Genomic DNA, 113684 nt, shown 5'->3' with positions numbered 1-113684 from the left:
AAGCAACTCGAAAAATACAACAGTATGCGTAACTTCGAAGAGAGCCCCGAACCTGCCGGCGTCGCCAAATCTGCGAAAGGCAAACGCAAGGAAAAAGCACACGCCTTGCAGTTTTGCATCCAGAAGCACGATGCTTCGCGCCTGCATTACGACTTCCGCTTGGAGTTAGATGGTGCGCTCAAGAGCTGGGCGGTACCCAAAGGTCCGTCGCTGGACCCCAAGAATAAGCGCCTGGCGGTGCATGTCGAAGACCATCCGCTGGATTACGCCACCTTCGAGGGAAGCATCCCCGAAGGGCACTACGGTGCGGGCGATGTCATCGTCTGGGATCGTGGCATGTGGATTCCCCAGGGCGACCCGGTCGAGGCCTATGCCAATGGCCGGCTCAAGTTTGAACTGCAAGGCGAGAAGCTCGTCGGCCTGTGGAGCCTGGTTCGCACGCACATGCCGGGCAAGCAGGAGCAATGGTTTCTAATCAAGCATCAGGACGGTGCCGCTCGACCTGAAAACGATTACGACGTGGTTGCCGCCGAGCCCGACAGCGTGATTAGCGAACGGACCATCGTCGCCAAAACAGCCAAGGCACCTAGGGCAGCCAAAGCCAAGGTCATCAAGCAGCCCACGGCGCCAGCACGCAAAGAACAGTCCGCACCACTCACCGGCGCGCGCAAGGCCGAGTTACCAGACAAGATCAAACCGGAACTGGCGACCTTGGTGGAAAAGGCCCCGGGCGGTCAATGGAGCTATGAGTGCAAGCTCGATGGGTTTCGGATGCTCGCTAGGATAGAAAATGGAAAGGTTCGACTCTTTACACGAAACGGCCATGACTGGACCCACAAGTTGCCCGGCCAGGCCAAGGCGCTGGTGTCCCTAGGCCTGGAATCGGCTTGGCTTGACGGTGAAATCGTGGTAGCCGACGAACACGGCGTACCGGATTTCCAGTCCTTGCAAAACGCCTTCGAGGCCGGCCGCAGTGGCAATATTCTCTACTATCTGTTCGATTTGCCCTACCTCAATGGCGTGGACCTGCGCGAGGTGCCCGTCGAGGAACGCCGGGCTGCGCTTTCGACGGTGCTCAGGACCAGCAATGACCCGCTGCTGCGCTTCTCCGAGGCCTTCAGTGAAGACCCGGAGGCCTTGCTCAACAGCGCCTGCCAAATGCAGATGGAAGGCCTGATCGGCAAACGCCTGGGATCGCCCTACGTCTCCCGGCGCAGCAGTGACTGGATCAAGCTCAAATGTAAGCATCGACAAGAGTTCGTCATCGTCGGCTTCACCGACCCTAAAGGGTCACGCAATGCCTTCGGTGCGTTGCTTTTGGGGCTGCATAACCGAGACAGCGGTGAGTTGCGCTACGCCGGCAAGGTCGGCACCGGGTTTACCGCGGCGACCCTCAACAGCATTCATCAACGACTCAAACCCCTGCAGACGAAGAAACCCGCGGTGGTCAACCCGCCCTGCGGTGCCGAGTTCAAGGCTGTGCATTGGCTCAAACCGCGCCTGCTGGCGGAAGTGGCCTTTGCCGAAATGACCAAGGACGGTTCGGTGCGCCATGCGGTGTTCCATGGCCTGCGGGATGACAAACCTGCCAAAGACATCACCGAGGAGCGTGCGACTGCCGTGAAAACCGTCCCTGCGAAAAAAACCGCTGCGGCCAAACCTTCCGCCGCGAAGAAGAAAGCCGAACCTGCGCCGTCGCAAATCGGCCTGGACCAAGGCAAGGTGCGTATCACCCACCCGGACCGTGTGATCGATGCCAGCAGTGGTACCACCAAAGTGCAGTTGGCGCAGTACTACGCCAGCGTCGCCGAGTGGATCCTGCCGCAGCTTAAGGACCGGCCCGTGGCGCTGGTGCGTGCGCCGGACGGCATCGCAGGGGAACTGTTTTTCCAGAAAAACGCCGAGCGCCTGGCGATCCCCGGTATCGCCACCCTGGACCAGCAACTTACGGGCCAGCCGATGATGCTCATCAACAACGCCGAGGCGCTGATCGGTGCGGTGCAGATGAGTACCGTCGAGCTGCACACCTGGAACGCCACCACGGACAACCTCGACAAACCTGACCGCTTCATCCTCGACCTCGACCCCGACCCGGCGCTGCCGTGGAAGCGTATGGTCGAGGCCACCCAGTTGACCCTGACGGTGCTCGATGAGCTGGGACTCAAGGCGTTCCTCAAGACCAGCGGCGGCAAGGGTATTCACTTGGTGGTGCCACTGACCCGCAAGCTCGGTTGGGAGGAGGTCAAGGACTTCAGCCACGCCATTGTCAGCCACATGGCCAAGATGCTGCCGGAGCGTTTTTCCGCGGTGTCGGGGCCGAAGAACCGGGTGGGGCGGATCTTCATCGATTACCTGCGCAACGGCTTGGGCGCGACCACCATCTGCGCCTACGCCGCGCGTACCCGCGAAGGACTGCCAGTGTCGGTGCCGATCTACCGTGAGGAGATTTCCGAGCTCAAGGGCGGTAACCAGTGGGACATCCACAATGTTCACGAACGCCTGGTGGAAGTAGGCGACGGACCTTGGGCAGACATGAAGAAGACCCGGCAGACAATCACGGCCGAGATGCGGCGGCGGGTGGGGATGAAAAAGGCCTGATCCAGACTGACGCGCCGATGGCGCCAGCAGTCTGGCCAAATGTCTGGTGAGTGCTCAGCCATTATCCAGTCTTGCGTTTACTAAAGTTGACTTAGGTAGGATCAACCCACTTTGTTGATTGAGCACATTGTTTACTGCGTGATCGACCTTGAACCACTCGAATCTTTCGCTAGGTTCTCCCTACCGTAATACTCGGTGCAGTCGAATGCTACTGAGTGATGGACACTACTTCTAAGCCTTGCTGCATCGGGCCTTGAGCGCTTCTCAAAGAAATCCATATGGACAGCGGTTTCATGTGGACATCCAAGTCATTCTTGTCCATATCGACCCAAGGCGGCCTGCTGCATGGTGAGGTTTGTGGATTGAAGGCGCAAGCTTGTACGCTTTCGGTCGATTTCGCCCTTTCATGAGAGGCAGAAAACGACCCAGGCTGTGTGAAAACGCACTGAACACTTCGAAAGCTGAGAGCTACGGGTGTTGCCTGCGAAACCAGCAGACGGAATCGGTGCGTTTTCACACAGCCTGAGTCGTTTTCAGTCGGTCGCGACAGGCGGATAACGGCCAAAAATCGTACACTCATCCTCTATGGGATGGCGGCTTTAGCTTGGTGTTTTAGTGATAATCGATGGCCGCGTCATGCAAACATTTATGATTTGTAGATTTGTCGCATTGCCAAATAGACGTCGTGATATTCAGTTGTCGCCTGGAGTCGCACGACAAAACGCAGGTACTCGTGAAATCTAATTAACGGTTGGACAGGCCGCTGTTAAGTGCTAGCGTGATAGGTGCGGTTTTCCTGGATCGTGCGGTCGGCTCGCTAAGGTGGTCACCATCAGGTAGCTCCCCCCCCTCTTTTCGCATGCTCTTCGACGATAGTCAGCGGGCAGCCGACACCCTGACGCATTGGAGAACTGCCATGCGTGTTCCAATTTATCCAGCCGACCTAGCCAACAACCTGGGTTTCAAACCCATAGCAAAAAAAATTAAACGTAATTGGCCTAGTAGCTCACCTTTGAAGCTCTCTGCGGCGCGTGAGATTTTATCTCGCGGACTCGGCTATCGTAATTTCAATGATGTTGTGAAGAGCTCAAAAAGCTGTCCGCTGAATACCATTGCGCCTACCTTGGCGGAGGTGAGGCACGGCATAAATACTTCCATTTTAGAGTACCTTCGAACGGAGTGCTCTATCCGCCTCGACCCGAGCGCTTTAGACTCGCTAGTGATGTTGTTGCCCTTGCAAGACTTTCAAGTTTTTAGAGGATCAAGTCACACGCAGCGAACGCGGCAACTAGAGACGCCATCGCTGAGGACTCTGCCCCCCTTCTCGGAACCGGAGCTTGATGTCCGTCCACTTGAGAAAGAGAACGGACAAGAGGTTGGTTCGTCAGGACCACATATCCATTGCACCCAGCGCTCGAAATCTACACGCGTGATGAGCCCAGAAGAGTTGGTGTCCTTGAAGCGAGTTATACAACAAAAAGATAGTTTTCGTGATGGGGCCTTGTTTGCGCTCCTACTGTCCGGAATGCGTTCGATCGAAATCGTTGAGGCCAAGGTCGCCCGCCTCAACTCTCCGTACACTTCAATCTCTTGGCTAGCTCAAAAAACCCGCACACAGGGGGAAAAAGTCAAATCAATTGCTCCCGCAGGGGCCTTAGCTCAATACATCCGAGGGGCTGGGCTCTCCGTGGGTGACTATCTGTTCCCTTCAAAAAATGCCCCCAAAGCACATATGACTGATAAAGAATTGCGTAAAATATTTCATTCTTGGCTGGTCGCTGCTCAGATAGAGGGTACCCGAACGTCTATCCATAGCGTTCGGTTATCCGTTGCTGTACATGCTGCTATGGCAGGAACTCCTGCCAGGATCCATACCGGGCACTATTCACCTGATATTGCGCGCTATTACATTCGTCCGTCCGATGAGGGGGCAGATTCGTAAGATGACGAATCATGCGCCAAGCGCCCAACGGCGCTTGGCACCTCCTGAAGTGATAAACAACCCCCAGTGACAGTCAGCTTTGGGTCGATTTGCGCCCCATCGCTATAGACCGAATCCGCCACAAAAGGCCACTTAGGTATTTGCCCTTAATAGAGACTCATCGCTGGCTACGTAGTGATACTCATGTGGGCACAGTCGTCCGCCCGGACCAAATAAAAGCTTAGCTGTGAAACATTCTAGGTACGTGAGAGCCTCCATCTGAACGTGGCGTTCATAAAAGGCACGTTGGCTGCATAGGATCCTGGCTCGGTTCTTCAGGCACAACTTCACCAGTTCCGCCAGCATGTAGCCGCGAATGTTGTACCGCGCGTCGACTGCGTTAATTACTGTCGCGTAACAAAAATGGAAGGTCAGCCTGTATTTACGGGGGCTTTGGGACGGCTGTCGATCGCTCACATTTCGCCCTCTTGGGATTTTTTCTACAGCCCTATGTATATAGCTGCCAAACCTGAGAAACGAGGATAATTGAGTGCATGTCACCCCGCAAAATAAAGAAAATGTTGGAAAAATCACCAAAAATTAAGATTTTTTTTGGTGACTCAACAAAATCTCTAGGATAAATGCTGCCTAAAAGGAAAAGTGCAGGCTGCGTACGCTTGGTCGAGAGCTCAGCCCTCTGGGAGAGGCAGCTATGGATCGGTTTCTGCCTCTTATGACGCGCAGAAAACGACCAGAAGCCGTCATTCACTGTCCATGTAAAGCCTTGCATGGCCTAGCCGATGATCCTCGGAATACAGTTCATTTATGTCGCCGTGGTCTGGGGATTCAGCAGAAGCGGCGAGAATATGAAAGTTTTTCTCTGTGCTGTCTAGAATTCCTGACGTAAAGTGCTTTTTAGCCAGTTAATGCCTAGGAAAATAGACGCTATGCGACTTTATATTCAATCGGATCAAATGCTCGCCGCCACAGTAGGGGCACACCTTCAAAAGCTGCGGTTGAAGAAGAACATCAGCGTTGAGACGGTAGCGGAGAACGCGGCGATCAGCCGGCAGACTCTGCACCTGATGCTCAATCAAGGCAAAGGCACCTTGATCAATCTGATCGCCGTTTTGCGCGCCCTCGGCGAGTTGGAGCGCCTGAGTTCGTTGTTGGAGGAGGTGCGGCCCAGTCCGCTACAAATCATGCGCATGGAAGGCAAAAAGCGACGACGCGCCTGCGGCTCTCGTGTTACCTCCGACGAAGCCAAAGCGGAGGTTGTTAATTCCCGCAAGCACAAAGATCTTGATTGGTGATGACAAAGCCGGTCGTCCATCTCCGACTTTGTAGATTGTGGGTAAGCTGCCCATCGCAGGGGACGGAAAACGACCCAAAGCTGACGATGGCGACCGGTTGTATCCACAACCCAAAGGTGACGCTGACGACAGCCAAAAATCAGCCCCAAACAGGTAATCCGGCAAGCCGTTTTTGGCCGAAATGAAAAAACCAGTTTGGGCGGGCCTGGGGACTCACAACGAGCGGCGCTGTTCTATCAGCGAGTGGCGAGTGTTGAGGGCGTCTGCTAAGGCGCAAGTCGACCCGAAACAGTCGTTCAAGAATTCTAGTGATTAGTTCTTGTCGATGGGGTGACTAGGTTGAACCAGCGTTGCTACTGCCATCACCAAATCATCCATTGACCACGGCTTTTGTAAATGGATTGTTGAGTCGGGCAACGTTAAGGGGACGAGTTCATAGCTGGATGTAAGAACGGCGGCGGTCAGTGGCCATTTCTTTTTCACTAACTTAATGAAGTCCGCACCGCTCAACTGACCAGGCTGGCCTTGATCAACGATCACCAACGGACAACCGTCGGGTATTCCCATCAAGTAGATCAAAGCATCGCCGGCAGATTGGAAATCCAAAGGGCTGAGGCCGATCTCGTCCAGAATTTCTACCATCGACATCCTCAGCGTGGGGTCGTCCTCAACAACGATGACCCATCCATTCAGCGGTAAGGGTTTTTCCCGCTTTGCCTTCATGCTTGATCCTTATTCAGATATCACCAAAGGCAGTGATAGCGTCTCTCCCAGTTTAGGCGTTTTTTTCCAGAGCTATCCCTGTTTGCCAATTTGGATAGAAACAGAAACAGCCCGATGTCGGCACCATATCTGGGAGCTCAGCACCGTATGTAAGGAAAGTCTCCCCCGCTTTTGGGGAATTCTCGCAGGCAAGAAGCCTGGGCTTGACTGTGCCGGCTGGCTGGCTTGGTTATTGCTCAGATGCTCGCACCCTACAAATCGTTGATCGACTGGAGCCTTGTGGAAACATCCTATTCTTCTAGGAGTAACGTTTGGAATCGGGATACTCGCGATTGGGTTTGCAGTAATCGTGACCCTACTGCTACAGGAGTTGAGATAATGCGCGGCAAGACATGGAGATGAACCACATTCTACGTCTGCTAGTAACAATCTCCGCGTGGTGCGTTGCCGTCGCGCTCGCGAGCTTGTTGGTGTTCGAATAAACCTCCAGCGACTCAGGGGGATGTCTTCACGATGGGGTTACCGGGCTGCAGCAGGGTGGCCACCGAAATCACCAGGTCATCCAGGGACCAAGGCTTGTGCAGATAAATCGTATGGACCGGTAAGTCGCTTGGATCGATCAAATAACCGGATGTGAGAATGGAGGCGATCCAAGGCAGACGACTTTGGATCATCTCAATAAACTCCATCCCTTGGATCTGCCCTGGTAGCGCCTGATCCACGATCACAAGCGGGCAGTGGAAAGTGTTCTGCAAAAAGTACGTCAGCGCGTCGTCTGCAGCCTCAAAAGCCAGAGACTGGGCGCCAATCTCGGACAGGATGTCCGTCATCAGTGATCGAAGGGTCGGATCATCCTCAATAACGATCACCGTACCTTCGATCGGCAGCATTCCTTCCCAGTTCACGTTCACAGGCCTTGCCCTTCAAGGTCGGATTTTTTGCCTCATCGAAAAGACAGCATAGGACGATTTTCTCAGCGTAGTCGCTGCACTCGTACTCTATGCGCTGTTCTCCGCAGACCAAACGCGTGCGTTTAATACACAAGCGCTCCAAGAAGTGCTGAGTGAAGCAAAGGAATGGAGTAGGGGCGACCCATTTGTTCAACCAAGTGTGCTTATGGCGTAAGACATGAGGGGGCCCCTAAATGGGTGTTCGGTTTCAATAGAACTCGCCCCCATCACGGAACGTCTGGAAAAGTAGGGTGAATTGCTTCTGAAGGCGCGAACTGCCTTGGTAATTCAATTTTGAAGAGGTGCCTGCCATTCGCTGTGTGCCACAATTACGCCTGACGGCAGGAAGAATTATCTCGATCCTTCCCGCACGGTTTTGATGGTCAGAACAGTGGCAGGTTATAGCTGATGATCATTCTGTTTTCATCGATATCACGCAAGTAGTTCGAGCGCAGCGTTGCATAGCGCCAAAGTACCGCGACATTTTTCAATGTCCCGCTTTGAATCGCATAGCCAATATCGGTGTCACGCTCCCATTCCCTGCCTTCACCCGCCACGGTCGCCGGGTTGGCATGATCGGCCTTTGTGTAGCGCGTGGAGAAGGTTAGGCCTGGCACACCGAAGACGGCGAAATCGTAGGTGTAGCGCAGTTGCCAGGAGCGTTCGTCGCGCTCCATGAAGTCGTTTGCCATCATGTAGTTAGTCAAGTACGCATCGGTACCAACGATGTAAGGCATTGCAGTTGATCCGCTCAACCCCTGATAACCGAGCCCGACGCCATGGCCACCCAAGCTGTAGGCGACCAGTGCGTTAAGGGTACGGTTGTCGACCTTGCCGGCACCGGCATTACCGACATCACTGCTGAGGTAATACCGCACATCTGTCTTTAGAGTACCGCTACCCAATGGTAGGGAATGCACCAAGCCCAGATACTGCTGACGATAGATGTTTTCCAGCTCACCGTACTGATAACTCAAGGTCAGATTCTTGCTTAGAGCGTAGTCAGCGCCGGCCATTTTGAAGTCGTCGGCGTCGGGAGTGGCTTTGAAGCGCTTGTTCTTGCTGACCAGGGTCAGAGGCTGGTTATGAGAGTAGTCACGCAGCGTGGTGCGGTTGATGTCGCCCAGGGTCAGTGTGAAGTTGTCCAGTTCCTTGGCGGTGAGGATGCCGCCCTGGAAGGTCTGGGGCAGGATACGTCCGGTGCTGGAAGATATGACCGGATACTTGAGAATCTGCGTACCGACCTTCAGCTCGGTTTTCGACACCTTGATCTTGGCTGCCGCGCCGAACTTGCTGTACTCGTCAGGGGCCCGACCATCTTCGCCGACCGGCAACAAACCGGTGCCACTGCGATCGGGGGCCGAGTCTAGCTTGATCCCCAGCATGCCAATGGCATCGAGCCCGAAGCCGAGGGTGCCTGCGGTGTAGCCGGACTTGTAGTCGAGGACGAAACCCTGTGCCCATTCTTCACGTTTGGAGATACCCGGGTCTTCGCGAAAGTCTCGGTTCAAGTAGAAATTACTGGTCTGCAGTGTGGCGTGGCTGTCTTCGAGGAAACTTGCTGCGTGGCCGGCACTGCTGAACAGTCCCATTGGTAGCAAAGTCGAGCAGATGAGCACTTTGTTGTTGTGTTGCATGGTGGCTCCCGTTGAATCGCAGGCATGGCTGCGCCAACCGCCTTTTCGGCGGAATCGTTGTTGTTATTTGAAGGAGAACTCAGTTCACACGGTGACTCATACGTGACGAGTCAGCCGAGCATCCTGTCGAGCGACCTGCCGCAAGGCCATGCGGCAGGGGCAACGTGTAGCGACAACGGCACCGGTGTCATGCAAGCACGCCGATCTGCCATGGGCAGAATTCGTCTTCGCCCAGGCCGTTGAGTTCACTCTTGGTTTTGTCTCCCGAGGCGTGAGTCAGCAGGCGCTCGAAGATTTCCTGGCCCATTTGCTGGATGGTCTTGTCGCCGTCGATGATCTGGCCGCAGTTGATGTCCATGTCATCGCTCATGCGATTGAACATGGGCGAATTGCTCGCCAGTTTGAAGGTCGGTGCAGGAACCGAACCGAAGCACGAACCACGCCCGGTGGTAAACGCGATCATGTTGGCGCCACCGGCGATCTGGCCGGTCGCGGACACCGGGTCATAGCCGGGGGTGTCCATGAACACTAGGCCATGGGTCGTCACCGGGTAGGCGTATTCATACACATCCATCAGTGGTGCGTTGCCGCCTTTCTTGGCACCGCCCAAGGATTTTTCCAGCACGTTGGCCAGGCCACCGGCGTTGTTGCCGGGGCTGACGCGACCATTGATCTGGGTGTCGCGGCCCTTGTTGTATTCCAGCCACCAGTCGATGCGGTCAATCAGTTTGCGACCGACTTCGGGGGTGGCGGCTCGGGCGGTCAAGGTGTGTTCGACGCCGAAAATTTCCGAGGTCTCGGAGAGAATCGCGGTCCCGCCGTGGCGCACCAGAATGTCAACCGCAGCGCCTAGCGCCGGGTTGGCCGAGAGGCCGGAGAAGCCGTCAGAGCCACCGCATTGCATGCCGATGATCAGGTGTTCGGCCGACACGGTTTCGCGTTGCACGGCGTTGGCTTGGGGCAGCATCGCTTGAATCATCTTGATGCCTTGGTCTACCGCGGTTTTAACGCCGCCGACGTCCTGGATCACCAGCGACTTGAGCATGTCTCCCAGTACAAGTTGCTCCTGCTCGATGAAACCATAGATATTGTTGCGCTCGCAGCCCAGGGCAATCAGCAGGCCGCCGGCGGTGTTGGCGTGCTTGATGTGGCCGCCGATGGTACGGCGCAGCAGGTTCATCGGTTCGCCGGTCATTTCCATGCCGCAACCGATTTCATGCACGAAGGGCACGACGCCGTCGATGTTCGGGAAGGCGGCCAGGCGCTCTTCGTCAAAGTGATTGGCAATTTTGCGTGCCACGGTGGCGCCGCAATTGCCGACGACAAAAATGCCGAGGTAGTTGCGCGTGGCCACCCGGCCATCTTCGCGAATGATGCCCTGGAACGTCGCGCGCTTATCGGCTGGCAACAGGTCGGTGGGCACGTAATCCAGGCCGTAGCGATAATCGCGAGCGGTTTCGCCGAACTCAATGTTGTGGCTGTGCATCCAGGTACCTGGTGGCAAGTCTTCGCTGGCATAGCCAATCACGGTGTTGTACTTGAGCACCGGTTGGCCTTTTTCGATCATGCGTGCAGCAATCTTGTGCCCCAGCGGGACGTCCTGCAGCGTAGTCAATGATTCGTTAGTAATGGCAGTGCCTGTGGGGATTTCCACGCGTGCGACCACTACGTTGTCGGCAGGGTCCAGGCGGATCACGGGGCTGATTTCACGGGAGGTCATAATTAAGTCCTGCTTTTCTTATAAGGTCGATGCTGCTGACTTTGCCTGGCATGACCGAAGCGTCTAATTGCCGCGAGACAGTCCTCGCGTAAAGCACACATTCGACTGCGTACGCGGCAATAGATTGGCAGTGCTTCGGTGGAAGACTCGATCACGCTACTGCGGCGGGCCCTTGTTTTTGCAGCACTGCCTTGGTTTTTTCCTTGCCGATGCCTTCCCACAAACCCTGCAAGTACATGATGCCCAGTGCACGATCGTACAAGCCGTATCCTGGTACGCCTGTCTCTCCCCAAATCATGCGGCCATGGTCTGGACGGGCGTAGCCGGTGAAGTTGGCGTCATGCAGGGCCTTCAGGATTTCCGCCATATCCAGCGAACCACATTGCGTCGGGTGGGCGCTTTCATAAAAGTCACCGTTGTCGAACACCTTGACGTTACGCAGGTGAACGTAATGCACACGCTGGCGAGCGGCGAATTCGTTGATGAACGACGGCACATCGTTGTTGAGGTCCGAGCCGATGGTGCCGCTGCATAACGTCAGGCCGTTCGCAGGCGAGTCAATGATGCTCAGTACGCGGCGATGATCCTCGATGTTTTTGATAATTCGAGGAAGGCCAAACACCGAACGAGGCGGATCGTCTGCGTGTAGGGCCAGTTTCAGGCCAAGCTGCTCGGCAACCGGCACCAACTTGCCCAGGAACCACTCAAGGTTTTTCCACATCTGTTCGGTGCTGACATCCTTGTATTCTTCAAGCAGTGCCTGGAGCTTCTCTGCAGGGTATTTTGTACCGATGCCGGGTAGGGGAATCACACCTTTAGATACGTCCAGTCGATCAACCAACGAGGCCTCGAAAGACAATGTATTGGAGCCATCGGGCAGTTGGTACTCCATCTGTGTACGAGTCCAGTCGAATACAGGCATGAAGTTGTAGCAGACGATCTTGATACCGCTGGCGGCAAGATTCTTCAGCGTTTCAATGTACTGCGGAATAAGCGCTTCACGATTGGGCTTTCCCAGTTTGATGTCTTCGTGCACGCGGAAGCTGTCGACGACGTCCATTTTCAAACCATAAGCCGCCGCTGCGTCTCGCAGACTGGTGATACGGTCCACCGGCCAGACTTCTCCAAGCGGGGTGTCGTAAAGTGATGAAACAATGCCGTACAACCCGGGAATCTGATTGATGTACTGCAAATTGATTGGATCTTTCGGACCGTGCCAACGAAAAATCATCTTCATTTTTGGTGCCTCGCATATCTTTAATTGGAGTCAGTTGGAAACCGAATTCAAGTTTTCGGATGAAGCTTGAAGCGTTGGATCTTGCCGACGATCAGCCAGTAACTGGCGACCGCTACCAATCCGTGAGCGCCGACGTAGAGCAGTGCGCCATCGAAGGAACCTGTGGTTTGAAGGATGTAGCCGATGACCACCGGGGTTACGATTCCAGCGGTGTTGCCGAAGGCATTAAATACGCCACCGGTAGTCCCGATAAGCTCTTTGGGCGCGGTGTCGGCGACCACTGTCCAGCCCATCGAGCCGAAACCCTTACCGAAGAACGCCAGGCTCATCAGCACAACGACCACGGCAGCGCTTTCGGCATAGTTACAGAGAATGATGCTGGCGCTGAGCAACAGGCCAATGGTGATCGGGGTTTTACGAGCAATGCTCAAAGAGCCCGTTTTCTTCAGGATCAGGTCGGAGATAAAACCGCTGGACACGCCGCCCACCAAGCCACACAACGCTGGAATTGCTGCGATAAACCCGGCCTGAAGGATGTCAAATCCACGTTCCTTGACCAGATAAATCGGAAACCAGGTCATGAAGAACCAGGTGATCGAAGTGATGCAGTATTGGGCCAGAAAAATCCCGACCAGCATGCGACTGCGAAACAACTGTCCGATCTCGCCGAGCTTCATGCCCTTGCCGGTATTTGCCGCTTTGGATTTCAAACTCTCCAGATCAACAAGGCCGTCGCCAGCGCGGATGTATTCCAGTTCCTCGCTGTTCATCTTCGGATGGTCAATGGGCAGGTAGTAGAATTTCCACCAGATGGCACCAATCACCAGGCCGATGGCGCCCATGATGATGAATACGTACTCCCAGCCGTAGGTGTAGCAGAGCCATCCCATGACTGGGGTGAAGACAGCCAGCGACAGGTATTGCGCGCTGTTGAAGATGGCGCCGGCAATACCGCGTTCGGAGGAGGGGAACCATGCGGCAATGATGCGGCCCGAGGCTGGTCCGACCGGAGACTCAGCAGCACCGAGCAAAAAGCGCAGGGCCAGTAGCAGTGGTACCACCATGCCAATGAAATGCACCATACCCATCATCACCGTGAAGCAAGACCAGATCACCACGGCCAGCATCATTGAAAGCTTCGAGCCGATACGGTCGGTCAGCCACCCGGAGGGGATCAGGAAGATTACGTACGCCCAGCTGAATGCCGAGAACAGGTATCCCATTTCCACAGAACTGATACCGAGCTCCTTGCTCATGTCGGTCCCTGCGACCGACAGTGCAGCACGATCCCCCGTACTCAGGGCGAGAACGATGGTGATCAACGCCAGAATCAGAAAGCGATAGCTGCTCTATTTCGTGGTCGCCGCCGCGTCCTGGTGGCCCTTCGATTGGGCCGAGACCGCGGCAACTGGCGTGTTTCCTTCCAGCGCGTAGCGCTCGTTGTTGTTCATGTGTGCCTCGTCTAATTATTTTTGTAGAGTGCCCAGGCATTGGCGACCCTTGGGAGCCAATACCTGTAACGGGATCAAGCGGCCTGGGTGTCTGCCTCCGTGTAGTCCACAACGACCCATTCGAAGTACTTTTTCAGTTCAGTGACCAGGGCAACGTGCGCCGGGTGAGGCAGGTAACGGTTGACCGCTTCGGCATCGTCGAACGTCGTCTCCAGCACGTAGTCCCAGCAGATCGGTCGGTCCAGTTCATTGGCCGACACCTTCCAGCTGCGGGCAAACTCAATGTCCTTGGCGAGGTCGCTCATCCACTGCACGAGATGGTTTTCCAGCTGTGGGTTTTTCTCCACCGCAGGCAGGCGCCGGAACATCACGATGTGTTTCATCATGGCTGGGCTCCTTGCTGGGCGAGTGCCCATGCCGGAGCATCCTGCAACGCCACCGGGCGCAGGTAGCGCTGCAGCGCGGCGTAGCCCACCGAAGTGCTTTGTGGTTGAGTCGACGCAGGCCAGGGGCCGCCATGTTGCTGTGCGTGCGTGACGGCAACGCCTGTTGGCACGCCCGAGAACAACACTCGACCGGCGATCTGGCGAGCGGCGCGAAGCAGCGCACGGGTGTCGTCGGTGGCGTCTTCGAAGCCCCAAAGCGTCGCCGTCAAGCTGCCTCCAATGGCGTGCAACACAGCGGTCGCCTGTTCGATGGACTCGACTGTCAGTACCACGGCGGCGGGGCCGAACATTTCTTCGCGAATATTGGCGTCTTCAATAAAGGCCTTGGCGTCGACCTTGAACAGACGCGGAGCCGGGCCTTCGCTATCGGCCAGTGGCTCGAATACTTGGCTCGCTGCATCGGATGCCAGCAGATGGGCGACTCCTGCATCAAATCCGTTTCGCATACCGGGAGTCAGCATGCGATGGGTCTTGATCGGTTGCAGTGCCGCGCTCAATTGCGCGACAAAACGGTCACTGGCCGGATGGTCGAGTAAAACGATCACCCCCGGGCTGGTGCAGAATTGTCCGGTGCCTTGGGTGATCGAAGCAGCAAGGGTGTTCGCCAGGGCCTCGCTGTCACGCTCTAGAATACCGGGCAGGGCGATCAATGGATTAATGGAGCCCAACTCACCGAAAAACGGAACAGGGCGACGGCGTTCGTTAGCGGCTTTCCAAAGCGCGGTCCCGCCTTGATAGGAACCGGTAAATGCAACGGCGGCAATCTGCGGATGCGCTACCAGGTGCAGGCCCGCTGCGCGGGAGGCGCCATCGACCAGGCCAAGCAGCCCGCCAGGCAAGTTCATGCCGTCAAGTACGCCCTGAGCCACCTCATGTACTGCGCGCGACAGCCGTGGGTGCCCGGAATGAGTCTTGACTACCACAGGGCAACCGGCCGCCAATGCCGAAGCGGTGTCGCCGCCCAGGACCGAAAAAGCGAACGGGAAGTTGCTGGCTGAAAACATCGCCACCGGCCCCAGCGGTTCGTGGGTGCGTGTCAGGCGTGGGCGACCTACGGGCGGCGCGCCAGCCGCGGCCTGATCGTCGATTGTCTGGTATGGCACACCGGCCTCTACCTCGTCGGCGAAACCACGCAGTTGAAAGGCCGTTCGCGCCACTTCACCGTTGAGTCGCCCGGCACCCAGGCCGGTTTCTTCGTCGGCCAGTGCCACAAGAGCGGCTTGGTACTGTTCAAGACCGCTGGCCAGTCCACGTAGCAAGCCGCTGCGAACGGAGGGCGCGGAGGCCGCCCAGAACCCGGCGACGGCACCGGCAGCCTCGACAGCTGCATCGATCAATTGAAACTCGGTGGTGCTCATTGTTCACCTCCTGTGGCCGGTTCCAGGTGGTAACCACGACCCGCGTAATCGAAGTCGACGATTTCGTTGATGGCCACTTCCTTGTCGGCAGGTGAGGCGTAGTAAGCGCGGATCTCTTTGATCAGACCAGTATGCTCGTCAAAGATGTACCACTCGTCACCACGCAGCGCAGTACCCAGTTTACCCTTCCAGTGCGTCCACTCGATCACCGCTTCAGGGCTGTCATGGCTGACGAGAATCTTCTCGATGGTCCATTGCGAGCCGAGGTTCTCGACGCACCACACCCATTTGGACGCGATGGTCTCGGCAGTGCGCCAAGGAATTTCTGGCAATCCGGCTGGGAAGTAGTGCACGGCATCCGGAGTGAAGCACGACACCAATTCGGCGTGATCGCCCGCGTTGCAAGCAGCAAAGTAGCGACGGATCAGTGCGGCGTATTCGGCTTGTTTGCTCATTGTTCATCCCCCTTGTTGATGATGCTCGGGATGGCAGGACGACCTGAGGCTACCCATGCGTGGTAGTCAGAGATGGCGGTTGGACCTGGTGGATAGACGCCCCAGAGTGCTTCGCCGGCGGCGATGCGCATCGCCAGATAGCCTTCCAGGTCGTCCTGCACGGTGCAGTAATCGGCCAGCTCTTCTGCCAGATGCGCAGGAATCACCGTCAAACCGTCGCCGTCGCCGACGATGATGTCGCCTGGATACACCGCCACACCGGCACAGCCGATCGGTACCTGCAAGTCAGCCACGTGGTGATAGGAGATGCGCGTGGTTGCAGTGACTTCGCGGGCAAAGGCAGGCAGCGGCAAAGCGGCAATTTCACTGCCGTCGCGCAGGGCGCCGTCGGTAACGATAGCCCGGGCGCCACGGGCCAGCAGACGGGTCACCAGGATATTGCCCGCCGACGCCGCACGCGGGTCGTTCTGGCTGTCGATGACCAGCACGTCGCCCGGCTGGATCTGTTCCACACCCTGCCATTGCAGATTGTTGTGGTTGGGTTTGGTGGTCATGGTGCCGTAGGTGTCGATGTCCTCGCGGGCCGGTATGAAGCGCATGGTGAAAGCGCGGCCAGCGAACGGCTTGATGTCTTTGTTCATGGCGCGAAGGCCGACCAGGGCTGGCTGACGAAAACCCAATTTGAACAGTTGGGTGGTCAGCGAACCGCTGCTGCAACGGGCTAGGCGTGCCAGCACTTCATCGCTGACATGAACCTGGCGCTCGTCGGTTTCTTCCAGTGTGTCGGCGTATTGGTGGATCTGCGTCATTGTTGTTCTCCTGTGCTCTTACGCATGGCGTGTAGGTGCACCAAGTCATTGGTTATTCCCGTAATTTGGGACTAATAATGTTTGTGATGACCTGATATCGTCAGATCCTAGAGGTTTGTTGACGTGTGCAATACCCGTCGTATGATCCAGTTCATTCGTTGTTCCATATGGTGGGAATAAGTCATGAAAGCAGGAGAGGGCACGGGTGCACTGGAGAAGGCGCTGGATGTGTTGGAGGCCGTTGGTTCCGCGCCTCGGGGCGTCAGTCAGGCCGAATTGGCAGGGCAGCTGGAGTTACCCAAAACCACGCTGTATCGAATCATCGCCAGCCTGGTGGAGCGCGGCATGATTCGCCGCGATCCGGTGCACAAGGTTTACCGGTTGGGGTTCCGTTATCTGGAACTGGTGCGCAATGCCTATCTGATGCCGGACCTGGTAGCGGCCGCGAGTTTCGAGTTGCGGGCCTTGCGCGATCTGACCGGCGAGACGTCCTATCTGGCGGTGCTCGATGGCAATCAAGTCAGATCTCTCGAGCGTTGCGACGGCGCGCACACCATGCGTTCGGCGGCGGCGCTTGGCCAGAGCAAGCCGGTGTATTGCACGGGTCAGGGCAAGGCAATTCTTGCGGCGATGGATGAAGCCGCTCGTGAGGCAATCATCAAGGGGCTGGTGCTGACACCGCTGACCGAACTGACCATCACCGATCGTCGACGCCTGCATACCGAGTTGCAGATCACCCGGGCCAGGGGCTATGCCATCGACGATGAGGAGATTGTGATGGGCGTGCGTTGCGTGGCTGCGGCGATCCGGGATAACGCGGGAAATGTGCGCGGCGCCTTGAGTGTGGCAGGGCCGGCTTATCGCTTGACCCTTGAGCGTCTGGAGCTGCTGGGCCCTGAGATAAGCGAAGCGGCAAGACGCGTGGGGGCTCAGTTGAGCGAGCCGCGCATTCAAATCGGCGACACCGACGTCAAACTGGTCGATAGTCCGTGGGCGTTCAATGGCGCTTTCCCGCGTTGGTCGAGCAAGCTTCGTTGCCTGTTTTGGGCGGATACCCTGGCGCCGGCCATTCGCATGCTGGATGGCGATGGCGAGCGTATTTTCGCCCGCCTCGAATCCCCGGTCGTGGCGATGGAGCTGCATAGCCAGGGATTGCTGGTCGCCCATACCCAGGGTTGGTCGCTGATTGACTTTGAAGGTTGCGAACATCCCTTGCCCGACTGGCCCGGCAAGAGCCTCTTGGGGCTTTGTAGTCGACCTGACGGCAGTGTCTGGGCGTGCCTGGCGAGCCACACCGGCTGCAAGGTGGGAGAGTTGAACCGGCATGGTGATCTGCGCTTGTCCTGGGAGTTTCAGGAAAACATCACGTCAATGTGCTGGGATGAGCGTGGGCAGGCGTTTTACGCAATCGGGCCGGAAACCGGGTCGGTCTACGTCGTGCAGGCAGGCAGTGTGAATGTTCGGCGCTTGGCCACGTTGCCCAAAGGGTCGGGGCGGCTGAGCGGACTGGCCCTTGATCGAGAGGGGGGTGTTTGGACCACATTGCGCGACGGTTGGAGCCTGGTTCGATTTGCCGAAGACGGCAGCATTGATCGAATGATTGGTTTGCCGATTCCAGGGCCGACGGACCTGGCTTTCGGTGGTGAAGACCGTGACACCTTGTACATCACCAGCGCACGTCACGACATTCCGATGGAAATGCTGAACAACGCTCCAGGATCAGGGCATTTGTTCAGTATCTACGTGGAGCACGGGGGAGCCTTGGCCAATATCACGGAGTGGACAGTTTGATGGTCCTGTATTGCTTTAGTTTATCCAACGTGAAGGTGCTGATAACCATTTGAGGTATCATCTAACATTCTGATAGTAGAATGAGATACCGTATAGAGAATATGATGGAGCTGATGTTGGCCTGTCATTTCCTATAAAAACAAAAACGGTAATCAGAATGTCATTTCTCAAAGGCTATTCAATCGGCGCCAAGCTCTTTGTGCTGCCCGCATTATTTGTTATCGCTTTATTGGTTGTTTCGGGCCTTGCCTATCATGGGCTGGCCAGGCAACAGGCGGTGATCGAGGAAATCGACCAGTTGCGTTTCCAGCAGTATCGCCAGGTACTGGAAACCGCGTCTGCGTCGCAGGCGGCAATGGTCGGGGCCTATGCCATAGGCGCACGCATCCTTGAATCCAATGGTCAGGCTTCTGCCGAGGAGCTTGAGTCCTATCTGGAAGATATGCAGGCCAGTGTCGATGACATGCGAGTCGGGCTGGACAAGGTGGCTCGCGAGACGCGTCTGGGTGAGGAGGAGAAAGAACTCTACCGCGCCGTGCAAGAACAGGCCGCCGTGGTCGGCGAAGGCCTTGCCGATTTCAAGCGCGCGGCCTTGAGTGACCAAATACAGGCGGCCTCGCTGCTGGGCAGGGTGCGCGCCGACAACAATGGTCTGCAAGGTCAATTCAATCGTTTGCTGGGACTGCAGGCGCAGCTGACCTCTGGCGCCTTTGCCGAGGCCGGCACTATGCAACGCCAGGTGTCACGGATGTTGGTTGCGGTATTAATCGCCGCCAGCGTACTCGCCGTCATTGTCAGTCTTTTGTTGCGCGCCCAGATCCTCCGGCCCATCCGGGAAATCGAACAGGCGTCGATCGAGTTGCGCGATGGCGACCTGACCCGACGCGTACGGGTCATGGGGCGAGATGAGGTGGCCCACACGGCCCAGGCATTCAACGAACTCATTGATAGCTTTCAGCAGGCGATGCGCCAGGTTGCCGGAGTCGCAGCGTCGGTCGGCGCGTCGGCGGAGGAGCTGGTGGGTACTTCGGCGCGCGTGGCGCAAAGCTCCACGGCGCAGGCCGGTGCGGTGGGCGCGGTGTCTATGACCATCGAGCAGATGAGCGACGGCATTGCGGCAATCTCCAGTCATGCTGAAAGTCTGCGCAGCTGCGCCGAAGCCAGTTTGCGTGGTGCGCAAGATGGGCACTTGGCCTTGTCGCGACTACTCGAGAAAATCGACAGCGTGCGCCATGCCTTCTCCGCCATCCGCGGCTCGGTGGGCGATTTTGTCGAAAGCACGACAGCGATCACCGCCAGCATCGGTCAGGTCAAGGACCTTTCCGCGCAAACCAGCATGCTGGCGCTCAACGCAGCGATCGAGGCCGCGAGGGCTGGTGAGAGCGGGCGCGGTTTCAGCGTGGTGGCCGACGAAGTGCGTAACCTGGCACAACGCTCGGCGCTGGCAGCCAACTCGATCAACCAGTTGACGTTGAAGCTGGAGAACCAGTCCGGGATCGTCGACCAGGCATTGAGTGCGGGCACCGTGGCACTTGAGGACAGCGGCCGGTTGCTGAGTGAGTTGGAAAGTACCCTGCAACAGGCGACGGAACTGGTCGGTGACTCCACGCGTGGGGTGGACCGGATTGCCGATGCGGTGAGCGTGCAGAGCGAGGGCGGGCGGGGCATCGTGGCCAACGTCGAGCACATCGCGCGCATGGCCGGTGAGGGTGATGCGATCACCCATCAGGTATCCGGAGCCGTGGTGTCCTTGCGCGAACTGTCCGATGAGCTGAACGTAGCGGTGGGGCGTTTTCGCTACGAGGCCTGATTGGCTTGATACTTCGCAGTCCTGAATATCAGCAGCAGCGGTATGACGCCAATGGATAACCACATCAGCAGCTTGAAGTCATCCAGGTAAGCCACCCAGCTGGCTTGAACAGTGATCAAGCCATCCAGGGCTGCACGCCCGCTGGCGGTCAGTGGATTGAGCTGGTTGTTGACAGGCCAGGCATCGAACAGGCGGTTGAATGGCGTCACGTAGGCGCCGATTTCGGCATGGTTGATCTGGGTGTTTTGCGCCAGCAGCACCGTGACGATCGAGATGCCAACGCTCGAACCGACATTGCGTGACAGGTTGTACAGGCCCGTGGCTTCGCCCCGCAAATGCGGGGGCAGGGTGGTAAAGGCGATGGTGGTTAGCGGGACGAACAACAGGCCCAGGCTCGCGCCCTGGATAAAGCCGACGTAGACGATGGTGTCGATGGACACGGCCGGTGTCCAACCGGTCATCATGTACATCGACCAGGCGGACAACACCAGGCCGCAAAACAGTATCCAGCGAATATCGACTTTTCCGATGATCTTCCCGGCAAGAAACATGCTCAGCATCGTCCCCAGGCCGCGCGGCCCCATGACCATGCCGGCGGTGAGAACCGGGTAGCCCATCAGGGTTTGCAGGTAGGGTGTCATCAATGCCAGCGAGGCCAGGTAGGTGATGCCGATGATGAAGATAAACACCACCGCCACCGAGTAATTACGATCCTTGAACAGCTTCAGGCTGATAAAGGGCTTGTCGTGGGTGAAGGTGTGGACGATGAAAATGTACGAAGCGATGGCTGCCACCAGCGCTTCCAGGATGATTTCCCCCGAGTCGAACCAGCCCAGTTGTTCGCCGCGGTCGAGGAACAGTTGAATCGACATGATGGCCACGCTGAGCGAGCCAAAGCCCAGCCAGTCCAGGCGTGCGGTTCGGTCGGCCGGGGTTTCCCGGATGAAGCGGGTCATGCCGATGAAGGCCAGCAACCCGATAGGCAAGTTGATGAAGAACACCCAGCGCCAGCTGAGGTGTTCCGTCAGCCAGCCGCCGAGCATCGGACCCAATACGGGACCGACCATGACCGATACCCCGAACAGGGCCACTGCCGACCCTCGTTCTTTCTGCGGGTAAATATCCAGCAGGATGCCTTGCGATAACGGCACCAATGCCGCCCCGGCCACCCCTTGCAGCAGACGGAACAGGATGATTTCTTCCAGTGAACGGGCAATGCCACAGAGCACCGACGCCAATACAAAACCCAGGATCGACCACAGCAACACGCGCTTGCGACCGAAGCGCCGGGCCAGGAAAGCCGAGGGCGGGGTCATGATGGCGGTGGCGACGATGTACGAGGTCAGCACCCAGTTAATCTGATCGGCGCTGGCCGATACGCTGCCCTGCATATAGGGTAGGGCGACGTTGGCGATGGTGGTGTCCAGCGCCTGCATGACCACCGCCAGCACCACACACAAGGTGATCAGTACCCGCAACGGCGATGGCGGAAGTGGTCCGGATACTTCACTCATGATGGCGTGCGAACAGGTTTGCCAGCGGCTTCGGCAGGCCACGGGCCGTGCCGGTGTCGATATCGACCACGGCGCTCATGCCATGGCGCAGCGCAGGTTTGCCTGCCGCATCGTCGATATGGATCCGTACTGGAATGCGCTGCACAACCTTCACCCAGTTGCCCGTGGTGTTCTGGGCCGGCAACAGGGAGAAGCTCGAACTGGACGCCGGGCTGATGCTTTCCACGGTGCCATGCCAGGTGACACCGGGATAAGTGTCTACTTCAATGGTTACGCCCTGGCCGATGTGAGCGTTGGTCAGCTCGGTCTCTTTCGGTGACGCAGCCACCCACAGCTGCTCGCTGGACACCAGGCTGAAGCCCGATTGTGGTGGTTGGAGGTACGCGCCCACTTGCAGCGAGTCAACGTTGGTGACGACGCCGTCGAACGGGGCGATGACCACGGAGTTTCGCAGGTTGCGTTCGGCTTCATTCAGTGCCGCCAGCGCTTGCAAGTAGGAGGGATGCAGCTCCAGAGCTCTGTCCAGACGCCCACCCAGTTGAGCCAGCGCCGCGGCAGCCTGGGCCTTGGCGACCGACACCTGCTGACGGGTGTTGTCGAGGTCCTGGTGGGCGTCGTCGTAGAGAGTCCTGGATACGGCGGCAACGCTGACCAGCTTTTCCAGCCGTTGCAGATTGGTCTGGTAAAAGGGCAATTTGGCTTCAGCCTGGGCGATCTCGGCCAGCGATTGGTTGTAGCTGGCCTTGAGGTAAAGGATCTGGTTGCGCGCGTTTTCCAGCTGCGCCTTGGCACTGGCCACGGCGATTTCAAAGGGCTCGGGCTTGAGACGGAACAACACCTGGCCTTTGCTCACGCTTTGGTTGTCACTGACTTCAATGGCCGCGACGATTCCGGCGACATCGGTGGAAACCCCTACACGCTCGGCCTGGATATAAGCATTGTCGGTGCTTACGATCTGGCCACCCAACACATACCAGGCAGCACAGGCCACGACACTGATCGGTGCCAGCAAGAACAGGCCGATGCGCCAGCGTTGGCGTGCCGTGTCAGCCGGAACTTCAGCATGGCCAACAAGGGCCGACGCCTCGGGCGCCTGCATCTGGGGTTTTTCCGCTGGCTCGAGCGGTCGGGCTTCAGCGTGCACGGCAGGGCGCTGCAATGTGGGCTCAGCCATGCTTCACCTCGCTTGCTGCACAACCTGTGGGCTCATCCACGGGCTGACCGCAGGCTGTCAGCAAGTGTTCACGCATACGTTCGAGGTACTGCAGCAATTGGTCGTGCTCCTGAATGGAGAAATCCGCCATGGTTTCCAGTCGGGTTTGCTCGCCGATGGTGCGCATGAATTGCAACAGCGGATGGGCAGCCGGGGTGAGAAACAGCAAGGAGTAACGGCGGTCGGTGGGGTGGTTTCGGCGTTCGATCAACCCGCGCTCCTGCATCTTGTCCAGCAAGCGCACCAGGGTGACCGACTCGATTTCCAACAGGTCTGCCAAGCCTTTCTGGTGGATGCCCTCATGAATCGACAGCTTGGCCAGGACTTGCCATTGCGAGCGCGTGAGACCGGCTGCGCGAGCCCATTGTTCAAAGCGCTTACGCATCAAGCGGGCAACGTCATGGAGGACAAAGCCGAGGGTGGATTGGGTCATCGTCAGCGCACCTTGGAGTCAATGAGCAAGCTAATGGTAATCAGGCTTATGGATTGCTCGCTAGCTATTTTTCATTAAAACATGATCAGATAAAGAAAAAATGTCCATTTGGAGGTCGCTTATCAAGCTGAAATGTGCTCTTTAAGCCGAAATGTTTCGGCTTTATGCCTGAATTTTGCCTTTTTATGCTGGGTTAAAAAATATCGACAGAAAATAAAAAACTGTCGAATTATGTTTGCTCTATCCACCACTAAGCACTACCGTTAGCGCTGACTGCGTTCAACGCAATTGCCCAAGACCAATAACAAAGAGGCAGCCCGATGAAGACCCCAGGCTGGTGGGCCATGGCGCTTTGCGAGGCCGTGAATGATCAAACGCCATTGGCCGTGGCCTTTGCCGGCGAGGAGTTGGTGCTGTTCCGAAACGCGGCCGGCCAAGCCTTTGCCTTGGAAGACCGTTGCCCACATCGGCGGGTGCCGCTGGCTCTGGGGCGAGTCGTCGAGTCCGGCCTGCAATGCGGTTATCACGGCTGGACCTTTGATGGCGCCAGTGGTGGCTGCACGCAGATCCCCAATCTGCATGCCGATGAGCGCGTACCTGCACGTTATGCCGCGCGTGCCTTTGCGGTGCGCGAGGAAAATGGTTTTGTCCATGTGTGGTTGGGTGAGGGGGCACCGCAAGGGGCATTGCCCAGCAGCGATTACCAACCCAGCGGACGCGAATTTACCGGTTCCACTATCGTCAACATGAGTCACGACCAGTACCTGGATGCGATGCTCGACGGTCCGGAATGCTTGCTCGGGTTTCCCCATGTGCGCCTTACCGATTTTTTCCTTGGCGATCTGCGCAGCGAGCAGGGGCGTGTGGTTCTGGAACGAGGTGCGGTATGGAGCACACAAATCCTGCCTTCGCAGTTTGTGGTGGATTACCCCTTGATTGTGCGCACCGCCGTCCCATTGAACGGCGGTACTGTTCGGGTGGATTTGCTGAGCGAAGATGAATTGCCGCTAGTGACGCTGATGATCGCGACCGGTGCCAATCGTCGTGGCACCACCAGCCTGTGTTGGCGTGGCTACGTGCATGAGCAGGTGCCGGCCAGGGCACCGTTGCGCTGGCGAGCAGCACGCCTGCGTAAACAAGCCCCATTCCAGGTGAAAAGCCTGATTGATGGCGCAGCCGTCGCGGCCTTGTTGCAAGCCTCATCCCGTGAACTGCGTGGGTTGCGCCAACCGCGCCTGATTCCCGTCAGCGCAGTCGTCTGAGCACAGGAGTTCCCACCATGCATGCCGTGCCTTCCTCCACCGATACGATCCCTGGCAAAGTGCGGGGTGACTGGACGCCGATCAACTACGACCTGCGTGACACCTGGTTCCCGGTGTCCCATAGCCGCGACCTGAGTGCGCGGCCCATTCGCCGGATCATTCATGCCCAGCCCTATTACCTGTGGCGGGACAACGGGCGCGCGGTGGCTGCCGAGTTTCATCCGCATTTCCCCCAGAAAGAGCTGATACTCACAGCGTTTACCGGGGGACGGGGCTTTTATCCGCTGGTTGAGCGTTACGGCTACATCTGGGTCTGGTACGGCAATCCGGACGCTGCCGACATGCAGTTGCTCCCGCATATTCCGTTTCTACCGCAGGACGGCAGTCTTCCCGGTTACACCCAGCGTACTGTGCGGTTTGATGCGACCTCGGCGCTGTCGGTGGAAAACCTGATTGACCTGACCCATGCCGATTTCCTGCATGCCAATACCATTGGCGACGGTATCAGTGAGTCGGACGTGGTGGAGGTGCAATGGACCTCCGAGACCGTGACCCGCACTCGTACCGTGGCGCAAAAGTCAGTGGCGCCCATCATGCGCTGGGTCGGCGGTGTGCGCGCCAAATACCAGGACTTTCGCGCCGTGCTGCACATTCACTTGCGCAGCAACGTGTGCATCTCCTATCCGCGCTTTCGCCCCGGGTATGACGTGCCCAACCTGCAACCGTTCCTGCCGGTGGGCAAGCATAGATCGCGGTGTGACGTCACCTTCAACACCACCGCTGCACCCGCGCCTTTTCGCTATGTGATGCCGCGCATCAACTACATCATCCAGCCCCAGGACAACTCGGTGGTGCGCCCGCAGAACCAACGTTATTTCGAGGTCGACGAACGTCGTGACTTGCACTCGCGCTTCGATACGCCGGGTACCCGTTATCGCTACCAGATGGAACAGTTGGTCGAACGTCAGCGTGCCGGCCAGTTCGCCTACGGCAGCGACGCTGAACCCGGGCGGGATATCACAGCCTTGCTCGGCATGAACGACTGACACCCACGCACGAGGAGTACTGCAATGGATCTGGGTATTGGTGGGCGTATTGCGGTGGTGTGTGCATCCTCTCGAGGGCTTGGCAAAGCCTGTGCGCTGGCATTGGCGCAGGAGGGCTGCGAGGTGCTGATCAATGGCCGCGATGCCGAGAGCCTGGCCCACACCGCGCAAGATATTTTACGCAGCACGGGTCGACTGCCACGCACCGTGGTGGCCGACCTGTCCACCGCAGCCGGTCGACAGGCGCTGCTGGCCGCGTGTCCGGTGGTGGATATACTGGTGACCAACAACGGAGGCCCGGAACCGGGCCGTCTGGAGGACTGGGACCATGCCGCCTGGTTGGCGGCCATTGAGGCCAATATGCTTTCAGGCATTCTGCTGATTCAGGCAGTGGTCGGCGGGATGCGCGAGCGGGGGTTTGGCCGCATCGTCAATATCACCTCGGCGATGGTCAAGTCGCCACGCTTGCCCCTGGGATTGTCCACGGCGGCGCGTGCAGGGCTCACGGCTTTCTGCAAAGCCCTGTCAGTCGAAGTCGCGCGCGACAACGTGACCATTAACAATCTGCTGCCCGAACGTATTGAAACCGAGCGCCTGCGCTTCATGACCGAGCAGTTGGCCAAGCATCGCCGACTCAGCGTCGAGCAGGCGCGGGTGGAAATGCTCAAGCCAATAGCCGCGCGCCGATTTGGCCAGCCGAGTGAATTTGCAGCGGCCTGTGCGTTTCTTTGTTCGGCTCAGGCCGGCTACATCACCGGGCAAAACCTACAGGTCGACGGCGGCAGTTACTCCGGGTTGATCTAGCCGGCCCGGCGTTCTTTCCAATCGGCTGGCGGCTCTTCGCTGGCGTCAAAGTCGAGTTCGACTTCAACCCCGTTGGGGTCCTGCATGAACAGCTGCCAGGTGCGTTGCGAGCCTGGCGCACGAATGATTTTGAAGCGCACGCCATGCTCGATTAGACGCGTGCACATCGTCTGCAAGCCACTGGCATGAAAGGCCATATGGTCGAGCACGCCACGTCGTGGTTCCGGCATTTGCGCTACGCCCACGACATGCAGCACTGGCTGGTTCCGGGTGTAAAGCCAGAACCCGGGAACCGGGAAGGGCGGGCGTGGCCCCTCAACCAAACCCAGCACCTCAACATAGAAATCCCGTGTCACCTGCAGTTGGTCAGAGACAATAGTGAAGTGGTCCATGCGCAGGATCATGTCGAGGCCCTTGATTGTGTTATTGAACTGATTATTAACTATTGTTCATATCCGTGCTTATGATTCTATATTCGGAATACTAATCTATATATGAAATTAATTTTCGATGGCTTAGGGTGACGCCATGGATTCGTTCTGCAGCTTTGCTGCAGAACGCTTTGAGCAGAACAAGCCACTGAAAGGTGCTGTATGAGCCAGGCAATCCTTGAAGGCATTCGCGTCATCAGCCTGTGTTCCGGCATTGCCGGTTCAGCCGCGGGCCTGCAACTGTGTGAAGCAGGTGCCGAAGTGGTCATGGTTGAATCACCCGGCAACGCGGCTAGAGACCACCAGGTGCTGTTCGCGGTGCTCAATCGTGGCAAGCGCAGTGTCACCCTTGACCTGGAGAACCCTGCCGATCGCCAGCAGTTGCGGTTGCTACTGGCCAGCGCCGATGTGCTGCTGCACGATTTCACCCCGGCAGAGGCGCAGGCCCATGGTCTGGCAGACGCGCTGCTCGTCGCAGACTTCCCCCGATTGGTTGTCTCTGCGATCAGCGGCTGGCCGCAACGGCACGCGCTGGCGAATGCCATACCACGGGAAACACTGATCCTGGCGCGCCTGGGCCTGTTGGATGAGCAGCCCGCGCATCGCCCCGGCCCGGTGTTTGTGCGCATGCCATTCGCCAACTGGCTGGCCTGCTGGCTGTGTGTGGTCGGGGTAATGGCGCGGTTGCTGGCGCGGGACCGTGACGGCTGTGGCGGCATCGCCCATACGAGTCTGGCACAGGCGGCCCTGGTGCCCATGACCATGCATTGGAACCGGGCGCAAACGCCAACCCCAGCCTTCGCCAAGGGCCTGGATAAATACATTCCGATTCCATTGCACCAGTGCGCCGATGGCCGCTGGCTGCATGTGCATTACTCGCCGGACAAATCGCCGTGGATGGCCGCAGCGCTCAGCGAACTGGGCGAAACCGAAGTGACTCGCCTGAATGCGTTATGGCCACCCAGCCATGTGGCGCCCAACTTCGGCGCCAACAAGGCGATTATCGCCACACGACCGGCGCAGGATTGGGTCGAGCATTTCTGGCAGCACGATGTGGCCGCGCAAATCGCCGGCGCCTTTGGCGATATCTACTTCGACGAGCAGGCGCGCCTCAATGGCTATGTGGTTGAAGTTGACGATGTACAACTGGGCAAGACCCTGCAACCGGGTCCGGCCTGGCAGGTGCAGCTACCTGCGCGAGTCGGCGGCAGTGCACCACTGGTTGGTGAAGGGAACGCAGTACTGCCGGGCGCTGATGCATTGCTCCCAGTGCAAGGGAACAAGTGGAGTCCCGCTCCATTGCCACCGCTGCATGGCTTGAAAGTCTTGGATCTGGGCGCCTACCTGGCCGGGCCGTTTGCCTGCATGCTGCTGGCGGACCTGGGCGCCGAGGTCATTAAAATCGAAGCCCCTAAAGGCGACGCCATGCGCCGTCTGGAGCGAATTTTCAGTGGTACCCAGCGGGGCAAATTGGGGGTCGCGCTGCAACTGGGTGATCCGCAAACCGAGCCCGTCGTCGAGACGCTGGCACGCTGGGCCGATGTGGTGCACCACAACATGCGGCTGCCGGCCGCACGCAAACTCAAGGTTGACTACGAGCGTCTCAAAGCACTTAACCCGCAGTTGGTCTATTGCCATGTCAGCGCCTACGGGCCGAACGGCCCGCGTGCGGATTGGCCAGGCTTTGACCAACTGATGCAGGCCTCCTGCGGCTGGGAGGTCGAGCAGGGCGGCGAAGGACAAGCGCCGATGTGGCTGCGTTTTGGCGTGGGTGATTTTTTTGCCGGTTTATCCTCGCTTTATGGCTTGCTACTGGGGTTGTACGAGCGTAACCGCAGCGGCGCCGGGCAAATGGTCAGTTCCTCATTGTTGGGCGCCACGTTGCTGTCGATGAGCGAAGCGGTGGTGCTGGAGGATGGCAGTCTCACGCCTGTCGCCCATATGGACGCGCAACAGACGGGGCTGAATGACGCACACCGTCTGTATCTGTGCAGCGATGCCTGGCTGGCGGTGGCAGCGCTGCAGCCTGATGAAATTCAGCGCTTCACCGCACTGGTGGGCAGTCGTCCCGAGGATTATTTCGCAGGCCTCACCCGGCAGGCGGCACTGGCAGCACTGACTGGCGTGCAGGTTCCTGCGCAGGCCGTGCTGGAGGCGCAGATGGATGCGTTTCTCGACAGCCCCGAACACGCTGCCGCGGGCCTGCATGCCCATTATCCCCATGCGGTGTACGGGGACCTGCAACAGATTGGCGCGTTCTGGGATTTCGGCAATTTGCCGTTGTCGCTGAATCGCCCGCCACCGGCCCTCGGCCAACATACCCGGCAAGTCATGGCAGAGCTCGGTTACACCCGCAGTGAAATTGAACGCATGGCCTCGGCGGGTCTGGTGGCGCTGTAAAAGCGTGGCTATTGCTCGACAGCATTCATCGACAAGCACAAGGAACACCCATGTACGAGTTGGATTTCAGCGGTAAAACCGTGCTGGTGATCGGCGGTTCCAGTGGCATTGGCAATGGCATTGCACAGAACTTTCGCCAGCGCGGTGCCGAAGTGCATGTCTGGGGCACACGAGCCTCGGCAGCGGCCTATCGAGATTCACCCGACTCTAATCTCGAAGGCCTGCACTACGCCCAGTTCGACGTTGCGGACGCGGCGTTGATTGAAGTCGCCAGCGTGCCCTTCACCCGCCTGGATGTGCTGGTGCAAGCACAAGGCACGGTGCTCTACGACCGTCAGGAATTTCTGACCGAGGGTTTCAAGCGCGTACTCGACGTCAACCTCATCAGCCTGATGGTGTGCGCACAGAAGTTTCACCCGCTGTTGATGCAGGCCAAGGGCTCGATGATCACCGTCAGTTCCGCTGCCGCCTTCCACTCCACGCGTGGCAATCCGGCCTACAACGCTTCGAAAACCGGTGCTTTTGGACTCACTCGCACCCTGGCCGAAGCCTGGGCTCGTGACGGCATCCGGGTCAACGGCATTGCCCCCGGGCTGGTGGAAACCAAGCTGACACGGGTAACCACCAGCAACCCCAAGCGCCTCGAAGGCGCGTTGCGGGCCATTCCTCAAGGGCGCCTGGGCACGCCCCAGGACATGGCCAACGTGGCGCTGTTTCTTGCCTCGCCGCTGGCCAGCTATGTGCTCGGCCAAACCCTGTTGGTCGACGGCGGCATGCTGCTGGCCTGATCGTTATTTACTAGGAGACACACCATGGCCTGGGACTTTCAGACCGACCCCGAGATACAGGCGGAACTGGATTGGATCGAGCAGTTTGTACGTGAGGAAGTCGAGCCCCTCGATCATGTGCTGGGCAGCCCGTGGAATATCCACGATCCGTTGTTCAAGCAGCTGGTCAAGCCGCTGCAAGCGCAGGTGAAGGCACGCAAATTGTGGGCCTGTCACCTGGGACCGGAGCTGGGTGGGGCAGGGTATGGCCAGGTGCGCCTGGCGTTAATCAATGAAATTCTCGGTCGTTCGCTGTTTGGCCCGATTGTGTTTGGCTGCCAGGCCCCAGATTCCGGCAACGGGGAAATCCTCGCCCATTACGGCACCCCGGCGCAGAAGCAGCGCTACCTGCAACCGCTGCTCGATGGCGATATCGTGTCCTGCTTCGCCATGACCGAGCCGCAAGGTGGCGCGGATCCCGCCGTGTTCACCACCGAAGCGGTACGCGATGGCGATGACTGGCTGCTGAGCGGCGAAAAATGGTTTGCCTCCAATGCCCGCTACGCAGCGTTCTATATCGTGATGGCGGTCACCGATAAAAGCGTATCGGTGTATGAAGGCATGTCTATGTTCATCGTCGCCGCTGACGCGCCTGGGGTTAGCATTATCCGTAACGTCGGTATCGCCGATGACCCAGCCGCCACCCATGCTTATCTGTCATTCGACAGGGTGCGAGTGCCCGCGGGCGACATGCTCGGTGCGCCCGGCCAGGCATTTGTCGTGGCTCAGGTTCGGCTCGGTGGTGGCCGCGTGCACCACGCCATGCGGGTGATTGGTCAGGCGCAAAAAGCCCTTGATACACTCTGTGAGCGGTCCCTGTCGCGCAGTACCCAGGGCAGCCGTTTGGCGGATAAGCAAATGATCCAGGAAAAAATTGCCGATTCATGGATCGAGCTGGAGCAATTTCGCTTGCTGGTGATGCGCACGGCGTGGCGCATCGATCAGTACCAGGACTACAAGCGAGTGCGCCAGGACATCGCCGCAGTGAAGGCTGTTATGCCCAAGGTGTTGCATGACATCGCCGCCCGCGCCCTGCATGTGCATGGTTCGCTGGGCGTCAGTGAAGAAATGCCCTTTACCGGCTACATCGTGCGCTCCTTCCAGATGGGACTGGCCGATGGGCCAACCGAGGTGCACAAAGTCACGGTTGCCAAACAGCTGCTGCGCGACTATCAGCCCTGCGACGAATTGTTCCCCGATTACCATCGACCCACCGCCGAGGCCCGTGCCCGGGAAAAATACGCCGACGTATTGGCCAGCCTTGGCGAGCGCAATCCATGAACGACTGGCAGGATCTGGTCGACCTCGAGCGCCTGGCCGACTGGATGGATAGTCAAGGCCTGGAGCGCGGCCCCATCGAGGCCCCGATACGTTTGACCGGAGGCACGCAAAACCTGCTGCTGCGCTTTCGGCGCGGTTCGCGTGAATTCGTCCTGCGTCGGCCTTCCAGGGAACTGCGCGAAGTCGGCGGCAAGACGATTGCCCGTGAAGCGCGCTTGCTCAAGGCATTGGCGGGGTCGCAAGTGCCCCATGCCGGTTTGATTGCCGATTGTGCTGACCCAGGCGTTTTGGGCGCCAGTTTCTACTTGATGGAACCAATACAGGGTTTCAATCCCAACTGCGCGACCGGTTTGCCGGCGCCTCATGCGCAGCAGTCTGAAATGCGCCGGCGCATGGGGCTGGCCATGGTCGATGCGCTGTTGCGCCTGGGCGAAATTGACTACCAGGCGGTGGGGCTGGCGGATTTTGGCCGGCCTGAGGGTTTTCACCAGCGTCAGGTCTCACGCTGGCTGGCGCAGATGGACAGTGTCAAAGACTATCCCGGTTGGCCCGGCGCCAAGGGTCTGCCGGGGCTCGAACGCTTGGCCCAATGGTTAAGCGAGCATTGTCCGCAGCAGTTCCAGGCCGGTATCCAGCACGGTGACTTTCACCTGTCCAATGTCATGTTCCGGCACGACGACGCAGAGCTCGCCGCGGTAGTCGATTGGGAGCTAGCCACCGTCGGTGATCCGTTGCTCGATCTCGCCTGGCTGGTGGTGACCTGGCCCGATGCCGAGGGTCGTGGCGCCGGCACCATCGAAGTGCATCCCTGGGATGGCTTTTGCAGCAGCGATGAATTGGTCGCCCATTACCGCGCCGGCAGCTCACGCTCGTTGGCGGACTTGACCTGGTACCTGGTGTTGGCTGGGTTCAAGCTCGGCATTTTTCTCGAAGTCAGCCACGCACGTGCCTGTGCAGGTAAAGCTTGCAGGGTCACCGGTGAAAAACACCACGCCTCGGCGCTGCGCCTGATCGCTACGGCGTTGCAACGTATCGAGCAACTATCCTGATATATCCAGACAAGAGGAACAGCCCATGCAACTGGCCGGTAAGCGGATCATCGTCACGGGGGGCGCCCGCGGCATTGGCGCGGCAGTGGTCAAGGCGTTTGTGGAAGAGGGTGCCCATGTCGTCAGTCTCGACCTGGGCGAGGCAGCCTCGATAACGGGTGACGGTGGTGGTTGGGCGCACTCGCGAGTCTGTGACATCGCTGACAGCCAATCGGTGGACGCGGCCTTTGCCTGGGCCAGCGAACAGCTCAACGGTCTGGATGTGCTGGTGCATGCCGCGGGCATCGCGCCGAATGCCAGCGCCGACAGCATCACGCTGGACGAGTGGGAAAAGGTCTTTGCGGTCAATACCCGTGGCACTTTCCTGACCAACCGAGCGGCCTATGAGCAGCTCAAGGGCAGCGGCGGGCGCATCATCAATTTCGCCTCTGCCGCAGGCGTACTCGGACAGCCGGGCAAAGCCCATTACGCCGCCAGCAAGGGCGCCGTACTGGCGTGGACGCGCACGGTGGCGCGGGAGTGGGGGCCCTTGGGCATTACCGTCAACGCGATTGCTCCGGCGATGTGGACGCCGATGTACGACGCCACCCGCGCGAGCATGGGCGCCGAGCAATTGCAGCAACACGATGCGTACATGGCCGGCCAAGTACCAATCGGCGGCAAGCTGGGCGAACCGGCCCGGGACCTGGCCCCTGTGCTGGTGTTTCTTGCCGGCGATGGCTCGCGGTTTGTCACCGGTCAGACGCTGGTGATTGACGGCGGGATGATGATGCTCAGTTGAGTGGCAAGCAGTGTGCCTGGGTGAGCCCGGCACACGTGCCTAGCGACCGCGGATCAGCTGCAAAAACTCCTGGCGGGTGTTGTACGACTCGCGGAAGGCGCCGAGCATCACCGAGGTGCTCATCACCGAGTTTTGTTTCTCAACACCGCGCATCATCATGCACATGTGTTTTGCCTCGATCACCACCGCCACCCCGGCGGCATCGGTCACCTGGGCAATGGCGTCGGCAATCTGGCGTGTCAGGTTTTCCTGAATCTGCAAACGGCGGGCGAACATGTCGACAATACGCGCGATTTTCGACAGTCCCAGCACTTTGCCTGTCGGTATATAGGCGACATGGGCCTTGCCAATAAACGGCAGCAAATGATGTTCGCACAGGGAGTAAAGTTCGATGTCCCGGACGATGACCATCTCATCGTTGTCCGATTCAAACAGTGCGCCATTGACGATTTGTTCGAGGCTTTGCTGGTAGCCATGACAGAGGTACTGCATGGCTTTTGCTGCGCGCTTTGGCGTGTCCAGCAAACCTTCACGTTCTGGGTTTTCACCTACGCTGTGGAGAATCTCACGGTAATTTCTGGCCAGTTCTTCGTTCATGGTTTGACCTTGTTGAATGAACCAACATCCCGGGCTGCACAATGTTCAGCCCGGGCAAGGCTTATAGTTGAGTGACGGCGATTTTGCTGTTGCTCTGGCTGGCATCATGGAATTGGGCGGTGTTGCCATTGCGCCACTGCTCCAGCAATTGCGCCTGGCGTTGTTGCGCATGGCCGAGGAATCGCTCTTTGACCGGACCATAGCCGCGAACGCTTTCAGGCAATTCCACCAGATCCTGGGCCAGGCCCAGTTTTTGGGTGGTCAAGCCCGCCAGCACTTCGTCGAGGATCTGTTCGTAGTTGGCCAGCCAATTGCGTTCCACCTTGCGCTCATGGGTACGACCGAATGGATCAAGCCATGTATTACGCAGGAACTTGAGCCTGGCCAGCAGTTTGAAGCCTTGCAGCATCCAGGGGCCGAAGCTGCGTTTTTTCGATTCACGGCCGGAGCCGTTATCGTTCAGCAGCGGCGGAGCGAGGTGGAAGCGCAGGCGATAGTCGCCTTCGAAGCCAGCCTGGATTTTTTCCAGGAATTGGCCGTCGGTAAACAGACGGGCTACTTCATATTCATCCTTGATGGCCAGCACTTTGAAGTAGTAACGGGCGACGCTTGCCGACAGCTTGCCGGGTTGCCCGAGCAGTGCGGTTTCTGCCTTGATGAATTGCTCGACACGATAGCGGTAGCGTTGGGCATAGGCGTAGTTCTGGTACGCAGTGAGAAACTCCATGCGCCGTGCCAGCGTTTCTTCCAGGCTTTGCGACAGTAAGCGGTCCGGGCTTTGCACCTTGCCGGCTTCCAGTTTGCGTAATACCCGTGGCAGGTCATGGGCGCTGCGCCGACCCCAGTCGAAGGCCGAGAGATTAAAGGGCACCGCCGTGCCGTTCAGTTCGATGGCCTGTAGTAGCGCCGCTTTACCCACCGGCAACCAGCCCTTCTGGTAGGCATAGCCGAGCATGAACGTGTTGGTCGCAATCGAATCACCCATCAGGGCCGTGGCGATTTTGCTTGCGTCGATAAAATCCGCATGCTCAGTGCCCACCGCTTCGGCGATTTGCTCCGACATGTTGCCGGTCTGGAAGGTCGGGTCCGGGTGTTTCAGCAAATCACCAGTTTCCGCCTGCTGGGCGAAGGTACGCACAAAGGCGCTGGTGATGGTTTCTTCGCTGTTGATCAAGGCATGGGTCACGCCATGACGCAGTTTGGACAGGGTTTCGGTGTTGGCGCTGACCACCAGGTCGCAACCGAGCAGCAGGGCGGTCTCACCTTCGGCAATCCGCGGTGCAAACAACTGTTCCTGGTGCGCGGCAATGCGAATGTGCGACCACACCGCACCGCCTTTTTGTGCCATGCCGGCCATGTCCAGATTGAGCGTGCCTTTGCCTTCGATGAACGCCGCCATTCCCAGCAGGGCGCCGATGGTCACCACGCCCGTACCGCCCACGCCAGTGACCAGGATGCTATATGGCTCATCCAGCGCTACGGTCGCGGGCGTCGGCAAATCCCACACGTCATCCTTCGCGGAAGCCAGGGCTTTGGGTTTGCGCAAGGTGCCACCTTCGACCGTGACAAAACTCGGGCAAAAACCGTTGAGACAGGTGAAGTCTTTGTTGCATGAAGACTGGTCAATTTCACGCTTGCGGCCGTACTCGGTTTCCACCGCCACCACCGACATGCAGTTGGATTTGCTGCTGCAATCGCCACAGCCTTCACATACTGCTTCGTTGATCACGACCCGACGTGCAGGGTCCGGGAATTTGCCGCGTTTACGCCGCCGGCGTTTTTCCGCGGCACAGGTCTGGTCATAGATGATTGCCGACACCCCCTGGAACTGGCGCAACTGTTCCTGCACTTCGTCCATTTTGTCGCGACGCAGCACCGGCACGCCGTCTGCCAGATCACGGATGTGCTGATATTTCTCGACATCGTCACTGACGACCACAATACGTTGCACGCCCTCGGCCGCGAGCTGTCGGCTGATCTGCGCAACGCTGAGGCTGCCGTCCACAGGCTGTCCGCCGGTCATGGCCACGGCATCGTTGTAGAGAATCTTGTAGGTGATTTGCACCTTGGCCGCGATGGCGGCCCGAATCGCGAGAATGCCGGAGTGGAAATAGGTGCCGTCGCCCAGGTTGGCGAAGACGTGCCGGGTCTTGGTGAAAGGTGCCTGGCCGATCCATGCCACGCCTTCGCCGCCCATCTGGCTGAAGGTCTGGGTCTGCGGATAGATCCAGGCCGCCATGTAGTGGCAACCGATACCGGCCAGTGCACGACTGCCCTGCGGGACCTTGGTCGAGGTGTTGTGCGGGCAACCGGAACAGTAGTGGGGCACGCGTTCCATCAGGTTGCTGAACTGGCCTTTGCTGGCCAGTTGTGCGTCCAGTACCGCCAGGCTTACTTGCAGCGGACCATTCTGATGCAGGCGCAAAATACGCTTGGCCAACGCACGGGCGATCATTGCCGGGGTCAGGTCATTGGTCGCCGGCAGCAACCAGCCGGTGTGCGGCAGGCTCCATTCGCCTTTATCGTCAAACTTGCCGACGATGCGCGGTCGTACGTCTTCGCGCCAGTTGTAGAGTTCTTCCTTGAGCTGGTACTCGATCATGTGGCGTTTTTCTTCGACCACCACGATTTCTTCCAGGCCCTCGGCAAACTGGCGCACGCCTTCGGCTTCCAGCGGCCAGACCATACCGACCTTGTACACGCGCAGGCCGATCTGCTGTGCGAGGGTTTCATCGATACCAAGGATTTTCAGCGCCTGGCACACGTCGAGGTACGATTTTCCTGACGTTATGATGCCGATGCGCGCTTTCGGTGAGTCCATCACGATACGGTCGAGACGGTTGACCCGGGCGTAGGCGAGGGCGGCATACAGCTTGTGTTCCAGCAGGCGTTGTTCTTGCGCCAGGGGCGGGTCAGGCCAACGGATATTCAAGCCGCCTTCGGGCAACGGGATATCCGGAATGATCGGTTGTACGCGATGAATGTCGATGTCGACCACGGCCGCGCTTTCCACGGTATCGGCCACCGCCTTGAGCGCAACCCAGCAACCGGAATACCTCGACATGGCCCAGCCGTGCATGCCGTAGTCGAGGTATTCCTGCACACCCGATGGCGCCAGTACCGGCATCATGACCGCTTTGAAAATGTGCTCGGTCTGATGCGGCAGCGAGGAGGAACGGGCGCCATGGTCATCACCGGCAATCGCCAGCACACCGCCGAATTGTGAGGTGCCGGCAGCGTTGGCGTGACGGAACACGTCGCCACAACGGTCGACGCCCGGGCCCTTGCCGTACCACATGCCGAACACGCCGTCGTAGGTCGCGCCTTCGAAGATATTGACCTGTTGGGTACCCCAGATCGAGGTGGCGGCGAGATCTTCGTTCATGCCCGGATGGAACACCGTGTGGTGTTCCTTGAGATAGTCGCGGGCCTTCCACAAAGCCTGATCAAAACCACCCAGCGGCGAGCCACGGTAGCCGGAAATAAACCCGGCGGTATTCAGACCATTGGCCAGATCGCGCTGGCGCTGCATCAGAGGCAGGCGCACCAGCGCCTGAATCCCGGTGAGTAAAACTTTTCCGCTGTGCTGGATGTATTTGTCATCCAGAGACGGGGACGCACTCATGCTCATCCTCCAGGCTTTATTGTCATGGCGGCGCCAGGAGAGCGGCGTTGCCTAGTTATTGGCCGGAGTCTAGGGAGGGGGGTGTGGATCGTAAAATCACAAAAACAGCGGGGTGGTATTGGATATTTGAATACCGGAATGTTCTTTGGCATTTGATCAATATCAAATGCATTTCAGCAATGCTCCCAATCGTTGTGCCCAAACCTCCCTGTCCCGTTTACTTCAGCCATATCGAAGCCCTCAGGCCAGCGCTCTTCGGCGCGGTTGAAACGGCCCGGCACTTCGGCTGCCAATAACAAAAAGAATGGGAAGGGAGTGTTGATGATCGACGCAAAACCAAAGCCGTTAAGCCTGGCCATCTGGCTCAGTGTGATCGGGTGTGTCTTGTCCGTTGGCAACAGTAGGGCTGCCGAGTTCGATACCGGCAATCCGGACCTCACCGCGCGCTGGGACAACACCGTTCGCTACAACGTCGGCGTGCGAGCTGAGGGGCGTGACAATGCCTTGGCCAACAACGCCACCTACGACGAGTCTGATTCCAAGTTTGATAAAGGCGATGTGGTGACCAATCGCGTCGACCTGATGAGCGAAATGGAGGTGGCCTATAAGAAGTACAACGGCTTTCGCATCAGCGGCGCTGCCTGGTACGACCAGGCGTACGAAGACACCGATGTCGAAACCAGCGATGGCAACGTCTTCTACCCCGGCGCATTTCCGGGTAAGAGTACGCCGAGCTATACCAACGGCCATTACTCCAACTTTACCAAGCGCTACCACCGCGGACCCAGCGGCGAATTGCTGGACGCCTTTGCGTTTACCCGCTTCGACCTTGGCGACATCCCGGTCAGCGTGCGTGCCGGCCGGCACACCGTGTATTGGGGCAATGGCCTGTTGATTGCCGGGCATGCCATTTCCTACTCACAAGCACCGCTGGATGGGCGCAAGGCCGTGAGTAACCCCGGCACCGAGACGCGCGAAATCTTCCTGCCGTTGACGCAGATTTCCACCCAGGCGCAGGTCACCGACAAGTTGTCGCTGGCGGCGCAATATTTCTTCGAATGGGACACTACTCGTGCGCCTGAGGGCGGCACTTACCTGGCCTCCGCCGACATCGCACTTGAAGGCCCGGACCGCTTGCCGTTGTTCAGTGGTTTCACACGGCCATTGATCGATCCGCTCAAGCCCAAGGACGAGGGCAACTGGGGCGTGATGGGTACCTACAGCTTCGACTATCTGCACTCGGAAGTCAGCCTGTACTACCGCGAGTTCGATGATTACAACCCGTGGGGCCTGCAAGTGGCGCCGACTTTCGCCCGCTACGTTTACGCCAACAACGTCAAGCTTTATGGCCTGGGTTACTCCGCAGGGCCGGTACTGGGTGGCGGCTCCGTGGGGGTAGACCTGTCGTATCGCCAGAACACTTCCCTGATCTCCAGCAACATCAGCACCGTCGACAACGAGGGCGCCCGAGGTGATACCTGGCACCTGGTGGTCAACAGCCTTTGGTTGCTGCCGCGTACCAATTACTTCGACACCGGCAGCCTGATCACCGAAATGGCGTTCAGTCACGTGGAAAAGGTGACAGAGCATGAAGAGCTGTTCAAGGGCGAAGGCTACCGCGGCTGCCCGGCGGGGCAGGACAAACACTTCGGCTGCGCCACCGACAACTATGTCGGCCTTGCCGTTAGCTTTGCGCCGCAGTGGCTGGGGGTGTTCCCCGGTTGGAATATTTCTACCCCGATGAGCGTGGATTACGGCGTCAGCGGCAATGCCGCCACAGGGGGAGGCAACGAAGGCAAATACACCTGGAAGGCCGGTGTGAAGGGCACCTACGACGAGCGCATGGACGTGACGCTGTCTTATATCGGCTACGGCAGCGAACGCCATTACGCCGATGTCAATGGCGTAGGAAAAACCGTCGTCGGTGGTTCCGGCGACGTTGGACTGTCCGACCGTAACTGGGTCTCCCTGACCGTCAGCACAGCGTTCTAAACCGCCCCTGAAATGCAATGCAGTGATCACCGGGCTTGGTGATCACCCATCTGAATGGAGAAGGTCATGAAGATTAATTCTTGTGCGATAGGCCTCGTGGCCATCGCTTTGGCGGGGTCGGCGGTGGCTGATGAGAGCTTCACTACAGCGGACCTGGGCGGCAAGCTCACGGCGTTTGGTTCGATTGTCGCCGGCAACGCGGCGGGCACTATTCCGGCTTACGACGGTGGTCTGAAAGTCCCTGCCGGTATGGTGCCTGGCGATGGGACCTGGCCGAACCCGTTTGCCAATGAAAAGCCACGCTTGCGCATTACCGCAAGCAACGCGGACCAGTACGCTGACCAGATGACGGCCGGGCAGATGAAGTTGCTCAAAAAGTACCCCGACACGTATTACCTTGAGGTGTACCCCACCCACCGGACCGCCACCTTTCCAGCAAACTTCCTGGCAGCTACCCAGCGCAACGCCACCCGCAAAGACTGCAAAACCGAGAACGATGGTCTGTCGATCAGCGAAGCGTGCCGTGGCGGCCTGCCTTTCCCGCTGCCGCGCGATGGCCGCGAGGTGATGTGGAACTACATCCTCAACTATCAGGGCGTGAATGGCTGGGACTGGAACCACAGTGCCTATGTGGTCAATGAGGGCCACATCACGCTGACCAACACCAACCGTTCCACCGGCGAAAAACCTTTCTATCAAATGGATGTGCCAGGGCGTGATCCGAAAATCGCCCAGCGTATCTGGTCGCACGTCGTCGCGCCGGCCCGTACGGCCGGGCAGGCATCCGGGTATTGGGATTACCTCGACCCGGTCACCGACTCCCGCTACGCCTGGAGCTACAGCACCGGCCAGCGGCGTGTACGCAAGGCTCCGGAGTTCAACTACGACACCCCTAACTCGGCGTTCGGCGGGGTAGCGTTCTACGACGAAATCTTCCTGTTCTCCGGGAAGATGGACCGCTTTGACTGGAAGTTGGTGGGCAAGAAGGAAATGTTGATTCCCTACAGCAACTACACGCTGAAATGGGGTTGCGACATGGAGAAAAAGCTCATGCCCAACCACATCAATCCGGCCTGTGAACGCTGGGAGCTGCACCGTGTCTGGGTGGTGGAAGCGACGCGCAAGGACGGCGTGCGTCACGCGCAGAAAAAGCGCCGCTACTACATCGACGAAGACACCTTTGGCGCGGCTGTCTACGACGCCTGGGACGACAGCGGTGCGTTGTTCCGTACCGGCTCGCAGTACAACATCGAGGCCTACGGTATTCCCAACAATCCGCAACAGGATTCCTACTCGCTGTACGACTTCACCCGTGACCAGTACGGCATGTTCGGTAATGGCCCTACACGCTACCGCCAGGAACCGGTCGCCGAGCGTGAAGCCAACCCACAGACCATCGCTGGTGGTCAAACCCGCTGACATCGTGCGCCCTTTTCGGCGTTCGCCTCGGACGCCGATTTTTTTCTTCGTTCCCGAGACCTATTCATGAGCGAGATTCTGAAACGCCTGGACGGCAAAGTCTGCGTGATCACTGGCGCGGGCAGTGGCATTGGCCGCGCTTCGGCACTGCGTTTTGCCAGGGAAGGCGCCACCGTGGTGGTCACCGATCTTTTCGCCGAATCGGCGCAGGCCGTGGCGGCTCAAATCGGCGCCAATGCCCTGGCATTGCAAGTGGATGTCGGCCAGGAAGACGCCCTGCGGGAGATGGTTGAACAGACCGTCCGGACTTTCGGCCGTATCGACGTGCTGTTCAATAATGCGGTGTACCGAAACCCGGCCACCACCCGCGATATCGACTTCATCAACTTCAACACCGAGCTGTTCCACAACTGCATGCGTGTCAACGTGCTGGGCGGTGTCCTGGCGTGCAAATACGCTTTGCCGCACATGCTCGCCCAGGGCAGCGGTTCGATTCTGTTCACATCGTCCACCAGCTCGATTGCCGGCGAAATCTCCCAGTTCAGCTACGGCGCCTCCAAGGCTGCGCTCAATTGGTATGTGCAAACCATTGCCGCCACCTTTGGTAAACGCGGCATTCGTTGCAACGGCATTTTGCCGGGGGTCATTCGCACACCGGCCATGGAAAGCTGGGCCAACGAGGCCATGAAGAGCGCTTTTCTCGACCTGCAAAACGTACCGCAACTGGGGGAGCCGGAAGACATCGCCGCCATGGCCGCATTTCTTGCCAGCGACGACGCGGCCTACGTCAACGGCACGTTGATGCGTGTAGACGGTGGCATGAGCTGCGGTACGCCGATGGTGCCAGTGGTGCGCAATTTCCTGCTGCCCCAAGCCTCGATCTGATCCCGATCAATTCACTGCACTGGAGCCCGTTTCATGGCACTCGAACAGGAACGCTTCATCCTCGACATGCTGGCCGCCTGGGGCGATGGCAGCGACGGCAGCCGCCCGGATATCGAACGCATCATGGCCACTTTTGCCGACGACGCTGTCTGGCAACTTTGGGTACCCGGTGGTCCGGTGATCCGTGGTCGTGACGCGCTGCGCAAGGAGATAGAGCGGCAGATGAGTTATGTCACGCATAACCACTGCAACACGCGCCACATCGTTTCTTCCGAGCGAGTGGTAATGACCGAACGCGATGATTACTGCGTCAGCAATGGCGTCCCCATGCCGCATTCGATGGTGGCGGTGTACGAGCTGAACGAGCAAGGCCTTATCTGTGCCTGGCGCGAGTACCTGGACACCGCTGACCTGGCGAAGAAAAAGGGCGTACCGCTGGAGCACGTGGGCGGGCCGAGCGCTGGTGTTATCAGCACCCATTGATAGCGGCGCTGGACATCAGCGTCTGAGGGAGACATGTATGCCAACAACAAATGTGACCTGTGATCCGGTCGAAGAAAAGCTGCGTACCTTTGTCGAAGGTCTACTGGGCGGGAAAATCACCGCCATGCAGCGTCTGCTGCGCTGGCGCCCGGCCTGGAACCTTGAGCTGCAACGCGATGGCGAAACCCTTCAGTTGCATATTCGGGGCGAGCGCGGTGGGGATGTCAGTCCATTCCCGGATCTGCGCCGGGAGGCGGACATTCTCTCCTTGCTCGGTCAGCAAGGCGTGCCCGTACCGCATATCTACGGCTTTTGCGAAGACCCGCAAGCCATCCTGATGCAGTTGGTGCCGGGTAGCCGTGACGTCAGTACGGCGAAGAGCGATGCCGAACGTCATGGGGTTGCACGCCAGTGGGTCGATGCCATGGTGCGTATGCACCAACTGCCGTTGCAACCCTTTATCGATCAGGGTATCAGCCTGCCCAAAGGTGCCGCGGACATTACCCTGGCGGGTCTGGAAGCCTATTACCCGCTGTATGCGCGTAATAAAACCAAGCCTCAGCCTCTGGCCGAATTCGCCCTCGGTTGGCTGCGGCGCAATGTGCCACAGCACCGAACCCGGCCTGCTTTCGTTCAGTACGATTCGGGGCAGTTTCTGTTCGAGAACGGACAGGTGCATGGCCTCTACGATTTTGAGTTCGCCATGATCGGTGATCCTCTGGCCGACCTCGCTTCGGCGCGCATGCGCGACAATTACGAACCGCTCGGGGACAGTTTTGCGGCCTTGTATCGCTATTATCAGCAAGTGACCGGCGAACCGGCGGAGCCTGATGTAGTGCGCTACCACACCGCGCTCTTCGCCACGGTCAGCACCATGCAGTTCTCGGCATCGGTGGCCACGCCACAACCGGGTGACCCGCATGACACCTACACCGAATTTGATATCGCCCTGCGCCGTGTGGTGGTGCATGCGCTGGCCGAGGCCATGGGTGTTCCCCTGCAAAAGCCGAAGCTGGACGTTGTCGGCACTGGCCCAAATGCACAGCTGCTGACCATGCTGACCGATGCCTTGGCCCAAGTGGAGGTTGCCAGCGATTTCCAGAAAACCAAATTGCGCGCAGTGAGCAAACTGGTGGAATACCTGGGCCGTGGCGATGCCATGGAGTTGCACTTGCGCAAGCTGGAGCAACAGGACGCGCAAGCGCTGCTGGACCGCACCTTCAGTGACTACAGCGAGATCGATGCAGCGCTGGAAACCTTTGTCAAAAACGCCGGGCCGGAATACGACGAACCCTTGCTGCACCTGTTCATGGCGCAAATCGAGCGGCGCGTCCTGGTCTATGGCAGCACCGCCATTGGCGCCTCCGCCAGCCACATCGACCTGCCGCCAGTCGCCTGACGCGGTGAAGCCTTCCTCGCCCGGTGGCTTGCCGCCGGGCCTTTGTTTTCGGAGTGTTTATGTCTGTTCCTGATAACGCCTTCAAGCATCGGTATGGTCCGTGGGCAGTGATCGCCGGTGCCTCGCATGGGGTGGGCGCCGCATTTGCCCATGCACTCGCCGAGCGTGGCCTTAACTGTGTGCTGGTGGCGCGCCGTGGCGAAGCCTTGGCGCAGTTGAAAAATGATCTGGAGCAACGGTACGACGTTGAGGTGCTGGTGCTCATCCAGGACCTGTCCCATCCCGATGCCTGTGAGCAATTGTTGGCGGCTGTTGGTAAGCGGCAAGTCGGTCTGTTTATCTACAACGCCGGGGGCGACCCCTACATCACGCGTTTTCTCGATACTTCGGTCGACGACTGGGGCGCCTTGCTGCGCCTCAACTGCCTAACTGTGATGCAATGCAGCCATGCCTTCGGTGCCGCCATGCTGGAACGCGGGCGAGGTGGATTGCTGCTGGTGGGTTCCCAGGCTGCGTTAGGCGGGATTCGAAAACTGGCGATGTACACCGCCACCAAAGGGTTTGCGCTGAACCTCGGCGAGTCGTTATGGGCGGAGTGGAAAGATCGTGGTGTGGATGTGCTCAACCTGGTCATCGGTACCGTGGACACCCCTACCATGCGCGATGCCATGGTCAAACTGAACATTCCCGACGCCCTCACCATGACGTTGCCCAAGGCTGAAGACCTGGCGCTTCTGGCGCTTCAGGAGCTGGGCAATGGCCCGACGTTGATACACCCCGAAGACACCCTCGAACAGCTCGCCAATGCGCCTGGCCCGGCACGCCGTGCACACGTGCTGAGCAAGAGCGCGCAAGCGGCTGTGTTCATCGGCAACGACTGAGGTCACACACCATGAAAGGCTTTGATAACGCAGAATTCAAACGCGGTTGGAGGGTGCTGATTCTGGCTCTCGTGGGTGTCGCCACCAGTTCCAGTTCGTTGCTGCTGTACAGCTTCAGCTCCCTGGTAATTCCCCTGGAACAGGCCATGGGCTGGGGCAGGGCGGAGTTACAGGCGGCGATCACCGCACTGTCGCTGGGCACCATTGTCGCGTCGCAATTGGCCGGCTGGCTCAATTTGCGATATGGCCTGCGCCTGATCACGTTGCTGTCCTTGTTGGCGTTGTCCGTGAGCGTCTTCCTCCTGAGCTGTGTCAGTGGCTCGATATGGACCCTCTACCTGGGTTTTTTCCTGGTGCCGCTGGCCGGGCTGGGTACGTTGCAGGTGACCTGGTCGCACTTGGTCAACCTGTGGTTTGAGGAAAACCGAGGCCTGGCGTTGGCGATCATCCTCAGCGGCTCCGGGCTCGCGGCCATCATGCTGCCGCTGATCACCGCCTGGGCGATCGGCCGTTGGAATTGGCAGGCGGGTTTTATCGCATTGAGCGTGTTGCCAATACTGCTGGCATTGCCACTGGCGTTACGCTGGTTAATGCCGACCGCTGTTGTCAGCCACAGCACATCACCACTTGCGGTCGTCAGCGAACGATCCGGCGGGCTGCTGTTGCGCGAAGCGCTGCGTTCGTGGCGGTTCTGGGTGTGCAACCTGTCGATGACATTGGTGGTGTCCTGCGTGGTGGGCATGGTCACCAACATCGTGCCACTGCTGCAGGATCGAGGCCTGAGCGCCCTGCAGGCCAGCCAGGTTTTCAGCAGCTTTGGCGTGTCGCTGATTCTCGGACGGTTGCTGGTGGGTTACCTGATTGACCGGTTGTGGGCCCCCGGTGTCGCCTCTTTGGCGCTTTTGATGCCGGCATTTGCCTGCGGCATTTTTGCCTATGGCGACTCCAGCATTGCCCTGTACACCCTCGCCACATTGCTGGTGGGTGTTGGTGCGGGCGCCGAATTCGATATCGCGGCATTCCTGATCGCCCGCTACTTCGGCATGCGCGACTACGGTCGCTTGTTCGGTGCCCATCTGGGCCTGATTACCGCCGGTGCCGCGATCTCGCCATTGCTGTTTGCGGGACTGTTCAAGCTGACCGGTGGCTACTCGGCCATGCTGTTGTTCAGCTTCATCTGCTTTGTCGTCGGACCCTTGCTTCTCCTGACGCTGGGTGGGTATCCGCGTTATCAGGCCGAGTCATTGGCGACCCGCTAGTGGAATTTCGAGCTAAACATATGGACAAATAATTGATTTGTGTTCAACTACTGCTCTAAGTGCAGCCTTAAAATAAAACAGACAAGGAGAATGCCATGCGTGCAGCAATTATTTCCGAGCGCAATGCGCTGCCGGTAGTCGACGAGTTTCGTGAGCCGAAGCCGCAAGACGGCGCGGTACTGATCGATGTCGATACCGCTGGCCTGGGGGGCTGGGATGTACTCGGCGCCTACCGTCTCGGAGTGGAGTACCCCTGTGTCATTCGCGGCGAAGGCGTAGGCCGTGCGCCGGATGGCCGTCGGGTGTATTTCGGGGAACGCTCGGTGCTGCCATTTGGTGCCTGGGCAGAGCGCACCCTGGTGCCGCAAGCCGAAGTGTGGAATGTGCCGGACGACGTGGACGATAAAACCGCGATCAGCATGGGCATTGCGGCTACCGGTGCCATCGTTCCACTGGAAAAAGCCGAAATTCAGAAGGGTGAAAAAGTCCTGATTTTGGGCGCGACCGGTACCCTCGGCCAGATCGCCTTGCAACTGGCGCGCGGTATGGGTGCGGGCAAGGTGGTCGGTGCTGCGCGGTCGGGTGAAGCGCTGGGCCGTTTGAAGTCGCGGGGCCTCGCCGATGAGGTGGTGACACTAGGCGGTAGCGATGATGTCGCAGCTCTCAAGGACGCGGCCGATGGTGGATTTGACGTGGTGCTGGACCTGGTGTGCGGTCAACCCATGTTGACGTCTCTGAAAGCCACCAATTGGGGCGCCCGTATCGTGACCATTGGCACGGGGGCCGGACGCCAGCTCAATCTGGATATTGCCGATCTATTGTTCCGCAACTTGTCGTGCATCGGCACCGGCCAGCGCGCGCCAGCAGACCGTGAGCAAATCTGGCTGCGTCTGCTGAAGATCGCCAAAGAGCAGCAGATTCAGGTGGATTACCTTGACTTCACCCTGGATCAGGCAGCTGAAGCCTGGGCCGCGCAGGTCAATGGGCCACACGCAAAAATCACTGCCACGATTCGTCGTTGAAACCCCTGTCGCTAAAAGGTGCCCTTGTTCGGGTGCCTTTTAGCGTCGGCGCTGATGGCGAAACTCTTCGGGTGTAACGCCGAGTTCTTTGCGGAATGCGGCACTGAAGGCTGCTGCATTGTTGAAGCCGGCCTGATAGGCAACTTGTTTGATCAGTAACCGTGTGTCGGCCAGCAGCGCCATGGCTTTTCGCAGGCGATGTTGTGCTGCGTATTGGCGCAATGTCATGCCAGTCGTGTTTTTGCAGCGACTGGACAGAGTTCGCAACGGCAGCTCGCAGGCCTGCGCCAAGTGGCGCAAAGAGTGGCCTTCGTCGCTCGTGGTATCGAGCAGTTCACGCAGGATGTTGAATTGCCGAGGGCTGAGTTTTTCAGTGTCGGGTAAGGGAACGGCGGCAACGACGGGAACGTCGATGAACTCGCGGCGCAGGTCCAGGGCAATGCTGGTGAGCAGGCACTCGGTTTGCAATTCGCTGGCGAAACCGGGATTGCTCACCTCTTCGGCCAGCCGTTGCAAGGACGCGTGCAGGTAACCGCTCTGCAGGTCAAGCATGGCTTCGCTGACGTTCTCCTTCCAGTTCCAGCGATAACTGCCCAGGGCGCCGAGGGAGGAGGGATCGAACAGGCACACCAGGGCCTTTTGCTTGCTGGCATCGTGGCGTAGATGGAATTCGGTGCGATGGGGAATGAACAGCAGTTTGCCCAAGGGCTGGAATTGATGCGCGCCGTGGCTGGCAAAGCTGCCGCAGTTAGGCTTGCTTTGAACGCTGGCAGGCAGCATCAGGCGTATCAGGCAACTGTTGCCGGTTTCAATCAGGGCCGTGCCGGAGCACGACCATTGCGCCTGTTCAACGCGCAGATCGAAGCCTTGTTTGGCCAGTGAAGCTTCGGTCAGGAAATTACCTGACGCTTCACAGTTGTACTCGCTGTAGTGGATCGCGTTCATTTTTCAACCTTCAGCCTTTTTTATTGTTGGTGCTGAAATTCGAAGGGTGGCAATACGGCAAAGCAGCTACCCGGTCTCGAGTGTACCGAGGCTGTGGACCAAGCTGTTTCATATATTCAGACCGTAGGTATCAGAAAATCAGATGACAAAGGGCAGAGATATTTCAATGCGCCAGCTGCGTTATTTTGTCGCCGCCGCGGACGCCGGACAGTTTTCCCAAGCGGCGCTGAAGGCACATGTATCGCAGTCGGCGATTACGGCGGCCGTGTTGCATCTGGAACAGTCCATGGGCGTCAGCCTGTTCGACCGCCTGCCCCATGGCGTGTCACTGACCGCTGAAGGCAACAAGTTTTCCCAGCATGCGCGGCACATCCTCGACACCCTGCAGGACGCCCTCAGTGAACCGCTTTTTCTCGGTCACGCCATGCAAGGCACCGTACGAGTGGGCGCCTCTTACACGGTGCTGGGCTATTTTCTGCCTGCGCTGCTGGCGCGCTTCAAACGTAGCTACCCTCAGGTTGAGATCGACCTGATCGACATGGACCGTCACAGCATTGAGGAAGCCCTGGGCAATGGCGATCTCGACCTGGGCCTGACGATAGTCTCCAACACACCAAACCTGCAGGGGTTCGCTCACCAGGTGCTGATTCGTTCTCGCCGCCAACTCTGGTTGGCCAGTCAGCACCCTTTGATGTCCGCCACCTCGATCAATCTCGAAGACGTCGCCGAGCATCCCTATATCCTCGCCACGGTCGATGAGGGGGAGGCTTCGACTTCGCGCTACTGGGAATCCCGTGGATTGGCGCCCAAGGTGGCTTTTCGCACCTCATCCATGGAGGCATTGCGCGGGTTGGTGGGGCATGGTTTCGGCGTGACCATTCTCTCGGACATGGTCTACCGGGCCTGGTCCCTGGAGGGCAAGAAAATTGAGATCCGCCCGCTGGTAGACGTGATTCCCCCCATGGAGCTCGGACTTATCTGGCTGCCAGATACCCGTTTGTCAGCATCGGCCCAGGCATTCCGGCAGTTTTTGATCATGGCCTGCGCTTCGTAGCCTTGCAGCTGGCGCGCAGCGTTGACTGGCTATTTGCCGGAGTCGAGTGAGGAGGGGATCGTAAATCGCGAAAACTGTGCAGTGGTATTGGATATTCAGATACTGCAACACAGGTGGGTTTTTTTGCGTCTTCGCAGAGGACAGAATTCAGGGGTGGTATCGCAATTTCAATTCGCTGCTTGCTTGATATCTCCGCAGAAAATATCGACGTTGCCATCGGCCGGCGTGGTTGTCACAACCACGGAGTAGCCGGTGGAAAACAGTTCTGACATGGCGACAGGCGCGCTTCGTGAATAGGTCCAGCCACCGATATCGGAAATACGGCTGGTGTTGATCCGGTCATTCATTGTGTAGGCAACGGGCCCGGGTTGTTTGCAGCTCCCTTTATGGATAGACGTATAGAGGTTCAAGGGACTGAGGGTTCCGCTTGGAACCCCGCCAATGATGAAGGTAAAGGCGGTTTCATTGCCTTGGTTGGCCAATGTCGTATTGGCAATCTCGCCGGTGTTCTGTGGCGTAGCAAGCAGAGGAATGGTCACTGTCTGGTTTGATGAATGCGTACAGCCGAGCATCATCACAGTGGCCATCAGCGCCGCCGATTGATTTCTCAAATTCATGATAAATCTCCTGTGCTCCGAAAATGTAGTACGGGAGATTTTGGTATAGCTCATTTGAGCAATGTCTTGTGCGGGATGCAGACAGGGGCGGTGCCATTTTGCCGGGTGTATTGGGGGTCGACCCGCATCGTGACGCCGCTACTGCCGAGCGTTGTTGGCCGGCGGCCAGGTTCCATTGTTCATCAGGCTGTCGAAGGTCTCGGTCATTTCTTGCGCCGAGTTCGGATAGTCGTGGCGTACCCACCACAGCCACAGCCCGATCAAGGCCCCCACGAAACAGCGTACCGCCGCTTCGCCACGCATGTGCTCCACCTGGTACAAACCCTGTTTTCGGTAGTGTTCCCGCACCTGGATGATCAGGATATTTTCCAGATGGGCAAGAATCACGCTCTGGCCGGGACCGCTGAAAAATGACGTCGTCAGTGCCGCATGACGTTCGGTAGCGCTGAACAGCCAGGCTGACACGTCCAGCAGGACACGACGGTCGCCACCTACCTCGGTGACCTTGGTTGAGGGCATGCCAATGGCTTCATACCCGGCAACGATCAGGTCTTCCTTGTCGCGAAAGTGCGCGTAGAAGGTGGAGCGGGCAACCCCCGTACCGCGCGCTGTTCCAGAGCGGCGTTCAGTTGTACGACAAAAACCTTCCGTACACAGTGAAAAACGTCAGTTATGACTTCAACAAGGGCATGTGGTCGTTGCTCAACGACGGCCTCAAGGGCGGCTACCGGGTACACGACGCACCGCTGTCGGAGCGCGACATGAAACCTGAATCGATTGTTTCCCAGGAAACGCAACGCTGATTGCATCGAATGGACACGCATTTGCGGCCTGAGTGGGCCGCTTTTTTTTTGCTGGATTCTTTTGGCGTACATATCCATTTGAGGCGGCCTGACAGCCGACCCCTGTAGGAGCGAGCCTGCTCGCGATGGACGTCAACGATAACGCGCCCTGTCTGGATGAACGCGTTGTCTGGGCCTCCATCGCGAGCATGTTCGCTCCTACAGGTTCTTCCAATCCGCAAAAGCCCGTTCCACACAAGGCACACCCCAAAAACCTTCTCTAGCTTCAATAATAAATGAACACATATAGAAAAAGTGTCTATATTATTGGCGGTGCAGTTATCCCTCAAACCGGTCCGAACGCCCTGTCAAATGAGGCGTTCGACCTGCTGGCTTATTACAACAAGGAGAATGCCATGCTGATTGATGTCCACGCCCACTTGCTGACTGAGGGTATGCTGAACCGCCACGAGTTCTGGGGGCCGTTCATGAAGGTGCAGGGGCTGACCGTGGGGCATTTTTCCCTCGGTACCAAGCAACCGGCCAAAGCCGCTACTGACGCTGAGGCGCAGGCCAACCTCCTCGCGCGCATGACCCACGCCAGCCGGCGCAAGCTGATGGCCGAACGGGGTGTCGACAAGCTGGTGATGTCCACACCGTCCCACTGTTTCATGTATTGGGCAGGTGATTTCGCCAACGAATACGCGCGCCTGTGCAACGACGAGCTGTCGGCATTTTGCCGGGCCGATCCCGACCACTTCGATTTCTGGTGCCACGCCAACCTGGCGGACCCACTGAACGCAGCCAAGGAAATCGAACGCGCCGTGACTCAGTTAGGCGCCAAGGGCGTGTGCGTCGGTGGGGCCAATTTCAATGGTCTGGAAGCTCACGATGAACGCCTGTTCCCCGTCTGGGAAAAGCTCACCCAGCTGGATGTGCCGATCATGGTGCATGGCTTCAACCAGTCGATCTACTGGGGCGAAAAACACACCGACGACAAGTTCGAAACCACTTCGATCGTGGGTGATTGCGTCGATGAAACGTTGTTCTTCTGGTACCTGATCTGCGGCGGCGCACTGGATGTTTTCCCGACCCTGAAAACCTACATCACCCATGCCGGTGGCATGGCGGTTTTCCAGTTGGGGCGTTTGAGCGAGCTCAATCGGGCAATGGCACCTGACTCGCGCAACCAGCGACCGTTGATGGATTACATGCATAATTTCTACTTCGACCTCGACGTGCATGCGCCCGGCTTGCGTCGTGGTGTCGCCGAGGTGGTTGGGGCGGAGCGTCTATTATACGGCACTAACTTTGGTGGCGCCTATGATCATGGCGACTTGACCGAGGGGCTGGGTTTGTCTGCTCAAGACCGTGAACGGATTCGTAGCGGTAACGCGATCGAACTCCTCAAGCTGAAGGTTCCGGCCAACGCTGGCCGGGTGCTGACGTCGTGACGGACAGCCTGCTGGACATGGCCGCCGGGCGGCCATACCCGCAGCGCAGCGGGCGATTGCCTCGGCAACTGAGTGAGATATCCGCAGCCTGGCTCACGCAGCTATTGCAGCCGCGTTATCCAGGCATCGAGGTCCTGGCGCTGACGGCGTTGGAGGTCCGTAACGGGCACACCACCAAATTGCGCGCCAGGCTTGAGTTGAACGAGGTCGGACAGCGCGCGGGTATTCCTGCGCATGTGTGCCTGAAGTCGAACTGGTCCGAAGGTTTCGAGAGCGGCGATATCTGTGAGCTGGAAGCGCGCCTGTATCATCTGGCGCGCGGCTGGACCGATGCGCCATTGCCGACCACATTTTTCACCGACTGGGACGCCGATGGTGGCGGTCGAGGTGTGGTGATGATGGAAGACCTCGGTCTGGCTGCCGGGCAATTTGGTCATAGCACCGATCACCTTGGCTTGGACGGTGTTGCTCAGGGGCTCGAGTCACTGGCGACGGTGCATGCTGCTACCTGGAACAGTCCGCAGTTGCAGGAGCAGCGCTGGTTGCCGGTGTCGATGGCCAACCCGGTGGACAGCGACGGTCTGCTGCGCATGTACAACTACATCAAGGTCAATCTGCGTAAACCCGAGTACCAGCAGCTGCTGCCGAAATGGATGTACGAATCACCGGAGTTGTTTAGCCATGCCTTCGATGAATTGGCAGCTTTTGAACTGGAGCAGACTTCACCCTGTTGTTTGATCCATGGTGACTCCCATCAGGGTAATAGTTTCTTGCGCAGTGACGGTCAACGTATCTGGCTGGATTGGCAACTGGCCCGACGTGGCCGGCCATGGCGCGATGTCGCCTATTTCATGCTCGGCGCGTTGACCGTGGAGGAGCGCCGCGCCGAAGCGCTGCGTTTGCTGCGTGTTTACCGTGAAAAACTGATTAGCCTGGGAGCCGAAGGCGTGCTGGGTCAGGACGCGGCCTGGGAACAAGTACGGCGTTGGCCGGTCTGGGGGATGCAGACCTGGATGTCGAACATGGATGATTGGGGGCAGGCCGGACTGCCAATGGTGGAGCGGTTTTTCGCCGCCGCAGAAGATTTTGATACTGTGCGCTTGTTAACCCACGGCCGTAAGCCACGCCGCACACCGATATTGGGGCAGGGCGCAAGGCCGTTGACGCAAGCGTATCAACATTTATTGGAGAGTTGAGCGTGGTCAATCAGGAAGATTTGCGTCTGCAAGGCGCGGATAACTTTCGCAGCTTGAAAGGCATTCCCTCCCATTGTGGTCGCCGCATTGGCGGCGATATTCTTTTGCGCGCAGACCAGTTGCATGGGCTGACTGCTGAAGACTGGCAGACACTTCAGCGCCTGGGGTTGCAGACCGTCTGCGATTTACGCAGCGCGGGTGAGCGTGAACGTTACCCGAACCGCTTGCCCAATAACGCAATCCGGGAGTTGCACCTGGAGGTCATAGGCGATGTCCGGGCCGATCCACGCCTTGCCCTCATGCTGGCGAATAATCCGGTGGCGGAGGGTGCACGGGCCATGATGCTGGAAGTTTACCGGCGACTACCGGGAATGTTGGCGCCCCGGTTGCCGGCGCTGTTCGAGTTGTTTTCTGCAGGCAAGGGCTCGGTGCTGATTCACTGCACGGCGGGCAAGGACCGCACCGGCATCGCGGTCATGCTGCTGTTGCATGCCCTTGGTGTCACGCCAGAACACATCTTGACCGACTATTTGCGTTCGGCACGGCGTTTCAGTCAGTTGAGTGCAGAGCGTCAGCAGGCGATGAGTCATGCGGTGGGCCGGATGGTGGGCCAGCCGGTCAGCGAAGCGGCGTTCGATGCGGTAGTGGATGCCCGGCCTGAATACCTGAATGCCGCTTATGCGGTGATCGAGGCTGAATACGGTGGCCTGGATCGCTATCTGCAGCGTTTCAGTGGTTTGAGTGGCACGGGCTTGCAGGCATTGCGAGATACCTTGCTGGTCGCCTAGGTCGCGGCGCGGGTCATGACCCGGGCCGGTTTCCATTGCGCCAATCCGATCCCCAGCAAAATTAAGCCGCCACCCACCGCGTGGTACAGGTGCAACGTTTCCCCGAGCAGCACGATCGCCAATACCGCGGTAAACAGCGGCACCAGGTTCATCAATACGGCAGTTTTTTCTGCGCCGAGGGTTTGCAGGCCGCGCATCCACAGGCCGGGTGCCAATGCCGAGGCGAACAGGCCAGCGAATAACACCAGTGGGATGTTCTTTGCCGTCAGGGCTATCGACGGTGCCAGCACGAAAGGCGGCACCAGCAGCAGGGTGCCGCAGATAATTTGCATATACAGGCTTTCCCAGGTTGGCAGGGGAATCTGCCAGCGCTTCACCAACACGCAATACAGCGCGTACGACAGCGACGCCGCCAACATCATCAGCTCACCTTGCCCGACCCCATGCTGCCAGAGTGAAGACAAGTCGCCTGCTGCCAGCAACCAGGCCAGTCCGGCAAACGAAACCAGGGTGCCGACCAGCAATGTCGCGGTGGGCCGGGTATTGAGCACCGGGAAGGCCAGGAGCACGGTGAGTAGCGGCATGGTCGCCAGAATCAGGCCCATCGACGTGGCGCTGACGGTGTGTGCCGCAAAATACGCCAGTGACTGGTACAGCGACATGCCGAGCAATCCCAGCAGCCACAGCTTGGCCAGATAAGGGCGAATCTGACGGCGCAAGCGCCATACCCTGGGCAACAACACCGGTGACAACACCAGCAGCGCCGTCAGCCAGCGATAGAAGGAAATGGCTGCGGGGTCGATCACCCCGACCGACAGACGGTTGACCACCGTACTGGCGGCCCAGATCAGCGTGGCAAGGACGGGTAGCAGCAGATTCATCAGGGTGCGCCAACGTTGAGGGTGCGCCGGGCGCACCGGGACCAAGGCCGCTTTCGCGGCGATCAGTGAATGCCGGACTGCGTGTGCGCGTTATTCGCTGGCAGCGTTACGAGCGGCAATGGCAGCGGCAAAGTCGCGCTTGAGCGTCGGGAAGTAAGCAATCTGCCCACCCATGCCGCCGGCTATGTCGATCGAGGCAGCGCTGATGAAGCTGGCATATTCGCTGGCCAGGAACAGCGCCATGCCGGCAACGTCTTCAGGCTTGCCGTAGCGTCCGAGCGGCACGACTTTCATCACCATGGCGTCGAACTCCTCGCGACTCACGCCCGGCCCCATCTCTTTGTAATGACGGTCCCACTGGCCGGTATCGATCCAGCCCATGTTCAGGCTGTTGACCAGGATATTGTCCTTGGGCAGGGACATGCCCAGCGAGCGGGAGAGGGCGATGCACGACGCGCGGTTGATCACCGAAGGAATGCCGTCTGGCGTCGGAATCGCGCCGGCCAGGGCGTTGATTTCGATGATTCGCCCCCAACGCTGTTCACGCATGAACGGCACCACGGCCTGGACGAAACGAAAATGCCCCATCTGCAGGATGTTGGCATGTTCGAGGATGGCCTCCGGCGTCAGGGTATCGAGATTACCGCCGCGTCCTTGACCCGCATTGTTGACCAGCACATCGACACCGCCCCAGGCGTGTGCAACTTCGGCGACGAAAGCCTTGACTCCCTCACTGTCGGTCACGTCAACCGCTCGGGCAATGACCGCCTGGGCGTGTTCCGCGAGCTGCGAACCCACCTCGCGGACGTCTGCCTCACTGCGGGCGCAAATCGCTACCCGCGCCCCTTCAGCCGCGAAAGCCCGGGCGATGGCCAGGCCGATGCCCCGGGAAGCACCCGTGATGATCACGCGCTTTGCACTCAAATCAATGTTCATGCTGGCTCCTGTTGTTTTTTTTCTGCCGGTCCGCTTGCGGGTTTTCCTGCCTGACCCCCGTATTCAGGGGGTCTGCCCGGACTATTGAAAGCCCAAAGAGGTCATTCGTCAAAGATTATTTGAACGTTTATGTGTTTTGTGTGCAGTATTGCCCCGGGCGACACCGTTGGCTAAAACAGATAGCCAAGGAATCGCGGTTAAAATTCTGAATAGAGAACTGCAATCTTTATGTGGAATTTTACATTGCGATCCGTTACGGTGGCTTTCAGCTGAGGAGGGAAGTGGTCCTGGATGCGTGCCAGGCCTCTCGAGCGGACTGTCCAGGCGGGACATGCATCGATCCTGTGGGGTTTCGCAGATCGCTGGAATGACTGTTTGAACGCACTTAACGTCAGAAAATAAAAATAAAAGGTAGTGTGTATGAAAGAGAAGACCAAACAGGGTCGGCGGGTGCTGACTCAAGGTGCTCTGACACTGTTGATGGTTGGCAGTGCACAGGGTTTGATGGCGGCCTCGTTCGACATGTCGAACCCAGACTACCGCGTGCGTTGGGACAATACGGTCCGTTACAACCTGGGGATGCGGACCGACAGTCAAGACAGCCACATCATGAATACGCCGAACTACGACGAGTCGGACGGCAAGTTCGATAGAAACGAGATCGTGACAAATCGTCTCGATCTGTTTAGTGAGTTCGATTTTTCCTATCTCAACGATTGGGGTGCTCGTCTCAGTGCTGCCGGCTGGTATGACCAGGCCTACGATGACGACAAAGTCCACAGCAACATTCCAGGGTTCGCGACCAGCTACCACAACAACAAGTACAGCGGTGAAGTGGACCGCTACATGAACGGTCCTTCGGGCGAAATTCTCGATGCGTTCCTCTGGAAAAACTTCAACGTCGGCGAAATACCGGTCAACGTGAAAGCCGGTCGCCACACCAACTACTGGGGTGAGGGCCTGCTCATCGGCGCGCATGCCGTGTCTTATTCCCAGGCGCCAAGTGATGGCGTGAAAGCCTCGACCAGTCCTGGTATCGAAACCAAGGAAGTGTTCCTGCCAGTCGGGCAAATATCGGCCAAGGCGCAACTCACCGACCATCTCTCTGTTGCCGCTCAGTATTTCTACGAATGGGAACCGACTCGCATACCTTACGGGGGCACGTACTTTGGTGGTGCCGACCCATTGTTCGAAGGCCCGGACCAGCTACCGTTGGCCGCCAACGGCTCGACCCTGCAACGTCAGGATTCGAAATTCGGGCGTGATGGCAAGAACTGGGGCGTGATGGGCAAACTCAACGTCGAAGAAATCGAATCGACCTTCGGCGCCTACTACCGTCAGTTCGACGATTACCAGCCTTGGCTGGCCCCGGAAATCAAGGCAGCAGCGGGCTCCTATCGGGTGATTTACCCACGTGGCGTGAAGCTCGCGGGCCTCAGCTTCGCCCGGGTCTTCAACACTGTGGCGGTCGGTACCGAATTGTCCTATCGGATGAACGGCGCATTGAATGCCACCGGCGTCAGTGCCCTGGACGATGAAGGTCCTCGCGGTGACACCATCCACTTCATTGCCAACGCTGTTTACGGCGTGCCGCGTAACTTTATTTCGAACAACGGCACGCTGGTTGGTGAATTCGCGTACAGCCATCTGGATCGGGTGACCGAGCACGAAGAGTTGTACAAAGGGGTTGGCGAGAATGCTTGTACCGATGCCAGAAACCCTCGCAGCCCCGGCTCCGGCGATGAGTCCGATGGTTGCTCGTCGAAGAACTACTACGCAGTTGCCGTCAACTACACGCCACAGTACATTCAGGTCCTGCCTTCCTGGGACCTGGATGTCCCAATGACTGTCAACTACGGCCTGCATGGCAACGCCCCGACTGCCGGTGGCGGTAACGAAGGCGCGCTGTCCTACTCAGTCGGCCTGAAGGCCACTTATGCCCAACTCTATGAGTTCGGCTTGCGTTACGCAGACACCAAGGCCCAACCCAAGCATCTGGCCAACGGCACTGTAGCCGGTAACGGTCCGGTCGGTGGTACCGACCGCGGCTGGCTGGCATTTACCTTCAAGACCTCCTTCTGATAAATCCAACAAGAATCGGAGAATGTGTTCATGAAACGACAACTTGCCTTATCCATTGCCCTGATGAGCATGGCGACCTACACCCTGGCGGCAGGCGGTGACGCTTCCGAACTGGGCAAAAGCCTCACCCCGTTCGGGGCGATCAAGGCGGGTAACGCCGAGGGCACCATCCCTGCCTATGACGGTGGCCTGACCAAGGCACCGGCCGGCTTCGTACCCGACAGCGGGTTCTGGGTCGATCCGTTCAAGGATGAAAAACCACTATTTCGTATCGATGCCAAAAACGTCGACAAGTACGCGGACAAGCTCAGTGAAGGGCAAAAAACCCTCATCAAGAAGTACCCGACGTATTACATCGACATTTATCCAAGCCACCGTACGACCGCCTATCCCCAGGCCGTGCTGGATGCCACCGTCCGCAACGCCAGCAGTTGCACGATTCAGAAAGACGGCCTGGCGGTCGATCCGTCCTGCCGTGGCGGCTTGCCGTTCCCGATCCCGAAGACCGGCAACGAAGTGATGTGGAACCAGCAGGTGCGCTACAAGATCGGCACCGGTTACTCAACCACTTCCTCTTCGAACAGCTGGGTGGTGGACGCCAATGGCTCGATCACCAAGACCGCTGAGCAAGCGACCTTCGAAGAGACACCGTACTACCAGGTCTCCCAGGCCGATCGTGATTCACTGATGTATGCCCGAGTGTTCTCGCGCAATGACTATCCGGCGCGCCGCTCCGGTGAAGTCGTGGTGCTCACCGACTTCCTCGACCCACAGGCCAAGGCTCGTCGTTCCTTCAGCTACTCCCCGGGTCAGCGTCGCGTCAAGCTGGCGCCAGAGTTCGCCTTCGATACGCCTGTGGCCAGTCAGGGCGGTGTGACACTGTTCGATGAGCTGCAAATGTTCTCCGGCAGCCAGGATCGGTTCGACTACAAACTGGTCGGCAAAAAAGAGATGTACATTCCGTACAACGCCTACAAGTTCTACTTCGGTACCAAGCAGGAAGATCAGTTCATGCCGCACCACGCCAACCCGGCCAACGAGCGTTGGGAGCTGCATCGGGTGTGGGTCGTGGAGGCGACGTTGAAGCCGGGCATGCGCCACGTCTACAGCAAACGTACCTATTACCTGGATGAAGACACCTTCGGTGTAGGCCTGTATGACGCCTGGGACAAGAGCGGCGCGTTGTATCGCTCGATCTTCCTCAGTGGCGTACAGCTCTACGACAAGAACATTCCCTACAACGTGAAAAACGTCGTTTATGACTTCAACAAAGGCATGTACGCGTTGCTCAACGATGGGCTCAAAGGTGGTTACAAGTTCTATGACAAACCGCTCAGCGAGCGCGACATGAACCCTGAAGCCATCGTAGCCCGGGTCACTCAACGCTGATGTGAGTCGCCTGTCCTGCCCGTCGGTTTGCGCATCAAGCCTGGCGGGTAGAACAGGTGGGTTCTGCCATGCGGGATGGTTAAGGAATAAAAATAATGATTAGCCCTTGCCCTGCTTCTGTTCTTTTTTCCAAGTCGCGCCTACTGCTTGCGGTTGCGTTGACCGTAGGTGTCAGTTCGTTGGTGGCGATGCCTGCTTATTGCGCGGCTGCGCCTTCCACCGATACGCTGGACGTACCGGCGCAACGGGTGGACGAGCGGCTGCCCGCACCCTTGTTGTCGGTCGCCAGGGCTGGCGATGCGATGATCAGCGTCGGTCTCCACGGATTGATCCAGCGCTCCACCGACGCGGGACGAACCTGGCAGCAGGTCGACAGTCCGGTGTCCAGCGATCTGGTGCAAGTGCGGTTTCGCGATGAGCGAAATGGCTGGATCGTCGGTCACGATGCCCTGGTGCTGCACACCACTGATGGCGGTCACAGCTGGCAAGTGCAGCTCGACGGGCGCCGCCTGTTGACACTGCTTAATGCCTACTACGGTCCGCGGTCCGAAAAAGGCGACGAATCCGCGGCCCTGGTAGTCAGGGAAGTGGCAATGGCCGCCGGTACCTCGGCGACCCCGGGCGTATTGGCCGCACCCTTTCTGGATGTGATGTTCGATGAACAAGGCAACGGCTTTGCCGTGGGTGCCTTCGGGCTGTTGTTGCACAGCACTGACAACGGCCAGAACTGGGAGCCGTGGATCGAGCGCAGTGACAATGAGCGGCGCATGCACCTGTATGGCCTGGCTCAGCAAGCGGGCACTTTCTATATCAGCGGCGAACAGGGGCTGTTGATGCGCCTGGATCGTCAGCAACAACGTTTCGTGAAAATCGAAACGCCCTACACCGGCACCTACTTCGGCGTCCGCGCCTACGATCATTTGCTGCTGGCTTACGGGCTGCGCGGCAATCTGTTCGCCAGCCGCGATGACGGGCAGCAATGGCAGGCCGTGGAAACCAACCTCAATAGCAGTCTGGTCAGCATCGTCGAGCAGGGCAACGCCTTGATCGTCGTGAGCCAGGGCGGGCAACTGGTCAGCGTTGATCGCCAGAGTTTGCAAGTCACGCCGCTGGCGGATGCGCGAATGGGTGAGGTTTATGCAGCCAGTGCCACCAACCAGGCTGGGAGCCTGGTTGTCACGCGCTTTAGCGGCGCCAAGGTCATCGATATCGCCCAGGCCAACTGACGCCGTCGGCACGATTCCCCTACGAGAAAGAAAAAATGGTCGAGCAAAAATTCAACAGCGGGATGCCAGTGATTGCCAACCTGGAGGACTTTGACAAGAGCTCCGGAGGCTGGTTTGAACGGGTGATTTTCCGGCATCGCATGTTGGTCGTCATTGCCTGCTTGCTCGCCACCGTGGTGTTGGGCTTCTTTGCTACACGGCTGCAAGTGAATGCCAGTTTCGAGAAAATGATCCCCAGCTCCAGCCCCTACATCAAGAATTACCTGGCCTATAAAGACCAGCTTCCGGGGTTGGGTAACAGCATTCGCGTGGTGGTCGAAAACAAGACCGGTGATATCTACGACGCCGACTACTTGCTGGCGCTGCAGAAGGTCAACGACACCCTGTACCTCATCCCGGGTATCGACCGTTCCTGGATGAAGTCGCTGTGGATGCCCATCGTCCGCTGGAAAGAAGTGACGGAGGAGGGCATCGATGGCGGTGCGGTGATGCCTTCGGATTACGACGGCAGCGACAAGTCGATCAAGGCCCTGCGCCGCAACATCATGCGCGCCGGCATTGTCGGCAACCTGGTGGCCAACGACAGCCAGTCGAGCATGATTGTCGCGCCGCTGCTCGATACCAATCCGCAGACCGGTAAACCACTGGACTACGGGGATTTCTCCAAGCAACTGGAAGCACAGATTCGCTCACTGGAAAGCGACAAGGTCGGCATCCACATCGTCGGCTTCAGCAAGCTGGTCGGCGACCTGATCGACGGCCTGTATTCGGTGATGCTGTTCTTTGGCGCTTCCGTGGTGATCGCCGGGCTGTTCGTCTATTTCTACACCCGTTGCCTGCGCAGCACTTTGTTGCTGGTAAGCGTGGCAGTGGCGGGCGTGGTGTGGCTGCTGGGCTTGATGCAAATCCTCGGCTACGAGCTGGACCCGTACTCGATCCTGGTGCCGTTCCTGATTTTTGCCATCGGCATTTCCCATGGCACGCAGAAGATGAACGGCATCCTTCAGGACATTGGCCGTGGCACCCATAAATACATTGCCGCGCGCTATACCTTCCGCCGTTTGTTCCTCACGGGCCTTACCGCACTGCTGACCAATATCGTTGGTTTTGCCGTGCTGGTGATCATCGATATTCCGGTGATCCGCGACCTGGCACTGACCACCAGCATCGGTGTCGCCGTGCTGATTTTCACCAAGTTGCTGCTGATTCCGGTGGCGCTGTCGTACCTCGGTGTCAGTAAAAAAGCCGCGCGTATCGCCATCGCCAAAGACCAGGCCGGCGCAGAAAACAAAGGTTTTCTAGGGCGTCTGTGGAGCGGCCTCGACCGCTTCACCGAACGGCCGATGGCCACCGCGGTGATCGCCGTGTCGCTGCTGGTGACCCTGGCGGGCAGTGTGGTGATGATGCACCTCAAGGTCGGTGACCTGGACCCCGGTGCACCGGAGCTGCGTGCGGATTCGCGCTACAACCGCGATAACGCCTACATCACCAGCCATTACGGGCTTTCCAGTGACCAGTTCGTGGTCATCATGAAGACCAACGAAGACAGCTGCCGCCTGTACCAGTCGCTGCAAAGCATGGACAAGCTGGCCTGGCGCCTGCGTCAGACACCAGGTGTACAAACCACCCAGTCGCTGGCCGAAACCGTACGGATGATCAGCTCCGGCATGGCCGAAGGCAGCCCGAAATGGCTGAGCATCAGCCGTGACCAGGCGATCACCAACTCGGCGGTGGATGCAGCGATGATTTCCGCCCCGGGGATCACCAACCAGCAGTGCTCGGTGACCCCGATGATTGCTTATCTGGCCGACCACAAGGCCGACACCCTGAGCCGGGTGTTGCAGGTCTCAGAAGAATTCGCCAAGGAAAACAACAGTGTCGTCGGCGCTGAACAGCCGGTGGAATTCCTCCTGGCCGCGGGCAATGCCGGCATCGAGGCCGCCACCAATATCGAAGTCGAGAAGGGCATCATCACCATGTACCTGGCGGTGTATGGCGCCACGGCGTTGCTCTGCCTGCTGACCTTCCGCAGCTGGCGCGCAACCTTGGTGGCGCTGATTCCGCTGCTGATGACCACGATTATCTGCAAGGCACTGATGGTCTGGCTGGGCATCGGCCTCAAGGTGGCCACCTTGCCGGTGATCGCCGTGGGGGTCGGTGTCGGTGTGGACTACGCGCTGTATCTGCTCAGTGTGCAACTGGCGGTGCAGGAGCGTGGTGGCAGCCTGGCGGTGGCTTATCGCCGCTCGCTGGACTTCACCGGCCGTGTGGTTGCACTGGTGGGCCTGACCATGGCCGCCGGGGTGATTACCTGGGCCTGGTCGCCGATCAAGTTCCAGGCCGACATGGGCATTCTGCTGACCTTCATGTTCCTGTGGAACATGCTCGGTGCACTGGTGTTGATCCCGGCCCTGTCGCATTACCTGCTCAATCCCAAGGGCAACTCCAAGGCCGGAGTGACCCTGGACCTCGAAGACGCCCGCGCGCAGCAGGAACCGCGTAAGCCCGCAGCCGGCGCACCGACCCACTCATTGACTGAGCTCGCCTTACCCCGGCGTGCCCGCTGACTAATAGCCGGGCACAGGCCCAGGCTGGCAATTGCAAGGAGAGAAGTATGTTCGAGTTACTGATGAGTGCCGACATGATGGTTCCGGACCCGGACGGCATGACGGAAATGTTGGTCGACAAGCTCGGGATCTACAAGCACGAACGCTGGCGCCAGGCGTTCGACAATCACCCGTACATCGCGCATTTTCTGCGGGTACACAAATCCCTGGCGGTGTCGCCAACACGCATCGAACCGCAGTGGCACCTGGATCGACCGAACCCCGGCGATCCGCTGTTCCATGACTTTCTGGAAAGCCTGAAAGATTTCCAGGGGCATCATCGGCCGATGATCACTCACTCCATCGTGCTGGCCCTGCACGGGGACAAGTTCGACGCACTGGTGGACAAACTGATGCGCCGGCGCTTGCCGTTCCGCATGGCACAGCGCACCCCGGAAATGCCGTTCGACCGCCTGTGGCTCGGTGCGACTCCCGAGCAGCCGTACTACCAGCCATCCGTGGACGGTGGCCTTTGCATTGAAATCATGCCGACCGAGCCATTGCAGATGCCGCCGGAAACCTACCAGTTGCCACCGGTGCAACCACGCGATCTCAAACCCGGCGACATGGTACGCGTGACGGCCCGTGGCTTCCTGGTCCGTGACCTCGACGAAACCCTGCGCAAGGTGTCGACCAACCTCGACTGGGAACCGAGCGGGCCGGTGGAGAACATCCGCAGCGAAGGCTACCGCCGTGCGCACATGGGGTTCACCGTGCCTAACAGTGCAACCCTCGATGTACTCGAGGCGACCTACTGGAACACCGACGCCGGCCACTACGTCAACAACTGGGGCCCGGGGCCGTACTACATCCGTATCGGCGTCAACGACCTGGCCGCCAAGGCCGAAGATCTGCGCGCACGCGGCACGCGGTTCCAGTGGATCGAATCCTCGGAGGCCGTTGGCGGTCGTCCATTGATCAAGATCGATCCACAAGAACTCAATGGTCAGGTCTTCGAGTTCGAGGAGTGCCCTGCATGAGCACAGCGCAAAATCCGCAACTCCCCGTGCTGATCAACGAGGCTGTGCGCCTGGAGCGCGATGCCATGGTGGGCTGGGTGGTACTGACCCGTCCCCGACAGATCAACGCCATCAACGACGAGATCCGCCAGGGCGTACCGCAGGCACTGGCGTTGTTGCAGCAGGATCCGGACATTCGCGTGATCGTGATTCGCGGGGAAGGCGAACGGGGCTTTTGTGCGGGCGCCGATATCAAGGAACGCCGCGGCCCAGAGTCCAGCTTGCAAGTTCGCCAGCGCATGGAAAACGTACGCTGGATCGAAACCCTGGACGGCATCACCAAACCGGTGATCGCCGCCATTCATGGCTACTGCATGGGTGGCGGGCTGGAATTGGTGCTGGCGTGTGACATCCGTTTCGCCGCTCCCGATGCCGTGTTCGCCCTGCCAGAAACCGGTCTGGGGCTGATCCCCGGTGGCGGCGGCACGCAACGACTCTCCCGAGTGGTGGCACCGGGTCAGGCACTGGACATGTTGCTCACCGGTGACAGGGTGGGCGCCGAGCAGGCGCAGCGCATTGGTCTGGTCAGTCGACTGGCCAGTGACAGTGCCAACCTTGTGCAAGAAGTGCGGGCTTTTGCCCAGCGCATCGCCAGCAAACCACCCACCGCGTCGGCCTTTGTCAAACAGGCTGCGCGGGCGGCACTGGAAATGGATCTCAAGCGTGGCCTGGACCTGGAGCTTGATCTGTTCGCCTTGTTGGCCCCGACCAAGGACGCCCGCGAAGCGGCCCAGGCCTTCAGCGAACGGCGCGAACCGCGTTTTACCGGCGAATAAAGCGCCACTCCCTAAAACAAAAAGGATAAGGGCATGAGTACAGGAAAACTGGCAGGACGAGTGGCCATTATTACCGGCTCCGGTGGCGGCCTGGGCGCCGAATGCGCACGGGTACTGGCATCCCATGGCGCGAGTATTGCCGTAATCGATATCAATTTCGAGGGGGCGACAGCCGTTGCCCAATCGTTGGTCGCCGAGGGCCATCAGGCTTTGGCGATTGCCACCGATGTGTCCTCGGAAGACGACGTGCGGGCAATGGTTGCCCAGGTGAAAGAGCGTTTTGGCCGTATCGACATCTTGCACAACAACGCGGCGATCCTGAATGCCGAGCAACGCCAGCTGGACCGTGATTTCGTCAACCTCGACATGCAGGCCTGGGACCGCGCCATCGCGGTCAACCTGCGTGGCGCCGTGCTGTGCACCAAGCATGTGATTCCGGTCATGCTGGAGAACGGCAAGGGCTCGATCATCTTCGCCACCTCGGGTCTGGGCATGCAGGGCGATATGTCCCTGACCGGCTACGCCACTTCCAAGGCGGGGCTGATGATGCTGCCACGCATGGTGGCCTCGCAGTACGGCAAGCAAGGCATTCGCGGCAATGCCGTGCAGATCGGCCTGGCGCCTTCGGAACACGCCATGCCTGAACCCTTGCTCGACATCCTGCGCGACAACCACTGCACCGCCGAGCTGGGTACACCTCGGCAGATCGCCGATGTGGTGGCGTTCCTGGCCAGTGACGAATCCTCCTTCGTCACGGGTACCACTCTGGTCGCCGACGGTGGTTTCAGCAGCCACACGCCATCCCTGGTTGCGATGCGCGCGTTGTTCGCGCAGATGGGTCGCACCGGCATGTAACCTTTGCCTCGGTGCACCGTCCGGTGCGCTGGGGTTGTACTTCGCCACCACAGCCGCCGCGCGCCGCCGTGGTTGAATTACGTCATGGAAGCAAGTGATGAATCAGAACCACAAAGCGGGAAACACCGACTTCGATGTGATCGTCGTCGGCGGTGGCACCAATGGCCTTTCGGCTGGCTGTTACCTGGGCATGGAAGGCAAGAAAGTGCTGGTGCTCGAAGCGTTGGACAAGGTCGGCGGCATGGCGTCATCGGGCTATCTGATACCCGAAGCACCGCAGCACCTGGTCCACCCCTGTGCCCTGGACATGATGTCGATGCGTGTGCATTCCCACGTGCCGGCGGAGCTCGGGCTGGAGCGCCACGGTTTCAAATCGGTGGAGCTCGCGCCGGGGTATGTGTACCTGCATCCAGATGGACAGTCGCTGATTTTCTGGCGTGATCGCGAGAAAACCGCTGCCGAGATTCGCCGCTTCAGCAGCAAGGACGCCGAGGCGTTTCTTGAGTTCATGAAGGTCATCGACATGTTCCTCGATATCGCGCTGCCGATGATGCGCGTCGACCCGGCGAAGACCAACCTGGGTGTGAAGCTGAAGATGCTCGGCACCGCGATCAAACACAAAGCCTTGAAGCCCGAACTGATGGCACTGATGACGGGATCCGCGCTGCAAGCGGCGCGTGAGCGCTTCGAGCATCCGGTGACCATATCCGCGATGTGTGCACTGACCGGTCTGGCAGGTGATATCAGCGCCGATGGCGGTGGCATCTATTACGCCTTGCTCGGTTTCCTCCATCGTTTTGGTGTGGGTCGTGTCCTTGGGGGCATGCAGCAGTTGAGCAACGCCATGCAGGCGCGTCTGGAAGAGCTGGGCGGTCAGGTGCTGGTGTCGGCCAGCGTCAGTGAAATCGTTGCCAAGGATGGCCGGATCAAAGGGGTGAAACTTGCGGATGGTCGCCAGTTCATGGCCCGCGCGGTCATTGCCGGCTGTCACCCCAAGCCTGCGCTGGATATGGTCACCCGTGGTGAAATCCCCCAACACTTGCTCACCCGCATCGCCATGGCACCAGCCAACGGCAAGGGCTCGGGACCACTGAAGGTGGATCTTGCCTTGCGTGGGCAGATTTCCGTGCCACGTTTTGCTGCCATTCGCGGCGACGGTGTGGATCTGCGTAAAACCGTGATGTTGATCGGCACCGAAGAGGCGGTGCTGGAAAACTTCGCCGCTTGCGCCCGAGGCGAGGTACCGAAGTTGCCCTACATCACCGTGGCCGCACCGAGCGCCGCCGATCCCTCACAAGCGCCAGCCGGCCAGGATGTACTGTACATCTATCCGCCGGTCATGCCGGTGAACCCCAACGAGGGTTGGGACGCATTGCGTGAACGGGTAGCCGACCAAGTGCAAGAACAGCTGTATGACTACATTGAAGGGATCGAAGGGCAGGTGATTGGCCGTCACATCGAGGCCGCCCCGGACTTTACCGCGCGCTTGAACACGGTGAATGGCTGCGTGGTGCATATCGACACGACCTCCATGCGTTCGAGCACCATGCGCCCAGCGTACGGTTTGGGCGGCGATACCTTACCGGTGGCCGGGCTGTATTTCGGCAGCGCCGGCATACATCCGGGCGGTGGGGTCAACGGCATGGCAGGGCGGTTGGCGGCCAAGCGGGTGAGCAAGTACTTGAGTAAAAAAGGCAACTGAGCCGTCGATAGATAAAACCTGTGGGAGCGAGCCTGCTCGCGAAGGCGGAGTGTCAGGTGGCGGTGATCCTGGAGGTACCTGTCCCTTCGCGAGCAGGCCCGCTCCCACAAAGAGATCGTGTTTATGCAACGCGCTGATAGTCGTTAAACGCTGTCAGCGTTTTTTTTTGCACCCAACGAAATACTCGCCAGGACAAAATCTGCCGAGTACTGGCGCCAGGTGGCCATGCCTTCTGCCGAGTCAGTGTCCAGGCCTGCGAGTGCAGACATGGAGTAGCGGTTGGTGAACCAGCCTGTGGTCACCAGTGAGGCGCTGGCCAGCAACAAGCGCGGGTTGATGTCCGCACGAAAATCACCACTGGCGGCTCCGCGGACCAGGATCGCGTCGAGCTTGGCGATCAGCTTCGGTGCCATTTCAAGAAAATGGTTACGCGGTGTTTCGTGGGTGTCGTGGTAGCGAATGCCTTCCAGCGCCAGGCTGCCGAGGAAGGGGTCAAACCGGTATTGGTCGAAGAAGTGATTGAGCACGGTGCGCATCGCCTGAGGCGGTGGCAGCTCTTCAACCTTGAGGTTGACCAGCTCGGACATGATGTTGTCCGAAGATTCATCCAGTACCGCGACAAACAGCCCTTCCTTAGAGTTGTAGTAGTGGTAGACCAGTTGCTTGGTGACCCCGGCATCCCGGGCTATTTCTTCCACGCGCGCACCGGCCAGGCCTTTTTTAGCGAACTCCACGCGCGCAGCAGCGAGCAGGCGATTCATCGTATTGCGTTTGCCCTGTTCGCCACCTTCTCCTGCCTTCACCGCCACCTCGTACTCCTCCTGTTGAATGGGGTCACACCTTGAAGCATATACCCGGGCGCCATCGTTTGACCCAGAGTCAAACGAAGCGCAGTACCGGTGCAGACACAACCGCATACCATGGATTGGCAGCCGGGCAATCTTGGTGTGCAAGAGCAATAAAAACAAGACAGGAGAACCTGATGAGCAACGAAAGCGCAGCACTGGACCTGGCCACCGCGTATTCCGCCGTATCGGAAATGTATCGCGGCACTGACCTGGATATTCATGCGGTGTGCCGCGAGCAACGGTTGAAGTCACCCATCTATGAAGGCGATTTCATTACTCAATTCGGGGTGCCAACCAATGCCGGTACCCAGCAGGGCACTCGCCCGACCTTCGCCTTGTTCAAATACCAGGACGTGATGACTGTTCTGCGCGATGGTGCGACCTACACCAGCGGCTTTATTGCCGAAGGTCTGGGCGCGTTTTTCGATGGCTTGATCATTCTGGCCATGGACGGTGACGAACACCGCAAGGTGCGCGCCTTGCTGCAACCGGCATTCATGCCCGAGACCGTGAACAAGTGGCGCCCGCAGATCGACCAGGTGATCCGCGAGGAGTACATCCAGCCAATGTTGCCGGCAAAGAAGGCCGACCTGATGAAGTTCGGCCTCGAGCTGCCGATTCGCATCATGTACGCCTTGATGGGCTTCCCCTCGGATGAACCGTCCAAGTACAAACAATATGCGGCCTGGGCCTTGGCCATTGTCGGCGGCAACCAGATCGACCCGAGCAAGATGGTCGAAGCGCGGCGTCAGGCCGGCATCGCCGTCAAGGGTCTTTACGACGCACTGGCCGAAGTCGTGGTGCAACGTCGCGCCGAGGGCAGCCAGGGCGATGACGTGGTCGGTCGTTTGCTGCGCGCGGAATACGAAGGGCGCACGCTGGATGACCATGAAGTGATCACCTTTACTCGCTCGTTGTTGCCGGCGGCCGGGGAAACCACCACGCGCATGTTCGGCTCGGTGATGACCTTGCTGCTCACAACTCCCGGCTTGCTCGAGCGGGTCAAGGCCGACCGCTCACTGATCGGCAAGCTGATGGACGAAACTACCCGTTTTGAACCGGTAGCCACTTTCAAAGTGCGCGAAACCGCCAAGGAAGTGGAATTTCACGGTGTGAAGATTCCCAAGGGCTCATTCGTCCAGTGCATGGTGGTGTCTGCCAACCGCGACGAAGAAGCGTTTGAAAACCCGGATGTCTTCGATATCGACCGCAAGCCAAAACCATCCTTTGGTTTTGGTTTTGGCCCGCACATGTGCATCGGTCAGTTCGTTGCCAAGGTCGAGATCAGCTGCGCGGTCAACGCGATCCTCGATCTGTTCCCCAACTTGCGTCTCGACCCGACCCAGCCCGTACCGCAGATCGGCGGTGCACAGCTGCGTGGCGTGTCGACGCTCCCGGTGATCTGGGACTGAACCACGATTCAAATCCGTTTCCAGGCCTTGATAAAAACAACAGAGGGCAGTATGAGAACGTTCAAAACCATTCCAGAACGCGGTGATTTCGGCTTCCAGCAACTGGTCGGGCCGCACAAGGTCACTGGCGCTTCGATGTCTGCCGAGCGCGGCTTCTTCGGCCTGCATTTGAGCAAGAGCTCGCCGTTCGGCTCTGTGCGCGATGAGCAGGGCAATATCTATTCATTTGTGCGGTCGCTGATGGCGCCCAATGGCACGCCGAACCCGACCAAGTTCTACTACCTGAACAACCACGTCGACAACGTCCACCTGCGCATGGACCACGAAAAAATGGCCCGCCAGGCGCTGACGCCACTGCCTGTGCATAGCCTGGAAGGTGATACCGCACGCTGGGCCAGCCAACCGGGTGAAGCCGGTAATGGCTGGGAAATCACGGCCAGCAGTGAACGCCTGACCTGGAAAGAAGAAGGCTTGTTTCACCTCGAAGGTCGTCTGCTCGGACCGGGTTTGCAGTGGTACTTGCCGGGTGTGGAGTGGGGCACGTTCTACGTTTCACAGTTGTGGGATATCGCCGGTGTCTGCGAGGGGCGTCCGGTAAAAGGCGCCATGGCGCTGGACCAGTTCTACATGGCTGAAGGCGGCGCCATCCACTTCAAGAAAGACCTGGTAGTAAACAACAACAAGCATGTGATCTGGTGGTCCTTTGTCACCGTTTATAAAGACGGCACGTGGGATACCGGTTCTTTCATGGTCGGTCACGACCACCTGGGTTACGCCATTTTCAACAATGAAAAAGGCGAGGTGCGGGTCACCACCGATATCGAAGGGCACACCGAGCACAAGGACGGAAGCTACTTCTTGAAGTCGGCCAAAATCGTGCTGGAAGGCAAGGAAGAGTGGGAATTCCTGCCTGACGAGAAGGGCGAAATGATCGACTTCGTTGGCGGTTTCCCTGTCACGGCTCAGCAGGAAGGGCGTTGGCGTCGGGTTGGCGATACCCGCGAGCCTTCGCACTGGCTGGGCTGGGGCGAGTCGGACCGGCGTAACGGCTCGGCCCGTAACGTTCCAGGCAAGGACCTGTAAACCTGTGAACCCCCTGTAGGAGCGAGCCTGCTCGCGATGGACGTGAAGGATACCGCGTGATGTCTGACACCCCGTGGTGTTCTCAGGTTTATCGCGAGCAGGCTCGCTCCTACAGGGCATAACAATAAAGAGGAATCACGATGAAATTCCGCGACAAAGTCGTACTGGTCACCGGTGCCGGTCGAGGCATGGGACGCGCCATTGCCCTGGCCTATGCCCGCGAGGGCGCCAAAGTGGTGGTGTCGGCACGCACTCCTCGATACGGCAAAGAAACAATCGAGCAAATCAAGTCCCTGGGCGGTGAAGCCTGCCTGGTCGGTGGCGACATCGCCGATCGCGAGGCGATCAAGTCAATGGTGCAGGGCGGCGTAGAACATTTTGGCTCCCTAGATATCGTGGTGCATTGCGCCGCTGACACCAGTCACGGGCTGATCGCCGAAATGGCCGATGACACCTTCGATCACATCGTGCGCAGCAATATCCAGTCGTTGTTCTGGCTGGCCAAGGACAGCGCGCCCTACCTGTCCAAAGCGGTGGACAAAGGCCGGCTGATTTTCATCTCCTCTGGTGAAGCCAACCGCAAGTACACACCACGCCTGATTGCCTATGGCTCAAGCAAAGCCTTCATGAACGCCTTTGCCCGCGGCCTGGCGGTGGAGTTCGGCGCCATGAATATTCTGGTCAACGTTATAGAGCCCGGGCTGATTGGCACTGACCACATGCTGGAAACCCTGGGCGATGAACTGCCGCACAAACTCGCCGCACATTTCCCGGTCGGGCGCCTGGGCGAGTCCGCCGACATTGCCAATGCCGTGATGTTTCTCACCTCCAACGAGGCCTCCTACATCACCGGCACGTCGTTGTTGGTGGATGGCGGCGCCACCATGATCGCACTGCCCAAAGTCGAAGAAATCCTCAAGGGCCATTAATCATGTCGCGCATCCGCGAAGGCGGCCTGCGCCGGGAGTGAGTTGATGACAACCGAGACACGCAACAATACGGTCCATGGTGGCAATGATTTTTCCGAGTTCAAGCGTGGCTGGCGCGTTGTCCTGCTGGGGCTGTTTGGCATTTGCACCAGCATCACCGCCGCGCTGCTGTATGCCTTCGGCACCTTGGTGATTCCGTTGGAACAGGCCTTTGGCTGGAGCCGTGGCGACTTGCAGGCTTCAATCACCTTTCTGTTCGCCGGCGTGGCGATCTCCACGCAGTTGGTCGGTCCGCTCTACCGCCGCTACGGCCTGCGACGAGTCGCGATTTTTTCTATCGTGCTGCAGATAGTCGGTTACTTCGCCATTACCCGGATCCAGGGTTCCATTGGCTGGTTGTACCTGGCATTTTTCAGCATGCCGATCGTCTGTGCCGGCACGATTGCGATTACCTGGACCCAGTTGGTCAACCTCTGGTTCGAACGCAACCGTGGCCTGGCGCTGGCGGTGATCCTGTGTGGGACGGGGTTGATGGCGATGATCCTGCCGCCATTGTTGTCGCGGCTGATTGCCGCCTACGGCTGGCAAGCTGGATTCATTGCCCTGGGGGCGATGCCCTTGCTGTTTACGCTGCCGTTGTCGTTGATGTGGTTGCGCATGCCGGCACAACCCCTCAACACTAATGCGAGCGCGCAGAAGGAGCTCCCGGAGCTGAGCGGAATGTCTTTCAAACAGGCATTGCATTCAGGGATGTACTGGGGTTTTAACGTCGCCTTGATACTGTCGGTGTCGTTGACGGTGGGCATGGTCACCAACATCGTGCCGATGCTGCAAAGCAAGGGTTTGAGTGCCCAGCAAGCCGCGCAGATTTTCAGTACGTTCGGCATTTCCATCATCGGCGGGCGGTTGTTAGTGGGGTACCTGCTGGACCGCTTTTCACCTTCTTTGGTGGCTGCGGTGAGTCTGGCGCTGCCTGCGTTGGGCTGTGCGATCTTTCTATTTGGTGGGGCGCAGAGCACACTGCTGCTGGTACTTGCCACCCTGTGCATCGGCGCCAGCGCCGGTGCTGAATTCGATCTGGCGGCCTTCCTGATGGCACGCTATTTCGGCCTGAAGGACTACGCGCGGATCTTTGGCTTGCACCTGTGCCTGATCACCATCGTTTCCGGGCTGGTGCCCATGCTGTTCGGTCATCTTTACGACGTATACGGCAGCTATTCAGCGGTGCTGGTGTGCTGTTTCTGCTGCGCGATCATTGGCCCCAGCATTCTGCTGTGGCTGAAGATGGAACCGGCATTCCTGGCACGTCAAGAACCTGCAGCAACGGCAGCACGCCTGAACCCTACCCGAGGATGAACAAGAGATGAGCATGGACAAACACGCAATCGAGCACTTCCTGCACGGTCAGATCGACTGCTGGAACAGAGGCGACAAAGAGGGCTTTTTCGCTCATTACCGCAGCGTCTCGGCCAATGGCTTGAGTATCGAATACGTCGGCAAATCACAGCACGATGCCTGGCAGGTCCTGGAAGGCATGTGGGCGCAACAGCAACCGAAGATTCGCGTCGAGGTGCGACAGTGCATTGTCAATGGCGATGAAGCTGCGTGCCATCACCTGAATGCCTTTCGCGAGCAGGAAGGAGGCATAGAGACGATCGAGCTGTATCGGTTCGAAGAAGGGAAGCTGTTTGTTCGTTACTTCATCAATCAGTAATGGGGGACGCACAGCCTTGTCAAAAGGCTGTGCGCACTGGCGACCTATAGGCCATCGGTGGAATAGGAAAGCTGTCGCCACAGTTCGATTTCCGCGAGCATGGTGTTGAGCTTGTTGCTGATTTGCTGATAGGCGTCGGAGCCTGCCAGGTAACGCAACGGCGGATGTTCACTATTGGCCAGGAGCACCAACGCGTCCCCCAGTTTCGCCGGATTGCCGGTTTGCTGGTGGTTATACGCGGCCGAGGCGCTTTTGACCTTGGCGGTGAATGCGGCGTAGTCCTCAAGCGTGCGTGTGCCAAAGACCGCGGAGCTGGGGTCGAGAAAGTCGGTACGGAAAACCCCCGGCTCCACCAGCGTGACCTTGATGCCGAACTGAGCCACTTCCAAGGCCAGGGATTCGGAAAAGCCTTCCACGGCAAATTTCGACGAGCAGTACAGCGCCGCTCCACCCATCCCCACCACACCGCCCATCGATGACACGTTGAAGACGTGACCTGTGCGTTGCTTGCGCATGACCGGCAACACGGCGCGGCAGACGTTGAACACACCAAACACGTTGGTTGCGAACTGCTTGTCGGCATCGCTGGCGAAATTGTCTTCAAAGGGAGCCAGTTGGCCATAGCCGGCATTGTTCACCAGCACATCGATTCGGCCAAAACGTGCGACCGCAGTCTCTACGGCAGCCAGTGCCTGGGCTTCTTCGGTCACATCCAGGGCCACTGCTAAAACGCGCCCGGCGTATTCGGCGAAGACCTTTTCCAGCGGTTCGACACGACGGCCAGTGACCACCACGCGGTCGCCGTCGGCCAATGCGGCTTTGGCAATGGCGGCACCCAGGCCGCGGGCCGCACCGGTAACAAACCAGACTTTATTCATTGCATCGCTCCAGTCGTTGTGCAAAAAAAATGCCGCGTCAGCTTGGAGGCGGGCGCGGCTGTGGGCTTTACCTGGCCGAGCGCGCTCAGTCGCGGTTGGCCGCTTCCCAGGCTTTCAGGTCGAAACCGTCGGCGGCGGCTTCGGCTGCCGTCAGTTTGGGCGCCCGGGCAAGGATCTTGCGCGCGGCCATGTGATCGCCCATGCGATTGCAGGACTCCACGGCCACCAGTCGATCATTGCGGAAACACAGCACGGAAAGCTGCTTGTCCTTGGCAGAACCAAGGACCACCGTGCTGTCGTAGCCGTGGGAGAGTCCGGCAATTTGCAGCTTCAGGTCGCCCTGATCGGTCCAGAACCAGGGCAGGGCGCTGTAGGGCGCCGGCTTGCCCATCAACCTTGAGGCCACTGCGCGGGCCTGGTCGATGGCGTTCTGCACCGACTCGAGGCGGGTATGTTGTTCATCGTTTTGCAGGCAAGGGAAACTGGCAACATCGCCCAAGGCGGAGATTCGCGGGTCGGAAGTGAGCAGGTTGGCGTCGACTTTGATGCCGTTCTCGATGGCCAGGTCCGCTTCGGTCGCCAGTTGCGCGTTGGGGATCACTCCGATACCGAACACCACCAGGTCGGCGGGCAGGACGCGCCCGTCAGCGGTTTGCACGGCGCAGACCTTGCCGTTGTCGCCATCGATGCGGCTCAAGCCCTGGCGGAAGTCGAAATGCACACCCCACTGTTCATGTGCCTGGCGGAACAGCTCTGACATCTCCCTCGACACCGCACGCGCCATTGGCCGCTCAGCAAGCTCCAGCACATGAACGTTAGCACCCAGTGCTGCTGCCACTGCTGCGAACTCCAGGCCGATGAAACCCGCGCCAATCACCACCACGTTGCGCGCGGCTTTCGCCAGCGGTGCCAGGGCATCGGCATCGGCTTTGGTCTTGATGCCGAATACTTGCGGCAGCTCACCGCCTGGCACCGGCAACGGGCGGTTGTGCGCCCCGGTGGCCAGGACCAGATGGTCATAACTGATTGCATCACCGCTGGCTAGAACCACGCGACGGTTCACTCGATCAATGGCTGTCGCCTGGTTATGCAACAGCTCAATACGCTGGGTCGCATAAAACTCGGCTGGCCGGAATAGCAGATTGGTCTCCTGGATCTTGCCCAGGAGGTAGGCCTTGGATAAGGGGGGGCGCTGGTACGGCAGGCCTGGCTCATCGCCAATCAGGGTAATGCGCCCGTCATAGCCTTCCTGACGCAAGGAGGCAGCGACCTGAAAACCGGCCTGGCCAGCACCGACGATAACGACTGAGGCGAGGGTCATGGGAGCTCCTTCAAGCACATTCAGAATTGCGACGACGGCAGGTGCAGAACCATGCCGTCCATCTCTTGGCTGATGATCAACTGACAGCTCAGGCGGCTGTTGTCACGGCGTTCGAAAGCGTACTCGAGCATGTCGTTTTCCATGCCTTCGGGCGCTTGGACTGTGTTCAGCCAGGCCTCGTCGACATAGGCGTGGCAGGTGGCGCAGCTGCAGGCACCACCGCAATCGGCAGGAATGCCCGGCACCGAGGCGAAGGTAGCGGCCTGCATCACCGATTGCCCGATGTCGCCTTTGACTTGATGGGCGGTGCCGTTGTGTTCGATAAACGTCAATGTGGGCATGTTCTGCTCCGATTCTTGTTGGGGAACTCAGGATTGACTGGGAACTGTTTGTGCGTTGAAACGCGGCACTCGCCCCAGGGTCAGTAACAACAAAGGGCCGATCAGGCAGCAAGCGGCGCTGTAGACCAGCATCGCGGTATATGAGCCGGTGCGTGCCAACAGATAGGCGAAGAGCAGCGGCGCCAGCGCCGAGGCTACGGTGTTCAAACCCTGATGGACGCCAAACAGACGTCCGTACTCGCGCAAACCGAAGTAGCGGGCAATCAGGAAAGCGGCAATGTCGAATTCTGCCCCGGCGCCAAAACCGACCAGTACGGCCGCCAGCAGCAGGGGGGCGAATTCGCTGGTCGGGCTCAGGTAGATGAAACACCCGACGGCGGGCAAAACCAGGCTGAGCGCGGACACCGCTGGCGGCCACAACCGATCGAGCAGGTAGCCGATCAACATGCGGCCGAAGATCAGCGAGATACCAAAACCACTGAAGATGGTGGCGGCTTGCGCAGCGGACAAACCTCTGGCTTGCAGCATGGGCACGGTGCTGGTGACCATGCCGACAATCGAAGAAATCACCAGGCCGAGTGCCAGGTTGCAGGTCCAGAATTTCAGCGAGCCCATGCCTTCACGAAAGCCCATGCCGGGCAATTGCTCCAGCGCACTGGCGTCATCACGGTTGCCCTGGGCAACGGGGAGCTTGAACCACAGCAGAATCAGCGGCAGCAGCACCAACAGGTTGAGCAGCGCGAGAATCACGAAGGCCGCGCGCCAGTCCCATTGTTCAATGCCCCACGCCATCAGGCGGGGAATGGTTGCGGCGGTGACGCCAGTACCGGACAGCCCGATGGCCAGTGCCAGGCCACGATTTTTGTCGAACCACAGGCTGATCAATTGCGTCCAGGTGACCGCCAAAGCGCCCATGCCGATGATGGGCAGCAACGCGAAGGCGATGTACATCGACCAGATCGATTGGGTCAGTTGAGTGGTCGCCAGGTAGCCGAGCGACAACAACAGCAGGGAAATCACCGTGACGCGCTTCATGCCGTAGCGCAGGTTGAACCAACCCACCAACTGCAAGGACACCACGGCGCCACCAAACAGGAAGGTGATACAGGCCTGCAGTTCGCTTTTACTCCAGCCAAAGGCATCGCCCAGCGGCACGACCAGGGTGCCGAAGCCATAGAGTAGGGCGGCATTGATGCTGATGGCGACACCGGCGACAGCCAGAATCAGGATCTTCCAGCTTTGCCGGAATTCATGAAGATCAATGGCCGCTTCGTTTTTGGACGGGTGCATGAAGTTGGCTTCCTTATAGGTTTTGTTGAGCCAAGCACTGCTTTGGATGGTGATGTGGACCACCGCCAGCAGATTCTTTGAACAGAATCTGGTTTTTTATTCAGAATAAAATCAGGATTTCCGCTTTGTCCAGCACTGCTATCTGACTCACGGACAAACGAATTTCCTGCGAAACACTTACCATTGAATCAATCTGGTCCGGCCGTGTTCAACATGGGGGTAGCGAGCCCGCTCCCCCGGCGAATCCATGTGTGGCACAGAGGTCCTTCAGGTGACTCCAGCATATCTGCGTTAAAAACTAATTGCACATAAAATAAATAAGTGTTCATAATTTGCTGTGACTGGACCTGATAAGGAGAAAAAAAGTGAGTTCAGAAAAAGCGCAATTCAAAGCCGTGGCGGACCGTAGCCGCTGCTGTGGGTACGGTTTGTGTGCCGCGATCTGCCCCAGCCTGTACAAACTTGATGCCGACGGCCTGGTGTACATGGACGATGCCCGTGTACCACCAGAACTGGAGGAGGAAGCCCGTGAAGGGGCTGCTGCCTGCCCGGCAGAGGCCATCTGGCTGGAACCCATCACCCCTGAAGACGAAGCCGTTTAATGGTGCGAGCGTCAGCCGCAACGTGATAACCACTGAGGTGAGGATGTGCTGATGGGACGTTTAAACAATAAAGTCGCATTGATTACCGGGACCGGCGGAGGCCAGGGCCGCGCTGCGGCGCTGCGTTTTGCTCGCGAAGGGGCGATTGTGGTCGGCTGCGACTTCAATGCCGAAGGACATGAAGAGACGGCAGCCTTGATGCGAGCCGAGGGGTTCACCTTGTATGGCTCGGCGCCCGTCGACCTGGGCGATCACGAACAGGCTAAGACCTGGATCGATGCCGCCGTCGCTGAGCACGGGCGCATTGACGTCCTCTACAACAACGCTTCCGCCGCACGTTTCGGGCTGGTCAGCGAGATGTCGATCGAAGATTGGCAGTTCACCATGCGCAACGAAATCGACCTGCTGTTCTATACCACCAAGTACGCCTGGCAGCACTTGGCCGAGCAGCGAGGAGTGATCATCAACGTGTCGTCTACCGCGGCCTGGGGCGGTTCGAAAGTCGCCGGTATAGCCGCGCATTCGGCCGCCAAGGGCGCCGTGGTGTCCTTCACTCGCCAGTTGGCCGTGGAGGGTGCGCCGTTCGGTATTCGTGCGGTCAGCCTGAGCCCGGGGTTTGTCGCCACGCCGGGTACCCGGCCGTTTCTGGACGACCCGAAAATGCGCGCCATGCTGCTGGACGGTGTATTGATGGACCGTCCCGGCGAACCCGAAGAAGTGGTGGCCATGGCGGTATTCGTCGCGTCGGATGAGGCTTCGTTCATTACCGGTTCTGACTTCGTCATCGACGGCGGGTTACTGGCGGTCTGACACACGCAGCGTCGGGGCAGGTGCCACTGGCACCCTTTCATCTCGAACAATAACAAGGTGAATAACGTGGACATCATCGGTATCGGTTACATGGGCTTCGAAACCCCCAATCTCGAGGCGTGGCGTGAGTACGGCCCGCAGGTGATGGGCTTTGGTATCGGCAAGAATCCCGAGAGTGACCCTGAGTCGCTGTATTTCAAAATCGACGATCGCCGTCACCGCTTCGCATTCCATCCGGGCAAAGTTGACCGAATTGCTTATATCGGCTGGGAAGCGGTGGGGCGCATGGCGTTCGAGGACGGCATCAAGAAGTTGGCCGCGGCCAATGTCGAATACTCCCGTGGCGATGCACAACTCTGTGAAAAACGTGGTGTTCGCGAGCTGGTGCGCTTCCGCGACCCGGTTGGGTATCAGCACGAACTCTTTTACGGGCAAAAATGGCTGCCGCGCTCGTTCCAGCCAGGGCGTCCACACAGTGGTTTCCTGGCCGACGAACGTGGGGCAGGCCACGTGGTGCTGATCACCCCGGACTACACGCCGGAACTGGAAGACTTCCTGCTCAACGTCATGGGCTTCAGCTGGTATGGCGCCGGCGCGGGCAAAGGGCGCACCGGATTCTTCCGTTCCAAACTCAATCACCACACCAGTCATGACATTGCTTACGGCCACGGCCCGGGACGCATGGGCGTGCAACATGTCGGGCTATTTGTGCGCAACGTGCGTGATGTCGGTGAAACCTACGACATCGTGCGCCAGCGCGAACTGCCGATGATGATGACCCTCGGTCAGCATGCCCAGGATCCGCACCTGTCGTTCTACCATTTCAACCCGTCAGGCTTTGCCTTCGAGACCATTGCGGAAATCGAGCCATGGCAAGGCGACCCTTACGAGTTGAATCCGGAAAAGCTCAGCCTGTGGGGCCACGAAATGGTCGGTCCGATTCTCGGGGCTAGCGTCAAGACACCGGAAGAAGTGCTCGACGCCGAATATCTGCCCATCTACCTGGCCAGACGCTGAGATGCGTCTGGCTCGGGTCGAGGTAGCCGGGCAGGCGTTCTGGGCGTTATTGGATGCGCAGTCGGATCGCCTGCGGCGGATCAATGCGCCATTCACCCAGTGGGCCGGGCTGGGAGTGCAGCTCGCGCCGGATGCCCTTGACCTGACTGGCGAATGGTTGCCCTTGTCGGCTGCGCGCCTGCTTGCGCCGCTGGAACCGGGCAGTCGGGTTTTTGGTGTGGGCCTCAATTACCTGAGCCACCTCAAGCGTCTGGGCAGTGATGCGCCGGCGCACCCGCTGGCGTACATGAAACCTGAGTCGGCGCTGGTTGGTGCTTATGATGAGATCGATTACTCGCCGCTGACCACCCAGCTCGATTACGAGGTGGAACTGGTCGCTGTCGTGGGCCGGCCGTTGCTGGATGAGCCCAATGCCAGTGCCTGTCTGCTGGGGTATACGGTGGGAAATGACATCAGTGCGCGGGATGCCGGCAAGCAGATTGGGCGCCTGGACCTGTTGACCCAGAAGGCCATGGACCGCACCACGCCTGTAGGTCCATGGATTGTGACCGCAGATGAGTTGGGTGTGGCAGGGCAACCCGCACTGGATATGCGCCTGAGCGTCAACTATGAAACGCGGCAGCAGGACAACACCCGGCAGATGATCTTTGCCCTAGATGAGCTGCTCAACTATCTGGATGCGCGGATCAGTCTGCGTCCGGGTGATCTGGTGTTTACCGGTTCCTCCCACGGTGTGGGGCTGGAGAGCGGGCGTTTTCTGCGGCCGGGTGATCGGGTCGAAGCGGAGATCCAGGGCATCGGCCGACTGCGCAACACCATTGCTCATCCACGCCGGCTTAGCCCTGCGCGTTCGGTGGGGCGACTGGGCCAACCGCTGGTTGATTAAGCGCAGATTTCTACAGATACAAACGCCGAGGATTGATGATGAGCGAGGGGTCGGCGTGGGCGCCGTTCAGCAACAAAGCATTCCGCGGCTTATGGCTGGCAGGCGCAGTGGTCAATATGGCGATCTGGATGCAGACAGTTGCCGCGGCGTGGATCATGACCACATTGACCACGTCTGCGGCGATGGTCTCGCTGGTGCAAACCGCCGTGACCCTGCCGGTGTTCCTGTTTGCCTTCCCGGGCGGCGTGATTGCCGATCGGGTCGATCGTCGCAACTGGCTGATCATTACCCAGTGCATGATGCTGTTCGCCGCGCTGGTGCTGTGCGGGCTGGCGTACAGCGCACATCTGGAAACCTGGGGATTGCTGGCGTTTACCTTTGTCCTGGGCACCGGCAGTGCCTTGGGGATGTCGGCGTGGATGGTCACCATGGTCGGTGTACTTTCCCGCGATCAGGTACCTGCGGCCGTGTCCTTGAACGGCATTTCCATCAACGCGACCCGCGCTTTGGGGCCAGCGCTGGCCGGTGCGTTGATTGCTTACTGGAACACCACTTCGGTGTTTCTGGTCATCGCGCTGTGCATGTTCTTGGTGCTGCTCTTCCTCTTTCGCCTGGTACCCAACCCGCCAGCCGTGGGCTTGCCACCGGAAACCCTGACGGGAGGCATGCGCAGCGGCCTGCGTTATATCCGTCATTCGGCGGTATTGTTCAGCGCCATGAAGCAGGTGTTGGTATTCACCAGCTGCGCCAGCGCTTTGTGGGCATTGATGCCCCTGGTAGCCAAGCAGGAATTGGGTATGGACGCCGGCGGTTACGGCTTGCTCATGGCGTTTCTTGGCGCGGGCGCCGTGCTGGCGGCGCTCAACTTGCCACGTCTGTATCGAGTCATGAGCATGCGTCATCTGCTGGTGTGCGGTGCCATCGCCTTTGCCCTCGCGACCCTCACCGCCGCGCTGTCCCATAACCGCTATGGGGTCTGCGCAATGATGTTGCTTGCAGGGTTTGGCTGGATGGCGGTCAATGCGACCATTTCCACGGTTGTGCAGACGTATGCCGCCAATTGGGTTCGCGCACGGGTCGCATCGGTCTATGTGTTGATCCTCATGGGTTCGATGGCCGCCGGCGGTGCGATCTGGGGGGCGCTGGCCGAGTACGTGGGACTGAGCCAGAGCCTGTTGCTTTCTGCGCTTTTGTTGCTGGTCGGCATTCTGTTGACCCGTAACGGTCGTGTGGAGCTGGGTCAGGAGGCAGATTTCGCCGAAGTGCAATTGACCGACAAACTTCAGCTGGCCAGCCCAGTGTCCCATGCCGATGGACCGGTATCGGTAGAGATCGTGTACCAGGTGACGGCGCCGGACTGCGATGACTTCCTGGCTGCCGTGTACGCAGTAGGCAAGGCGCGCCGGCGCAACGGTGCGCAGAACTGGCGACTGTACCGCGACATGGCCAACCCGCAGCTCTACAGCGAGCGATTCATTGTCGAATCCTGGCTGGAGTACTTGCGCCAGCAGACGCGGGTGACTCAGGCAGACCATATCCAGGAGCGTCTCATCGAACGTTTTCGTCGCGAGGACCTGAAAACCCGCCGGCTGATCCATCAACCTCTGGTCAGACAACCGGGCTGAAATGTTCGAATAATTCCCAGACAAAACTTTACGGCGCGATTCATTCTCAGGCTAGAATGGCGACACTATAAAGTGACTGGATTGGGCATGGACTTCACCGACGTCAACGACAACAACAAATCAGCCGGCGCAACACTCGTCAAACCCGTTTCCAACGCGATACGCATCCTGCGTTACCTCAGCCAGGTGGGCACACCGGAACGCTCGGTGGACATCGCCCGACAACTGAAGATCAATCCCAGCACCTGCTTCAACATCCTGCGCACGCTGGTGCAAGAGGACGTGGTCGACTTCAGTGCCATGTCCAAGCGTTACTCCGTGGGCCTGGGCCTGGCGCGTCTGGTCGAGCAATTGGTCACCCAGGGCCACCGCGTGCAGATGGCCAAACCCCTGCTGCAGAACCTGGCCGCGCGCCAGCGGGTAACCATCACCCTTTGGCGCAAGATGAGCCCCGACCGCATCGTCATTGTCAGCTCCGCTGCCAGCCCGACTGATGTGCGCATCGACATGGCCGAAGGTCAGCGCCTGCCGATTCTGATGGGCGCCAGCGGGCGTTTGTTCGCCACTCAGATCGACCTCGACGATCCCGAGGTACAAAGCAGTTTCGATACCATTCGCTGGGCCCAGCCGCTGTCGCTGGAGGTTTTCCGGGAAGAAGTCCGGGTCGCTGCCGAGCGTGGTTGGGCAGTGGACGACGGGCATTTCTCGGGTGGGATTCTTGCCGTCGCGGCGCCTGTGTACTCACCGACCCACAGCATCGACTTCACCGTTTCCGCGGTGATGTTCCGCGGGCAGCGCGATGAAGAGGGCCTTGCCGAACTGGGCAAGGCACTGATCGAGTTCTGCAGCGAAGTGGCCGGCGTACTTTACTGAGCCATGCCGTTACTCCCGGACCAGCAGCAGGCTGCCCCCCAGCGGGCCGCCCCCTGCGGCTACCGTGCTGACGCGGTGCTCGCGGGTTTGCCGCCCTTCGGCACGGCCCCACAGTTGCAGGCAGGCTTCATGCACGTAACCCAGGCCATGGGTGCGTCCACCGGATAGTTGTCCGCCGTTGGTATTGATTGGCAAGCTGCCATCCAGTGCGATGCGTGTGCCACCCTCGACAAACCTGCCGCTTTCCCCGACGGGGCACAGGCCCAGGGCCTCGAGCCAGATCAGGGTCAAAATCGAAAACCCATCGTACAACTGCGCAGATTCGACATCCTGCGGGCTGTAGTCAGTGCGTGCCCACATCATCTGACCGACATCGAAGGCAGCCATTTTGGTCAGGGAGATCTGGTCCCAGGACCAGGGCTGGTTCAATGCAGCTCCCATGGCCTCGATGCGGATCGGCTGGTTGGGTTGATCCTGGGCGATATCCCGGCGCGACAGGACGATGGCAGTCGATGCATCGCAATGCACGTCGCAGTCGAACATGCGCAGCGGAGTGGAAATCATCCGCGACGCCATGTAGTCCTCCATACTCATCGGCGTGCGAAACACCGCCTTGGGGTTGCGCATGGCGTTCTGGCGACAGGTCAGGGCTATCTGTGCCAGCTGCTCCGGTCGGGTGCCGTATTCATGGAAATGGCGTTGGGCATACAGCGCCATCAGATTGGTCGCCGATAACACATTGAAAGGCGTGAACCACTGCCAGGCGTAGCTACTGTCGCGCCCCTGGGTTTTGTTGGTCAGGGCACTCGCTTGCTTGTTGACCAGGCGGGCCGACGCTTCGGTGATGGTGCGAAACACCAGTACGTGCTTGCACAGGCCCGCCGCAATCGCCATGGCACCATTGATCACGCCAGTGAGGGGGCCGGGGCCTTCGTAACCGCCGCCGAACCAGTTGACGTTGAGTCCAAGAGCGCTTTTCAGTGCGCTGGGGCCGACCGGCGAAAACGCGTCGCCATTGTTGTTGTCACCCGGCCAGCAGCCCACGCCATCTATATCGCTGCGTTGCAGCCCGGCGTCGGCTATCGCTTCCAGGCAGGCTTCGAGGGTCAGGCGCATGGCTGACTTGTTCGACGGTCGGCCGACTTCCGATTGGCCGATGCCGGTGATGGCTACGTCTTTTTCATAACGATGATCGAACATCACTGATCCTTCTCGAACAGAGGCAACCAGACATCCTCGACATTGAGGAAGCTGACTCGTACCGGCATGTCGATATGCACATCCGTGACCGGCAGGCCCACCACGTTGCTCACGAATTGCAAGCCGGGTTGTTCCACCAGCTCGACGATTGCCACCACATAAGGCTCCACAAGGTCAGGGGTCCAGGCCTGGTGGTTGATGGTGTAGCTGAGCACCTTGCCTTTTCCGGACACCGCTTCTGGCGCCACGTCAAAGCTTGCGCAATGCGGACAGAGCGGCGCGGGCGGATGGAAATACTGGGTGCAGGCCGCGCAGCGATGAATGAGCAGTTCGCCCTGTTTGCCGCCTTGCCAGAAAGCAAGGTTGTCGGCGTTGAGTGCAGGAAGTTTTCTAGGCATCAGCGGTCCGCAGGTGAGTGTTTGACTTGAAGTCATACGGTATCATTTGAACATATTTTATAAAAGTGTCATATATTTGTACCGACGAAGGCGCGAATCGAACCTTCGCACCGTAAAACAACAACAAGAGGATTTCGCGATGTCCCAGTCGTTACTGGACAAAAGGGTAGTCGTCACCGGTGGGTTTGGAGCCCTCGGCAGCGCACTTGGCACATTTCTGCTGGCACGTGGCGCCCGGGTTGCGTTGCTGGATCGCAGCGAGGCGCCTGCCTCCCTGCTGGACACGGAAAACCTGCTGTGCCTGGGCGGTGTCGACCTGACTTCGACCGAGTCGGCCAGTGCTGCGTTCGAGCAGATCGCCGCGCAGTGGGGCGGTATTGATGGTCTGGTCAACGTCGCGGGCGGTTTTGCCTGGGAGACGGTCGAAGGCGGTAACCTGCTGACCTGGGATCGTCTCTACCAGATGAACGTGCGTACCGCCGTGGTCAGTTCTCAATCGGCGCTGGCGCATCTGTTGGATTCCACGGCAGGACGCATCGTCAACATTGGCGCGCTGGCCTCGGTCAAGGCCGCGGCAGGTATGGGGGCTTATGCAGCCTCCAAGGCCGGTGTCGCCCGGTTGACCGAAGCCCTGGCCGAAGAGCTGAAAGATCGTGGTGTCACGGTCAACGCCGTGCTGCCAAGCATCATCGATACACCCACTAATCGCGCCGACATGCCTGATGCCGACAGCAGCCGCTGGGTGACGCCGCAAGCGCTGGCAGCGGTAGTGGCGTTCCTGTTGTCCGACGAAGCCGCTGCGGTAACCGGTGCGCTGCTGCCTGTGAGTGGCCGCGTATGAGACTGGTGACCTATACCGATGCCGAGGGCTTTGATCGAGCGGGTGCGTTGCTCAACCAGGACCAACAGGTGCTAGACCTGCAAATCGCCTACCGCTTGCTGGAAAGCCGCGAAACCCCGGCACTGAGCAGTATTCTGTCCCTGGTGGAAGCCGGTGAGCCGGCGCTGGAGTTGGCCCGCTCCCTGGTGGCCAAGGCCCCCTCGGCGGCAGTGCTGGAGCGCGCCAGTGTGAAACTTCGCGCACCGATCCAACCGCCACCGCAGATGCGCGATTGCTCCTGCTTCGAGTTGCACCTGCGCCAGAGTTTCGCGGCGGCCCGGCGCGCCCGGGCGTTGCGTACCGAAGACCCGGAAGCGACCTTGAAGGCGATGAACACTCGCGCCGACGACCGGGTGATCGAGACTTTCAACAAGCAGCCCATCTACTACAAGGGCAACCGTTTCGCGGTGATCGGCATCGATGATGAGTTCCAGTGGCCGAGCTTCAGTCGGGCAATGGATTTCGAACTGGAGTTCGGTTGCTACATCGGCAAGCGCGGCAAGGACATCAGTCGTGAAGCCGCCCGTTCGCATATCGTCGGTTACACCATCTTCAACGACATGAGCGCGCGCGACGCACAGGCCCTGGAAATGCCCGGCATGCTCGGTCCGGCCAAGAGCAAGGATTTCGACACAGCCAACATCATGGGGCCGTGCCTGGTGACCGCAGACGAACTGGGTGATCCCTACGACCTGAACATGGTTGCCCGGGTCAACGGGGAGGAGTGGGGGCGCGGCAATACCCGCGACATGCGCTGGAGCTTCGAGGACGTGATCGCCCACGTGTCCCGCTCGGAAACCTTGTACCCCGGTGAGTTTCTCGGCTCCGGCACGGTCGGTAACGGCTGTGGACTGGAGCAATTGCGCTATTTGAAGCCCGGTGACGTGGTCGAGCTGGAGATCGACGGTATTGGCGTGCTGCGCACCCAGGTGGGCACCGCGACTGGCAAGAACTGACGTTACACGAATGTTGAAGAATTCACTTACAAGTAGAAAGTGAATTCTATGTACAAAAATAAAGAAAGTGTCTTATATTTCGTTGCGACCACTGTCGTGACGCTCTGATTAGGAGGCAATCATGCTAACAAGAACAAGCCCCGTATTGTCTGATGGAACCAAGGTCTCGGACCTGATCTATCCATCCAGCCGTGAAGTACAAATGCGCGTGTTGTCCGACCGCGAAATTTACGAGCTGGAAATGGAGAAAATCTTCGGCAAGATCTGGGTACTCCTGGGCCATGAGTCGGAAATCCCCAATTCCGGAGACTTCATGGTCCGTGACATGGGGTCTGATTCGGTCATTGTTGCCCGTGGCAAGCAGGGCGAGGTGTTCGTCACCCTCAACGTGTGCCCGCACCGCGGCATGCGCATCAGCACCGCCGATTGCGGCAACACGCAAATTCATAAATGCATCTATCACGGCTGGGCCTTCCGCCCCAATGGTGATTTCATCGGCTCGCCGGTCGAGCGCGAATGCATGCACGGCAAGATGCTGCCCAAGGAAGAGCTGGGTCTGAAAAAGGCTCGGGTCACCTTGTATGGCGGTCTGGTATTTGCCACCTGGAACATCGAAGGACCGTCGTTTGACGAGTTCCTGGGCGATGCCAAGTGGTATTACGACATGTTGTTCTGTCGTTCCGACAAGGGCATGGAAGTGCTCGGTCCACCCCAGCGCTTTGTCGTCAATGCCAACTGGAAAACCGCGGGCGAGCAATCGGCGGCCGATGGCTTCCACACGCTGACCTTGCACCGTTGGCTCGGTGAAGTGGGCAACTACGCCAAGAAGGGCGAGGGTGAAACCGCCGATCTCAGCCCGGAAATGATCGGCGTCGAAATCAGCTCGCCCCACGGCCATGCGCTGCGCTGCATCGACCTGGCGCGCAAGATCAAGCGCCTGACCGGCCTCGACCCTGCCGAACTGACCGTGCAGCAAAAACTGGAAGCATTGCCGCCTGCGGGCATGACTGCCGACATGGTCGAGCAGCTGGCGCGCAATTTGTCGGAAGACCAGTTGAAAGTGCTGACCAGCATGCCGCCGCAAGTCGGTGGGATGTTCCCGAACATTCTTTTCGGCTTCGTCTACATTCCGCAGCCGGACGGCAGCGTAGTCGGGTCGATGACCCTGCACGCTTACGTGCCGCGCGGCCCGGACAAGCTAGAGTTCGTCAACTGGGTGTTTGCCGAGAAAGACGCATCCCCTGAACTGCGCGACAAGATGCTCAAGCAAACCATCCAGTTGTTCGGCACCTCGGGCATGGTCGAGCAGGATGACTCCGATACCTGGCCGCACATGACCCTGGCCGCCAAAGGCGCGATGGGCCGCAAGAGCACGCTGAAATACCAGGCATGCTTTGAAACCGGAGCACCTGAGGGTTGGCCAGGCCCCGGCATCGTCAATGAAGGGTTTACCAAGGACGATACCCAGTGGCACTGGTGGTTGTACTGGCACGAACTGATGACCGCCTCGGACGACCAATAAGCGTTCGCCAGGCCTGGTTCGAAAGCGGCCCCCGCGGGCCGCAGTCGCCGGATACAGCATTTACAAGCACAAGAATAAAAGTGAGGAGTGACTCATGGCTCAGGTTCAACAACGCGGCGTGGAGGATATCCAGCCGGGTTCCCCAGTCGGCACAAAGCGGGTGCCGGTGGGCTCGCCAATCTACAACGATGTGGTGACCTTTCTCTACGAGGAAGCCACGCTGCTCGACCAGATTCGCCTGCAGGAGTGGGCCGAACGCCTGGACACCGACCTGGTGTACACCGTGCCGCTACGCCAGACTCGCGTGGCGTCCGAGTTGAGAACCACCATTGTGCGCAGTGTCCAGCACTATCACGATGACTACCGTTCGATCATGGGCCGCATTTTGCGCCTGTCCGGTAAAAGCGCCTGGGCGGAAGATCCTCCCTCGCGTACCCGGCGTTTGGTGACCAACGTGTTTGTCGAAGAAACCGACAAGAGCGATGAGTTTGTGGTGACCAGTTACCTGCTACTGACCCGTAGCCGTTTCAACGATCACCATGTTGACGTCATCAGTGGTGAGCGACGTGACGTGCTGCGTCTGCATGAGGCGGGGTTCAAGCTTTCCCGGCGTGAAGTCATCCTCGACCAGGCGGTGCTCGGCACACCCAACCTGGCCGTCTTCCTCTAAGTCATATCGGCGGTCCGGGGCGAACCCGGATCGTCGGGCCTGGCAGTTGTCGGTCGTGTAGCTCTTGCGCCAGAAGCAGCCTGGTTAAGGCCTTTGTCTCAACCAATCCTGGTCCTCGGCGCACAACTTGAGTTGTTCATGGGTGAAATCCAGGGTAGATCCCTTCATTCGCAGTGCCTGCTCGGCGCGTACGGGCTGTTGGCTGTAGCAGAGCGCGGTGCTTGCGGCGTGAATCTCCTCATCAAGGTTGAAGGCGCGCCCCATTGAGATCAGCGTGCAGCGACGAAGTAAAAGGGCCGCTTCGGCGACTTCTTCGTTGAGTGTATTGAGTGCCCAGCGAGCCATGCCTTCGCGAAGATTGATGCCGGAATAGGGCATCGGACCTTCGATCAATGTGCCATCGACGTCCCAGACCAGATCTTCAACGCCATCGCATATCAAGGTTGCGCGGGTGCGATTGGCGATGCGTCGGCCGATGTTGATGTCATAACGTCGCTGGTGGGTGCCGCGTGCGGCGGCTGCAATGGCAAGGCCCGCCAAGTCGAACAGGTGGGTGCATTGATGGCTGGCGTCGGCCTGCCGGGTGACTGAGTGGGCTATCCGGTCCAGTTTCATGCCTAACAACAGCTGTAATGGGCCGCAAGCCTGTGGGCACATGGAAAAGGGGTAGCGCAGCGCTTCACCGCCAATGGCAGTCACTTCGCCTTCGTGGTGGCGAACCCATACACGGAAGTGGTGAAAGTCATCTTCCAGAGCCGCGCGGACTTCACCTGTGCCATCGACAGGGTGAGCAATGATGTCTATGCGCCGACGAAATACAGTCATCCTCAATATCCTTGTTCCAATACTGTTTAGCTTGAAAAAATACGCTATATTTAGACACTATAACCAATAATGTTCACAAAAAAACAAAAAACGGAGTGGCTATGGCACTGCTAAATGAACAGGTTGCGCTGATTACCGGTGCAGGCGGCGGGATTGGGCGCGGTATTGCGCTGAACTTTGCCAAAGAGGGTGCTGCCGTAGTGGTCGCCGAACTGGATGTCGCCAGTGGAGAGGCCGTAGTCGCCGAACTGAAAGCGTTAGGTGGCCAGGCTGTATTCATCAAGACAGACGTGTGCAGCAAAACGGATATCGAGGCCGCCGTGCAATTGGCCGTCGATCAATTCGGGGGGCTGGACATCCTTGTCAACAACGCCTTTGCGCCCACCCCCAATGTGCTCCTGGAAGAAAAAACCGATGCCATGCTGGAGCAAACCCTAGGTTCTACAGTGTGGGCTGCATGGTGGGCGATGAAAGCCGCGCTGCCTCATATGAAGGCGCGGGGCGGTGGCAAGATCATCAACTTCTACTCTATCGATATCGAAATCGGTGCCTGGTTGCATGGCGACTACAACACGGCGAAGTCGGCCATTGTCGGGCTGACCCGCAGTGCTGCATCCGAGTGGGGGCGGTTCAACATCCGCACCAACGCCATCGCTCCTACGGCAATGGGTGCCACCTTTCACAAGCTCGCCGCAGAGAACCCCGGCTTTGCCGAGATGTCTGCTTCCATGCGTCCACTGGGCCGTTGTGGCGAGCCTGAAGCCGACATTGGCCCAGTGGTGGTATTCCTTGCGTCCGAGATGTCGCGTTTCATCACGGGCGAAACCATTCACGTCGACGGAGGCCTGCATCTGCCGGGTTATAACTCCCGTCCCAAAGGCATTCCTGTGCGTGAGTATTGAATTCAACAGATCAATGTAGGAACGAGCCTGCTCGCGATGGACGTTAACGATAACGTGTACGTTCTGTAGAGCGCGTTGTCCTTAAGTTCATCGCGAGCAGGCTCACTCCTACAACGGCGACACCAGGCCCAATGGACGAGAAAGCCCGCTTCAAAGCGGGCTTTTCTATGTTGGATGGCCAACTGCAGCCAGCTAGAGACTATTATTTTTTGGAGACCACTATCGATGTGGTTTCCAAGTCCCAAGTGGTCGCGGTTTTTCCTTCATCGCGCAGCAAATATTTCAACACCCGACCCTGGGGGTTCTTCGGCAAGCTGCTGCGAAATTCGATATAGCGGGGCAGGGCATAGTAAGGCACCGATTCGGTGGCCCAATGGAACAGCTGCTCCGGATCCAGGGTCACGCCTTCATGCAGCACCGCTGTGACTTTCACATCGTCCTCGCCTTTATCCGATGGCACTGCATGTACCGCGACCTCGGCCAATGCCGGGTGAACAGCAAAGGCTGCTTCCATTTCAAAGCTGGAAATGTTTTCGCCTCGGCGGCGCAGATAATCCTTCTTGCGATCGACGAAGTAGAAAAAGCCATCGTCATCGAACTTGCCAATGTCACCAGTGTGGAACCACATGTTGCGCATCAGCTTCTGGGTGTCTTCCGGACGGCGCCAGTAGCCCTGGAACATGATGTCCGGACGCAGCGGACGAACCACAATTTCGCCGGCGCTGTTTGGCGCAACTTCCTGATCGAGGTCGTCGACGATGCGTACATCGAAATCCGCAATGCGTTTACCCGAAGAGCCCGGTGCGGCGTACTCGCCGGCAGCCAATGAGGTGATAACGCAGGCTTCGGTGAGGCCATAGCCATTGCCGCCCACCAGCTTGGTACCGAAACGCTCGCGCCAGATCTTTTTGGTTTCTTCGGTGTAAGGGTTGCCTCGAGCGGTATGGATCTGCCCGACACAACGCAGCATCGCTTCGTTATCCGGCGCCTGGGCGAGGAGACCGCCCATGCCACCCAGGATCGAGGCGATGGTAGCGCCGGAGCGTTCCACTTCCTGCCAGAAATTGGAAACGGAGAAGCGCGGGAGAATGGCGGCGCGCGCGCCCACCAGAATGCTGGCGATGATCGATACACATAGCGCATTCATATGGAACAGCGGCAATGGCGTGATGGTCACGTCATCGGCACTGGCTGGACCGGCACGCAATTGCAAGCGTGCCAGGTTGCACATGAAGTTGTAGCTGATCATGCAACCCTTGGAAGGGCCTGTGGTGCCTGAGGTGTAAATCAGGCAGGCAAGGTCTGAAGGTTGCGGTTTATTGACGAGTGGAGTGGCGTCATGGCCGCGCCATTCATCCAGTGGCGCAATGCGAATTCGGCATTCGGGGATCGCATCGACCGTGCCTCGGTGAAGGATGTGCTGGACGTCCTGCAGTTGCTCGGCGAGCGGTGTGATGCGTGGCAGGTAGGCTGCTTCGCAAATCACCACTGCAGTGCCGGTATCGGCGATCTGGTGACGCAGAAACTCGCCCTTGAGCGCGGTGTTGATCGGCACGCTCACGGCGCAGAGCTTATTGATGGCCAACCAGGTGGTGACAGCGTCGATGTTGTTATCGAGCATCGTCAGCACGGTTTCACCGGCTTTCACGCCCAGGGTAGCGAGGGCGTTGGCCATCTTTGTTGATAGTGAGTCAACCTGAGCATAAGTGTATAACTCACCACTGAAATCCAACAAAATCTTGTCTGGATGCCTTGCTACTGCACGACTTAGCGCTTCGATGACAGTGTCTCGTTCTCCCACTGCCCAGGTTTCTGGATTGCCACTGCTGCCCATGAATATTCTCCTTTTAGGCGCCTAAAGCTGCTGGTTTGCCTGATTTTATTTTGATGAGAGAATTTGATTCTAAATACAAAATATGGAAATGTCTTTAGCAATAAGTTGAACATGAAATCTTATTTATGCACAGATCCTGTGCTAGTGTTGATCTATCTTTACTCTCAATGAGCCCGTCAATCCATGCCAAAAGCCGCATCCCAGAAAGCAGAAGCGCCGACGCCAGCCTCCAAAACGAAAAAAAAATCGCTGCCTGATGCAGGGATGACTCCGGTAAAACCGGTGGAGCGACGTACCGCCGCCAATGGCGTGGCAGGCCCCAAGGTCAAGCCGAACCGCCGTTCGGAAGAGACCATTGCCAACATTCTTAAAGCCACTGAAGAAGTGGTGCTGATGTCGGGTGCGGATCGTATTTCGATCCTGGATGTGTGCCAGGTGGCCGGTGTTTCGCGCGGTACCTTTTATCGCTATTTCGCCTCCCAGGAAGACTTGCTCGACACCTTTTCCCGGCATAAACGCGAAAGTTTCCACAGTTCGCTGTCCCAGGAGCTGGGCCATATCAGCGACCCGGAAGCACGCCTCAACGCGCTGTTTGCCTATCTCGACAACTACCTCGAGCAGAGTCGAGCCCGGCGGTTGCTGGTGGTTGCACCTGACTACGCACTGGGCTTCTTTCGGCGGATTTTCCACGATTCGATCGTGCGCTTTCAGGATGGCCTGGGCATCGTGTTCGACGATTGGGATGAGCGCCTCGGGGTCCGTCTTGACCGTGAGCTGATCTGCGAAATGATCATTCGATACGTGTTGAGTGAAATCCTGGTGCCGGAAGCGGCGGGGCGACGTTTGTTCCCGGTACGGGTGAAAAAACTGCTCGGTGCCTTGATCATGGGTTCCACCTCCCGCACTCGTCGCTAACTGCCGACCAACACCCTTGCGCTATAGGCAAAGCCCCCGTATTTCGGGGGCTTTTCGTTTCCGCCTGATAATTTTCTCTCGCCTGCGTGCCGCGATTTTTCCTTTCTGCGTCCATTTTTTGACTCTGCGAAGTGTTTTTGACATCTGGCGAAGGCTCTGGCTCGGGCTTTTTCACGCGTCTTGAAAATAAACTGAACAGATTTTTGATTTCTGCTCAATTTAAATTTAAGCTCTGGTCTTAGCAGTGAGCCCCTGGCTTCCCCTTTCGCGGCAGTTTGATCCTGGTCACGTGAAGGCTCTGCGCCAATAACCAATAAAAAAGTGCCAACTTCGAGGTACCTAGACATGCTTATCGATCTACACGCCCACGCACCCCACCCTGGCTATTACAACCAGCACCCGCACTGGGGGCCGTTCTTCGAGCAACACGCCGACGGCGATATCAAGCTGCGTGTAGGTGATTGGATTCTTGGTCTCGGGTCGCCAGAGCGTAAGGCTGCCGTGCGCTCCGGTAATGGTCCCAAGCTTGAGGAATATTTTTCACGCTGGGCTGACCCAAAAGTGCGCCTGGCCGGTATGGATGCCGCAGGGCAGAACCTGCAGGTGGTTTCCGTCCCGTCCCATTGCTACATGTATTGGACTGAAGCCGAATTCGCCGTGCCATTCGCCCGCACCGTCAACAACACGCTGGCCGAATACTGCTCCGCAGCCCCTGATCGCCTGATGTTCTGGGCTCATGCACCGCTCAATGCACCTGAAGCGGCGGCGGCTGAAATACGTCACGCTTGCACAGAGCTGGGAGCCAAGGGCCTGGTCGCTGGCGGTGCCAACTTCGGCGGTCTGGAATTCGATTCGCCGGAACTTGATGTGGTGTGGAAAACCCTCTGTGACCTGGATCTGCCGATTTTTGTACACGGCTATAACCAGTCCGTTACCTGGGGCAAGAACGCTAACAGCGACCGCTACGAAACCACCGCTATCGTCGGCATGCAATACGACGAAACCCGTTGTTTCTGGAACCTGATTTGCGGCGGCGTTCTGGATCGCTTCCCTGACCTCAAGGTCTACATCACCCACGGCGGCGGTTATGTCCCGTACCAGCTCGGTCGCCTGGCCAAGACCAATGAAAACCTCGACGTTAAATACAACAAGAAGCCACTGCTCGAGTACATGAAAAACTTCTACTTCGACGTAGAGCTGCATGAAGTGCCGATGCGCCAGGCTCTGGTCGACATTATCGGTGCGGACCATGTGCTGTACGGCAGCAACTTCGGCGGCAGCGATGCCGTGCGCCACGATCTGACACACGGTCTGCAGTTGTCCGATGCGGACATGCGCAAGATCCGTTATGAAAACGCATGCCGCTTGCTGCACCTGGATCCTGCCAAGTTGGGCAAGGTAGGTGGCTGATGAAACTGGCGCGATGTGAGTATTTTTCTACCGGCGTTTTTTGGGCCGTGGTGGATGTCGCTCAAGATCAAGTGACACCCATTTCCGGTGATTTCAAGGATTGGGCACCGGCGGTAGCCGCCGGGCGCGGTATCAGTTCGGTGCGTTTTGCCGGGCCATCGCTGCCGTTGTCGAAGGTGCGCCTGCTGCCCCCGATTGAACCGATCAATCGGGTGGTAGTGGCGGGTGCCAATTACGCCAAGCACCTGGTGGAATTCGGATTGCAGGCGCCGGTACAGCCGGTGGCTTTTCTCAAGGCCTATGGCGCGCTGATTGGCGCCAATGACCCGATCCGTTTCCCGCCGTTAACTGAAGAGCTCGATCACGAAGTTGAACTGGTGGCCGTCATCGGCACCGAAGAAATCGACTTGGAAAACCCACTGGCTTGCGTGCTCGGCTACACCGTCGGCAATGACGTCAGCGCGCGCGACCTGCAGCGTAGTGGGCCGGCAGGTATAGGCATGGACCTTTTCGCCGCCAAAAGCCAGGACCAGACCACCGGTCTTGGGCCCTGGATCGTGACCAAGGATGAGTTTCCCGAGGGCTCACCACACTTGCGCCTGACCCTGAAAGTGAATGGTGAAGTGCGTCAGGACGGCTCAACCGGTGAAATGACCTGGGATGTTGGCCAGCTGATTCGCTTCGTGCAGCAGCGTTCGAGTTTTGCCAGTGGCGACGTGCTGTTCACTGGCTCGCCGGCGGGAGTGGGGATGGGCACCGGCCTGTTCCTCAAGGAAGGCGATGTGGTCGAAGCCAGCGTCGAAGGCATTGGCACGTTGCGCAATGTGGTCAGTAAAAAGAACCGCGCCTAATCGAGAGCCAAACATGAACGCCAATAAAGAAAAAGTAGTCGTGGTGGGTGCCGGTCTGATGGGCACCGGTATTGCCCATGCGTTCGCAAGCGCAGGTTTCAATACGCTGTTGGTCGATACCAATGCCGTCTCGTTGACGAACGCCCGGGCAAGCATCGAAAAGATCCTTGCCGATGGCGTGCGTCTGGGCAAGGTCAGCGAAGAACAAGCGCAGCAATCGCTGGCCAATCTGCTGACGTGTAGCGACTTGAGCGAAGCTGCGATGGGGGCCAACTGGCTGGTGGAGACGGTCTCCGAACAGTTGGCGGTGAAGAAGGCGGTGATTGGCCAGGCGGCGCCGCTGCTGGCGGCGGATGCCATTATTGCCACCAATACGTCGGCCCTCAGCGTGACCGAGATTGCGGCGTCGGTGGACTGTGCCGATCGCGTGATCGGCATGCACTTCTTCAACCCCGTGCACAAAATGAAACTGGTGGAGTTGGTGCGTGGTTTGGCCACCAGCGATGAAGTGGTGGCGCGCACTCGCACCCTGTGCGAGCAGATCAGTAAAACCTCGATCGTGGTCAATGAGTCGCCAGGACTGACCACCAGTCGCATGTCTGCGCTGCTGGGCAACGAGGCGATGTGGATGCTGCAGGAAGGCACCGCAACCGCCGAGGACATCGACACGGCGCTGCGCCTGGGCTTCAACCACCCGATGGGTCCATTGGAATTGGGAGACTTGACCGGCTGGGACACGCGGCTGTCGGTACTGCGTTATTTGCACCAGACCTTGGGCGAAAAATTTCGACCTTGCCCGCTGATCATCAAAATGGTCGCCGCCGGACGACTGGGGCGCAAGTCAGGACACGGGGTTTACCGCTATGAAGAGGGTAAGCAAGTACCGGGCTCGGGGCTCAAGGCGAGTGCGCTATGAAAGACATCGTCATTGTTGATGCGGTACGTACGCCCATCGGCAAGTTCCGCGGCAGCCTTGCCGGCGTACGCGCTGATCACCTTGGGTCGTTGGTGATCAGCCGTTTGCTGGAGCGGGTCGATGTCTCGCCGACGTTGGTCGATGACGTGATCTTCGGCAATGTCACGCAAATTGGCGAACAGTCCGCCAATATTGCCCGCACGGCGTTACTCGGCGCTGGCTGGCCGGTCACCGTTGCGGGGCTGACTATCGACCGTAAATGCGGTTCGGGTGAAGTGGCTGTGCATATGGCCGTTGGCGCCATCGCGGCGGGTGCCGCCGATATTGTGGTGGCCGGTGGCGCGGAAAACATGAGTCGCGTGCCCATGGGCAGTAACCGTGAGATCCACGGCGCGGCGTTTGGCTGGATGGCGGCGCAACGTTATGAGCTGACCAGTCAGGGGGAGGCGGCCGAGCGTATGGCTGACAAGTGGGCGCTCAGCCGCGATGCGCTGGACGATTTCGCTTTCGCCAGTCACCAGCGTGCAGCGACTGCCTGCGATGCCGGTTATTTCGATAATGAAACCATACCGGTGGTGGTTGAAGAACTCCGCGAAAAAGAGCTGTCGGAACCCGCTGGTGTGTTGCGTCAAGATGAAACCATTCGTCGTGATACGTCGCGGGAAAAACTGTCGACACTTAAAACCAGTTTTCGTCCGGACACCGGGCGCATCACCGCTGGTAACTCGTCGCAGATCTCCGACGGTGCGGCAGCGTTGCTGCTGATGAGTGCCGACACAGCGAAAAAGCTCGGCCTCAAAGCACGAGCGCGTGTCGTGGCCTTCACCACAGTCGGCTCTGACCCGACATTGATGCTCACCGGCCCGATTGCCGCTACTCAAAAGGTACTTGCCAAGGCAGGACTGAGTATCAATGACATTGATCTGTTTGAGGTCAACGAAGCTTTTGCCTCCGTGCCGCTGGCCTGGATGCAGGAGACCGGTGTGCCGCACAGTAAGTTGAACGTCAATGGTGGCGCCATTGCCCTCGGACACCCATTGGGGGCCAGCGGCGCTCGCTTAATGACCACGATGTTAAATGAGCTCGAGCGCCGTGGCGGGCGTTATGGGTTGCAAGCCATTTGCTGCGCCGGTGGCATGGGCACGGCGACCATCATCGAACGGCTCGATTGAGATGGCTCGCTTGCCGTTGATTCCCCTGGATGCCATGCCTGCCGCGTTGCAAGACGCGGTCGAGCGTGGTCAGAGCAGTCGCATGCTCAGCTCTACGACGCCGGTGCAGGTCTGGGCACATCGACCAAAGGTGGCGTTGGCCTGGCTGGGCTTAATGGAGAGCCTGCACAGCGACAGTCTGCTGGATGAGCGCTTGCGCGAACTGGTGCGGCTGAAAATTGCCAGCATCACCACCTGCAAGGCCTGCCAGCTGGCGCGCAAATCCGACCGTGTGACGGATGAGGATATTGCATGCATGGCGACGGACAGCGAGTACTTCACGCCAGCCGAGCGTGCAGCGCTGCGCTACGCCGAGTTGTTTGCCAGCGATTACCTGAGCATCGATGACGAGCAATTTACTCAACTGGGCGCGTTTTTCTCCACCGCCCAAGTGGTAGAGCTTGGAATGTACTGCGCGCTGATGTTGGCGGGTGGCCGCATGACATTGGTGCAGCAGGCCTACTGAGCAGGTCGCTCATCTAAAATAGTTGATCGAATTATTGAGAAGTGTCTAATACTGTCCTGCTCAGGCCTATTATTAGCCGAAAGGTATAGCCTTCTGCAGGCTGACTCAAAAAATAATGACAATAACAACGGAGACGATCATGTCCACACCGGTACAGAGCGACCTGACCAAGGTATTTACCGACGTCGCTAGCAATTATCGCGGCACCAGTGATATCGATCTTCACGCGACCTACAGCGAGATGCGCGCCAATTCGCCTGTGCTCCAGGACAACTTCATGGCCCGTCTGGGCGTGCCATCGATTGCCGGCCTGGATGCCAATCGACCAACCTTTACCCTGTTCAAATACGACGATGTCATGGCCGTCATGCGTGACGCCGGTACTTTTACCAGTGGTTTTATCGCCGAAGGGCTGGGGGCGTTTTTCGATGGCCTGATCCTCACGGCAATGGATGGTGATGCTCACAAGAGCATGCGTAATCTGCTGCAACCGGTATTCATGCCGGAGACGGTCAATCGCTGGAAAGAAACCAGGATCGACCGCGTGATTCGCGAGGAATACATCAAGCCGATGGTGGCGAACAAGGGCGCCGACCTGATGGACTTCGCCCTGTATTTCCCGATCCGGGTGATTTACTCCTTGATCGGCTTTCCTGAGGATCGCCCTGAGCAAATCGAGCAATACGCCGCCTGGGCATTGGCAATCCTGGCCGGTCCGCAAGTCGACCCGCAGAAGGCCGCCGCCGCCCGTGGCGCAGCCATGGACGCCGCGCAAGCGCTGTATGACGTAGTGAAAGTGGTGGTGGCGGAGCGTCGGGCTGCGGGTGCATCGGGGGATGATTTGATCAGCCGGCTGATCGGCGTCGAGTACCAGGGACGTTCCCTGGACGATCATGAGATCACCACCTTCGTGCGCTCACTGCTCCCGGCTGCCAGCGAAACCACGACCCGCACCTTCGGAACCTTGATGACATTGCTTTTGCAAAATCCGGATGTGCTGGAGCGGGTGCGCAATGATCGTAGCCTTGTAAACAAGGCCATTGATGAAGCGGTGCGTTTTGAGCCCGTGGCCACCTTCAAGGTGCGCCAGGCCGCCAAGGATCTGGAGATTCGCGGTGTGCCGATCCCCAAAGGGGCAATGGTGCAATGTATCGTTACCTCCGCCAACCGCGATGAAGACGCGTTCGAAAACGCCGATAAATTTGACATCGACCGCAAACCAAAACCTTCGTTTGGCTTCGGCTTCGGCCCACACATGTGTATCGGTCAATTCGTTGCCAAGACCGAGATCAATTGCGCACTGAATGCGATCCTCGACTTGATGCCCAATATCCGCCTTGACCCAGACAAGCCGGGGCCCCAGATCGTCGGTGCACAGCTGCGCGGTCCGCATTACCTGCATGTGTTATGGGACTGAACGGCGTCCATAACCCTCTTGTAAATCGTCTGGTTGAACCGCGACAGGTCTTGCGCCTGCCGCGGTTCAACGCATTCTGCCTCAAGGGTTTTCCCGCGCAACGGAATTAATATGAACACATTCAAAAAATGTGTTTAATTAAGTCGAGATGTGCACTATGATTCAGGCACAACAACAAGCCCGAATGCGAAGGGGAAAACAATGAAAGTTGAAGATCTGATTCTCGTCAGTGTCGATGACCACGCGATCGAGCCACCGAATGCTTTTGCTCGCCACATGCCTGCGCGCTTCAAGGGGCGTGAACCTCATGTGGTCAAGAAAGGCGATCGTGACGTGTGGGTCTTCGAGGAGCAGGCCACTGGCTACATGGGCCTCAACTCCGTGGTCGGTCGACCGAAAGAGGAATACGGCATGGAGCCGTTGGGCTACGACCAAATGCGCCGTGGTACCTGGAACATCAAGGACCGTGTCGACGACATGAACGCCAACGGCGTGCTCGGTTCATTGTGCTTTCCAACCTTCCCGGGCTTTGCCGGGCAACGCTTCCAGGTCCACGCTGACCGCGATGTGTCGATGGCAGCCATCCAGGCCTACAACGACTGGCATTTGCACGACTGGTGCAACGCAGCGCCTGGCCGCTTCATTCCGCTGATGATCGTGCCGTGGTGGGACATGAAAGCCGCCGCTGCCGAAGTGGCGCGTCTGGCGAAACAGGGCGTGCACGCGCTGTCGCTGTCGGATAACCCGGCGATTCACGGTTACCCGTCGATCCATAGCGATTACTGGGATCCACTGTGGAAGGCCTGCAGCGACAATAAAGTGGTTATCTGCTGTCATATCGGTACCGGTGTGAAAGCCCAACACGCATCGGATATGTCGCCAATCGACGCCTGGATTACCTCCATGCCGATTTCCATCGCCAACTCCGCGGCGGACTGGATCTGGGCACCGATGTGGAAGAAGTTCCCGGACCTGCGCATGGCGCTTTCCGAAGGCGGCATCGGCTGGATTCCTTACCTGTTGGAGCGCGCGGACTTCACCCACCGTCATCACAACGCGTGGACCAACTCCAACTTCGGCGGGAAGATGCCAAGTGACATCTTCAACAAGCACTTCATCACCTGCTTTATCGAAGACAACTTCGGCCTGAAGAACCTCGACTACTTGAACGCCGACATGGTCACCTGGGAAAGCGACTACCCGCATTCTGACTGCACTTGGCCAAACTCGCCGGAAACAGCGTGGGAAGGGTTGCAGCACCTGCCAAAAGAGATGATCGACAAGGTCACTCACTTGAACGCGATGCGTGAATTCTCCTTCGATCCGTTCTCCATTCACGGTCGAGAAAACTGCACAGTCGGCGCGCTGCGGGCCCAGGCTACCCACGTCAGCATCGAGCCGGCCCTGGGCCTGGGTGGTGCCGATCATGGTCGCCACGACAACAAGCCGGTTACCTCCGGCGACATCAATGCGATGTTCGCCCAGGCTGACGCGCAAACCGCGTTGTAAGTTGCCGCTGTTCCTGCAGTCGCCGGCCATCGGCGACTGCAGGAGCGGTTGCCGTTCTGTGGTCGCTTCGTTCGAGGCGATTGCGCCTGTGTTCAGCGTTAGAGAGCGCATATGGCCATCAGTCAATTTACCTACAGCAACATCCCCCCCGAGGCTGAAGCGCTTCGTGCAGAAGTGCGGGCGTTCATCCATGACACGCTGGCCGATTACCCGCCGACCTTGAGTGCTCAATCCTGGATGGGCTTCAGCGCCGAGTTCAGCAAGAAGCTTGGGTCCCGGGGCTGGGTCGGCATGGCCTTGCCCAAGGCTTATGGTGGCGCCGAGGCGGGGCCCTTTGCCCGATATGTGATTATCGAAGAGTTGCTGGCTGCCGGTGCACCGGTATCGGCCCACTGGATCGCCGACCGCCAAAGCGGTCCGCTGATCAATCGCTTCGGTACCGAGCAACAAAAACAGTATTACCTGCCAGCCATTTGCCGGGGTGAAAGCTACTTCTGCATTGGCATGAGCGAGCCCAACTCAGGCTCCGACCTGGCTTCGATCAAGAGTACCGCCGTCCGTGAGGGCGATAGCTGGCTGGTCAATGGCCAGAAGGTCTGGACCACCAACGCCCATCATTCGCAGTACATGATTGCCCTGGTGCGTACCGGTGAAAAACAGGAGGCCCGTCACGAGGGCATGTCGCAATTCATTGTCGATCTGAGCCTGCCCGGCATCACCATCCGACCCATTCGAGACCTGGCCGGTGGCGAGCATTTCAACGAAGTGTTTTTCGACAATGTGCGGTTGCCGGCTGATGCCTTGATCGGTACTGAAGGCAAAGGCTGGGATCAAGTGACCGCCGAACTGGCCTTCGAGCGTAGCGGCCCTGAACGGTTCCTCAGCTGCATGGCGCTGCTGAAAACCCTGATCGATGCGCTGGGCAAGACCCCCAACGCGTTACAGGCGCGAGAAATCGGGCGTCTTTCGGCCAAGCTGCTGACCCTGCGCAACATGTCATTGTCGGTTACGGCACAGCTGGCAGCGGGTGAGCACCCAGCCTGGGCGGCTTCCTGCGTGAAAGACCTCGGCAATGCCTTTGAACAGGAAATCCCCGAGGTTGCCCAGCTGCTGCTGGAAACCGAGCCACGGCAAGACGGCGGCAGCGAACATGCCCGGGTACTCGCCTACCTGACTCAGATGGCGCCCTCGTTCTCACTGCGCGGGGGCACTCGTGAAATTCTGCGCGGCATCATTGCCCGCGGCCTGGGGTTGCGATAATGCGCGAGATATTTGAAACGACGATTGAACGCCTGTTCGCCGATTTGGCGACGCCCGCTTATGTGATGAGGTGTGAAGGCGGGGAATGGCCGGCGGATTTATGGGCCGCGCTGGATGAGTCGGGCTTCTCTTTGGCGGGTGTCAGCGAAGCGCTGGGCGGAGCCGAAGCCAGTTGGTCTGATATGTATGTGCTGGTGCGTGCCGCCGGACGCTTTTCCGTTCCGGCCCCAATAGGTGAGGCCTTGCTGGCCAACTGGCTGCTGAGCAAGTCAGGCCTGGAGGGGAGGGCTGGTGCGCTGAGCATGGCTGCCAATGCCAATCTGGTGCTCGATGGCGAGCGCGTTAATGGCACCGCCTATTCGGTACCTTGGGGGCGTAATGTCGAAGAGGTTGTCGCGATTGCCAACAGCTCAACGGGGGTTCCGCATGTGGTTTTGCTATCGCGTAGCGCTGCCAGTGAACTCACGCTCAGTCTGAATGTGGCTGGCGAACCGCGTGATGACCTGGGTTTCAACAGCGCCCAGGTACTGGCGCAAGCGCCGCTGCCCAACGGGTTCGACGCCAATGTCCTGGAATTGGGCGGCGCGATGCTGCGCGCGGCGCAGACTGCCGGGGCATTGCATGCGCTATTGGACATGACTGCCAACTATGCCGGGGAACGCAAACAATTCGGCAAGGCCATCGGCTCGTTCCAGGCCATTCAACAGCAACTGGCGGTATTCGCGGAACAAGCCGCCGCCGCCGGGATTGCCGCCGAGGCTGCCTTCGTGGAATCGCGTTGTGGACTCGCCACGTTGACCATTGCGGCCGCAAAAATCAGCACGGCAGAAGCGGCCAGTGTTGGCGCCGGCTTTGCCCATTCGGTGCATGGTGCCATTGGCTTTACCGAGGAATATCCCCTGCATTTGCTCACCCGGCGGTTGTGGGCGTGGCGCAGCGAATTCGGATCGGCCAGCCTTTGGAGCCAACGCCTGGGCGTCCGGGTCTGCCAGGGTGGAAGCGAAGGGTACTGGCCGTTACTGACAGGTCATGGCCAACATTCATTAACCCGACTTGTGAGTGATCCGGTATGAGCCCGTTTCTTCAGATAGAGCGCGATGGCGGTGTCGTCACTGTGCGCATGAACCATCCCGAAACCCGCAACGCGTTGACGACGCCCGAGCAAATTCAGGAGTTTGTCGACCTCTGTGCCCAATTACGTCGCGACCCAACGGTGCGGGTCATGGTGCTCACCGGTAATGGCAGCGCCTTTTGTGCCGGTGGCAACGTCAAGGACATGCATGAGCGTGGCGGCATCTTCGCTGGCTCGCCTTATGAGCTGCGCAACACCTACCGTGATGGCATTCAACGTATTCCCCTGGCGATCTACGAGTTGGATATCCCGGTGATCGCCGCGGTCAACGGCCCAGCGATTGGTGCGGGCCTGGATCTGGCGTGCATGTGCGACATCCGGCTGGCGGCACCCAAGGCGATCTTCGCCGAGAGTTTTGTGCGCCTGGGCATTGTTCCGGGTGACGGCGGCGCCTGGCTGTTGCCGCGCATCATCGGCATCCCGAAAGCCAGCCTGATGGCGTTTACCGGTGACGCTATCGATGCTGCAAAAGCGCTGGAATGGGGCCTGGTAGAGCAGGTCTGCACCCATGAAACCCTGCAGTCGGAAGCGCAAGCCTTGGCGCGGCGGATCGCCAGCAACCCGGGCCATGCGTTGCGGCTGTGCAAGCGCCTGCTGCGCGAAGGCCAACATATGCGTCTCGACTCGCTACTGGAGTTGTCTGCCGCATACCAGGCACTCGCCCATCACACCGAAGACCATCAGGAAGCGGTGGCCGCTTTTGTCGATAAGCGCGAGCCGCAATACCGGGACCGCTGATTACTCATTGCCAACAACAAGAATCGATCTGGAGTAAGCAAGATGCGTGGCGTATTTCGAGAAGACCACAATATGTTCCGTGATCAGGCCCGCCGTTTCGTCGATCGCGAAATCGTGCCCTACCTGCATGAGTGGGAAAAGAACGGCATCGTGCCCAAGGAAGTCTGGCTCAAGGCCGGCGAGAACGGCTTGCTGTGCTCCACGGTGCCCGAAGAATACGGCGGCCCGGGAGGCGACTTCGGTCATTCTGCGGTGATGATCGAAGAACTGGCGCGAGCCAATGCCACCGCGGTGGGTTTTACCACTCACTCGGAAATCGTCACCCCTTACATCGTTGCCTATGGCAGCGAAGAGCAGAAGCAGCAATGGCTGCCGCGCATGGTCAGCGGTGAGTTGATTGGCGTGATCGCCATGAGCGAACCAGGCATCGGCAGCGACCTGCGATCCATGCGCACTTCGGCGCGCCGCGACGGTGATGACTACATCGTCAACGGCCAGAAGACCTTCATCACCAACGGCGGCAATGCCGGCCTGGTGGTGACCGCCACCAAGATTGATCCTGCTGCCAAAGAGCTGACCTTGATCTGCGTCGAAGAAAGTCGTGCGGGTTTTGCCAAGGGTCGTCTGCTGGAAAAGATCGGTCTGAAAGGGCAGGACACTGCCGAGCTGTTTTTCGATGAGGTAAGGGTGCCGGTTGGCAATCGATTGGGGGAGGAGGGGATGGGGTTCAAATACCTGACTCACCAATTGGCCTGGGAACGCTTGATCATTGCTATCCGTGCCGCCCAATCGATCGACACGCTGCTGGAAGAAACCATCGGCTACACCCGTGAACGCAAAGTCTTTGGCAAACCGGTTCTCGACTTCCAGAACACCCGCTTCAAGCTTGCCGAAGCCAAGGCCCAAGCCACTATGTTGCGGGTGTTCGTCGACGACTGCCTGGCCAAGGTGATGCGCGGCGAGTTGACGCCCGAAATCGCAGCGATGGCCAAGCTGCTGGGATCGGAAATGCAGGGCAAGCTGCTCGACGAGTTCCTGCAATTGCATGGCGGCTACGGCTTCATGAGCGAATACAAGATCAGCCGCGCCTGGGTCGACGCGCGAGTGGCCCGTATCTATGGCGGCACCTCGGAGATCATGAAAGAAATCATCGGCCGTACCCTTTGAAGCCAACCTGCATGAGGCAGACAAATGAGTAACTCTCTTTATGATATTTCGCTGAAGCAGATCGATGGCAGTGCCAGCCGCCTTGGCGATTATCGGGGCAAAGTCCTGCTGGTGGTCAACGTGGCTTCTAAATGTGGCCTGACCCCGCAATACGAAGGTCTGGAAAAGCTCTACCAGAGCAAGCATTCACAAGGGCTGGAAGTGCTGGGTTTCCCTGCCAACGATTTCAGGGAACAGGAGCCCTATAGCGACGCGGAAATCGCTGAGTTCTGCTCAGTGAACTATGGCGTTCACTTTCCCCTGTTCTCGAAAATCTCGGTTGTTGGCACCGAGCAGCATCCTCTCTACGCCGAACTGACAGCCGCGCAACCCGAGTCCACAGGCGAAGGTCCAATGCGCGAGCGTCTGCTGGGTTACGGGATCGAGTCCGCCAACACGACGGACGTGCTCTGGAACTTCGAGAAGTTTCTGATCGATCGCCAGGGTGCGGTCGTCGCTCGTTTCGCTCCGGACGTTGCAGCGGATGATCCGCGGTTGATTGAGGCAATCGAGGCGCAACTGGCTAAAGAGGCGTAACGCGGTGCAGACAGTCGATACGGTTGGCGCGCTGCGTGCGCTCGTGGCCCGCGCCCGGGGTGAGAACAAGAAAGTCGCACTGGTGCCGACCATGGGCAATTTGCATGACGGTCATATAGCCCTGATTCATTGCGCAAAGCAACGAGCGGACTTCGTCGTCGCCAGCATCTTCGTCAATCCACTCCAGTTCGGGGCCAATGAAGACCTGGCCAACTATCCCCGCACGCCCGACGCTGATCGCGAAAGACTGGTCAATGCCGGGTGTGATGTGCTGTTTGCCCCCGCTGTCGAACAGATCTATCCGGATGGAATGCTCAATCAGGCCATCGTCAGTGTGCCGAACGTTTCTGAAGGTCTTTGCGGTGCGGCACGCCCTGGTCACTTTGACGGCATGGCCACTGTCGTCGCCAAGCTGCTAAACATTGCCCAGCCAGACGTGGCGGTTTTCGGGGAAAAGGATTATCAGCAGCTGGCAATCGTGCGCTCGATGGTCAGGGATCTCAACATGGTGACTGACGTTGTCGGTGCACCGACGATCCGAGCCTCGGACGGCTTGGCATTATCCTCGCGCAACGACTATCTGACCGAGCATGAGCGCTCGGTAGCCCCCGTCCTCTACGCTTGTTTGAAGCAAATGGCGGCGAGTATCCAGCTCGAGAGGCGGGTGGCTGAGCGCCAGTTGATTGAATGTCATCAACGTATCAGTGACGCCGGTTTTCAGCTGGAATACTTTGAAATCAGGAATGCCCAGGATCTGACACCACTGAAAAGCACCGATACTCACTTTGTGATTCTGGTGGCGGCGCGCATTGGCAAAACACGGCTCATTGACAATCTGACAGTGGACCTTCGGGCATCGGAAACTTCACCAGAGGCACAACCATGAGTCATTATCGAGCGATCGCTGCGTTGTGCCTGTGTTTTTTCTCCCTCGTCGGCTTTGCTCAGCAAGCAGCGGTCGACGCTTACAGTGCTGACACCCAACGCGCAAATGCCTTGTTGGTAAAAGCTGTTGACGAGTACAAAGCCAAGGGTGACTCGGCGTTGGCCGAGTTCAGTCGGCAGGGGGCCTTTATCGATGGTGAACTGTACATCTACGTGGTCGATACCTCCGGTGTGATGCTCGCCAGCGGCGGGCCTTCCGCTTCGCTGGTCGGCAAGCCGGTGTTAAGTGTCCTGGATGTCGATCTCAAGGAGGCATTCGAGCATGCCATTGCACAGCCTGACGATGGCATTGTGCGTAGCGCCGAATACCGCTGGTGGAACTGGCAACACGCCAAGGTCGAGCGCAAACGCGTGTTCTATCAGCGCGTCAAGGATCGGTTGATCGTCGTGGGTTACTACATGCCACGGTCCTCCCCCGAACAGGCCCAACAGCTGCTTGGGCAGATTTCGCGACAAGTTGCCAACGACGCGAAAACCACCTTCGGGCTCATTAACCAGCACGATAAACAGTTCACCGAGGATGATCTGTATGCCTTTGTGGTGGATCTCAAGACCAAGCGGTTTGTCGCTCACGGTTTTTCGTCCCGGCTGATCGGCACCGACTTCAAGTCATTGCGCTCAGTCGATGGCAAGCCGATTGGCGAGGACATCCTCAAACAGATGAGCGGCCATGAAACAGGTGAGATCGCTTATCTGTGGCGTAACCCGATTACCGGGCAAAACGAATACAAGAGAACTTTTCTGCAGCGGGTAAACGGGTTCGTCGTCGCCGTGGGTTGCTATGCAGTCAAGTGATCAAGACAGGTACGACTGGTACCCACTCTCAGGAGCGTGCGCATGACTGATTTGGTATTGCTGCATGGCGGCAACCACGGCTCCTGGTGTTGGGGGCCCTTTATTGAAGTATTAAACCAGCAGCCCGGATGCTTCGAGCGAGTGATTACCCTAGATATGCCAGGGTGCGGCACCAAGCGCGGGCGGGATGTTGTGTCCCTGCGGCTCGATGATGTGGTCGAGGAGCTTAATGAGGACCTGCGTGCACTCGGCGTGAACCAGGCCGTCCTGCTTGGGCATTCCATCGCGGGAGCCCTGCTGCCGATGATGGTACTGGCCGCTCCCCAACTGTATTCGCAGTTGGTGTACCTGGCTTGCGCATTGCCCAGTGAAGGCCAATCAATTCTGCAGCTGCTTGGCACCAGGCTGCATGGCGAAAGTCCGGACCATGTTGGCTGGCCGCTGGATCCTGCGCAAACCACCCCTCAGGCGCTGGCCGTGGCGATGTTCGGGCAAGATTTGAGTGAGCAAACCCTGGGTTGGTTGTTAAGTGAAGCGAGCCAGGACACGACGCCACTCTGTGTGGCGACAGACGCCATCAGCCGCGTGGGATATCCGGGCATCATTGCGGCGAGTTACATCATCACCCTGCGCGACAACATCCTGCCCGTCGACTGGCAGCGGCGGTTTGCGCAACGTGCCGACGCAGAGGTGGTTGTCGAGATCGATACAGCGCATGAGCCGTTCGTATCACACCCGCAGTTGCTTGCGGATGTCGTATGGGGCCTGGAGCGGCATGGGTGATGGGCGACATCGGTGTTTTAAGCCGTAGTAATGGCAAGGCTATCGGCAGCCACTGGTTGATCCTGTCCATTATCTGCTTCAACTTCATCTCGTACGTCTGCAGTGGCTTGCCACTTGCGGTGTTGCCGGGCTATGTCCTCAATGACCTGGGCCTGACCTCGATTTTTGCCGGCGTGGTGATCAGCTCGCAGTACCTGGCGACGCTCCTGGCTCGCCCGTTGGCCGGTGGCGTGGCTGATCGCCTGGGCGCCAAATACGCGGTGGTGTGTGGGCTCAGCGGCTTGATGTTGAGCGGCATCCTGACCGCACTTGCGCTCATCTTGCACACCCAACCCTGGTTGACCCTGACGCTCATACTGCTGGGCAGGCTGGTGTTGGGGGCGTCCACGGCCATGATCTCCACGCCTTGTTGCACCTGGGCCATTGGATTATGTGGTGCGCCTCGGGCAGCACAGGTCATGTCGTGGAACGGAATAGCGGCTTATGGTGGTACGGCAGTCGGAGCGCCGCTGGGCGTGCTGCTGCGTAATTCGTTAGGTATTGCCAGTGTCGGACTGTGCACCGTATTGCTTGGCCTGATGTTCCTGCTTTTGGCGCTGGGCAAGCGCCCGGCGCCCTTGATTTCAGGCGCCCGATTGGCATTTTATCGAGTTCTTTTCGCGGTCATGCCCAATGGCCTGGTCCTTGTGTGCAGTTCAGTAGGGTTTGGCGGCCTGACGGCATTCGTCGCACTGTACTTCGACAGCAACGGGTGGGACAACGCCGCCTACTGTTTGAGTGGGTTCGGTGCTGGTTTTATCGTTGCCCGCTTGTCGTCGCCCGGAATACTGCAGCGATACAGGGGCTACAAGGTGGTGGGCGGCTGCCTGCTTGTACAGACCTTGGGAATGCTGCTGATATGGCTGGCGCCATCTCCCGCACTGGCAATTGCTGGCGGTGCGCTGACCGGGATAGGGGTGTCATGGGTCTATCCGGGATTAGGGGTGGAAACACTGTCCAGCACTCCGGCGGCCAACCGTAATTCGGCGCTCAGTGCACTTTCTTTATTCTTTGATATCGCAGTGGGGCTGGCCGGCCCGGTGATGGGCCTGGTTGCTTCTGGCCTAGGCTATGCGGCGATATTTCTCTGTGCTGCGTTGATGTCGATGGGTGGGTTTGTTGCGGTGCTCTATTTGTGTAGGAATAAAAGGTAGGAGCGATAAGAGGTGCTGTTGCTACGGATGTCCGCCCCATGGCACAGCGGCTATACCCGACAGCGGCTATCAAAAAACGGTTACCAACGTGACCACTTGCAAGACCAACTAGTAATCGCTTGCCGCTGGAGGGTTGTTACGGCGGCATTCCGTTCCCGATTCCGAAAATCGACACGAGGTCATCTGGAGTGGTCCAGCTTTCGCGATGGACGTTGACTGGGCGGTGAGGGGCTCACGAGGGGCGAACTGTATCCCATACGATGCTCATGAATTGCCCTTTATTATTGTTGAAGTGGAGTGCTTTTAATGCCAACTTCGTGCGAAATTGGTTGTCGCTTTACGGTGATCGACACCTCAGTGACTTGCCTGCTTTCTTGTCGGTGAAGCTAGGGCCAAACATTCAGAACTAGCAGTCCGTCAGCATCGGGTTGCCTTGCGCAGACGGAATGATAGTCGTGAAATGGCCTTTCTCCGATCCTGATGACTGTGCCCGATTCGTTCGTGGAATGACGCAAAGATCCGCATCGACTCCATTCACCTCGATGTCGAGCGCATGAACATGAGCACTGACACTGCGGTGGCACGGATCGTGGCGGTCTTCGGTGTGGCGAAGCCGCCGTCTGTTCCCAGTCGGTTTAGCTGGAGGAAGAATCTCTCAATTCTGCGTTGCACCGACGTGCCCAGCGATCAAAATGCGTACCCTTCAGCAACCTGTATTAGTAATTGCTCAACCTGGTGAGTGCCTTGTTTGGTTGAGAGCATTGCTATTGGACTTTTCCCGGAAAAATGATCCTTAGGCTTCGAGAGCCACGAACTGGCTTTCTCTCTTCTACCAAAAAGTACTTCTGCCATAGCGGCGATGTAGGCATGTCGAAATAAGCGCTCACTCTCATCCACCGTGAGTCTCTGCCCGAGCGTCAACCTAGAGCTGAGTGTCTTGTAAGGGATGATCTGGTCGCGTTGTTGCGGGGGGATTTTGCCCTGCTCGCAAAAAATGTTGATCCGATCGGCTGAAAAGCCGGCATTGATCATCTCATGGATGTCCGAGTCTGAAGCGTCGATGGGGACATTGAGAAAATCTGACAACCGGTCCCGGAAGTCACGATAAGAATTCTCGTTCAGCACTTCGGCAAGCATGGCGCACCTTCATGGTTGGATCTTTGCCACTTAGTATCTGGCACATCCGTATCGCATGAAAGCGCGCAAATTTTAACGGCCGCTGCCGCATGGTTCATTTAGAACTGGAGGAGGCAGGGAAGCGCCCAATCACTAGAGCGTTCGGTCGGGGAAAAAACGATAGGGATAGCTAAATTCATGTCGACGCATGCTTGTTGGCTCAGTCGCTTGCCGCCAAATCAGAAGCCAATTCGTGGAGAGACAGCGCCTCAGGCAAGAGAAATTGCGGCTCGCATTCCAATACGGTGGCTATGCGATATAGCTTTTCCACGGTGATGTTGACTTCACCGCGTTCAATACGCCCCATATAGCTACGATCGACACTGCAGGAAAGCGCCAAGGCATCTTGTGAAAATCCTTTGGCCTTCCGTTGTGTCCGTATTCTTTCGCCCAATGCCTTTGCAAGCTGATGCATAACCGCCTCGGTTCCCACTGAGGCGGCACTATCGTGCGTTTGCGGATGAATCAACCACGGATTATAATCCGCATTTTGATCGTTCCGCGAATTTCCCTTCCAGGTGCCTGCATGAAACCCGATTCATTTATCCTCGACAGGCGGCTTTACGACCTGTTTCAGCAGGAGCATCTACGCCAATTTACGACCCAGGAGCTGCGTGACGCGTACGCTACTCACCTGACGGGTATGACTTTTAACAGCAGCGACTTGCGTCGATATGTCTATGAGCAGATCCGACGCATGCTGCGTAGTGGATGGGTCATTCAGGATGAAAAACGACAAAAGCGAGGTCAGATCTATCACTGGCACGGAATTCCGGCGAACTTGCAGGTAGAGCTCGTCGATAATGGGTACGAGAGCAGTGCTAAGCCGACAAATAAACCGTTACATCAGCCCTTACAAAGCATGGACCCAGAGCAGTCAGGCCCAGATGTGATCGAGCACTTGGAGTCCATACTCAAAGAAATTCGCCTCGACTTCCTTTCTTCGATGGGAGAGGCGGAGCGGTATAAGCAGCTGCTCGAGGAAATGCCGCATCTGAAAGACCAAGTCGAAGGCGAGTATTTGGAGGCTCGAGACCGAAGCTCTCGTCTTCTAGGGCATCTCCGGGCGGTCGAAAAGACGCTCAAGACAGTCACGTCCGCACGATGAAAGCATTGCCGAGAAAATGGCAGAGTCAATGCATTGAGATCGCGTTGGAACACTACACCTCAACGCCGCACTTCTTCTGTCAAGCCACCCCGGGGGCGGGGAAGACTCGGATGGCCGCAGAGCTTGCTCGGCGTTTGTTGGAGCAGGGCAAGATCGATCTCGTGCTGTGTTTTGCTCCCTCGTGCCAAGTCGTCGAAGGCTTTCGCACTACGTTCTCTACAGTATTGGGGAGGCGTTTGGATGGACTGATCGGTGCCATTGGAACCGCAAGTACCTATCAAGCCATGGAGCACCAGGATGAGGCTTTCTGGAGGCTTTTCGATGACTATCGCGTGTTTGCAATATTCGACGAAATCCATCACTGCTCAGGACACGATCCGCTTTTAAGCAATGCCTGGGGACAACAAATTCTTTTGAAGATGCAGGACCGTGCCGCTTTTACCTTGGCTCTATCGGGTACACCCTGGCGCTCCGATGACAGAGGCATTGCTCTGGCTCGTTACTCCAACCCGGAAGGCCGATTGATTTGCGACTATCGCTACGGCCTTAAAGACGCCATTTCCGACGGGGTTTGTCGGTCACCTCGCATTGTTCTGTTAGATAACCAGATGCTGAGGCTCAAAGAAGATTCTGCAAACGAGAGTACGATCAAGCTTTTTCCCAGCATCGCTAAGCTGCTGCGTGAGTCTCCGGTCTCATACGAGGATCTGATTTGTCATAAGGACGCGCTTCTCCAGTTGCTTGACCTGGGGAGCAAGAAACTTGATGAAGTGCGGATGCTTAAACCGAATGCCGCGGGCTTGGTAGTTGCCACGAATATCAAGCATGCTCAACAAGTCGCCATGGCGCTGAAGGACAAGGGCGAAAGCTTCCAAGTCGTGACAACCAGAACCCCGGATGCGCAACAGGTAATCAATGGGTTCAAAAATAGCGACTGCCGTTGGATTGTTGCAGTGGGAATGATCAGTGAGGGGACCGATATTCCTCGGCTTCAAGTTTGCTGCTACCTCAGTCGAATCCGTACTGAACTGCATTATCGTCAGGTGCTGGGAAGAATCCTTCGACGTATGGGCGAGATTGATGATCAAGCTTGGTTATTCGTCCTGGCGGAGCCGACACTGAAGCGATTCTCTCAGCGTATCGCAGATGATTTGCCGGAAGATCTGGCTGTTGTGTGCGCTTTAGGTGCGCCTGCACCCCAGGCTTGTGCAATCGAAGGTGAGTTGGATTGTTCCGTGAACACTCTCAGTGGAGACCCAGGCAGCTCTACGCCTACTGCTACAGCGCAGAAATTTCTATCGGAGGTCGATTTGTCCCCTACATCGACTTATCAAATAAGCTTTTCGAAGAATTATCGCCAGCAACTGTTGGCCGTTTTCTGATGTGTATTTTGTCCATTAAGAGACCATATCAGTGCTGGTTCAGCGTGGCCTGGGGGTCCACCTATGTTGGAACTTGTGATCTATCTCTCCGCTGAGCTCGGTCGGCTGCCACCCTTCTTTAGCACTGATAGAGGAGGGAGGTCGTTGATCGTGATCGGCGCGACAGCGAACCATTTTGCTCATCAAGAGCGTGGGGGGGTAATGAAAGGTAAACGCAAAGCGAAAACATCGAAATGGGCCATGAAGTTTCAATTTAAAACGGAGGCTCAGCGGTCAATCTCCGCGAGGTCCGAAAAAGCGTCAAATCGTTTTCTTGATGCCGCGCTGCATTTGGGTTCAGCGCACGAGCCGCTAGGCAGGCTCGCTGGGGCGTCATTCGAGCACCACACAAAAAGCCCAGAACTGCCAGAGCTGCTTACCTCCGTCATCAACATAGTTTGCAAGGCAGGCCAACCCTCGTAACAGAATGGCAACGAGAAGACGGGCCAAGGGGGCAGGGGGACAAGGCAGTCGTTGATGTCGAAATTGAACAGCTTCTACGTCAGCGGTTGCTTGACCTGTTTTTCTGCGACTATTGGGGGGAGGAGACCGGCCATACCCTGACACCTGACAGGAGATTCATGGTGTTGGGTAGTTGACCCCAATGATGGCACAAACGATTTTCTGAGAGGGCTGAAAGGCTCAGCTATATCAGTCGGCCTTCTATACAAATGCGGATTCCACGGCCATCCGGCCACCTATTCCATAAACATCCGGCCACTGATTCCACGATGATCCGGCCACCCATT

Annotated in this window: 100 protein-coding genes and 2 pseudogenes (1 of these 102 running past the window's edge); 70 read left to right on the top strand and 32 right to left on the bottom strand. The window is 58.5% G+C overall.

Going from position 1 to position 113684, the window contains the following annotated elements:
* From ligD to AC1Q8Q_RS13565, 3 genes are all read left to right on the top strand, one after another.
* Positions 1-2598: the 3' portion of a DNA ligase D gene (gene ligD / locus AC1Q8Q_RS13575; RefSeq protein WP_492615120.1), read on the top strand. Its footprint begins 6 nt before the window's first position; 2598 of the gene's 2604 nt are visible here — the last part of the coding sequence; the start codon falls outside the window, past its left edge; it ends in the stop codon at positions 2596-2598.
* A 916-nt stretch (positions 2599-3514) separates the two neighbouring features.
* Positions 3515-4540, top strand: coding sequence for a tyrosine-type recombinase/integrase (locus tag AC1Q8Q_RS13570; protein ID WP_020798286.1), 1026 nt, complete (start codon positions 3515-3517; stop codon positions 4538-4540).
* Positions 4541-5466: 926 nt separating this feature from the next.
* Positions 5467-5832, top strand: coding sequence for an XRE family transcriptional regulator (locus AC1Q8Q_RS13565; RefSeq protein ID WP_492615119.1), 366 nt, complete (start codon positions 5467-5469; stop codon positions 5830-5832).
* Positions 5833-6144: 312 nt separating this feature from the next.
* On the opposite strand, the gene AC1Q8Q_RS13560 is transcribed toward AC1Q8Q_RS13565, so the two are convergent.
* From AC1Q8Q_RS13560 to AC1Q8Q_RS13515, 10 genes are all read right to left on the bottom strand, one after another.
* Positions 6145-6555 carry a DNA-binding transcriptional response regulator gene (locus AC1Q8Q_RS13560; protein ID WP_042955446.1) on the bottom strand — a complete coding sequence of 137 codons (411 nt, stop codon included), beginning with the start codon at positions 6553-6555 and terminating at the stop codon, positions 6145-6147.
* Between the two features lie 494 nt (positions 6556-7049).
* Positions 7050-7466: a response regulator gene (locus AC1Q8Q_RS13555; protein WP_042955445.1), complete on the bottom strand. Its 417-nt coding sequence runs from the start codon at positions 7464-7466 to the stop codon at positions 7050-7052.
* A 422-nt stretch (positions 7467-7888) separates the two neighbouring features.
* Entirely contained in the window at positions 7889-9142 is a 1254-nt protein-coding gene (locus tag AC1Q8Q_RS13550) for an OprD family porin (protein WP_020798282.1), read from the bottom strand.
* Between the two features lie 187 nt (positions 9143-9329).
* On the bottom strand, positions 9330-10862 hold the full coding sequence (locus AC1Q8Q_RS13545; protein ID WP_020798281.1) for a UxaA family hydrolase: 1533 nt from the start codon (positions 10860-10862) through the stop codon (positions 9330-9332).
* A 151-nt stretch (positions 10863-11013) separates the two neighbouring features.
* A complete protein-coding gene (locus tag AC1Q8Q_RS13540) occupies positions 11014-12099 on the bottom strand; it encodes a mannonate dehydratase (RefSeq protein ID WP_083348823.1) in 1086 nt (361 codons plus the stop codon).
* 47 nt (positions 12100-12146) lie between these two features.
* On the bottom strand, positions 12147-13421 hold the full coding sequence (locus tag AC1Q8Q_RS13535) for an MFS transporter (protein ID WP_269458350.1): 1275 nt from the start codon (positions 13419-13421) through the stop codon (positions 12147-12149).
* Positions 13422-13624: 203 nt separating this feature from the next.
* The gene (locus tag AC1Q8Q_RS13530) at positions 13625-13936 is read right to left on the bottom strand and encodes a Dabb family protein (protein ID WP_020798278.1); all 312 of its coding nucleotides are present in this window, start codon (positions 13934-13936) and stop codon (positions 13625-13627) included.
* The gene (locus tag AC1Q8Q_RS13525; RefSeq protein ID WP_492615118.1) at positions 13933-15354 is read right to left on the bottom strand and encodes an aldehyde dehydrogenase (NADP(+)); all 1422 of its coding nucleotides are present in this window, start codon (positions 15352-15354) and stop codon (positions 13933-13935) included. The genes AC1Q8Q_RS13530 and AC1Q8Q_RS13525 overlap by 4 nt, the downstream gene beginning before the upstream one ends.
* Positions 15351-15809 (bottom strand): nuclear transport factor 2 family protein, encoded by a 459-nt coding sequence (locus tag AC1Q8Q_RS13520; RefSeq protein WP_020798276.1) that lies wholly within the window; start codon positions 15807-15809, stop codon positions 15351-15353. The genes AC1Q8Q_RS13525 and AC1Q8Q_RS13520 overlap by 4 nt, the downstream gene beginning before the upstream one ends.
* Positions 15806-16618, bottom strand: a complete 813-nt coding sequence (locus tag AC1Q8Q_RS13515) for an RraA family protein (protein ID WP_020798275.1) — start codon at positions 16616-16618, stop codon at positions 15806-15808. The genes AC1Q8Q_RS13520 and AC1Q8Q_RS13515 overlap by 4 nt, the downstream gene beginning before the upstream one ends.
* A 183-nt stretch (positions 16619-16801) precedes the next feature.
* Between AC1Q8Q_RS13515 and AC1Q8Q_RS13510 the strand changes: the two genes are divergently transcribed.
* A complete protein-coding gene (locus tag AC1Q8Q_RS13510) occupies positions 16802-18409 on the top strand; it encodes an IclR family transcriptional regulator domain-containing protein (protein WP_020798274.1) in 1608 nt (535 codons plus the stop codon).
* A 157-nt stretch (positions 18410-18566) separates the two neighbouring features.
* On the top strand, positions 18567-20219 hold the full coding sequence (locus AC1Q8Q_RS13505) for a methyl-accepting chemotaxis protein (RefSeq protein WP_020798273.1): 1653 nt from the start codon (positions 18567-18569) through the stop codon (positions 20217-20219).
* Here the strand turns inward: AC1Q8Q_RS13505 and AC1Q8Q_RS13500 are convergent.
* From AC1Q8Q_RS13500 to AC1Q8Q_RS13490, 3 genes are read right to left on the bottom strand one after another with little or no spacing between them, the layout of a single operon-like run.
* On the bottom strand, positions 20207-21733 hold the full coding sequence (locus AC1Q8Q_RS13500; RefSeq protein WP_020798272.1) for a DHA2 family efflux MFS transporter permease subunit: 1527 nt from the start codon (positions 21731-21733) through the stop codon (positions 20207-20209). The genes AC1Q8Q_RS13505 and AC1Q8Q_RS13500 overlap by 13 nt on opposite strands.
* Positions 21726-22907, bottom strand: a complete 1182-nt coding sequence (locus AC1Q8Q_RS13495; RefSeq protein WP_020798271.1) for an HlyD family secretion protein — start codon at positions 22905-22907, stop codon at positions 21726-21728. The genes AC1Q8Q_RS13500 and AC1Q8Q_RS13495 overlap by 8 nt, the downstream gene beginning before the upstream one ends.
* On the bottom strand, positions 22900-23379 hold the full coding sequence (locus AC1Q8Q_RS13490) for a MarR family winged helix-turn-helix transcriptional regulator (RefSeq protein ID WP_020798270.1): 480 nt from the start codon (positions 23377-23379) through the stop codon (positions 22900-22902). Before AC1Q8Q_RS13490 ends, AC1Q8Q_RS13495 begins: the two co-directional genes overlap by 8 nt.
* 320 nt (positions 23380-23699) lie before the next feature.
* Here AC1Q8Q_RS13490 and AC1Q8Q_RS13485 point away from each other — a divergent pair, with 320 nt between their 5' ends.
* From AC1Q8Q_RS13485 to AC1Q8Q_RS13475, 3 genes are read left to right on the top strand one after another with little or no spacing between them, the layout of a single operon-like run.
* Positions 23700-24641, top strand: coding sequence for a Rieske 2Fe-2S domain-containing protein (locus AC1Q8Q_RS13485; protein WP_020798269.1), 942 nt, complete (start codon positions 23700-23702; stop codon positions 24639-24641).
* Positions 24642-24658: 17 nt separating this feature from the next.
* Positions 24659-25687, top strand: a complete 1029-nt coding sequence (locus AC1Q8Q_RS13480; RefSeq protein ID WP_020798268.1) for an aromatic ring-hydroxylating oxygenase subunit alpha — start codon at positions 24659-24661, stop codon at positions 25685-25687.
* A 24-nt stretch (positions 25688-25711) separates the two neighbouring features.
* Positions 25712-26491: an SDR family oxidoreductase gene (locus AC1Q8Q_RS13475; protein WP_020798267.1), complete on the top strand. Its 780-nt coding sequence runs from the start codon at positions 25712-25714 to the stop codon at positions 26489-26491.
* Here the strand turns inward: AC1Q8Q_RS13475 and AC1Q8Q_RS13470 are convergent.
* A complete protein-coding gene (locus AC1Q8Q_RS13470; RefSeq protein ID WP_231989908.1) occupies positions 26488-26883 on the bottom strand; it encodes a VOC family protein in 396 nt (131 codons plus the stop codon). The two genes, AC1Q8Q_RS13475 and AC1Q8Q_RS13470, sit on opposite strands and share 4 nt — an antisense overlap.
* A gap of 201 nt (positions 26884-27084) precedes the next feature.
* Here AC1Q8Q_RS13470 and AC1Q8Q_RS13465 point away from each other — a divergent pair, with 201 nt between their 5' ends.
* From AC1Q8Q_RS13465 to AC1Q8Q_RS13445, 5 genes are read left to right on the top strand one after another with little or no spacing between them, the layout of a single operon-like run.
* Positions 27085-29322, top strand: a complete 2238-nt coding sequence (locus AC1Q8Q_RS13465; protein ID WP_020798265.1) for a CoA transferase — start codon at positions 27085-27087, stop codon at positions 29320-29322.
* A gap of 50 nt (positions 29323-29372) precedes the next feature.
* Entirely contained in the window at positions 29373-30110 is a 738-nt protein-coding gene (locus AC1Q8Q_RS13460) for an SDR family NAD(P)-dependent oxidoreductase (protein WP_020798264.1), read from the top strand.
* 24 nt (positions 30111-30134) lie between these two features.
* Positions 30135-31430: an acyl-CoA dehydrogenase family protein gene (locus AC1Q8Q_RS13455; RefSeq protein ID WP_020798263.1), complete on the top strand. Its 1296-nt coding sequence runs from the start codon at positions 30135-30137 to the stop codon at positions 31428-31430.
* A complete protein-coding gene (locus AC1Q8Q_RS13450; protein WP_020798262.1) occupies positions 31427-32479 on the top strand; it encodes a phosphotransferase family protein in 1053 nt (350 codons plus the stop codon). The genes AC1Q8Q_RS13455 and AC1Q8Q_RS13450 overlap by 4 nt, the downstream gene beginning before the upstream one ends.
* 25 nt (positions 32480-32504) lie before the next feature.
* Positions 32505-33260 (top strand): SDR family NAD(P)-dependent oxidoreductase, encoded by a 756-nt coding sequence (locus AC1Q8Q_RS13445; protein ID WP_020798261.1) that lies wholly within the window; start codon positions 32505-32507, stop codon positions 33258-33260.
* A 39-nt stretch (positions 33261-33299) separates the two neighbouring features.
* On the opposite strand, the gene folE is transcribed toward AC1Q8Q_RS13445, so the two are convergent.
* Positions 33300-33857 carry a GTP cyclohydrolase I FolE gene (folE, locus tag AC1Q8Q_RS13440; RefSeq protein WP_020798260.1) on the bottom strand — a complete coding sequence of 186 codons (558 nt, stop codon included), beginning with the start codon at positions 33855-33857 and terminating at the stop codon, positions 33300-33302.
* A 61-nt stretch (positions 33858-33918) separates the two neighbouring features.
* Positions 33919-37482: an indolepyruvate ferredoxin oxidoreductase family protein gene (locus AC1Q8Q_RS13435; protein WP_020798259.1), complete on the bottom strand. Its 3564-nt coding sequence runs from the start codon at positions 37480-37482 to the stop codon at positions 33919-33921.
* Positions 37483-37803: 321 nt separating this feature from the next.
* On the opposite strand from AC1Q8Q_RS13435, the gene AC1Q8Q_RS13430 reads away from it, so the two are divergent.
* From AC1Q8Q_RS13430 to AC1Q8Q_RS13395, 8 genes are all read left to right on the top strand, one after another.
* Positions 37804-39474 (top strand): DUF1302 domain-containing protein, encoded by a 1671-nt coding sequence (locus AC1Q8Q_RS13430; RefSeq protein WP_020798258.1) that lies wholly within the window; start codon positions 37804-37806, stop codon positions 39472-39474.
* A 66-nt stretch (positions 39475-39540) separates the two neighbouring features.
* Complete coding sequence (locus tag AC1Q8Q_RS13425; protein WP_020798256.1) at positions 39541-40893, top strand: DUF1329 domain-containing protein; 1353 nt, start codon at positions 39541-39543, stop codon at positions 40891-40893.
* 66 nt (positions 40894-40959) lie between these two features.
* Positions 40960-41778 (top strand): SDR family NAD(P)-dependent oxidoreductase, encoded by an 819-nt coding sequence (locus AC1Q8Q_RS13420; protein WP_020798255.1) that lies wholly within the window; start codon positions 40960-40962, stop codon positions 41776-41778.
* A 33-nt stretch (positions 41779-41811) separates the two neighbouring features.
* On the top strand, positions 41812-42261 hold the full coding sequence (locus AC1Q8Q_RS13415) for a nuclear transport factor 2 family protein (protein WP_020798254.1): 450 nt from the start codon (positions 41812-41814) through the stop codon (positions 42259-42261).
* A 37-nt stretch (positions 42262-42298) separates the two neighbouring features.
* The gene (locus tag AC1Q8Q_RS13410) at positions 42299-43660 is read left to right on the top strand and encodes a phosphotransferase family protein (protein ID WP_020798253.1); all 1362 of its coding nucleotides are present in this window, start codon (positions 42299-42301) and stop codon (positions 43658-43660) included.
* A gap of 59 nt (positions 43661-43719) precedes the next feature.
* Positions 43720-44541 (top strand): SDR family NAD(P)-dependent oxidoreductase, encoded by an 822-nt coding sequence (locus AC1Q8Q_RS13405; protein ID WP_020798252.1) that lies wholly within the window; start codon positions 43720-43722, stop codon positions 44539-44541.
* Between the two features lie 11 nt (positions 44542-44552).
* Positions 44553-45800, top strand: a complete 1248-nt coding sequence (locus AC1Q8Q_RS13400; RefSeq protein WP_020798251.1) for an MFS transporter — start codon at positions 44553-44555, stop codon at positions 45798-45800.
* Between the two features lie 95 nt (positions 45801-45895).
* Positions 45896-46822: a quinone oxidoreductase family protein gene (locus AC1Q8Q_RS13395; protein ID WP_020798250.1), complete on the top strand. Its 927-nt coding sequence runs from the start codon at positions 45896-45898 to the stop codon at positions 46820-46822.
* A gap of 39 nt (positions 46823-46861) precedes the next feature.
* Here AC1Q8Q_RS13395 and AC1Q8Q_RS13390 read toward each other — a convergent pair whose 3' ends face one another.
* Complete coding sequence (locus AC1Q8Q_RS13390) at positions 46862-47767, bottom strand: helix-turn-helix domain-containing protein (protein ID WP_020798249.1); 906 nt, start codon at positions 47765-47767, stop codon at positions 46862-46864.
* 142 nt (positions 47768-47909) lie between these two features.
* Here AC1Q8Q_RS13390 and AC1Q8Q_RS13385 point away from each other — a divergent pair, with 142 nt between their 5' ends.
* Positions 47910-48821: a LysR family transcriptional regulator gene (locus AC1Q8Q_RS13385; protein WP_033043238.1), complete on the top strand. Its 912-nt coding sequence runs from the start codon at positions 47910-47912 to the stop codon at positions 48819-48821.
* 167 nt (positions 48822-48988) lie between these two features.
* On the opposite strand, the gene AC1Q8Q_RS13380 is transcribed toward AC1Q8Q_RS13385, so the two are convergent.
* Positions 48989-49438, bottom strand: coding sequence for a hypothetical protein (locus tag AC1Q8Q_RS13380; protein WP_020798247.1), 450 nt, complete (start codon positions 49436-49438; stop codon positions 48989-48991).
* Between the two features lie 138 nt (positions 49439-49576).
* A complete protein-coding gene (locus AC1Q8Q_RS13375; RefSeq protein ID WP_020798246.1) occupies positions 49577-49957 on the bottom strand; it encodes a TetR-like C-terminal domain-containing protein in 381 nt (126 codons plus the stop codon).
* A gap of 80 nt (positions 49958-50037) precedes the next feature.
* Here AC1Q8Q_RS13375 and AC1Q8Q_RS13370 point away from each other — a divergent pair.
* The 4 genes and pseudogenes from AC1Q8Q_RS13370 to AC1Q8Q_RS13355 all read left to right on the top strand — a co-directional run.
* A pseudogene (locus AC1Q8Q_RS13370) lies at positions 50038-50241 on the top strand (DUF1329 domain-containing protein); the annotation flags it as partial.
* A gap of 395 nt (positions 50242-50636) precedes the next feature.
* On the top strand, positions 50637-51674 hold the full coding sequence (locus AC1Q8Q_RS13365) for an amidohydrolase family protein (protein WP_020798243.1): 1038 nt from the start codon (positions 50637-50639) through the stop codon (positions 51672-51674).
* On the top strand, positions 51671-52870 hold the full coding sequence (locus AC1Q8Q_RS13360; RefSeq protein ID WP_020798242.1) for a phosphotransferase: 1200 nt from the start codon (positions 51671-51673) through the stop codon (positions 52868-52870). Before AC1Q8Q_RS13365 ends, AC1Q8Q_RS13360 begins: the two co-directional genes overlap by 4 nt.
* A gap of 2 nt (positions 52871-52872) precedes the next feature.
* Positions 52873-53658: a tyrosine-protein phosphatase gene (locus AC1Q8Q_RS13355; RefSeq protein ID WP_020798241.1), complete on the top strand. Its 786-nt coding sequence runs from the start codon at positions 52873-52875 to the stop codon at positions 53656-53658.
* Here AC1Q8Q_RS13355 and AC1Q8Q_RS13350 read toward each other — a convergent pair.
* Together AC1Q8Q_RS13350 and AC1Q8Q_RS13345 are read right to left on the bottom strand one after the other, a co-directional pair.
* A complete protein-coding gene (locus tag AC1Q8Q_RS13350; protein WP_020798240.1) occupies positions 53655-54539 on the bottom strand; it encodes a DMT family transporter in 885 nt (294 codons plus the stop codon). The genes AC1Q8Q_RS13355 and AC1Q8Q_RS13350 overlap by 4 nt on opposite strands.
* A gap of 90 nt (positions 54540-54629) precedes the next feature.
* Complete coding sequence (locus AC1Q8Q_RS13345) at positions 54630-55475, bottom strand: SDR family oxidoreductase (protein ID WP_020798238.1); 846 nt, start codon at positions 55473-55475, stop codon at positions 54630-54632.
* Positions 55476-55895: 420 nt separating this feature from the next.
* Here AC1Q8Q_RS13345 and AC1Q8Q_RS13340 point away from each other — a divergent pair, with 420 nt between their 5' ends.
* From AC1Q8Q_RS13340 to AC1Q8Q_RS13305, 8 genes are all read left to right on the top strand, one after another.
* A complete protein-coding gene (locus AC1Q8Q_RS13340; RefSeq protein ID WP_020798236.1) occupies positions 55896-57557 on the top strand; it encodes a DUF1302 domain-containing protein in 1662 nt (553 codons plus the stop codon).
* 30 nt (positions 57558-57587) lie between these two features.
* Complete coding sequence (locus AC1Q8Q_RS13335) at positions 57588-58946, top strand: DUF1329 domain-containing protein (RefSeq protein ID WP_020798235.1); 1359 nt, start codon at positions 57588-57590, stop codon at positions 58944-58946.
* Positions 58947-59041: 95 nt separating this feature from the next.
* Complete coding sequence (locus AC1Q8Q_RS13330) at positions 59042-60172, top strand: YCF48-related protein (protein WP_020798234.1); 1131 nt, start codon at positions 59042-59044, stop codon at positions 60170-60172.
* 35 nt (positions 60173-60207) lie between these two features.
* Positions 60208-62739 carry an efflux RND transporter permease subunit gene (locus AC1Q8Q_RS13325; RefSeq protein ID WP_020798233.1) on the top strand — a complete coding sequence of 844 codons (2532 nt, stop codon included), beginning with the start codon at positions 60208-60210 and terminating at the stop codon, positions 62737-62739.
* A gap of 47 nt (positions 62740-62786) precedes the next feature.
* Positions 62787-63758 (top strand): VOC family protein, encoded by a 972-nt coding sequence (locus tag AC1Q8Q_RS13320; protein ID WP_020798232.1) that lies wholly within the window; start codon positions 62787-62789, stop codon positions 63756-63758.
* The gene (locus AC1Q8Q_RS13315) at positions 63755-64573 is read left to right on the top strand and encodes an enoyl-CoA hydratase/isomerase family protein (protein ID WP_020798231.1); all 819 of its coding nucleotides are present in this window, start codon (positions 63755-63757) and stop codon (positions 64571-64573) included. The genes AC1Q8Q_RS13320 and AC1Q8Q_RS13315 overlap by 4 nt, the downstream gene beginning before the upstream one ends.
* A 33-nt stretch (positions 64574-64606) precedes the next feature.
* Positions 64607-65428, top strand: a complete 822-nt coding sequence (locus tag AC1Q8Q_RS13310) for an SDR family NAD(P)-dependent oxidoreductase (RefSeq protein ID WP_020798230.1) — start codon at positions 64607-64609, stop codon at positions 65426-65428.
* Between the two features lie 97 nt (positions 65429-65525).
* A complete protein-coding gene (locus tag AC1Q8Q_RS13305; RefSeq protein WP_020798229.1) occupies positions 65526-67130 on the top strand; it encodes a phytoene desaturase family protein in 1605 nt (534 codons plus the stop codon).
* Between the two features lie 143 nt (positions 67131-67273).
* Here AC1Q8Q_RS13305 and AC1Q8Q_RS13300 read toward each other — a convergent pair whose 3' ends face one another.
* The gene (locus AC1Q8Q_RS13300) at positions 67274-67939 is read right to left on the bottom strand and encodes a TetR/AcrR family transcriptional regulator (protein ID WP_020798228.1); all 666 of its coding nucleotides are present in this window, start codon (positions 67937-67939) and stop codon (positions 67274-67276) included.
* 173 nt (positions 67940-68112) lie between these two features.
* Between AC1Q8Q_RS13300 and AC1Q8Q_RS13295 the strand changes: the two genes are divergently transcribed.
* From AC1Q8Q_RS13295 to AC1Q8Q_RS13275, 5 genes are all read left to right on the top strand, one after another.
* A complete protein-coding gene (locus AC1Q8Q_RS13295; RefSeq protein WP_020798227.1) occupies positions 68113-69390 on the top strand; it encodes a cytochrome P450 in 1278 nt (425 codons plus the stop codon).
* Between the two features lie 51 nt (positions 69391-69441).
* Positions 69442-70473, top strand: a complete 1032-nt coding sequence (locus tag AC1Q8Q_RS13290) for a hypothetical protein (protein WP_020798226.1) — start codon at positions 69442-69444, stop codon at positions 70471-70473.
* 140 nt (positions 70474-70613) lie between these two features.
* Positions 70614-71402, top strand: a complete 789-nt coding sequence (locus AC1Q8Q_RS13285; RefSeq protein WP_020798225.1) for an SDR family NAD(P)-dependent oxidoreductase — start codon at positions 70614-70616, stop codon at positions 71400-71402.
* 45 nt (positions 71403-71447) lie between these two features.
* Positions 71448-72758 carry an MFS transporter gene (locus AC1Q8Q_RS13280; protein WP_020798224.1) on the top strand — a complete coding sequence of 437 codons (1311 nt, stop codon included), beginning with the start codon at positions 71448-71450 and terminating at the stop codon, positions 72756-72758.
* A gap of 7 nt (positions 72759-72765) precedes the next feature.
* Positions 72766-73116 (top strand): nuclear transport factor 2 family protein, encoded by a 351-nt coding sequence (locus tag AC1Q8Q_RS13275; RefSeq protein WP_020798223.1) that lies wholly within the window; start codon positions 72766-72768, stop codon positions 73114-73116.
* A 44-nt stretch (positions 73117-73160) separates the two neighbouring features.
* On the opposite strand, the gene AC1Q8Q_RS13270 is transcribed toward AC1Q8Q_RS13275, so the two are convergent.
* The 4 genes from AC1Q8Q_RS13270 to AC1Q8Q_RS13255 form a co-directional block, all read right to left on the bottom strand.
* Positions 73161-73994 (bottom strand): oxidoreductase, encoded by an 834-nt coding sequence (locus AC1Q8Q_RS13270; protein ID WP_020798222.1) that lies wholly within the window; start codon positions 73992-73994, stop codon positions 73161-73163.
* A gap of 85 nt (positions 73995-74079) precedes the next feature.
* Complete coding sequence (locus tag AC1Q8Q_RS13265) at positions 74080-75315, bottom strand: NAD(P)/FAD-dependent oxidoreductase (protein ID WP_020798221.1); 1236 nt, start codon at positions 75313-75315, stop codon at positions 74080-74082.
* A 20-nt stretch (positions 75316-75335) separates the two neighbouring features.
* Positions 75336-75656, bottom strand: a complete 321-nt coding sequence (locus AC1Q8Q_RS13260) for a 2Fe-2S iron-sulfur cluster-binding protein (RefSeq protein ID WP_020798220.1) — start codon at positions 75654-75656, stop codon at positions 75336-75338.
* A gap of 27 nt (positions 75657-75683) precedes the next feature.
* Positions 75684-76946, bottom strand: coding sequence for an MFS transporter (locus tag AC1Q8Q_RS13255; RefSeq protein WP_033041598.1), 1263 nt, complete (start codon positions 76944-76946; stop codon positions 75684-75686).
* A gap of 365 nt (positions 76947-77311) precedes the next feature.
* On the opposite strand from AC1Q8Q_RS13255, the gene AC1Q8Q_RS13250 reads away from it, so the two are divergent.
* The 6 genes from AC1Q8Q_RS13250 (at position 77312) to AC1Q8Q_RS13225 (ending at position 82759) form a co-directional block, all read left to right on the top strand.
* The gene (locus AC1Q8Q_RS13250; protein WP_007942510.1) at positions 77312-77548 is read left to right on the top strand and encodes a ferredoxin; all 237 of its coding nucleotides are present in this window, start codon (positions 77312-77314) and stop codon (positions 77546-77548) included.
* A gap of 51 nt (positions 77549-77599) precedes the next feature.
* A complete protein-coding gene (locus AC1Q8Q_RS13245; RefSeq protein WP_020798218.1) occupies positions 77600-78358 on the top strand; it encodes an SDR family NAD(P)-dependent oxidoreductase in 759 nt (252 codons plus the stop codon).
* A 66-nt stretch (positions 78359-78424) separates the two neighbouring features.
* Positions 78425-79375, top strand: coding sequence for a 2,3-dihydroxybiphenyl 1,2-dioxygenase (locus tag AC1Q8Q_RS13240; RefSeq protein WP_020798217.1), 951 nt, complete (start codon positions 78425-78427; stop codon positions 79373-79375).
* 1 nt (position 79376) lies between these two features.
* Positions 79377-80261 (top strand): fumarylacetoacetate hydrolase family protein, encoded by an 885-nt coding sequence (locus AC1Q8Q_RS13235; RefSeq protein ID WP_033040042.1) that lies wholly within the window; start codon positions 79377-79379, stop codon positions 80259-80261.
* 38 nt (positions 80262-80299) lie between these two features.
* Positions 80300-81886 carry an MFS transporter gene (locus AC1Q8Q_RS13230; RefSeq protein ID WP_033040044.1) on the top strand — a complete coding sequence of 529 codons (1587 nt, stop codon included), beginning with the start codon at positions 80300-80302 and terminating at the stop codon, positions 81884-81886.
* An 87-nt stretch (positions 81887-81973) separates the two neighbouring features.
* Positions 81974-82759, top strand: a complete 786-nt coding sequence (locus AC1Q8Q_RS13225) for an IclR family transcriptional regulator (RefSeq protein WP_020798214.1) — start codon at positions 81974-81976, stop codon at positions 82757-82759.
* 9 nt (positions 82760-82768) lie between these two features.
* Here the strand turns inward: AC1Q8Q_RS13225 and AC1Q8Q_RS13220 are convergent, their stop codons facing one another.
* Both AC1Q8Q_RS13220 and AC1Q8Q_RS13215 read right to left on the bottom strand, forming a co-directional pair.
* On the bottom strand, positions 82769-83959 hold the full coding sequence (locus tag AC1Q8Q_RS13220) for a thiolase family protein (RefSeq protein ID WP_020798213.1): 1191 nt from the start codon (positions 83957-83959) through the stop codon (positions 82769-82771).
* A complete protein-coding gene (locus tag AC1Q8Q_RS13215; protein ID WP_020798212.1) occupies positions 83959-84357 on the bottom strand; it encodes a Zn-ribbon domain-containing OB-fold protein in 399 nt (132 codons plus the stop codon). Before AC1Q8Q_RS13215 ends, AC1Q8Q_RS13220 begins: the two co-directional genes overlap by 1 nt.
* A 139-nt stretch (positions 84358-84496) precedes the next feature.
* Between AC1Q8Q_RS13215 and AC1Q8Q_RS13210 the strand changes: the two genes are divergently transcribed.
* The 4 genes from AC1Q8Q_RS13210 (at position 84497) to AC1Q8Q_RS13195 (ending at position 88385) form a co-directional block, all read left to right on the top strand.
* Positions 84497-85198: an SDR family NAD(P)-dependent oxidoreductase gene (locus AC1Q8Q_RS13210; protein WP_020798211.1), complete on the top strand. Its 702-nt coding sequence runs from the start codon at positions 84497-84499 to the stop codon at positions 85196-85198.
* A complete protein-coding gene (locus AC1Q8Q_RS13205; protein WP_020798210.1) occupies positions 85195-86193 on the top strand; it encodes a fumarylacetoacetate hydrolase family protein in 999 nt (332 codons plus the stop codon). The genes AC1Q8Q_RS13210 and AC1Q8Q_RS13205 overlap by 4 nt, the downstream gene beginning before the upstream one ends.
* A gap of 121 nt (positions 86194-86314) precedes the next feature.
* Positions 86315-87715 carry a Rieske 2Fe-2S domain-containing protein gene (locus AC1Q8Q_RS13200; protein ID WP_020798209.1) on the top strand — a complete coding sequence of 467 codons (1401 nt, stop codon included), beginning with the start codon at positions 86315-86317 and terminating at the stop codon, positions 87713-87715.
* 94 nt (positions 87716-87809) lie between these two features.
* Positions 87810-88385, top strand: coding sequence for an aromatic-ring-hydroxylating dioxygenase subunit beta (locus AC1Q8Q_RS13195; protein ID WP_020798208.1), 576 nt, complete (start codon positions 87810-87812; stop codon positions 88383-88385).
* Positions 88386-88469: 84 nt separating this feature from the next.
* On the opposite strand, the gene AC1Q8Q_RS13190 is transcribed toward AC1Q8Q_RS13195, so the two are convergent.
* Entirely contained in the window at positions 88470-89210 is a 741-nt protein-coding gene (locus AC1Q8Q_RS13190; RefSeq protein ID WP_020798207.1) for a DUF2889 domain-containing protein, read from the bottom strand.
* Between the two features lie 101 nt (positions 89211-89311).
* Between AC1Q8Q_RS13190 and AC1Q8Q_RS13185 the strand changes: the two genes are divergently transcribed.
* Entirely contained in the window at positions 89312-90112 is an 801-nt protein-coding gene (locus AC1Q8Q_RS13185; protein ID WP_020798206.1) for an SDR family NAD(P)-dependent oxidoreductase, read from the top strand.
* Positions 90113-90314: 202 nt separating this feature from the next.
* On the opposite strand, the gene AC1Q8Q_RS13180 is transcribed toward AC1Q8Q_RS13185, so the two are convergent.
* Positions 90315-91946, bottom strand: a complete 1632-nt coding sequence (locus AC1Q8Q_RS13180) for an ATP-dependent acyl-CoA ligase (RefSeq protein ID WP_020798205.1) — start codon at positions 91944-91946, stop codon at positions 90315-90317.
* 183 nt (positions 91947-92129) lie between these two features.
* On the opposite strand from AC1Q8Q_RS13180, the gene AC1Q8Q_RS13175 reads away from it, so the two are divergent.
* The 17 genes from AC1Q8Q_RS13175 to AC1Q8Q_RS13095 all read left to right on the top strand — a co-directional run bounded on the left by AC1Q8Q_RS13175 (position 92130) and on the right by AC1Q8Q_RS13095 (position 109230).
* Positions 92130-92861, top strand: coding sequence for a TetR/AcrR family transcriptional regulator (locus AC1Q8Q_RS13175; protein WP_020798204.1), 732 nt, complete (start codon positions 92130-92132; stop codon positions 92859-92861).
* Positions 92862-93206: 345 nt separating this feature from the next.
* Complete coding sequence (locus AC1Q8Q_RS13170) at positions 93207-94271, top strand: amidohydrolase family protein (protein ID WP_020798203.1); 1065 nt, start codon at positions 93207-93209, stop codon at positions 94269-94271.
* Complete coding sequence (locus AC1Q8Q_RS13165; RefSeq protein ID WP_020798202.1) at positions 94271-95122, top strand: fumarylacetoacetate hydrolase family protein; 852 nt, start codon at positions 94271-94273, stop codon at positions 95120-95122. The genes AC1Q8Q_RS13170 and AC1Q8Q_RS13165 overlap by 1 nt, the downstream gene beginning before the upstream one ends.
* Positions 95123-95135: 13 nt before the next feature.
* The gene (locus AC1Q8Q_RS13160; protein ID WP_020798201.1) at positions 95136-96038 is read left to right on the top strand and encodes a 3-hydroxyacyl-CoA dehydrogenase; all 903 of its coding nucleotides are present in this window, start codon (positions 95136-95138) and stop codon (positions 96036-96038) included.
* Positions 96035-97210: a thiolase family protein gene (locus AC1Q8Q_RS13155; protein ID WP_020798200.1), complete on the top strand. Its 1176-nt coding sequence runs from the start codon at positions 96035-96037 to the stop codon at positions 97208-97210. Before AC1Q8Q_RS13160 ends, AC1Q8Q_RS13155 begins: the two co-directional genes overlap by 4 nt.
* Position 97211: 1 nt before the next feature.
* Entirely contained in the window at positions 97212-97715 is a 504-nt protein-coding gene (locus AC1Q8Q_RS13150) for a carboxymuconolactone decarboxylase family protein (protein ID WP_020798199.1), read from the top strand.
* Between the two features lie 139 nt (positions 97716-97854).
* Positions 97855-99132, top strand: a complete 1278-nt coding sequence (locus AC1Q8Q_RS13145) for a cytochrome P450 (RefSeq protein ID WP_020798198.1) — start codon at positions 97855-97857, stop codon at positions 99130-99132.
* Positions 99133-99333: 201 nt separating this feature from the next.
* Complete coding sequence (locus AC1Q8Q_RS13140) at positions 99334-100641, top strand: amidohydrolase family protein (protein ID WP_020798197.1); 1308 nt, start codon at positions 99334-99336, stop codon at positions 100639-100641.
* A gap of 111 nt (positions 100642-100752) precedes the next feature.
* A complete protein-coding gene (locus AC1Q8Q_RS13135) occupies positions 100753-101901 on the top strand; it encodes an acyl-CoA dehydrogenase family protein (protein ID WP_020798196.1) in 1149 nt (382 codons plus the stop codon).
* Positions 101901-102974: an acyl-CoA dehydrogenase family protein gene (locus tag AC1Q8Q_RS13130; RefSeq protein ID WP_020798195.1), complete on the top strand. Its 1074-nt coding sequence runs from the start codon at positions 101901-101903 to the stop codon at positions 102972-102974. Before AC1Q8Q_RS13135 ends, AC1Q8Q_RS13130 begins: the two co-directional genes overlap by 1 nt.
* Entirely contained in the window at positions 102971-103771 is an 801-nt protein-coding gene (locus AC1Q8Q_RS13125) for a crotonase/enoyl-CoA hydratase family protein (protein ID WP_020798194.1), read from the top strand. The genes AC1Q8Q_RS13130 and AC1Q8Q_RS13125 overlap by 4 nt, the downstream gene beginning before the upstream one ends.
* 42 nt (positions 103772-103813) lie before the next feature.
* Entirely contained in the window at positions 103814-104938 is a 1125-nt protein-coding gene (locus tag AC1Q8Q_RS13120) for an acyl-CoA dehydrogenase family protein (RefSeq protein WP_033040994.1), read from the top strand.
* A 24-nt stretch (positions 104939-104962) separates the two neighbouring features.
* The gene (locus AC1Q8Q_RS13115) at positions 104963-105514 is read left to right on the top strand and encodes a glutathione peroxidase (protein ID WP_020798192.1); all 552 of its coding nucleotides are present in this window, start codon (positions 104963-104965) and stop codon (positions 105512-105514) included.
* 4 nt (positions 105515-105518) lie between these two features.
* Positions 105519-106400: a pantoate--beta-alanine ligase gene (gene panC, locus AC1Q8Q_RS13110; protein WP_020798191.1), complete on the top strand. Its 882-nt coding sequence runs from the start codon at positions 105519-105521 to the stop codon at positions 106398-106400.
* Positions 106397-107254, top strand: a complete 858-nt coding sequence (locus tag AC1Q8Q_RS13105) for a cache domain-containing protein (RefSeq protein WP_020798190.1) — start codon at positions 106397-106399, stop codon at positions 107252-107254. Before panC ends, AC1Q8Q_RS13105 begins: the two co-directional genes overlap by 4 nt.
* Positions 107255-107296: 42 nt before the next feature.
* The gene (locus AC1Q8Q_RS13100; protein WP_020798189.1) at positions 107297-108037 is read left to right on the top strand and encodes an alpha/beta fold hydrolase; all 741 of its coding nucleotides are present in this window, start codon (positions 107297-107299) and stop codon (positions 108035-108037) included.
* Entirely contained in the window at positions 108037-109230 is a 1194-nt protein-coding gene (locus tag AC1Q8Q_RS13095; RefSeq protein ID WP_033041000.1) for an MFS transporter, read from the top strand. Before AC1Q8Q_RS13100 ends, AC1Q8Q_RS13095 begins: the two co-directional genes overlap by 1 nt.
* A gap of 687 nt (positions 109231-109917) precedes the next feature.
* Here AC1Q8Q_RS13095 and AC1Q8Q_RS13090 read toward each other — a convergent pair.
* Entirely contained in the window at positions 109918-110367 is a 450-nt protein-coding gene (locus AC1Q8Q_RS13090) for an Xre family toxin-antitoxin system antitoxin (RefSeq protein WP_020798187.1), read from the bottom strand.
* Between the two features lie 199 nt (positions 110368-110566).
* Entirely contained in the window at positions 110567-110821 is a 255-nt protein-coding gene (locus AC1Q8Q_RS13085) for a helix-turn-helix domain-containing protein (protein ID WP_020798186.1), read from the bottom strand.
* Between the two features lie 111 nt (positions 110822-110932).
* Here AC1Q8Q_RS13085 and AC1Q8Q_RS13080 point away from each other — a divergent pair, with 111 nt between their 5' ends.
* The 3 genes and pseudogenes from AC1Q8Q_RS13080 to AC1Q8Q_RS13070 form a co-directional block, all read left to right on the top strand.
* Entirely contained in the window at positions 110933-111514 is a 582-nt protein-coding gene (locus AC1Q8Q_RS13080) for a VspR family transcription factor (protein WP_020798185.1), read from the top strand.
* Entirely contained in the window at positions 111511-112896 is a 1386-nt protein-coding gene (locus AC1Q8Q_RS13075; RefSeq protein ID WP_020798184.1) for a DEAD/DEAH box helicase, read from the top strand. Before AC1Q8Q_RS13080 ends, AC1Q8Q_RS13075 begins: the two co-directional genes overlap by 4 nt.
* 201 nt (positions 112897-113097) lie before the next feature.
* Positions 113098-113604: pseudogene (locus AC1Q8Q_RS13070) on the top strand (inositol monophosphatase family protein); the annotation flags it as partial.
* Between the last annotated feature and the right edge of the window lie 80 nt (positions 113605-113684).

The organism is Pseudomonas sp. GW823-FHT06B06 (assembly GCF_058795195.1).
Note: the sequence above shows the minus strand (reverse complement) of the source record. Positions and strands in the feature narration are given on the sequence as shown.

What these genes read in the sequence shown, in the direction of transcription:
- AC1Q8Q_RS13570 (WP_020798286.1), top strand. Translation starts at nt 3,515, where the DNA reads ATGCGTGTTCCAATTTATCCAGCCGACCTAGCCAACAACCTGGGTTTC.
- AC1Q8Q_RS13565 (WP_492615119.1), top strand. Translation starts at nt 5,467, where the DNA reads ATGCGACTTTATATTCAATCGGATCAAATGCTCGCCGCCACAGTAGGG.
- AC1Q8Q_RS13560 (WP_042955446.1), bottom strand. Translation starts at nt 6,555, where the DNA reads ATGAAGGCAAAGCGGGAAAAACCCTTACCGCTGAATGGATGGGTCATC.
- AC1Q8Q_RS13550 (WP_020798282.1), bottom strand. Translation starts at nt 9,142, where the DNA reads ATGCAACACAACAACAAAGTGCTCATCTGCTCGACTTTGCTACCAATG.
- AC1Q8Q_RS13545 (WP_020798281.1), bottom strand. Translation starts at nt 10,862, where the DNA reads ATGACCTCCCGTGAAATCAGCCCCGTGATCCGCCTGGACCCTGCCGAC.
- AC1Q8Q_RS13540 (WP_083348823.1), bottom strand. Translation starts at nt 12,099, where the DNA reads ATGAAGATGATTTTTCGTTGGCACGGTCCGAAAGATCCAATCAATTTG.
- AC1Q8Q_RS13530 (WP_020798278.1), bottom strand. Translation starts at nt 13,936, where the DNA reads ATGATGAAACACATCGTGATGTTCCGGCGCCTGCCTGCGGTGGAGAAA.
- AC1Q8Q_RS13525 (WP_492615118.1), bottom strand. Translation starts at nt 15,354, where the DNA reads ATGAGCACCACCGAGTTTCAATTGATCGATGCAGCTGTCGAGGCTGCC.
- AC1Q8Q_RS13520 (WP_020798276.1), bottom strand. Translation starts at nt 15,809, where the DNA reads ATGAGCAAACAAGCCGAATACGCCGCACTGATCCGTCGCTACTTTGCT.
- AC1Q8Q_RS13515 (WP_020798275.1), bottom strand. Translation starts at nt 16,618, where the DNA reads ATGACGCAGATCCACCAATACGCCGACACACTGGAAGAAACCGACGAG.
- AC1Q8Q_RS13510 (WP_020798274.1), top strand. Translation starts at nt 16,802, where the DNA reads ATGAAAGCAGGAGAGGGCACGGGTGCACTGGAGAAGGCGCTGGATGTG.
- AC1Q8Q_RS13505 (WP_020798273.1), top strand. Translation starts at nt 18,567, where the DNA reads ATGTCATTTCTCAAAGGCTATTCAATCGGCGCCAAGCTCTTTGTGCTG.
- AC1Q8Q_RS13500 (WP_020798272.1), bottom strand. Translation starts at nt 21,733, where the DNA reads ATGAGTGAAGTATCCGGACCACTTCCGCCATCGCCGTTGCGGGTACTG.
- AC1Q8Q_RS13495 (WP_020798271.1), bottom strand. Translation starts at nt 22,907, where the DNA reads ATGGCTGAGCCCACATTGCAGCGCCCTGCCGTGCACGCTGAAGCCCGA.
- AC1Q8Q_RS13490 (WP_020798270.1), bottom strand. Translation starts at nt 23,379, where the DNA reads ATGACCCAATCCACCCTCGGCTTTGTCCTCCATGACGTTGCCCGCTTG.
- AC1Q8Q_RS13485 (WP_020798269.1), top strand. Translation starts at nt 23,700, where the DNA reads ATGAAGACCCCAGGCTGGTGGGCCATGGCGCTTTGCGAGGCCGTGAAT.
- AC1Q8Q_RS13480 (WP_020798268.1), top strand. Translation starts at nt 24,659, where the DNA reads ATGCATGCCGTGCCTTCCTCCACCGATACGATCCCTGGCAAAGTGCGG.
- AC1Q8Q_RS13475 (WP_020798267.1), top strand. Translation starts at nt 25,712, where the DNA reads ATGGATCTGGGTATTGGTGGGCGTATTGCGGTGGTGTGTGCATCCTCT.
- AC1Q8Q_RS13470 (WP_231989908.1), bottom strand. Translation starts at nt 26,883, where the DNA reads ATGGACCACTTCACTATTGTCTCTGACCAACTGCAGGTGACACGGGAT.
- AC1Q8Q_RS13465 (WP_020798265.1), top strand. Translation starts at nt 27,085, where the DNA reads ATGAGCCAGGCAATCCTTGAAGGCATTCGCGTCATCAGCCTGTGTTCC.
- AC1Q8Q_RS13460 (WP_020798264.1), top strand. Translation starts at nt 29,373, where the DNA reads ATGTACGAGTTGGATTTCAGCGGTAAAACCGTGCTGGTGATCGGCGGT.
- AC1Q8Q_RS13455 (WP_020798263.1), top strand. Translation starts at nt 30,135, where the DNA reads ATGGCCTGGGACTTTCAGACCGACCCCGAGATACAGGCGGAACTGGAT.
- AC1Q8Q_RS13450 (WP_020798262.1), top strand. Translation starts at nt 31,427, where the DNA reads ATGAACGACTGGCAGGATCTGGTCGACCTCGAGCGCCTGGCCGACTGG.
- AC1Q8Q_RS13445 (WP_020798261.1), top strand. Translation starts at nt 32,505, where the DNA reads ATGCAACTGGCCGGTAAGCGGATCATCGTCACGGGGGGCGCCCGCGGC.
- folE (WP_020798260.1), bottom strand. Translation starts at nt 33,857, where the DNA reads ATGAACGAAGAACTGGCCAGAAATTACCGTGAGATTCTCCACAGCGTA.
- AC1Q8Q_RS13435 (WP_020798259.1), bottom strand. Translation starts at nt 37,482, where the DNA reads ATGAGTGCGTCCCCGTCTCTGGATGACAAATACATCCAGCACAGCGGA.
- AC1Q8Q_RS13430 (WP_020798258.1), top strand. Translation starts at nt 37,804, where the DNA reads ATGATCGACGCAAAACCAAAGCCGTTAAGCCTGGCCATCTGGCTCAGT.
- AC1Q8Q_RS13425 (WP_020798256.1), top strand. Translation starts at nt 39,541, where the DNA reads ATGAAGATTAATTCTTGTGCGATAGGCCTCGTGGCCATCGCTTTGGCG.
- AC1Q8Q_RS13420 (WP_020798255.1), top strand. Translation starts at nt 40,960, where the DNA reads ATGAGCGAGATTCTGAAACGCCTGGACGGCAAAGTCTGCGTGATCACT.
- AC1Q8Q_RS13415 (WP_020798254.1), top strand. Translation starts at nt 41,812, where the DNA reads ATGGCACTCGAACAGGAACGCTTCATCCTCGACATGCTGGCCGCCTGG.
- AC1Q8Q_RS13410 (WP_020798253.1), top strand. Translation starts at nt 42,299, where the DNA reads ATGCCAACAACAAATGTGACCTGTGATCCGGTCGAAGAAAAGCTGCGT.
- AC1Q8Q_RS13405 (WP_020798252.1), top strand. Translation starts at nt 43,720, where the DNA reads ATGTCTGTTCCTGATAACGCCTTCAAGCATCGGTATGGTCCGTGGGCA.
- AC1Q8Q_RS13400 (WP_020798251.1), top strand. Translation starts at nt 44,553, where the DNA reads ATGAAAGGCTTTGATAACGCAGAATTCAAACGCGGTTGGAGGGTGCTG.
- AC1Q8Q_RS13395 (WP_020798250.1), top strand. Translation starts at nt 45,896, where the DNA reads ATGCGTGCAGCAATTATTTCCGAGCGCAATGCGCTGCCGGTAGTCGAC.
- AC1Q8Q_RS13390 (WP_020798249.1), bottom strand. Translation starts at nt 47,767, where the DNA reads ATGAACGCGATCCACTACAGCGAGTACAACTGTGAAGCGTCAGGTAAT.
- AC1Q8Q_RS13385 (WP_033043238.1), top strand. Translation starts at nt 47,910, where the DNA reads ATGACAAAGGGCAGAGATATTTCAATGCGCCAGCTGCGTTATTTTGTC.
- AC1Q8Q_RS13380 (WP_020798247.1), bottom strand. Translation starts at nt 49,438, where the DNA reads ATGAATTTGAGAAATCAATCGGCGGCGCTGATGGCCACTGTGATGATG.
- AC1Q8Q_RS13375 (WP_020798246.1), bottom strand. Translation starts at nt 49,957, where the DNA reads ATGCCCTCAACCAAGGTCACCGAGGTAGGTGGCGACCGTCGTGTCCTG.
- AC1Q8Q_RS13365 (WP_020798243.1), top strand. Translation starts at nt 50,637, where the DNA reads ATGCTGATTGATGTCCACGCCCACTTGCTGACTGAGGGTATGCTGAAC.
- AC1Q8Q_RS13350 (WP_020798240.1), bottom strand. Translation starts at nt 54,539, where the DNA reads ATGAATCTGCTGCTACCCGTCCTTGCCACGCTGATCTGGGCCGCCAGT.
- AC1Q8Q_RS13345 (WP_020798238.1), bottom strand. Translation starts at nt 55,475, where the DNA reads ATGAACATTGATTTGAGTGCAAAGCGCGTGATCATCACGGGTGCTTCC.
- AC1Q8Q_RS13340 (WP_020798236.1), top strand. Translation starts at nt 55,896, where the DNA reads ATGAAAGAGAAGACCAAACAGGGTCGGCGGGTGCTGACTCAAGGTGCT.
- AC1Q8Q_RS13335 (WP_020798235.1), top strand. Translation starts at nt 57,588, where the DNA reads ATGAAACGACAACTTGCCTTATCCATTGCCCTGATGAGCATGGCGACC.
- AC1Q8Q_RS13330 (WP_020798234.1), top strand. Translation starts at nt 59,042, where the DNA reads ATGATTAGCCCTTGCCCTGCTTCTGTTCTTTTTTCCAAGTCGCGCCTA.
- AC1Q8Q_RS13325 (WP_020798233.1), top strand. Translation starts at nt 60,208, where the DNA reads ATGGTCGAGCAAAAATTCAACAGCGGGATGCCAGTGATTGCCAACCTG.
- AC1Q8Q_RS13320 (WP_020798232.1), top strand. Translation starts at nt 62,787, where the DNA reads ATGTTCGAGTTACTGATGAGTGCCGACATGATGGTTCCGGACCCGGAC.
- AC1Q8Q_RS13315 (WP_020798231.1), top strand. Translation starts at nt 63,755, where the DNA reads ATGAGCACAGCGCAAAATCCGCAACTCCCCGTGCTGATCAACGAGGCT.
- AC1Q8Q_RS13310 (WP_020798230.1), top strand. Translation starts at nt 64,607, where the DNA reads ATGAGTACAGGAAAACTGGCAGGACGAGTGGCCATTATTACCGGCTCC.
- AC1Q8Q_RS13305 (WP_020798229.1), top strand. Translation starts at nt 65,526, where the DNA reads ATGAATCAGAACCACAAAGCGGGAAACACCGACTTCGATGTGATCGTC.
- AC1Q8Q_RS13295 (WP_020798227.1), top strand. Translation starts at nt 68,113, where the DNA reads ATGAGCAACGAAAGCGCAGCACTGGACCTGGCCACCGCGTATTCCGCC.
- AC1Q8Q_RS13290 (WP_020798226.1), top strand. Translation starts at nt 69,442, where the DNA reads ATGAGAACGTTCAAAACCATTCCAGAACGCGGTGATTTCGGCTTCCAG.
- AC1Q8Q_RS13285 (WP_020798225.1), top strand. Translation starts at nt 70,614, where the DNA reads ATGAAATTCCGCGACAAAGTCGTACTGGTCACCGGTGCCGGTCGAGGC.
- AC1Q8Q_RS13280 (WP_020798224.1), top strand. Translation starts at nt 71,448, where the DNA reads ATGACAACCGAGACACGCAACAATACGGTCCATGGTGGCAATGATTTT.
- AC1Q8Q_RS13275 (WP_020798223.1), top strand. Translation starts at nt 72,766, where the DNA reads ATGAGCATGGACAAACACGCAATCGAGCACTTCCTGCACGGTCAGATC.
- AC1Q8Q_RS13270 (WP_020798222.1), bottom strand. Translation starts at nt 73,994, where the DNA reads ATGAATAAAGTCTGGTTTGTTACCGGTGCGGCCCGCGGCCTGGGTGCC.
- AC1Q8Q_RS13265 (WP_020798221.1), bottom strand. Translation starts at nt 75,315, where the DNA reads ATGACCCTCGCCTCAGTCGTTATCGTCGGTGCTGGCCAGGCCGGTTTT.
- AC1Q8Q_RS13260 (WP_020798220.1), bottom strand. Translation starts at nt 75,656, where the DNA reads ATGCCCACATTGACGTTTATCGAACACAACGGCACCGCCCATCAAGTC.
- AC1Q8Q_RS13255 (WP_033041598.1), bottom strand. Translation starts at nt 76,946, where the DNA reads ATGCACCCGTCCAAAAACGAAGCGGCCATTGATCTTCATGAATTCCGG.
- AC1Q8Q_RS13245 (WP_020798218.1), top strand. Translation starts at nt 77,600, where the DNA reads ATGGGACGTTTAAACAATAAAGTCGCATTGATTACCGGGACCGGCGGA.
- AC1Q8Q_RS13235 (WP_033040042.1), top strand. Translation starts at nt 79,377, where the DNA reads ATGCGTCTGGCTCGGGTCGAGGTAGCCGGGCAGGCGTTCTGGGCGTTA.
- AC1Q8Q_RS13230 (WP_033040044.1), top strand. Translation starts at nt 80,300, where the DNA reads ATGAGCGAGGGGTCGGCGTGGGCGCCGTTCAGCAACAAAGCATTCCGC.
- AC1Q8Q_RS13225 (WP_020798214.1), top strand. Translation starts at nt 81,974, where the DNA reads ATGGACTTCACCGACGTCAACGACAACAACAAATCAGCCGGCGCAACA.
- AC1Q8Q_RS13220 (WP_020798213.1), bottom strand. Translation starts at nt 83,959, where the DNA reads ATGTTCGATCATCGTTATGAAAAAGACGTAGCCATCACCGGCATCGGC.
- AC1Q8Q_RS13215 (WP_020798212.1), bottom strand. Translation starts at nt 84,357, where the DNA reads ATGCCTAGAAAACTTCCTGCACTCAACGCCGACAACCTTGCTTTCTGG.
- AC1Q8Q_RS13210 (WP_020798211.1), top strand. Translation starts at nt 84,497, where the DNA reads ATGTCCCAGTCGTTACTGGACAAAAGGGTAGTCGTCACCGGTGGGTTT.
- AC1Q8Q_RS13205 (WP_020798210.1), top strand. Translation starts at nt 85,195, where the DNA reads ATGAGACTGGTGACCTATACCGATGCCGAGGGCTTTGATCGAGCGGGT.
- AC1Q8Q_RS13200 (WP_020798209.1), top strand. Translation starts at nt 86,315, where the DNA reads ATGCTAACAAGAACAAGCCCCGTATTGTCTGATGGAACCAAGGTCTCG.
- AC1Q8Q_RS13195 (WP_020798208.1), top strand. Translation starts at nt 87,810, where the DNA reads ATGGCTCAGGTTCAACAACGCGGCGTGGAGGATATCCAGCCGGGTTCC.
- AC1Q8Q_RS13190 (WP_020798207.1), bottom strand. Translation starts at nt 89,210, where the DNA reads ATGACTGTATTTCGTCGGCGCATAGACATCATTGCTCACCCTGTCGAT.
- AC1Q8Q_RS13185 (WP_020798206.1), top strand. Translation starts at nt 89,312, where the DNA reads ATGGCACTGCTAAATGAACAGGTTGCGCTGATTACCGGTGCAGGCGGC.
- AC1Q8Q_RS13180 (WP_020798205.1), bottom strand. Translation starts at nt 91,946, where the DNA reads ATGGGCAGCAGTGGCAATCCAGAAACCTGGGCAGTGGGAGAACGAGAC.
- AC1Q8Q_RS13175 (WP_020798204.1), top strand. Translation starts at nt 92,130, where the DNA reads ATGCCAAAAGCCGCATCCCAGAAAGCAGAAGCGCCGACGCCAGCCTCC.
- AC1Q8Q_RS13170 (WP_020798203.1), top strand. Translation starts at nt 93,207, where the DNA reads ATGCTTATCGATCTACACGCCCACGCACCCCACCCTGGCTATTACAAC.
- AC1Q8Q_RS13165 (WP_020798202.1), top strand. Translation starts at nt 94,271, where the DNA reads ATGAAACTGGCGCGATGTGAGTATTTTTCTACCGGCGTTTTTTGGGCC.
- AC1Q8Q_RS13160 (WP_020798201.1), top strand. Translation starts at nt 95,136, where the DNA reads ATGAACGCCAATAAAGAAAAAGTAGTCGTGGTGGGTGCCGGTCTGATG.
- AC1Q8Q_RS13155 (WP_020798200.1), top strand. Translation starts at nt 96,035, where the DNA reads ATGAAAGACATCGTCATTGTTGATGCGGTACGTACGCCCATCGGCAAG.
- AC1Q8Q_RS13150 (WP_020798199.1), top strand. Translation starts at nt 97,212, where the DNA reads ATGGCTCGCTTGCCGTTGATTCCCCTGGATGCCATGCCTGCCGCGTTG.
- AC1Q8Q_RS13145 (WP_020798198.1), top strand. Translation starts at nt 97,855, where the DNA reads ATGTCCACACCGGTACAGAGCGACCTGACCAAGGTATTTACCGACGTC.
- AC1Q8Q_RS13140 (WP_020798197.1), top strand. Translation starts at nt 99,334, where the DNA reads ATGAAAGTTGAAGATCTGATTCTCGTCAGTGTCGATGACCACGCGATC.
- AC1Q8Q_RS13135 (WP_020798196.1), top strand. Translation starts at nt 100,753, where the DNA reads ATGGCCATCAGTCAATTTACCTACAGCAACATCCCCCCCGAGGCTGAA.
- AC1Q8Q_RS13130 (WP_020798195.1), top strand. Translation starts at nt 101,901, where the DNA reads ATGCGCGAGATATTTGAAACGACGATTGAACGCCTGTTCGCCGATTTG.
- AC1Q8Q_RS13125 (WP_020798194.1), top strand. Translation starts at nt 102,971, where the DNA reads ATGAGCCCGTTTCTTCAGATAGAGCGCGATGGCGGTGTCGTCACTGTG.
- AC1Q8Q_RS13120 (WP_033040994.1), top strand. Translation starts at nt 103,814, where the DNA reads ATGCGTGGCGTATTTCGAGAAGACCACAATATGTTCCGTGATCAGGCC.
- AC1Q8Q_RS13115 (WP_020798192.1), top strand. Translation starts at nt 104,963, where the DNA reads ATGAGTAACTCTCTTTATGATATTTCGCTGAAGCAGATCGATGGCAGT.
- AC1Q8Q_RS13105 (WP_020798190.1), top strand. Translation starts at nt 106,397, where the DNA reads ATGAGTCATTATCGAGCGATCGCTGCGTTGTGCCTGTGTTTTTTCTCC.
- AC1Q8Q_RS13100 (WP_020798189.1), top strand. Translation starts at nt 107,297, where the DNA reads ATGACTGATTTGGTATTGCTGCATGGCGGCAACCACGGCTCCTGGTGT.
- AC1Q8Q_RS13095 (WP_033041000.1), top strand. Translation starts at nt 108,037, where the DNA reads ATGGGCGACATCGGTGTTTTAAGCCGTAGTAATGGCAAGGCTATCGGC.
- AC1Q8Q_RS13090 (WP_020798187.1), bottom strand. Translation starts at nt 110,367, where the DNA reads ATGCTTGCCGAAGTGCTGAACGAGAATTCTTATCGTGACTTCCGGGAC.
- AC1Q8Q_RS13085 (WP_020798186.1), bottom strand. Translation starts at nt 110,821, where the DNA reads ATGCATCAGCTTGCAAAGGCATTGGGCGAAAGAATACGGACACAACGG.
- AC1Q8Q_RS13080 (WP_020798185.1), top strand. Translation starts at nt 110,933, where the DNA reads ATGAAACCCGATTCATTTATCCTCGACAGGCGGCTTTACGACCTGTTT.
- AC1Q8Q_RS13075 (WP_020798184.1), top strand. Translation starts at nt 111,511, where the DNA reads ATGAAAGCATTGCCGAGAAAATGGCAGAGTCAATGCATTGAGATCGCG.